110 protein-coding genes, 1 tRNA gene, 1 rRNA gene and 3 pseudogenes are annotated in these 111102 nt (G+C 71.4%); 61 read left to right on the forward strand and 54 right to left on the reverse strand.

The annotated features are described in order from the left end of the window. Positions 1 to 158: 158 nt before the first annotated feature. A 5S ribosomal RNA gene (gene rrf, locus AC07DA_RS00005) occupies positions 159 to 275 on the forward strand. Between the two features lie 48 nt (positions 276 to 323). On the opposite strand, the gene AC07DA_RS00010 is transcribed toward rrf, so the two are convergent. From AC07DA_RS00010 to AC07DA_RS00025, 4 genes are read right to left on the reverse strand one after another with little or no spacing between them, the layout of a single operon-like run. After that, positions 324 to 995, reverse strand: coding sequence for a response regulator (locus AC07DA_RS00010; protein WP_479123039.1), 672 nt, complete (start codon positions 993 to 995; stop codon positions 324 to 326). Beyond that, entirely contained in the window at positions 992 to 2236 is a 1245-nt protein-coding gene (locus AC07DA_RS00015) for a sensor histidine kinase (protein ID WP_479123041.1), read from the reverse strand. The genes AC07DA_RS00010 and AC07DA_RS00015 overlap by 4 nt, the downstream gene beginning before the upstream one ends. A gap of 24 nt (positions 2237 to 2260) precedes the next feature. Further along, the gene (locus AC07DA_RS00020; protein WP_479123043.1) at positions 2261 to 3040 is read right to left on the reverse strand and encodes an ABC-2 transporter permease; all 780 of its coding nucleotides are present in this window, start codon (positions 3038 to 3040) and stop codon (positions 2261 to 2263) included. Further along, entirely contained in the window at positions 3037 to 3957 is a 921-nt protein-coding gene (locus tag AC07DA_RS00025) for an ATP-binding cassette domain-containing protein (protein ID WP_479123045.1), read from the reverse strand. The genes AC07DA_RS00020 and AC07DA_RS00025 overlap by 4 nt, the downstream gene beginning before the upstream one ends. A 93-nt stretch (positions 3958 to 4050) precedes the next feature. Here AC07DA_RS00025 and AC07DA_RS00030 point away from each other — a divergent pair, with 93 nt between their 5' ends. Then, positions 4051 to 4620 carry a GNAT family N-acetyltransferase gene (locus AC07DA_RS00030; protein WP_479123047.1) on the forward strand — a complete coding sequence of 190 codons (570 nt, stop codon included), beginning with the start codon at positions 4051 to 4053 and terminating at the stop codon, positions 4618 to 4620. Here the strand turns inward: AC07DA_RS00030 and AC07DA_RS00035 are convergent. From AC07DA_RS00035 to AC07DA_RS00060, 6 genes are all read right to left on the reverse strand, one after another. After that, complete coding sequence (locus AC07DA_RS00035) at positions 4609 to 6315, reverse strand: type IV secretory system conjugative DNA transfer family protein (RefSeq protein WP_479123049.1); 1707 nt, start codon at positions 6313 to 6315, stop codon at positions 4609 to 4611. The two genes, AC07DA_RS00030 and AC07DA_RS00035, sit on opposite strands and share 12 nt — an antisense overlap. A 17-nt stretch (positions 6316 to 6332) precedes the next feature. Continuing rightward, on the reverse strand, positions 6333 to 7742 hold the full coding sequence (locus AC07DA_RS00040) for an ATP-binding protein (protein WP_479123051.1): 1410 nt from the start codon (positions 7740 to 7742) through the stop codon (positions 6333 to 6335). A 6-nt stretch (positions 7743 to 7748) separates the two neighbouring features. Then, positions 7749 to 9305: an SCO6880 family protein gene (locus AC07DA_RS00045; protein ID WP_479123053.1), complete on the reverse strand. Its 1557-nt coding sequence runs from the start codon at positions 9303 to 9305 to the stop codon at positions 7749 to 7751. Next, positions 9302 to 10636: a hypothetical protein gene (locus AC07DA_RS00050; RefSeq protein ID WP_479123055.1), complete on the reverse strand. Its 1335-nt coding sequence runs from the start codon at positions 10634 to 10636 to the stop codon at positions 9302 to 9304. The genes AC07DA_RS00045 and AC07DA_RS00050 overlap by 4 nt, the downstream gene beginning before the upstream one ends. Continuing rightward, positions 10626 to 11456: a DUF8175 domain-containg protein gene (locus tag AC07DA_RS00055; protein WP_479123057.1), complete on the reverse strand. Its 831-nt coding sequence runs from the start codon at positions 11454 to 11456 to the stop codon at positions 10626 to 10628. Before AC07DA_RS00055 ends, AC07DA_RS00050 begins: the two co-directional genes overlap by 11 nt. A 189-nt stretch (positions 11457 to 11645) precedes the next feature. Beyond that, a complete protein-coding gene (locus tag AC07DA_RS00060; RefSeq protein WP_004000049.1) occupies positions 11646 to 11954 on the reverse strand; it encodes a hypothetical protein in 309 nt (102 codons plus the stop codon). Positions 11955 to 12523: 569 nt separating this feature from the next. Here AC07DA_RS00060 and AC07DA_RS00065 point away from each other — a divergent pair. The 3 genes from AC07DA_RS00065 to AC07DA_RS00075 all read left to right on the forward strand — a co-directional run bounded on the left by AC07DA_RS00065 (position 12524) and on the right by AC07DA_RS00075 (position 15694). After that, on the forward strand, positions 12524 to 13261 hold the full coding sequence (locus AC07DA_RS00065; protein WP_479123059.1) for a trypsin-like serine peptidase: 738 nt from the start codon (positions 12524 to 12526) through the stop codon (positions 13259 to 13261). 484 nt (positions 13262 to 13745) lie between these two features. Next, positions 13746 to 14747: an NlpC/P60 family protein gene (locus tag AC07DA_RS00070; protein ID WP_479123061.1), complete on the forward strand. Its 1002-nt coding sequence runs from the start codon at positions 13746 to 13748 to the stop codon at positions 14745 to 14747. Between the two features lie 245 nt (positions 14748 to 14992). Continuing rightward, a complete protein-coding gene (locus tag AC07DA_RS00075; RefSeq protein ID WP_479123063.1) occupies positions 14993 to 15694 on the forward strand; it encodes a phosphatase PAP2 family protein in 702 nt (233 codons plus the stop codon). A gap of 24 nt (positions 15695 to 15718) precedes the next feature. Here AC07DA_RS00075 and AC07DA_RS00080 read toward each other — a convergent pair whose 3' ends face one another. Next, positions 15719 to 17257, reverse strand: coding sequence for an FAD-binding oxidoreductase (locus AC07DA_RS00080; protein WP_479123065.1), 1539 nt, complete (start codon positions 17255 to 17257; stop codon positions 15719 to 15721). A 375-nt stretch (positions 17258 to 17632) separates the two neighbouring features. Here AC07DA_RS00080 and AC07DA_RS00085 point away from each other — a divergent pair, with 375 nt between their 5' ends. After that, positions 17633 to 18484 carry an SCO4651 family lipoprotein gene (locus tag AC07DA_RS00085; protein ID WP_479123067.1) on the forward strand — a complete coding sequence of 284 codons (852 nt, stop codon included), beginning with the start codon at positions 17633 to 17635 and terminating at the stop codon, positions 18482 to 18484. A 91-nt stretch (positions 18485 to 18575) separates the two neighbouring features. After that, positions 18576 to 18743: a hypothetical protein gene (locus AC07DA_RS00090; RefSeq protein WP_479123885.1), complete on the forward strand. Its 168-nt coding sequence runs from the start codon at positions 18576 to 18578 to the stop codon at positions 18741 to 18743. Positions 18744 to 18755: 12 nt separating this feature from the next. Here AC07DA_RS00090 and AC07DA_RS00095 read toward each other — a convergent pair whose 3' ends face one another. Beyond that, a complete protein-coding gene (locus AC07DA_RS00095) occupies positions 18756 to 19127 on the reverse strand; it encodes a metal-sensitive transcriptional regulator (protein ID WP_479123069.1) in 372 nt (123 codons plus the stop codon). A 204-nt stretch (positions 19128 to 19331) separates the two neighbouring features. Here AC07DA_RS00095 and AC07DA_RS00100 point away from each other — a divergent pair, with 204 nt between their 5' ends. Both AC07DA_RS00100 and AC07DA_RS00105 read left to right on the forward strand, forming a co-directional pair. Further along, positions 19332 to 19952, forward strand: coding sequence for a DUF47 domain-containing protein (locus AC07DA_RS00100; RefSeq protein ID WP_020269925.1), 621 nt, complete (start codon positions 19332 to 19334; stop codon positions 19950 to 19952). A gap of 7 nt (positions 19953 to 19959) precedes the next feature. Beyond that, positions 19960 to 20958, forward strand: a complete 999-nt coding sequence (locus tag AC07DA_RS00105; RefSeq protein ID WP_383335923.1) for an inorganic phosphate transporter — start codon at positions 19960 to 19962, stop codon at positions 20956 to 20958. A gap of 134 nt (positions 20959 to 21092) precedes the next feature. On the opposite strand, the gene pstB is transcribed toward AC07DA_RS00105, so the two are convergent. The 7 genes from pstB to AC07DA_RS00140 form a co-directional block, all read right to left on the reverse strand. Further along, entirely contained in the window at positions 21093 to 21869 is a 777-nt protein-coding gene (pstB, locus tag AC07DA_RS00110) for a phosphate ABC transporter ATP-binding protein PstB (protein ID WP_403586431.1), read from the reverse strand. 40 nt (positions 21870 to 21909) lie between these two features. After that, the gene (pstA, locus tag AC07DA_RS00115) at positions 21910 to 22965 is read right to left on the reverse strand and encodes a phosphate ABC transporter permease PstA (RefSeq protein ID WP_479123072.1); all 1056 of its coding nucleotides are present in this window, start codon (positions 22963 to 22965) and stop codon (positions 21910 to 21912) included. After that, positions 22962 to 23966 carry a phosphate ABC transporter permease subunit PstC gene (gene pstC / locus AC07DA_RS00120; protein WP_479123074.1) on the reverse strand — a complete coding sequence of 335 codons (1005 nt, stop codon included), beginning with the start codon at positions 23964 to 23966 and terminating at the stop codon, positions 22962 to 22964. Before pstC ends, pstA begins: the two co-directional genes overlap by 4 nt. Before the next feature lie 104 nt (positions 23967 to 24070). Then, positions 24071 to 25195 carry a phosphate ABC transporter substrate-binding protein PstS gene (pstS, locus tag AC07DA_RS00125; protein WP_479123076.1) on the reverse strand — a complete coding sequence of 375 codons (1125 nt, stop codon included), beginning with the start codon at positions 25193 to 25195 and terminating at the stop codon, positions 24071 to 24073. Between the two features lie 249 nt (positions 25196 to 25444). Next, complete coding sequence (locus AC07DA_RS00130; protein WP_479123078.1) at positions 25445 to 25888, reverse strand: NUDIX hydrolase; 444 nt, start codon at positions 25886 to 25888, stop codon at positions 25445 to 25447. A gap of 33 nt (positions 25889 to 25921) precedes the next feature. Next, the gene (locus AC07DA_RS00135; RefSeq protein ID WP_479123080.1) at positions 25922 to 27070 is read right to left on the reverse strand and encodes a CHAD domain-containing protein; all 1149 of its coding nucleotides are present in this window, start codon (positions 27068 to 27070) and stop codon (positions 25922 to 25924) included. Then, entirely contained in the window at positions 27051 to 29417 is a 2367-nt protein-coding gene (locus AC07DA_RS00140) for an RNA degradosome polyphosphate kinase (RefSeq protein ID WP_479123082.1), read from the reverse strand. The genes AC07DA_RS00135 and AC07DA_RS00140 overlap by 20 nt, the downstream gene beginning before the upstream one ends. 252 nt (positions 29418 to 29669) lie before the next feature. Between AC07DA_RS00140 and AC07DA_RS00145 the strand changes: the two genes are divergently transcribed. From AC07DA_RS00145 to AC07DA_RS00170, 6 genes are all read left to right on the forward strand, one after another. Then, positions 29670 to 30221, forward strand: a complete 552-nt coding sequence (locus AC07DA_RS00145; RefSeq protein WP_479123084.1) for an RNA polymerase sigma factor — start codon at positions 29670 to 29672, stop codon at positions 30219 to 30221. Further along, positions 30218 to 31054, forward strand: a complete 837-nt coding sequence (locus AC07DA_RS00150; RefSeq protein WP_479123086.1) for a zf-HC2 domain-containing protein — start codon at positions 30218 to 30220, stop codon at positions 31052 to 31054. Before AC07DA_RS00145 ends, AC07DA_RS00150 begins: the two co-directional genes overlap by 4 nt. Then, complete coding sequence (locus AC07DA_RS00155; RefSeq protein ID WP_479123088.1) at positions 31051 to 31911, forward strand: ABC transporter ATP-binding protein; 861 nt, start codon at positions 31051 to 31053, stop codon at positions 31909 to 31911. Before AC07DA_RS00150 ends, AC07DA_RS00155 begins: the two co-directional genes overlap by 4 nt. Then, positions 31908 to 33422 (forward strand): ABC transporter permease, encoded by a 1515-nt coding sequence (locus tag AC07DA_RS00160; protein WP_479123090.1) that lies wholly within the window; start codon positions 31908 to 31910, stop codon positions 33420 to 33422. The genes AC07DA_RS00155 and AC07DA_RS00160 overlap by 4 nt, the downstream gene beginning before the upstream one ends. Further along, positions 33413 to 34051, forward strand: coding sequence for an ABC transporter (locus AC07DA_RS00165; RefSeq protein WP_479123092.1), 639 nt, complete (start codon positions 33413 to 33415; stop codon positions 34049 to 34051). Before AC07DA_RS00160 ends, AC07DA_RS00165 begins: the two co-directional genes overlap by 10 nt. 79 nt (positions 34052 to 34130) lie before the next feature. Further along, a complete protein-coding gene (locus AC07DA_RS00170; RefSeq protein ID WP_479123094.1) occupies positions 34131 to 35081 on the forward strand; it encodes a LysR family transcriptional regulator in 951 nt (316 codons plus the stop codon). Between the two features lie 192 nt (positions 35082 to 35273). Here the strand turns inward: AC07DA_RS00170 and mshD are convergent, their stop codons facing one another. Further along, positions 35274 to 36200, reverse strand: a complete 927-nt coding sequence (gene mshD / locus AC07DA_RS00175; RefSeq protein ID WP_479123096.1) for a mycothiol synthase — start codon at positions 36198 to 36200, stop codon at positions 35274 to 35276. 145 nt (positions 36201 to 36345) lie between these two features. On the opposite strand from mshD, the gene AC07DA_RS00180 reads away from it, so the two are divergent. Beyond that, on the forward strand, positions 36346 to 38163 hold the full coding sequence (locus AC07DA_RS00180; RefSeq protein WP_479123098.1) for a bifunctional metallophosphatase/5'-nucleotidase: 1818 nt from the start codon (positions 36346 to 36348) through the stop codon (positions 38161 to 38163). 125 nt (positions 38164 to 38288) lie between these two features. Here AC07DA_RS00180 and AC07DA_RS00185 read toward each other — a convergent pair whose 3' ends face one another. From AC07DA_RS00185 to AC07DA_RS00195, 3 genes are all read right to left on the reverse strand, one after another. After that, entirely contained in the window at positions 38289 to 40355 is a 2067-nt protein-coding gene (locus AC07DA_RS00185; RefSeq protein WP_479123100.1) for a pectinesterase family protein, read from the reverse strand. Between the two features lie 119 nt (positions 40356 to 40474). Then, entirely contained in the window at positions 40475 to 40735 is a 261-nt protein-coding gene (locus tag AC07DA_RS00190) for a hypothetical protein (protein ID WP_479123102.1), read from the reverse strand. Then, positions 40732 to 40944 carry a hypothetical protein gene (locus AC07DA_RS00195; RefSeq protein WP_479123103.1) on the reverse strand — a complete coding sequence of 71 codons (213 nt, stop codon included), beginning with the start codon at positions 40942 to 40944 and terminating at the stop codon, positions 40732 to 40734. The genes AC07DA_RS00190 and AC07DA_RS00195 overlap by 4 nt, the downstream gene beginning before the upstream one ends. A gap of 142 nt (positions 40945 to 41086) precedes the next feature. On the opposite strand from AC07DA_RS00195, the gene AC07DA_RS00200 reads away from it, so the two are divergent. Genes AC07DA_RS00200 through AC07DA_RS00210 form a run of 3 tightly spaced genes read left to right on the forward strand, consistent with a single transcriptional unit; the run spans position 41087 to position 42306 of the window. Then, positions 41087 to 41896 carry a helix-turn-helix domain-containing protein gene (locus AC07DA_RS00200; protein WP_479123105.1) on the forward strand — a complete coding sequence of 270 codons (810 nt, stop codon included), beginning with the start codon at positions 41087 to 41089 and terminating at the stop codon, positions 41894 to 41896. Further along, positions 41893 to 42099, forward strand: coding sequence for a DUF397 domain-containing protein (locus AC07DA_RS00205; protein WP_479123107.1), 207 nt, complete (start codon positions 41893 to 41895; stop codon positions 42097 to 42099). Before AC07DA_RS00200 ends, AC07DA_RS00205 begins: the two co-directional genes overlap by 4 nt. Positions 42100 to 42117: 18 nt before the next feature. Then, positions 42118 to 42306, forward strand: a complete 189-nt coding sequence (locus AC07DA_RS00210) for a DUF397 domain-containing protein (RefSeq protein WP_479123109.1) — start codon at positions 42118 to 42120, stop codon at positions 42304 to 42306. Here the strand turns inward: AC07DA_RS00210 and AC07DA_RS00215 are convergent. The 6 genes from AC07DA_RS00215 to AC07DA_RS00240 form a co-directional block, all read right to left on the reverse strand. Continuing rightward, positions 42296 to 43765: a sensor histidine kinase gene (locus tag AC07DA_RS00215; RefSeq protein WP_479123111.1), complete on the reverse strand. Its 1470-nt coding sequence runs from the start codon at positions 43763 to 43765 to the stop codon at positions 42296 to 42298. The genes AC07DA_RS00210 and AC07DA_RS00215 overlap by 11 nt on opposite strands. Then, positions 43762 to 44499: a response regulator transcription factor gene (locus AC07DA_RS00220; RefSeq protein WP_479123113.1), complete on the reverse strand. Its 738-nt coding sequence runs from the start codon at positions 44497 to 44499 to the stop codon at positions 43762 to 43764. The genes AC07DA_RS00215 and AC07DA_RS00220 overlap by 4 nt, the downstream gene beginning before the upstream one ends. An 86-nt stretch (positions 44500 to 44585) precedes the next feature. Further along, a complete protein-coding gene (locus tag AC07DA_RS00225) occupies positions 44586 to 44762 on the reverse strand; it encodes a hypothetical protein (protein ID WP_479123115.1) in 177 nt (58 codons plus the stop codon). 32 nt (positions 44763 to 44794) lie between these two features. Continuing rightward, the gene (locus AC07DA_RS00230; RefSeq protein WP_479123117.1) at positions 44795 to 45796 is read right to left on the reverse strand and encodes a S1C family serine protease; all 1002 of its coding nucleotides are present in this window, start codon (positions 45794 to 45796) and stop codon (positions 44795 to 44797) included. Between the two features lie 111 nt (positions 45797 to 45907). Then, positions 45908 to 46930 carry a LacI family DNA-binding transcriptional regulator gene (locus AC07DA_RS00235; protein ID WP_479123119.1) on the reverse strand — a complete coding sequence of 341 codons (1023 nt, stop codon included), beginning with the start codon at positions 46928 to 46930 and terminating at the stop codon, positions 45908 to 45910. A gap of 128 nt (positions 46931 to 47058) precedes the next feature. Beyond that, positions 47059 to 47838 (reverse strand): response regulator transcription factor, encoded by a 780-nt coding sequence (locus tag AC07DA_RS00240; RefSeq protein WP_479123121.1) that lies wholly within the window; start codon positions 47836 to 47838, stop codon positions 47059 to 47061. A gap of 172 nt (positions 47839 to 48010) precedes the next feature. Here AC07DA_RS00240 and AC07DA_RS00245 point away from each other — a divergent pair, with 172 nt between their 5' ends. The 9 genes from AC07DA_RS00245 (at position 48011) to AC07DA_RS00285 (ending at position 53636) form a co-directional block, all read left to right on the forward strand. Next, the gene (locus tag AC07DA_RS00245) at positions 48011 to 48862 is read left to right on the forward strand and encodes an alpha/beta hydrolase (RefSeq protein WP_479123123.1); all 852 of its coding nucleotides are present in this window, start codon (positions 48011 to 48013) and stop codon (positions 48860 to 48862) included. A gap of 55 nt (positions 48863 to 48917) precedes the next feature. Next, positions 48918 to 49172 (forward strand): MoaD/ThiS family protein, encoded by a 255-nt coding sequence (locus tag AC07DA_RS00250; protein ID WP_479123125.1) that lies wholly within the window; start codon positions 48918 to 48920, stop codon positions 49170 to 49172. 3 nt (positions 49173 to 49175) lie between these two features. Beyond that, positions 49176 to 50318 carry a hypothetical protein gene (locus AC07DA_RS00255; RefSeq protein ID WP_479123127.1) on the forward strand — a complete coding sequence of 381 codons (1143 nt, stop codon included), beginning with the start codon at positions 49176 to 49178 and terminating at the stop codon, positions 50316 to 50318. A 206-nt stretch (positions 50319 to 50524) separates the two neighbouring features. Next, positions 50525 to 51265 carry an LmeA family phospholipid-binding protein gene (locus AC07DA_RS00260; RefSeq protein WP_479123129.1) on the forward strand — a complete coding sequence of 247 codons (741 nt, stop codon included), beginning with the start codon at positions 50525 to 50527 and terminating at the stop codon, positions 51263 to 51265. A 200-nt stretch (positions 51266 to 51465) separates the two neighbouring features. Beyond that, positions 51466 to 51546, forward strand: coding sequence for a putative leader peptide (locus AC07DA_RS00265; protein ID WP_350310325.1), 81 nt, complete (start codon positions 51466 to 51468; stop codon positions 51544 to 51546). 137 nt (positions 51547 to 51683) lie between these two features. Next, positions 51684 to 52529, forward strand: coding sequence for a sulfurtransferase (locus tag AC07DA_RS00270; protein ID WP_479123131.1), 846 nt, complete (start codon positions 51684 to 51686; stop codon positions 52527 to 52529). Between the two features lie 42 nt (positions 52530 to 52571). Continuing rightward, on the forward strand, positions 52572 to 52859 hold the full coding sequence (locus AC07DA_RS00275) for a DUF1416 domain-containing protein (protein ID WP_003991226.1): 288 nt from the start codon (positions 52572 to 52574) through the stop codon (positions 52857 to 52859). A gap of 86 nt (positions 52860 to 52945) precedes the next feature. Next, entirely contained in the window at positions 52946 to 53203 is a 258-nt protein-coding gene (locus AC07DA_RS00280) for a DUF3099 domain-containing protein (RefSeq protein ID WP_383344743.1), read from the forward strand. A 37-nt stretch (positions 53204 to 53240) separates the two neighbouring features. Further along, the gene (locus AC07DA_RS00285; protein ID WP_479123133.1) at positions 53241 to 53636 is read left to right on the forward strand and encodes a VOC family protein; all 396 of its coding nucleotides are present in this window, start codon (positions 53241 to 53243) and stop codon (positions 53634 to 53636) included. On the opposite strand, the gene AC07DA_RS00290 is transcribed toward AC07DA_RS00285, so the two are convergent. Further along, positions 53630 to 53992, reverse strand: coding sequence for a DsrE family protein (locus tag AC07DA_RS00290; protein ID WP_479123135.1), 363 nt, complete (start codon positions 53990 to 53992; stop codon positions 53630 to 53632). The genes AC07DA_RS00285 and AC07DA_RS00290 overlap by 7 nt on opposite strands. A 203-nt stretch (positions 53993 to 54195) precedes the next feature. Here AC07DA_RS00290 and AC07DA_RS00295 point away from each other — a divergent pair, with 203 nt between their 5' ends. The 3 genes from AC07DA_RS00295 to ygfZ are packed head-to-tail and all read left to right on the forward strand — an operon-like array spanning position 54196 to position 56201. Beyond that, positions 54196 to 54771: a heme-binding beta-barrel domain-containing protein gene (locus tag AC07DA_RS00295; RefSeq protein WP_479123137.1), complete on the forward strand. Its 576-nt coding sequence runs from the start codon at positions 54196 to 54198 to the stop codon at positions 54769 to 54771. A 16-nt stretch (positions 54772 to 54787) separates the two neighbouring features. Then, positions 54788 to 55225 carry a Fur family transcriptional regulator gene (locus tag AC07DA_RS00300; RefSeq protein WP_479123139.1) on the forward strand — a complete coding sequence of 146 codons (438 nt, stop codon included), beginning with the start codon at positions 54788 to 54790 and terminating at the stop codon, positions 55223 to 55225. A gap of 10 nt (positions 55226 to 55235) precedes the next feature. Next, on the forward strand, positions 55236 to 56201 hold the full coding sequence (ygfZ, locus tag AC07DA_RS00305; protein ID WP_479123140.1) for a CAF17-like 4Fe-4S cluster assembly/insertion protein YgfZ: 966 nt from the start codon (positions 55236 to 55238) through the stop codon (positions 56199 to 56201). Between the two features lie 19 nt (positions 56202 to 56220). On the opposite strand, the gene dtd is transcribed toward ygfZ, so the two are convergent. Continuing rightward, entirely contained in the window at positions 56221 to 56646 is a 426-nt protein-coding gene (gene dtd, locus AC07DA_RS00310) for a D-aminoacyl-tRNA deacylase (RefSeq protein WP_479123142.1), read from the reverse strand. A gap of 212 nt (positions 56647 to 56858) precedes the next feature. Between dtd and AC07DA_RS00315 the strand changes: the two genes are divergently transcribed. From AC07DA_RS00315 to AC07DA_RS00325, 3 genes are all read left to right on the forward strand, one after another. Further along, on the forward strand, positions 56859 to 57491 hold the full coding sequence (locus AC07DA_RS00315; RefSeq protein WP_479123144.1) for an RsiG family protein: 633 nt from the start codon (positions 56859 to 56861) through the stop codon (positions 57489 to 57491). Positions 57492 to 57569: 78 nt separating this feature from the next. Then, positions 57570 to 58832 (forward strand): GNAT family N-acetyltransferase, encoded by a 1263-nt coding sequence (locus AC07DA_RS00320; RefSeq protein WP_479123146.1) that lies wholly within the window; start codon positions 57570 to 57572, stop codon positions 58830 to 58832. Positions 58833 to 59082: 250 nt separating this feature from the next. Continuing rightward, positions 59083 to 59985 carry a FadR/GntR family transcriptional regulator gene (locus tag AC07DA_RS00325; RefSeq protein WP_479123147.1) on the forward strand — a complete coding sequence of 301 codons (903 nt, stop codon included), beginning with the start codon at positions 59083 to 59085 and terminating at the stop codon, positions 59983 to 59985. Between the two features lie 38 nt (positions 59986 to 60023). On the opposite strand, the gene AC07DA_RS00330 is transcribed toward AC07DA_RS00325, so the two are convergent. Beyond that, on the reverse strand, positions 60024 to 60212 hold the full coding sequence (locus AC07DA_RS00330) for a hypothetical protein (protein ID WP_479123148.1): 189 nt from the start codon (positions 60210 to 60212) through the stop codon (positions 60024 to 60026). A gap of 208 nt (positions 60213 to 60420) precedes the next feature. On the opposite strand from AC07DA_RS00330, the gene AC07DA_RS00335 reads away from it, so the two are divergent. From AC07DA_RS00335 to AC07DA_RS00355, 5 genes are all read left to right on the forward strand, one after another. Continuing rightward, the gene (locus tag AC07DA_RS00335; protein WP_479123852.1) at positions 60421 to 61272 is read left to right on the forward strand and encodes a GntR family transcriptional regulator; all 852 of its coding nucleotides are present in this window, start codon (positions 60421 to 60423) and stop codon (positions 61270 to 61272) included. Next, a complete protein-coding gene (locus AC07DA_RS00340) occupies positions 61272 to 62012 on the forward strand; it encodes an HAD family hydrolase (protein ID WP_479123150.1) in 741 nt (246 codons plus the stop codon). The genes AC07DA_RS00335 and AC07DA_RS00340 overlap by 1 nt, the downstream gene beginning before the upstream one ends. A 191-nt stretch (positions 62013 to 62203) precedes the next feature. Continuing rightward, entirely contained in the window at positions 62204 to 64315 is a 2112-nt protein-coding gene (locus AC07DA_RS00345) for a phosphotransferase (protein WP_479123152.1), read from the forward strand. Positions 64316 to 64350: 35 nt separating this feature from the next. Continuing rightward, on the forward strand, positions 64351 to 64977 hold the full coding sequence (locus tag AC07DA_RS00350) for a TetR family transcriptional regulator (protein WP_479123154.1): 627 nt from the start codon (positions 64351 to 64353) through the stop codon (positions 64975 to 64977). Positions 64978 to 65018: 41 nt separating this feature from the next. Further along, on the forward strand, positions 65019 to 67034 hold the full coding sequence (locus AC07DA_RS00355) for a HelD family protein (RefSeq protein ID WP_479123156.1): 2016 nt from the start codon (positions 65019 to 65021) through the stop codon (positions 67032 to 67034). A 67-nt stretch (positions 67035 to 67101) separates the two neighbouring features. Here AC07DA_RS00355 and AC07DA_RS00360 read toward each other — a convergent pair whose 3' ends face one another. Then, positions 67102 to 68031: an NAD(P)-dependent oxidoreductase gene (locus AC07DA_RS00360; protein WP_479123157.1), complete on the reverse strand. Its 930-nt coding sequence runs from the start codon at positions 68029 to 68031 to the stop codon at positions 67102 to 67104. A gap of 49 nt (positions 68032 to 68080) precedes the next feature. Here AC07DA_RS00360 and AC07DA_RS00365 point away from each other — a divergent pair, with 49 nt between their 5' ends. Continuing rightward, positions 68081 to 68431, forward strand: coding sequence for a winged helix-turn-helix transcriptional regulator (locus AC07DA_RS00365; RefSeq protein ID WP_479123158.1), 351 nt, complete (start codon positions 68081 to 68083; stop codon positions 68429 to 68431). Between the two features lie 104 nt (positions 68432 to 68535). Here AC07DA_RS00365 and AC07DA_RS00370 read toward each other — a convergent pair whose 3' ends face one another. From AC07DA_RS00370 to AC07DA_RS00380, 3 genes are all read right to left on the reverse strand, one after another. Then, the gene (locus AC07DA_RS00370) at positions 68536 to 69714 is read right to left on the reverse strand and encodes a GDSL-type esterase/lipase family protein (RefSeq protein ID WP_479123159.1); all 1179 of its coding nucleotides are present in this window, start codon (positions 69712 to 69714) and stop codon (positions 68536 to 68538) included. A 4-nt stretch (positions 69715 to 69718) separates the two neighbouring features. Next, positions 69719 to 70315 (reverse strand): TetR/AcrR family transcriptional regulator, encoded by a 597-nt coding sequence (locus AC07DA_RS00375; RefSeq protein ID WP_479123160.1) that lies wholly within the window; start codon positions 70313 to 70315, stop codon positions 69719 to 69721. Positions 70316 to 70383: 68 nt separating this feature from the next. Then, complete coding sequence (locus AC07DA_RS00380; RefSeq protein ID WP_479123161.1) at positions 70384 to 70923, reverse strand: DUF2269 domain-containing protein; 540 nt, start codon at positions 70921 to 70923, stop codon at positions 70384 to 70386. Positions 70924 to 71035: 112 nt separating this feature from the next. Here AC07DA_RS00380 and AC07DA_RS00385 point away from each other — a divergent pair, with 112 nt between their 5' ends. The 4 genes from AC07DA_RS00385 to AC07DA_RS00400 all read left to right on the forward strand — a co-directional run bounded on the left by AC07DA_RS00385 (position 71036) and on the right by AC07DA_RS00400 (position 73701). Then, positions 71036 to 71773, forward strand: coding sequence for a class I SAM-dependent DNA methyltransferase (locus tag AC07DA_RS00385; protein ID WP_479123163.1), 738 nt, complete (start codon positions 71036 to 71038; stop codon positions 71771 to 71773). Between the two features lie 26 nt (positions 71774 to 71799). Next, entirely contained in the window at positions 71800 to 72492 is a 693-nt protein-coding gene (locus tag AC07DA_RS00390; protein WP_479123165.1) for a helix-turn-helix domain-containing protein, read from the forward strand. A gap of 83 nt (positions 72493 to 72575) precedes the next feature. After that, positions 72576 to 73256, forward strand: coding sequence for a hypothetical protein (locus AC07DA_RS00395; protein ID WP_479123167.1), 681 nt, complete (start codon positions 72576 to 72578; stop codon positions 73254 to 73256). A 112-nt stretch (positions 73257 to 73368) separates the two neighbouring features. Further along, complete coding sequence (locus AC07DA_RS00400; protein ID WP_479123854.1) at positions 73369 to 73701, forward strand: DUF2516 family protein; 333 nt, start codon at positions 73369 to 73371, stop codon at positions 73699 to 73701. Positions 73702 to 73871: 170 nt separating this feature from the next. Here AC07DA_RS00400 and AC07DA_RS00405 read toward each other — a convergent pair whose 3' ends face one another. The 3 genes from AC07DA_RS00405 to AC07DA_RS00415 all read right to left on the reverse strand — a co-directional run bounded on the left by AC07DA_RS00405 (position 73872) and on the right by AC07DA_RS00415 (position 77737). Next, on the reverse strand, positions 73872 to 75221 hold the full coding sequence (locus tag AC07DA_RS00405) for a PP2C family protein-serine/threonine phosphatase (RefSeq protein ID WP_479123168.1): 1350 nt from the start codon (positions 75219 to 75221) through the stop codon (positions 73872 to 73874). Positions 75222 to 75635: 414 nt separating this feature from the next. After that, on the reverse strand, positions 75636 to 76718 hold the full coding sequence (locus AC07DA_RS00410) for a C40 family peptidase (protein WP_479123170.1): 1083 nt from the start codon (positions 76716 to 76718) through the stop codon (positions 75636 to 75638). A 200-nt stretch (positions 76719 to 76918) separates the two neighbouring features. Beyond that, positions 76919 to 77737: a class I SAM-dependent methyltransferase gene (locus AC07DA_RS00415; RefSeq protein ID WP_479123171.1), complete on the reverse strand. Its 819-nt coding sequence runs from the start codon at positions 77735 to 77737 to the stop codon at positions 76919 to 76921. A gap of 196 nt (positions 77738 to 77933) precedes the next feature. Here AC07DA_RS00415 and mshA point away from each other — a divergent pair, with 196 nt between their 5' ends. After that, positions 77934 to 79271: a D-inositol-3-phosphate glycosyltransferase gene (gene mshA, locus AC07DA_RS00420; RefSeq protein ID WP_479123173.1), complete on the forward strand. Its 1338-nt coding sequence runs from the start codon at positions 77934 to 77936 to the stop codon at positions 79269 to 79271. Continuing rightward, entirely contained in the window at positions 79264 to 79773 is a 510-nt protein-coding gene (locus AC07DA_RS00425) for a type III secretion system chaperone family protein (protein WP_479123175.1), read from the forward strand. Before mshA ends, AC07DA_RS00425 begins: the two co-directional genes overlap by 8 nt. Here AC07DA_RS00425 and AC07DA_RS00430 read toward each other — a convergent pair. After that, complete coding sequence (locus tag AC07DA_RS00430; protein ID WP_479123176.1) at positions 79770 to 80642, reverse strand: helix-turn-helix transcriptional regulator; 873 nt, start codon at positions 80640 to 80642, stop codon at positions 79770 to 79772. The genes AC07DA_RS00425 and AC07DA_RS00430 overlap by 4 nt on opposite strands. 49 nt (positions 80643 to 80691) lie before the next feature. Between AC07DA_RS00430 and AC07DA_RS00435 the strand changes: the two genes are divergently transcribed. Then, positions 80692 to 81138, forward strand: a complete 447-nt coding sequence (locus AC07DA_RS00435; protein ID WP_479123178.1) for a DUF2000 family protein — start codon at positions 80692 to 80694, stop codon at positions 81136 to 81138. Positions 81139 to 81207: 69 nt separating this feature from the next. Here AC07DA_RS00435 and AC07DA_RS00440 read toward each other — a convergent pair whose 3' ends face one another. After that, positions 81208 to 81621, reverse strand: a complete 414-nt coding sequence (locus AC07DA_RS00440) for a nuclear transport factor 2 family protein (RefSeq protein WP_479123179.1) — start codon at positions 81619 to 81621, stop codon at positions 81208 to 81210. A gap of 181 nt (positions 81622 to 81802) precedes the next feature. Then, positions 81803 to 83155 carry an MDR family MFS transporter gene (locus AC07DA_RS00445; protein ID WP_479123181.1) on the reverse strand — a complete coding sequence of 451 codons (1353 nt, stop codon included), beginning with the start codon at positions 83153 to 83155 and terminating at the stop codon, positions 81803 to 81805. A 178-nt stretch (positions 83156 to 83333) separates the two neighbouring features. On the opposite strand from AC07DA_RS00445, the gene AC07DA_RS00450 reads away from it, so the two are divergent. Beyond that, on the forward strand, positions 83334 to 84095 hold the full coding sequence (locus AC07DA_RS00450) for a phosphoglyceromutase (protein WP_479123183.1): 762 nt from the start codon (positions 83334 to 83336) through the stop codon (positions 84093 to 84095). 715 nt (positions 84096 to 84810) lie between these two features. Here the strand turns inward: AC07DA_RS00450 and AC07DA_RS00455 are convergent. From AC07DA_RS00455 to AC07DA_RS00465, 3 genes and pseudogenes are all read right to left on the reverse strand, one after another. Continuing rightward, on the reverse strand, positions 84811 to 86037 hold the full coding sequence (locus AC07DA_RS00455) for a tyrosine-type recombinase/integrase (protein ID WP_479123184.1): 1227 nt from the start codon (positions 86035 to 86037) through the stop codon (positions 84811 to 84813). After that, the gene (locus AC07DA_RS00460) at positions 86037 to 86276 is read right to left on the reverse strand and encodes a helix-turn-helix transcriptional regulator (RefSeq protein ID WP_479123186.1); all 240 of its coding nucleotides are present in this window, start codon (positions 86274 to 86276) and stop codon (positions 86037 to 86039) included. Before AC07DA_RS00460 ends, AC07DA_RS00455 begins: the two co-directional genes overlap by 1 nt. After that, positions 86269 to 87210: pseudogene (locus AC07DA_RS00465) on the reverse strand (replication initiator); the annotation flags it as partial. The gene AC07DA_RS00460 and the pseudogene AC07DA_RS00465, both read right to left, overlap by 8 nt. A gap of 3 nt (positions 87211 to 87213) precedes the next feature. On the opposite strand from AC07DA_RS00465, the pseudogene AC07DA_RS00470 reads away from it, so the two are divergent. Both AC07DA_RS00470 and AC07DA_RS00475 read left to right on the forward strand, forming a co-directional pair. Then, a pseudogene (locus AC07DA_RS00470) lies at positions 87214 to 88025 on the forward strand (IS110 family RNA-guided transposase); the annotation flags it as partial. Positions 88026 to 89316: 1291 nt separating this feature from the next. Further along, positions 89317 to 91476, forward strand: coding sequence for a tetratricopeptide repeat protein (locus tag AC07DA_RS00475; RefSeq protein WP_479123187.1), 2160 nt, complete (start codon positions 89317 to 89319; stop codon positions 91474 to 91476). A gap of 345 nt (positions 91477 to 91821) precedes the next feature. Here the strand turns inward: AC07DA_RS00475 and AC07DA_RS00480 are convergent, their stop codons facing one another. Continuing rightward, positions 91822 to 93033 (reverse strand): Shedu anti-phage system protein SduA domain-containing protein, encoded by a 1212-nt coding sequence (locus AC07DA_RS00480; protein WP_479123189.1) that lies wholly within the window; start codon positions 93031 to 93033, stop codon positions 91822 to 91824. Between the two features lie 410 nt (positions 93034 to 93443). On the opposite strand from AC07DA_RS00480, the gene AC07DA_RS00485 reads away from it, so the two are divergent. Together AC07DA_RS00485 and AC07DA_RS00490 are read left to right on the forward strand one after the other, a co-directional pair. Next, positions 93444 to 94187: a hypothetical protein gene (locus AC07DA_RS00485; protein WP_479123190.1), complete on the forward strand. Its 744-nt coding sequence runs from the start codon at positions 93444 to 93446 to the stop codon at positions 94185 to 94187. 480 nt (positions 94188 to 94667) lie between these two features. Next, positions 94668 to 95279, forward strand: coding sequence for a DinB family protein (locus AC07DA_RS00490; RefSeq protein ID WP_479123191.1), 612 nt, complete (start codon positions 94668 to 94670; stop codon positions 95277 to 95279). 174 nt (positions 95280 to 95453) lie between these two features. Here AC07DA_RS00490 and AC07DA_RS00495 read toward each other — a convergent pair whose 3' ends face one another. The 3 genes from AC07DA_RS00495 to phoU form a co-directional block, all read right to left on the reverse strand. Further along, positions 95454 to 95705, reverse strand: coding sequence for an SCO4226 family nickel-binding protein (locus AC07DA_RS00495; protein WP_479123192.1), 252 nt, complete (start codon positions 95703 to 95705; stop codon positions 95454 to 95456). A 152-nt stretch (positions 95706 to 95857) separates the two neighbouring features. Beyond that, the gene (locus tag AC07DA_RS00500) at positions 95858 to 96013 is read right to left on the reverse strand and encodes a hypothetical protein (RefSeq protein ID WP_309097406.1); all 156 of its coding nucleotides are present in this window, start codon (positions 96011 to 96013) and stop codon (positions 95858 to 95860) included. 133 nt (positions 96014 to 96146) lie between these two features. Next, on the reverse strand, positions 96147 to 96848 hold the full coding sequence (gene phoU, locus AC07DA_RS00505) for a phosphate signaling complex protein PhoU (protein WP_479123193.1): 702 nt from the start codon (positions 96846 to 96848) through the stop codon (positions 96147 to 96149). A 245-nt stretch (positions 96849 to 97093) separates the two neighbouring features. Between phoU and phoR the strand changes: the two genes are divergently transcribed. Further along, a complete protein-coding gene (gene phoR, locus AC07DA_RS00510) occupies positions 97094 to 98383 on the forward strand; it encodes a two-component system sensor histidine kinase PhoR (protein ID WP_479123194.1) in 1290 nt (429 codons plus the stop codon). 5 nt (positions 98384 to 98388) lie between these two features. Next, complete coding sequence (gene phoP / locus AC07DA_RS00515; protein WP_020271862.1) at positions 98389 to 99060, forward strand: two-component system response regulator PhoP; 672 nt, start codon at positions 98389 to 98391, stop codon at positions 99058 to 99060. 76 nt (positions 99061 to 99136) lie between these two features. Here the strand turns inward: phoP and AC07DA_RS00520 are convergent, their stop codons facing one another. Next, the gene (locus AC07DA_RS00520) at positions 99137 to 99823 is read right to left on the reverse strand and encodes a copper chaperone PCu(A)C domain-containing protein (protein WP_479123195.1); all 687 of its coding nucleotides are present in this window, start codon (positions 99821 to 99823) and stop codon (positions 99137 to 99139) included. A 602-nt stretch (positions 99824 to 100425) separates the two neighbouring features. On the opposite strand from AC07DA_RS00520, the gene AC07DA_RS00525 reads away from it, so the two are divergent. From AC07DA_RS00525 to AC07DA_RS00550, 6 genes are all read left to right on the forward strand, one after another. Continuing rightward, the gene (locus AC07DA_RS00525; protein WP_003953493.1) at positions 100426 to 100908 is read left to right on the forward strand and encodes a CarD family transcriptional regulator; all 483 of its coding nucleotides are present in this window, start codon (positions 100426 to 100428) and stop codon (positions 100906 to 100908) included. 283 nt (positions 100909 to 101191) lie between these two features. After that, positions 101192 to 101956, forward strand: a complete 765-nt coding sequence (ispD, locus tag AC07DA_RS00530; protein ID WP_479123197.1) for a 2-C-methyl-D-erythritol 4-phosphate cytidylyltransferase — start codon at positions 101192 to 101194, stop codon at positions 101954 to 101956. Beyond that, on the forward strand, positions 101946 to 102446 hold the full coding sequence (ispF, locus tag AC07DA_RS00535; RefSeq protein ID WP_479123199.1) for a 2-C-methyl-D-erythritol 2,4-cyclodiphosphate synthase: 501 nt from the start codon (positions 101946 to 101948) through the stop codon (positions 102444 to 102446). Before ispD ends, ispF begins: the two co-directional genes overlap by 11 nt. A 49-nt stretch (positions 102447 to 102495) precedes the next feature. After that, entirely contained in the window at positions 102496 to 103890 is a 1395-nt protein-coding gene (cysS, locus tag AC07DA_RS00540; protein WP_479123200.1) for a cysteine--tRNA ligase, read from the forward strand. 107 nt (positions 103891 to 103997) lie between these two features. Further along, entirely contained in the window at positions 103998 to 104939 is a 942-nt protein-coding gene (rlmB, locus tag AC07DA_RS00545) for a 23S rRNA (guanosine(2251)-2'-O)-methyltransferase RlmB (protein ID WP_094055622.1), read from the forward strand. A gap of 128 nt (positions 104940 to 105067) precedes the next feature. Further along, entirely contained in the window at positions 105068 to 106762 is a 1695-nt protein-coding gene (locus AC07DA_RS00550) for a DoxX family protein (RefSeq protein WP_479123203.1), read from the forward strand. Positions 106763 to 106870: 108 nt separating this feature from the next. On the opposite strand, the gene AC07DA_RS00555 is transcribed toward AC07DA_RS00550, so the two are convergent. From AC07DA_RS00555 to AC07DA_RS00565, 3 genes are all read right to left on the reverse strand, one after another. Continuing rightward, positions 106871 to 107602, reverse strand: a complete 732-nt coding sequence (locus AC07DA_RS00555) for a nucleotidyltransferase family protein (protein WP_479123204.1) — start codon at positions 107600 to 107602, stop codon at positions 106871 to 106873. A 116-nt stretch (positions 107603 to 107718) separates the two neighbouring features. Further along, positions 107719 to 108174, reverse strand: coding sequence for a hypothetical protein (locus AC07DA_RS00560; RefSeq protein WP_479123205.1), 456 nt, complete (start codon positions 108172 to 108174; stop codon positions 107719 to 107721). A 218-nt stretch (positions 108175 to 108392) separates the two neighbouring features. After that, positions 108393 to 109481 carry an ABC transporter ATP-binding protein gene (locus tag AC07DA_RS00565; protein ID WP_479123206.1) on the reverse strand — a complete coding sequence of 363 codons (1089 nt, stop codon included), beginning with the start codon at positions 109479 to 109481 and terminating at the stop codon, positions 108393 to 108395. 267 nt (positions 109482 to 109748) lie between these two features. On the opposite strand from AC07DA_RS00565, the gene AC07DA_RS00570 reads away from it, so the two are divergent. After that, a tRNA-Thr gene (locus AC07DA_RS00570) sits at positions 109749 to 109822 on the forward strand. Between the two features lie 46 nt (positions 109823 to 109868). Here AC07DA_RS00570 and AC07DA_RS00575 read toward each other — a convergent pair. After that, positions 109869 to 110642 (reverse strand): annotated as a pseudogene (locus AC07DA_RS00575) (tyrosine-type recombinase/integrase); the annotation flags it as partial. Between the last annotated feature and the right edge of the window lie 460 nt (positions 110643 to 111102).

Here is a 111102-nt window from a genome sequence, read left to right on the forward strand (position 1 = left end):
GTTGATAGGCCGGATCTGGAAGCCAGGTAACTGGTGGAGGTGACCGGTACTAATAGGCCGAGGGCTTGTCCTCAGTTGCTCGCGTCCACTGTGTTGGTTCTGAAACCACGAACAGCCCCACGTGCCACACGTGGTGCGGCTGGACAGTTTCATAGTGTTTCGGTGGTTATAGCGTAGGGGAAACGCCCGGTTACATTCCGAACCCGGAAGCTAAGCCTTACAGCGCCGATGGTACTGCAGGGGGGACCCTGTGGGAGAGTAGGACGCCGCCGAACAATTATTCAAAAAGGCCCACACCTTATGGTGTGGGTCTTTTTGTGTTTTCACGACGGCTCCACCAGTTTCGTGTCGTACGCCAGGATGACCGCCTGAATGCGGTCACGGGAGCCGGTCTTCGCGAGGATCCGGCCCACGTGGGTTTTCACCGTGGATTCGGCGAGGTGCAGACGGGCCGCTATCTCGGTGTTCGTCCAGCCCTGGCCGATGACCGTGAGGATCTCCCGTTCCCGGTCCGTGAGGGAGGCCAGGCGGGGGTCCTCCTGGCGGGTCCTCTCCCTGGCCGGGTCCGTCGGCAGGTGGTGCACGTAGGCGTCCAGGAGGCGGCGGGTGAGGCTGGGGGCCACGACCGCGTCGCCCGTGGCGACCGCGCGGATGCCGGCCAGGAGTTCCTCCGGCTGGGCGTCCTTGACGAGGAAGCCGGAGGCGCCGGCGCGGAGACCGGCGTAGGCGTACTCGTCCAGGTCGAACGTCGTGACGATGAGGATGCGGGTGCGGTCGCCGGCCGCCGTGATGCGGCGGGTCGCCTCGATGCCGTCCAGCCCGGGCATGCGGATGTCCATGAGGACGACGTCGGGGTGGAGCTCGGCGGCCAGGCGGACGGCTTCGCTGCCGTTCGTCGCCTCGCCGACGACCGCCAGGTCGTCCTGGCTCTCCAGGAGCATGCGGGAGCCGAAGCGTTGCAGGGGCTGGTCGTCGGCGATGAGGACCGTGGTCACTGCGGGGTTTCCTCCGGGAGGTGTAGGCGGACGCGCCAGCCCCGCTCCGGGTGGGGGCGGGGGCCGGCCTCAAGTGTGCCGCCGTAGAGGGCGGTTCGCTCGCGCATTCCCGGTAGTCCGCGGCCTCCGCCCGGGGCGGCCGCCGGGCCGCCCCGGCCCGTGTCCGTGATGGTGACGGTGACGGCGGCCTTGTCGCCGTAGTCCACGTCTATCTCCGCTGTCGTGCCGGGGCCGGCGTGCTTCAGGGTGTTGGTGAGCGCTTCCTGGACGACGCGGTAGACGGTGAGCTGGCGGCCCGGGGGGAGGGTGGGGGTGCCCCGGGCCGTGGTGCGTACGGGCAGGCCTGCGGAGCGGACGCCGGCGAGGAGGGGGGCCAGGTCCGTGAGACCGGGCTGGGGGGTCAGGTCGGCCCGCTCCTTCTCCTCCTCGCGCAGGACGTCCAGGAGCCGGCGCAGTTCGGTGAGGGCCTGGCGGCTGGTCGTGGCGATGGCGTCGAGGGCCTGCGCGGCGCGTTCGGGGGACTTGCCGGCCGCGTACCGGCCGCCGTCGGCCAGGCCGGTGATGACGGAGAGGTTGTGGCCGATGATGTCGTGCATCTCGCGGGCGATGCGGGCGCGTTCGGCGGCGGTGGCCAGCTGGGCCTGCTGGTCGCGTTCGGTCTCCAGGCGGCGGGCGCGGTCCTCCAGGGCCTCGGTGTAGGTGCGGCGGGTGCGGACCGTGACGCCGATGAGGGCGGCCACCGTGAGGGACATCAGCTGCGAGCCGATCTGCTGGTCCCAGCTGCCTTCGCCGTGCCGGAGCACCGAGACGAGGACCGGTGCCAAAAGCAGGGCGGTGGCCCACCACAGGTGGCGCAGGGGACGGCGCAGGGCCAGGTGGTAGACGAGGACCAGCTGGAGCAGGGAGGCCTGGAGGGCGGCGCCGGTCCAGGCGTTGGCGAGGGCCAGGGGCGTCATGGCGGCCAGGACCGTCCCCGGGTGGCTGCGGCGCCAGAGCAGGGGGAGCGAGAAGCCGAGGCTGAGGGTGAGGAGGAGCCAGCCGGGGACGTCCTGGCGGTGGGCGTTGTGCTGCCAGCCGCCGCCGATGTAGTCGATCAGGGCGGCCGTCATCCAGAAACCGGCGAAGTGCAGGTCCCACAGCAGCGGATGGCGGCGGTCGAAGGCGCGCACCCGGCGGGTGAGGCGGTGGGCGTACTCGGTGAGGGGCTCCGGTGCCCGGTCTTCCGTCGTCACGGGGTCCATGGTGCGGGTTGCCGGGGCCGGGTGTCAGACGTCCCGGCGGCGCAGGACCCACGCGGCCAGGGCCAGGGTCGTCGCCGTCCACAGCAGCATGGCGAGCAGGGCGCCGCCCGGGGAGGCCGTGCCGGGCTGGGGCTGGGCTGTGGTGAGGGCTTCCAGGGCCTTGCCCGGGAAGTAGCGGACGGCGCTGTCGACGGCGTCGTAGGGGAGCATCGCGAGGACCTCCGGGAGGATCATGATCAGGCCGATGTAGGCGCCGATGGCCGTCGGGACCGAGCGCAGGAGGGCGCCGAGGGCGAGGGCGAGGACGGCGAGGAGGGTGAGGCCGGCCGCGTTGCCCGCGAGGGCCCGCAGGACGCCGGGGTCGCCGAGGGAGGCGGACAGGTCGGTGCCGGTGAGGAAGGACTGGGCGAGCGGGAAGGTCAGGAGGTTCGTCGCCAGGGTGAGGGGGAGGGCGACCGCGGTCAGGACGGCGGCCTTGGACCACAGGACGGGCAGGCGGCGCGGGACCGCGGTCAGGGTGGCGCGGATCTGGCCGGTGGAGTACTCGCCCGCTGTGGCCAGGATGCCCAGCACGCCGAGGTTGATCGTGGCGAACTGGGTGCCGAGCAGGGCGAACACGACGGGGTCCATGCCGCCTTCGCCGGAGCCGTCGTAGGCGGCGCCCAGGCCCGCGCCCATCGCGGCGGTCAGCAGGCTCGTGACGGCGAGGTTGATCCAGGTGGAGCGCAGGGTCCGGAGCTTGTGCCACTCGGAGCGCAGGACGCGGGCGGGTGTCACGCGGTAGGGGAGGGTCGCCGTGGTCATGCCGCTGCTCCTTCGAGGGTCGCCGGGTATTCCAGCGCGTCGCGGGTGAGGTCCATGAACGCCTCCTCCAGGGAGGCGGCGTTGGGGGTGAGTCCGTACAGGGGGATGCCGTGGGCGGCTGCCGTGTCGCCGATGTGCCGGGCGTCGGTGCCGCGGACCTGGAGGGTGCCGGGGGTGTCGGTGGTGATGTCGACGCCGGGGGCGGAGAGGAGGCGCGCGAGGGCGGTGGCCTGCGGGGTGACGACCTTGGTGGTGCCGGCGCCGGAGTCGCGGACGAAGTCGGTGACCGTGGTGTCGGCGAGGAGGCGGCCGCGGCCGATGATGACGAGGTGCTCGGCGGTGAGGGCCGTCTCGCTCATCAGGTGCGAGGAGACGAAGACCGTGCGGCCCTCCGCGGCCAGGGACTTGAGCAGGGTGCGGATCCACAGCACGCCCTCCGGGTCGAGGCCGTTGACCGGCTCGTCGAGGAGGAGGACGGCCGGGTCGCCGAGGAGGGCGGCGGCGATGCCCAGGCGCTGTCCCATGCCGAGGGAGAAGCCCTTGACGCGGCGGTGGGCCACGTCGGTCAGGCCGGTGAGGCCCAGCACGTGCTCGACCCGGGAGCCGGGGATGCCGTGGGTGTGGGCCAGGGCGCGCAGGTGGTGGTAGGCGGTGCGGCCGGGGTGGACCGAGCGGGCCTCCAGCAGGGCGCCGACCTCGGTGAGGGGCGCGGGGTGGGCGGCGTAGGAGCGGCCGTTCACGGTGGCGTGGCCGCGGGTGGGGGCGTCCAGGCCCAGGAGCATGCGCATGGTCGTGGACTTGCCTGCGCCGTTGGGGCCGAGGAAGCCGGTGACGGTGCCGGGGCGGACGGTGAAGGACAGGTCCGTGACGACCGTCCGGTCGCCGTAGCGTTTGGTCAGTTCGTGTGCGGTCAGCATGGTTCGATGCTCGTGGGCGCGGGGGCGGCGGGCGTCGGACCGGGGTGGTCATCGGGGTGAGGGCTGTCGTACCCGGGTACTACGGTGGCCCGCATGAGCTATGTGATCCGGTCCGTCCGTGCCGACGAGTGGCCCGCGGCGAGGGAGTTGCGGCTGGCGGCGCTGCGGGATCCGGTGGCGCACCTGGCCTTCCTGGAGACGTACGAGGAGGCCGTGGCCCGGCCGGATGCCTTCTGGCGGGAGCGGACGGCCGGTGCCGCCGAGGGGGCGGACGCGCGGCAGCAGATCATCGCCGAGGCGCCGGACGGGCGGTGGGTGGCGACGGTGACCGTGCTCGTGGAGGAGCCCGGGACGACCGACTGGGCCGGGTTTCCGGTGGAGCGGAAGCAGGGGCATCTGGTCGGCGTGTTCGTGCGGCCCGAGGAGCGCGGGAGCGGGCTGACCGAGGTGCTGTTCGACGCGGCCCTGGAGTGGTCGTGGGGGCGCGGGCTGGAGCGGGTGCGGCTCATCGTGCACGAGGAGAACGGACGCGCGCAGCGGTTCTACCGGCGGGTGGGGTTCGTGCCGAGCGGGGTGACCGTGCCGCTGGGGGACTCCGGGGAGCGGGAGCTGGAGTTCGTGTTGGAGCGGGGCCCGGTGGCGGGGTCGTTCTCAGACCGGTAGTTCGTCGTGCGGCCAGCGGGCGCGGCCCTGCTCGCGGGAGCGGAGCAGGGCCAGGGTCGGCAGGCCCCGCTCGGCTCCGGTGGCCAGCAGCTCCGGGAGCTGGGGCAGCGGGGCCACGGCCGCGACGTCGTCGAGGACGAGGGTCAGTGGTGGGTCGAGGCGACCGGAGGATGACCGTTCGGCCATGCGCCGGCCGCGCTCGACCACGCTGGAGACGAGGGCCGTCAGGAAGGGCATCGCGCCCGGGTTGGTCCTGGGGTCCTCGATGGATTCACCGACCACATAAAGCGTGCCCCCTTCGTGGACGAAGGAATCCAAGGCGAGGGCATCAGTTCGGTTGGGAGTGCAGGCCTCGCGGATGTTGACCGTGGAGAGCGCGGCCAGGGCACGAGTGGTCAGCTGCTGGGCGACGTCCCGCCGTTCCGGGTGGGCGGTGAGGGCGCCTTCGAGTTCGCCCGCCGAGCCGGGGGCGGCCTTGGGGCTGGTGCGCAGGATGCGGACGGCGTCCTGGATCTGGGTGCCCTGGGACCAGCGGTGGACGTGGCGGATGGTGCGGCCGTCGATGGCGGCGGCGTGCAGGTAGCTCCGCAGCAGGGTGGTGGCCGTGTCGGTGACGGCCTGGTCGAGTTTGGCGGTGGGGCGTACGGGGGTGAGCAGGGCGGTGGCTCTCGCCGCCGCGGTCCGTGGGTCCTCGCAGCCGGTGGTGGGGGACCAGTGGAGGCGGGAGGGGGTGTTGCAGAGGTGGGCGGGGTCGTAGAGGTGGGTGGGGCCCAGCTTGGAGCGGGGGTCCTTCGTCTCCTGCCAGAGGGCGGGGTTGGAGGTGACGACCAGGGCGGGGCCCTCCGCGTCGCGTACGGCCTGGGCCGCGGTGGTCTGGCGGGCTTCCCGTGGGGCCACGAGGATTTTCTCCCACCCGCCCCCGCGCCCTTGGCCGAACAGGGAGGCCGGGGTCGCGGGCGTGGCCGCCGGGGTGGGGGCCAGGGGGGCGGTCGGCTCCAGGAGGTGGGTGGGCTCGGGGGCGGCGCGGCGGGGGGTGGGGACGTCGTGCGGGGCCGGGGCGGGGGCGGTGGGCGGCAGCGGTGGGGCGGACCGGGCCGTGGTGGGGACGTCGTGCTGCGCTGCGTCTGGCGCCGGATGCCGGGCTGGGGCGGGGGTGTTGTGCTGAGCTGGGCCCGGGGGCGCTTGCTGGGCCGTGGTGGGGATGTCGTGCTGGGTTGCGGCCGGCGCCGGATGCTGGGCTGGGGCGTCGTGCCGCACCGGGCCGGGCGTCGCCTGCCGGGCCGGTGCCCCGTGCCGGCCCTCCGCCGCCGTCGCCGCCCCCAGGCGGCGCCTCGCCCGGACCGCCCGCCACCTGGCCAGCGTGCCCATCACGAACACCGCCAGGACGACCAGGATCATCAGCTGGCCGATGAACAGGCCCCAGAACAGGCCGTAGCCGGAGAGGTCGCCGGGGGGTGTGCCGGGCCAGGCGCCGGGGATGTCGTGCGGCTGGGCGACGAGGTGGCGCATGGCCAGGGGCGTGCGGACGAAGGTGACGCCGGACGGCCAGGAACCGTGCGCGAACAGGCCGGCCAGGCCCGTGGCCGTCCACGCCAGCAGGGTCATGCCGAGGAGGAACGCGAGTATGCCGACGAGCAGGCCGTCGGGGATGCCTCCCTGGGAGTCCCGCTGGGTGCGGTGGTCGTCCGGTCTCACGCGTGCCTCCCCTGCGCCTACGCCACCGTCGATTCGGAATCGCCGATGTGGTGCTCCACGAAGGCGGCGGCCCGTGCCTCCGCCTCGCGCTCGGCGGCGTGCAGGGCGTCGTCCGCGTGGTCGATGGAGGACTCCGTCATCGCCCGGTCGGTGAAGACCAGCGGGCGTTCGGTCTCCGTGACCAGGTGTTTGACGACCTGGACGTTGCCGTTGACGTCCCAGACGGCGATGCCGGGGGTGAGGGTCGGGATGATCTCGACGGCCCAGCGGGGCAGGCCGAGGACGCGGCCGGTGGCTCTGGCCTCGTCGGCCTTCTGGGCGTAGATCGTCCTGGTCGAGGCCATCTTGAGGATCGCCGCCGCCTCCTTGGCCGCCGCGCCGTCGACGACGTCGGACAGGTGGTGGACGACCGCGACGAAGGACAGGCCCAGGCGGCGGCCGAACTTCAGCAGGCGCTGGAACAGCTGCGCCACGAAGGGGCTGTTGATGATGTGCCAGGCCTCCTCGACCAGGAAGATGCGCTTCTTCCGGTCGGGGCGGATCCAGGTGTGCTCCAGCCACACGCCGACGATCGCCATGAGGATGGGCATGGCGATGGAGTTGCGGTCGATGTGGGAAAGGTCGAAGACGATCAGCGGCGCGTCCAGGTCGATGCCGACCGTGGTGGGGCCGTCGAACATGCCCCGCAGGTCACCGTCGACGAGCCGGTCCAGGACGAGCGCGACGTCCAGGCCCCAGGCGCGGACGTCGTCTATGGCGACGTTCATGGCCTCGGCGGACTTCGGCTCGGGGTGGCGCAGTTGCTCCACGATGTCGGACAGCACGGGCTGGCGGTCGACGATCGTCTCGTTGACGTAGGCGTGCGCGACCTTCAGGGCGAAGCCGGAGCGCTCGTCCAGGCCGTGGCCCATCGCGACCTCGATGATCGTGCGGAGCAGCGCCAGCTGGCCCGTCGTGGTGATCGCGGGGTCGAGCGGGTTGAGGCGGATGCCCATGTCCAGGGCGGCCATGGGGTCCAGGCGGATGGGAGTTATCCCCAGTTCCTGCGCGATGAGGTTCCACTCGCCGACGCCGTCCTCGCCCTGGGCGTCCAGGACGACGACCTGGCGGTCGCGGAAGCGGAGCTGGCGCAGGACGTACGTCTTCTCCAGCGCCGACTTGCCGTTGCCGGACTCCCCGAGGACCAGCCAGTGGGGGGCGGGGAGCTGCTGGCCGTAGAGCTGGAAGGGGTCGTAGATGTAGCCCTTTCCGGAGTACACCTCGCGGCCGATGATGACGCCGGAGTCGCCGAGGCCGGGGGCGGCGGTCGGGAGGTAGACCGCCTGGGCCTGGCCCGTGGACGTGCGCACCGGGAGCCGGGTCGTCTCGACCTTCCCGAAGAGGAAGGACGTGAAGGCCTCGGTGAGGACGGACAGCGGATCCCGCATGAGGTCCTACCTCCGGATGCCGGTGGCGAAGGGAAGGGTGTTGACGAAGGCGCGGTGGTGCTCGCGGTCGCACCATTCCAGCTTGAGGTACGACTTTCCGGCCGAGGCCCTTATCGTGCGCTTGTCGCGGGCGAGGGCGTCGGGGGAGCGGGAGCTGACGGTGATGTAGCCGACGAGGTTGACGCCGGCGGCGCCGCTGGCGAGGTCCTCGCCGCGCTGGTCGAGCCGGGAGTGGGCGGCGACGTCGCGCGGGTCGACCGTGCGGTTCATCTTGGCGGCGCGGGACGCCTCGGCCGCGTCGTTGGTCTTCTCGGTGAGCATGCGCTCGATGGCGACCTCGGTGGGTTCCAGGTCCATGGTGACGGCGACCGTGCGGATGACGTCCGGGGTGTGGACGAGCAGCGGGGCGAGGAAGTTGACGCCGACGGGGGTCATCGGCCACTCCTTCACCCAGGCGGTGGCGTGGCACCAGGGGGCGCGGGTGGAGGACTCGCGGGTCTTGGCCTGGAGGTAGGTGGGCTCCATGGCGTCCAGCTCGGCCGGCCAGGCGTTGCGCTTGGTCATCGCCTGGATGTGGTCGATCGGGTGGTCAGGGTCGTACATGGAGTGGATCAGCGAGGACAGCCGGCTCTGGCCGAGCGGCTGGCGGACGCGGATGTCGGCCTCCTGCAGGCGCGAGCAGATGTCGGTGAGCTCGCGCGCCATGACGACGGCGAGCCCGGCGTCGCGGTCGACCTTGCCGCCGTGCGCGCGGGCGGCCCGGGCCATGGCGTTGGCCTCGGCGGCGAGGTCGCGGGTGTAGTGCATGCAGGCGACGAGGTAGGCGCGGTGCTGCTCGCTGCTGGTCGACACCATGGACTGGAGCTGCTCGTAGGACTCCTGCAGCCACGGCGGGGCCTTGTCGTCGCCGCGGACGGCGACGTCCTTGGCGTGGGCGTCCGGGTCGGCCGGGAGGGTGCGGGCCAGCATCTGCAGGCGGGTGACGAAGCCGTCGCCGTTGGCCACGTGCTTGAGCAGCGTGCCGAAGCGGTCGACCAGGGCCTCCTGGTCCTCGCTGTCGCGCAGGCCGACGCCGGGGCCCTCGATCTCGATGGCGGCGGTGACGGTCTTGCGGTCGGCGTGCAGCAGGACGGCGATCTCGTCGGGCCCGAAGGGGGCGGAGAGCCAGGTGATGCGGCCGATGCCCGGGGGCGGGCCGACCTCGACCTCGCGTCCGTCGAGGCGGGTGCCGGCCTCGACGGCGGTGGAGCGGTAGGCGGCGCCCCGCTTGAGGGTGCGCTTGTAGCTGCGGTTGATCTCGAACCACTTGTAGAACGTGCGGTGCTTGTACGGCACGTAGACCGCGGCCAGCGCCAGCATCGGGAACCCGGCGAGCAGCACGATGCGCAGGGACAGCACCGGGACGAGGAGCCCGCACATCATGCCGAGGAACGCGCCCACGACGATCAGGGCGATCTCGCCGGTCTCGCGGTTGCGGCCGATGATCGCGTTCGGCCGGGCGCGGCCGATCAGATACGTACGGCGGGGCGTGACCGGATGGGACACGTGGGACTCGGTCGTCAACGCCCTTCACCTCCCGAGCGGTTGGTACTGCTGTTGCGGGTGCTGCTGGCGTGGGGAGTGTTGACGGGGCTGCTCGAACGGGGAGCCGGTGCGGCGGAGGGGACAGGTCCGCCGCCGCCGTTCGAGGTGCGCGCGCTGTGCGCGGCGACCCCGCCGGATGCGGGGTTGCTGGGGCGGGGGGCGGACGACTGGCCGCCTCCGCCGTTGTGGTCGGCGCGGGTGCTGTGCGTCTTGATGCCCTGCGCGACCAGGGACGCCGGGGAGCTGATGACGGCCGCGGCCTTGCTCTCGGCGCCCTGCATGATGCGGTTGTTGCGGGAACCGGCGATCTCGTCGCCGAAGCCGGGGACGAAGCGGTAGATCATCGCGCTGGCGAAGATGGCGAGCAGGATGATGGCGAGGCCGGAGACGACGGCGGAGAAGGCGTCGGGGCCGTCGTCGGCGGAGAGCGCGCCGGCGAGGCCGAGCACGATCACGATGACGGGCTTGACGAGGATCACCGCGATCATGATGCCCGCCCAGCGGCGGACGTGGCCCCAGAGGTTCTTGTCGACGAGGCCGGCGTAGACGACGGTGCCGAGGAGGGCGCCGACGTAGAGCAGGGCCGCACGGATGACGAGTTCCAGCCAGAGGACTCCGGCGGCGAGGATGCTGACCAGGGAGACGACGATCAGCATGATCGGGCCGCCGCCGATGTCCTCGCCCTTCTTCAGGGCCTCGGAGAAGGTGCCGAAGAAGGCGTCGGTCTGGTCGCCGGTGGCCTTGGCGAGGACCTCGGTGATGCCGTCGGTGGCGGAGACGACGGTGTAGAGGATCAGGGGCGTGAAGGCGGAGGCGAGGACGGTCAGCCAGAGGAACCCGATGGCCTCGGACAGGGCGGTGGTCAGGGGCACGCCGCGGACGGCCCGCTTGGCGACGGCCAGGAGCCACAGCAGGAGCGTGAGGATCGTCGAGGCGGCGAAGACGACGGCGTACTGCTGGAGGAACCTGGGGTTCGTGAAGTCGACGTTCGCCGTCTCCTTCACGGCGTCGCTGAGCTTGCCGACGGTCCACGCGGCGGCGTCGGCACAGCCCTTGGCGAGGGAGGAGAGGGGGTCGAGGGTGGAGGTGGGGTCGAGGCGATCGGCGCCGCCGCCTCCGCCGCTTCCGGTGTCGCCCTCGCAGATCTCCCTGGCCCTGCCGGAGAGCAGGGAGCAGTTGTCGTTGCTGGGCGAGGGGGAGGGTGTGGGCGTGGGGGCCGCGACCGCCCTGGTGGCGAACAGGACCATGGCCGTGTGTACGGCGGCGAGGGTTGCCACGACCTTCGCTCCGCGGCGCGGGCTACCGGGCATACGTGAACCCTCCGAACTCCTCGACGGCCTTCGAGATGACGTCCGACGGCGACACCTTGTTGTCGCCGTTGACCGGCGCCGGGCCTTCCTTCTGGGAGAAGCTGTCGACCTTCCAGTCGCCGTCGGTCCAGCGCATCTGCAGGGTCATCGTGAACCAGTCGTTGGTGACCGGGTTCTGCGAGCTCACTCCCGTCATCCCGTACACGCCCGTGCACCAGACCTCGACGGTGGCGGTCCCGCCCGAGAAGTCGGTCGTCTTGGTGCCGACCGGCATGGTGCGCGACACGTACGTGCTGCCCTTCGGTGCCTCGCCGTTTTCGTCCAGGCCGACCTTGTCGAGGAACGCCTTGTCGTACACCCGGTCGAGGTCCTTCTCCAGTGCGGCGACCCTGCCGGCGTCGAACACCTGACGGACGATCTCCGGCCGCCTCGCGGGCTTGAGGATGTCGGCCGAGACCAGCACCACCGCGTAGTTCGCCGCCGCGCTCTCCGCCCCCTGCTGGTCATGCGCGAAACCGGAGGGGATGGCGCCCAACTTCGTCCGTACCGGGCGTTCCCCCGTGGGGGCCGTCGGCGCCGTTTCGGGTTTGTCGGCGCTGTCACCCCCGGAGGACGAGTCACCGCCTCCCCGGTTCGCGAAGGCGATCGCCGCGATCAGGAGGACCACCACTCCCACCACCGTGACCAGGCTGCGGGACGAGGAGCGCGGGGAGCGGCGGGGGGCGCCGTAGGGGTCCGTGGCGGGGTCGGGGAGGCGGGTGCGGGTCTGGCCCGTGCCGCCGTAGCCGCCGGAGGTGTCACGCTCGTCACCGAGACTCATGCCGCGTACGCCCCCTCGACGTCGTACGGATACACGTGCTCCTCGTACGACGGTAGCCGTGCTGGTTCCCGCGCGGGCGCGGTGTGGTGACTCGACATCAGGGAAACGCAACCTCAGCCGGTGGGCACGACGGGCGGGTGGGATGGAGGGGGAGCCGGGCGTGTCCGGCCGGGGCGGACGGTGCCCGGCCTACACGGCCATGCCGTACACGATGGTGAACAGCGTGCCGAGGGAGCCGATGATGAAGACTCCCGTGAGGCCCGCGATGATGAGGCCCTTGCCCTGTTCCGCGCTGAAGGTGTCCCGCAGGGCCGTGGCACCGATGCGCTGCTTGGCGGCGCCCCAGATGGCGATGCCGAGGCAGATCAGGATGGCGACCGCCATCACCACCTCGATCATCACCTTGGCCTCGTTGCCCAGGCTGCCGAAGGGGCCCCAGTCCGGAGCGATCCCGCCGATGATGGTGTTGATGTCTCCCTTGTCGGCCGCAAAGAGCATGTAAGTCACCGCCCCTGTTGGGTAGTTCCGCATCCTCTGCGGTCGTGCAGAGGTCAGGCCTCATTCTCGCCGACAATGACGCTGTCGCATGTCGACTTGGCGTCATTGATTGGCGGGTTTCGTACGAATACCTTGCCACCGTTCCGCTCCGGAGCCTAAGGGGAGGCGCCGGACGGTGTACGAAGGATCGTATGGTCACTCTGTGTATCACGGCAGGTCACGCCGGGCAATGAGGCCTGAGCGAAACCTGGAGTGCGGTTCCGTCGTTGTGCCCTCCTGCGACCTTTCTCACCTTCCCGGACGGTTCCTGACGGCTGGTCGGGTGAGTGGTCGCGCCGTTGTTCTCCGGGTGAAGGCTACCCGGCACGGCGAACGGGTCCCCGGGCCCCACAGCCCCGGGCGGCGGATCCGCCGGTGACGGTCCGTCACGGGTGGGGGCGCCGGCCGGTGGGGGCGCCGAGGGGTCGCGGACGGTTCGCCGAGGGTTCGCGGAGGGGAATTCGGCCGGGTGGGTGCCGCGCCGCGTGAGGCACACGTTCCTCTCACCTTCGTCGGCCACCGTGACTGCGATGAAGCGCGTCCTGTCCCTCGCCGTGGTCCTCGCCGCCCTCACCTCCGCCTCCACCGCCGTCGCCGACAACGGGGCCGGGCCCCTCGGGGTGACCGTCACCGCGCGGGCGAGCGCGGGCAGCGCCCGGGTCGGGGTGCTCGTGCCCGCCGGGCGGGCCGGGCGCCTGGCCGGCGGGCACTTCTGCACGGCCTCCGTGGTCGACGCCCCGTACCGGAACCTCGTCGTCACCGCCGCCCACTGCCTCGGCGGGGGCGGGGACCTGGTGTTCGTGCCCGGGTACCGTGACGGGCGTGCGCCCCACGGCGTGTGGCGGGTGCGGCGGCGGTTCCTGCCGCGGGGGTGGGTCGAGGGCCGGCACGAGGACAGCGACGTGGCCTTCGCCGTGGTCGCGCCCAGAGGAAGTGAGGGCGTCGAGGACGCCGTCGGCGGGAACAGGTTCGCCACCGGTACGGCGACGGGCGCCACGGCGGTGACCGTCACCGGGTACCCCGACGCCCGCGAGACGCCCGTCAGCTGCACCAACAGGCCGGTCGCGCACAGCCGGACCCAGCAGCGCCTCGCCTGCCCCGGCTTCAGTGGCGGCACGAGCGGCAGTCCCTGGGTGAACGGGGACGGGCAGGTCGTGGGCGTCCTCGGCGGCCACGACGACGGCGGGATCACCCCGGACGTCTCCTACAGCGTGGTCCTCGGCGCGGAGGCGGCGCGGCTGTACCGGGAAGCGGCGGGTGATCCGTGACGCCGGCCACGACACACTCCGATGCGCCGGTTGCGGTCCCGTGACCCGCCTCGGGCCGACCGCACGCCCGACCCATGCCACCGCGGGCCCGGCTCACGCCACCACCGCGTGCCCACTGTGCCGTCCGTGTGCCCGCTGCACCGGCTGCGTGTCCGCCGTACCGGCCGCGTGTCCGCCGTACCGGCTGCGTGTCCGCTGTGCCGTGGCGTGCTCGTCGTGCCGCATCGTGCTCGCCGAGCCCGTGGCGTGCTCGCCGTGCCCAGGACATGCCCCGCCGAGCCCGTGGCCTGACCGCCGTGCCCAGGACATGCCCCGCCGAGCCCGTGGCCTGACCGCCGTGCCCCTCCCGTGCTCGTCGTGCCGCCCTCCGTTCCCCCGTCCGCCCCGGTCCTCCTCCCGACTCTCCTCCCCGTGATCATTCCGGTGTGCGACCGCCGCCTCTACACTGAGCGACGGACTCCCGGGCGGCGAGGGGCGGTTGACGGTGCGTAAGGCATGGATCGTGGCGAGTGTTGCGATCAGCTCGGCGCTTGCCTTCGTGATGCTGCTCGTCATCGGCGTCTACCTCGTCGCCGGGAACATCGTCAACGGCGTGGGCGGCGGGGCGAAGGCACTGGCCAAGGGCTCGGTGCCCGCGGCGTACGCGTCGCTCGTCGCCAAGTGGGGCAACCTCTGCCCCGCCATCAGCCCGGCCCTGCTCGCCGCCCAGCTGTACCAGGAGAGCGGCTTCAACCCCAGGGCCCAGAGCCACGCCGCCGCGCAGGGCATAGCGCAGTTCATCCCCGGCACCTGGGCCACCCACGGCATCGACGGCGACGGCGACGGCGACCGCGACGTGTGGGACCCGAAGGACGCGATCCCCTCCGCCGCGTCGTACGACTGCGAACTCGCGTCGTACGTGAAGAAGGTGGGCGGGAATCTGACCGAAAACATGCTGGCCGCCTACAACGCCGGGGCCTATGCGGTGATCAAGTACGGGGGCGTGCCGCCGTACAGCGAGACGCAGAACTACGTGAAGCGGATCACGGCCCTCTCCGAGAGCTTCGCGGCGCCCGTCGGCCGGGTCGATCCCTCCCGGCAGGCGGCCGGCGCCATCGAGTACGCGCAGAAGAAGCTCGGCACGCTCTACCTGTGGGGCGGCACCGGCACCCCTGAGCAGGGCGGACGCTTCGACTGCTCCGGACTGACCCAGGCCGCGTACAAGAGCGTGGGCATCACGCTCCCGCGCGTCGCCAACGACCAGTACAACGCGGGGCCGCACCCTTCCCGGGACGAACTGCTGCCGGGAGACCTGGTGTTCTTCTCGGACGACCTCACCAATTCCCGTGCCATCCGGCATGTCGGCATTTATGTCGGAGGCGGGTACATGATCGACGCGCCGCGGACGGGTGCGGTCATCCGGTTCGACCCGATCGACACCCCCGACTACTTCGGGGCGACCAGAGTCACCGAAGATGGCGCGAAAGCGCTCCCCACGACGGTGTGAACCGAGCGTGAACCCACCCCCTGAGCTGCGACGACGTATCTCTCTTCGATAACGTCTGCGTGATCATTCGGTGGAGTGTGGAACGTATCAACGGGGACCATGCGTTCCTGGTGACGTAGCCGAGCGGACGTCAACACGCACGTGTCACGCACGCGTGCAGCGGAAGCGGATCTACAACCACGGGGGTGTCAGGAGCGGCGCACGCACGGGTGCGCCGGAAGAGACGACGAAGGGGCCGCAGCACCATGGCTGGACTCGCCGATTCCGGGTCGAACCCCGACGTCGACCTGCTGTACGACATCAATGGCCTGGCCAAGGACGCGCCGCCCTGGTTCGACCGCGTCATGGAGTACGTGGGCGAGTACGGCCTGCTGCTCGCCGTCGTCCTGCTCGTGGTGTGGTGCTGGTGGTCCGTCCGGCGCCGGGGCGACGAGGACGCGGCCTCCACGGTCGCGGCGCTGATCTGGGCGCCCCTGGCGGCCGGCGTGGCGGTCCTGGTCAACGTGCCGATACGGGGCTTCGTGGAACGCCCCCGGCCGTTCCTCGACCACCAGGGGCTCGAGGTGCTCGTCCAGGGCAAGACCGACTACTCGTTCGTCAGCGACCACGCGACGCTCGTCATGGCGATGGCGGTCGGACTGTTCGTCGCCAACCGGAAGTTCGGCCTGTTCGGCATCGTGCTGGCGCTGTTCGGCGGGTTCATCCGGGTCTACATGGGAGTGCACTACCCGACGGACGTGATCGGCGGGTTCGCGCTCGGCACGGCGGTCGCGCTGCTGCTGTCGCCGCTCGCCATGGCCCTGTTGACGCCGGTGGTGAAGGCGGTGGAGCGGTCGCCCCGGGCGGGGTGGCTGGTGCGGGCCAGAGGGCGGGCGACCGACGGACAGGACGCCGTGATCCCCGAGTCCCGCGCCGAGCGCGCGTCCGAGCGGGACCTCGCCGCGTAGTGCCGGGCCCGGTCCGGCAGCCGGTCAGAGCGCCTGCGGAGAGGTGAAGAAGCGGTCCGGGTCGTACTGCTTCTTCAGCTTCGTCAGGCGCGCCGCCGCGTCGCCGTAGTACGCCTCGCGCCAGTTCGTCAGGGTCGGGTCCGTGTAGTTCTGGTAGGCCGCGCCCGAGGCGTGCGGGCGCATGGCCTGGTGGGCCGAGGCCAGCCAGGCCCGGGCCGCCGTACCGCTCGTGCCGGCGCGCCAGGCGCCGATGTACTGGGCCAGCACGCGCGAGCGGCGGTGCACGAAGGCCGTGGCCGTCGGGGAGACGCGGTTGACCGCTCCGCCGAGGGCGGTGAGCGCGATGCTGCCCGTGCCGCCGCGCACCGAACCGATCTGCGACAGCAGCGTGCGGATGCCGGCCGCGGTGAGGGAGCGGTCGAAGAAGTCCGACGCCGCCGCGTAGGTCTCCCGGCCGAGCGCGCCCTCCGGCGAGCGGCCCGGCGTCGAACCGGGCAGATGGCACTGGGCGTCCGTCGGAAACGAGGAGCAGCCCGCGTACACCTCCATCGACTCCTCGTAGGAGCGGCGCTTGAGGGAGACGCCGCGGGCCGGGGCGCCGACGCGGTCGGCGAGGCGGTCCACGGCGTTCTTCAGCTCGCCGTACGTGCCCAGCGAGAAGGCCGCGACGGAGACGGTCGGGGTGCTGCCGGCGGCGCTCGCCAGGTGCAGGGACGACCAGATCTCGTCGGGCTGGGACGGGCCCCACTCCTGCCAGGCCCGCACCACCGCCGCCGCCTTCGACCAGGGCCAGGACAGGTACGCCGAGACGCCCTGCGGCGCCGGGTGGGTGCGGAAGTGCAGTTCGGTCACCACGCCGAAGTTGCCGTTGCCGGCACCGCGCAGGGCCCAGAAGAGGTCCTCGTTCTCCCGGGCGTCGGCGGTGAGCTGCCTGCCGTCCGCGGTGATCAGGGTGGCCCGGGTGAGGCTGTCGCAGGTCAGCCCGTAGGCGCGGGAGACCACGCCGTGTCCGCCGCCCAGGGTGAGGCCGGAGACGCCGACGGTGGGACAGGAGCCGGCCGGGATCGTGACGCCCTTGGCGGCCAGGGCGCGGTAGACGTCGATGAGTTTGGCGCCGGCGCCGACCACGGCGGTGGTGCCGGAGGCGCGGACCCGGTTGAGCTTCGAGACGTCGATGACCAGGCGGCCGTCGCCGGAGGACCAGCCGGCGTAGGAGTGGCCGCCGTTGCGGATCGCCACGCGCAGGGAGCGGCGGCGGGCGTAGGCGAGGGCCGTGCGGACGTCGTCGGGGTGGGCCACGTAGGCGACGGCGGCCGGCTTCAGGCCGTCGAAGCGGGTGTTGTAGAGCTGCCGCGCGGTCGCCCAGGCGGCGTCGCCGGGGCGGACGAGGGGCCCGTCGAGGTCACGGGCGAGGGCCGGCCAGTCGGCGGCCGCGGCACCGGTCCTGGTGGTGGCCGCCGTGGCGGTGGCGCGGGGGCCCGAGTTCGTGCAGGCGGTGGCGACGGGGGCCGCCGCCGCGGCGATCGCCGCGGCGGCGGCGGTGAGGACTGAGCGCCGTTCCATGGTGCCTCCCGGTGGTTCCGCCCTGGGAGACGGGCGGCTGGTGGGTGCGGGTTCCACGGCGGCGCCGTCAGCCGGCCGCGTGCCGCTGCGCGTCCGTGCGGGCCTGGCTTCTGGCGCGTCTCGCCGGGCCGTGCCAGCCGCAGGTGCACTCGGCCCTGCAGAAGCGGCCTCTCTCCATGGTCGTCGTGCGGTGTTCCGGGAGGTGGGGGGGAAGTTCCAGTCCGTCCTGCTGCGCCACGACGACAACGTTACCCAGCCAGGGTGAAGACTTCGCATGCCGGACGGCGTGGCTCGCGTGACGGGGGCACATACCGGTCGTTAAGCGGAACGACAAGGGGGCCCGTGACGGACGTACCGGCTGGGGGTAGGCAGGCGATGACTGGGCGGCAGCGGGAACGGCGGCGCGGGCGGACGGGTGCGGCGGTCGTCGCGGCCGCGGCCGTGGCCGGAGTGGGGCTGGGCGCGGGAGGGTGCGCGGGCGGGGACGCCGTTGCCGGGGACGCCCGGGGCGGGGACGCCGTGGTACTGCTGCACCGGGCCGCCGACCGGCTGGTGGAGGCGGGGAGTTCCAAGGCCCGTACGTCGATGGAGATGGCGGCCGGGGGCACCCGGGTGACCATCCGGGGCGCCGGGGTCTACGACTACCGCGAGCGGCTGGGGGAGCTGCGGGTGGTGCTGCCCCAGGACCCCGCGGGAGCCGCCGGGCGCCGGACCGTCACGGAACTGCTCGCGCCGGGAGCGCTGTTCATGAAGAACCGGGGCGCCGGTGTGCCCCCGGACAAGTGGGTGCGGGTGGACACCCGGACGCTGTCCGACGGGAACCTGGTCACCGGCGGGGCCACCGACCCGTTCACCGCGGCGGAGGTGCTGCGCGGCACGCGGACGGCGACCTACCTGGGCCGTACCGAGGTCGCGGGCACCGGTGTGCGGCACTACCGGGGCATCGCGGACCTCGGGGACGCCGCGAGGCGGGCGTCCGAGGGCAACCGGGGGTCCCTGCGGGCGGCGGCGAAAGGGTTCGCCACGGCCGAAGTGCCGTTCGACGCCTACCTCGACGACCAGGGGCGCGTCCGCAAGGTCCGCCACCGCTTCAGCTTCGTGAACGGGCAGCGCAAGAGCCCCGTCGCGGTCGCCTCGACGACCCTGCTCTACGATTTCGGGGCCTCGGTGCGGGTGCGGCTGCCGGACGACGACGACATCTACGCGGGCAAGATCGCCGAGGAGTGACCGGCGTGAACTAGCCCGTCCGTGCCATGCGCGGTGTGTAGGCCGCTCCCTACTCTAGGAAGCCGGTGACGGCAGAGACGAGGTGATGCGCGTGGCTCCGGTCGGCGGTACGGCAGTTCAGGACCACGTGGCCCTCGCCGAGATCGAGCTGTGCGGAGAGCTCATCATCGCGGCCTCGGCCGCCAGGGAGCGGCTCAGCCTGGAGAGCATCGACGAGGTGCTGCGTGTGGCCGAGGAGCGGGACGGCCCGGGGAGCTGAACCCCGGCCGGATCACGTCCGCAGCATGCGGGCGATCGCCTGGGTTGCCTCCTTGACCTTCGCCTCGACCTCGTCGCCGCCCTTGACGGCCGCGTCGGCGACGCAGTGGCGCAGGTGCTCCTCCAGCAGCTGCAGGGCGAAGGACTGCAGGGCCTTCGTGGAGGCGGAGACCTGCGTGAGTATGTCGATGCAGTAGACGTCCTCGTCGACCATGCGCTGCAGGCCGCGGATCTGGCCCTCGATCCGGCGCAGGCGTTTGAGGTGCTCGTCCTTCTGCTTGTGGTACCCGTGCACGCCGCGGTCGTGGTCCGTGACGGCCGCACCGGTGTCCGCGGTGCCGGGGGTGACATGTGCGACATCTGTGGTGTCGGTCACGTCCGTCATCGCGTCCTCCTGGTGGGCAGTGGGCCGACATATACCCCTACTGGGTATATGGTACCGAACTTCGCTGGGTATACGGCCCCTCGGACCGCCCCCGTACTCATCACTGTGCCTGATGGGCGACACTGGTGGGCGGCCCGATAGCCGTGGCCGGATGATGCGCCTAGCATCAGCCTGACCGAAACCGAAGCAAGCCGAGGACCCCACGTGCGCTTTCGTCTGACCCCCAGGGAGACGAGCTTCTACGACATGTTCGCCGCCTCCGCGGACAACATCGTCACGGGCTCCAAGCTCCTGATGGAACTGCTCGGGGCGGACGCCTCCGCCCGGGCCGAGATCGCAGAGCGTATGCGGGCAGCGGAACACGCGGGTGACGACGCCACGCACGCGATCTTCCACCAGCTGAACTCCTCGTTCATCACGCCGTTCGACCGCGAGGACATCTACTCCCTCGCCTCGTCCCTCGACGACATCATGGACTTCATGGAGGAGGCCGTCGACCTGGTCGTCCTCTACAACGTCGAGGAACTGCCCAAGGGCGTCGAGCAGCAGATCGAGGTCCTGGCCCGCGCCGCCGAACTGACGGCCGAGGCCATGCCGCACCTGCGCACCATGGAGAACCTGACCGAGTACTGGATCGAGGTCAACCGGCTGGAGAACCAGGCCGACCAGATCCACCGCAAGCTGCTGGCGCACCTCTTCAACGGCAAGTACGACGCCATCGAGGTCCTGAAGCTCAAGCAGATCGTGGACGTGCTGGAGGAAGCGGCGGACGCGTTCGAGCACGTGGCGAACACGGTGGAGACCATCGCCGTCAAGGAGTCCTGAGCCCTTCATGGACACCTTCGCTCTGGTCGTGACCATCGGGGTCGCGCTCTTCTTCACGTACACCAACGGCTTCCACGACTCGGCGAACGCGATCGCCACGTCCGTGTCGACCCGGGCGCTCACGCCGCGGGCCGCGCTGGCGATGGCCGCGGTGATGAACCTGCTCGGCGCCTTCATGGGCTCCGGGGTCGCCAAGACGGTCAGTGAGGGCCTGATCCAGACACCCGAGGGGTCGAAGGGGATGGGGATCCTCTTCGCCGCGCTGGTCGGCGCGATCGTCTGGAACCTCATCACCTGGTACTTCGGGCTGCCCTCGTCCTCCTCGCACGCGCTGTTCGGCGGCATGGTCGGGGCGGCGCTGGCCGGTGGCACGACCGTCTACTGGCACGGGGTGCTGGAGAAGGTCGTCATCCCCATGTTCATCTCCCCGGTGGTCGGCCTGCTGGCCGGCTACCTGGTGATGACCGCGATCATGTGGATGTTCCGCAAGGCCAACCCGCACAAGGCCAAGCGCGGTTTCCGCATAGCCCAGACCGTCTCGGCGGCCGGCATGGCGCTGGGACACGGGCTGCAGGACGCGCAGAAGACCATGGGCATCGTGGTGATGGCGCTCGTCATCGCCGACGTCGAGGACTACGGCGACCCGATCCCGGTCTGGGTGAAGATCGCCTGCGCGGTGATGCTGTCGCTGGGCACGTACGCCGGTGGCTGGCGGATCATGCGGACGCTGGGGCGGAAGATCATCGAGCTGGACCCGCCGCAGGGCTTCGCCGCGGAGACCACGGGCGCGTCGATCATGTTCGCCACGGCGTTCCTGTTCAAGGCGCCGATCTCGACGACCCACGTGATCACCTCGGCGATCATGGGTGTGGGCGCCACCAAGCGCGTGAACGCCGTGCGGTGGGGCGTCGCAAAGAACATCATCCTGGGGTGGTTCATCACCATGCCGGCGGCGGCGACGGTGGCCGCGGCCTCCTTCGGGCTGGTGCACCTGGCGTTCCTGTAGCCGGGACGCCGCCCGGCCGCGAACGGCCGGCACGCACACGAACGGGCCCGCCCCCGGGAGCCAGGGGCGGGCCCTTTTCGGCCTCGCGGTGGCACCGCCATGCAGCACCGCGAGGAGTCTGTGCGCAGGGCGGCTCAGCCGAAGCGGCCGGAGATGTAGTCCTCCGTGGCCTGGACCGACGGGTTGGAGAAGATCCGCTCCGTGTCGTCGATCTCGATGAGCTTGCCGGGCTGGCCGACCGCCGCGAGGTTGAAGAACGCCGTGCGGTCGGAGACCCGCGCCGCCTGCTGCATGTTGTGCGTCACGATGACGATCGTGAAGCGCTCCTTCAGCTCCCCGATCAGGTCCTCGATCGCCAGGGTCGAGATCGGGTCCAGCGCCGAGCAGGGCTCGTCCATGAGCAGGACGTTCGGCTCCACCGCGATCGCCCGCGCGATGCACAGGCGCTGCTGCTGGCCGCCGGACAGGCCCGAGCCGGGCTTGTTCAGGCGGTCCTTGACCTCGTTCCAGAGGTTCGCGCCCTTGAGCGACCGCTCGACGATGTCCGCCAGCTCGCTCTTCTTGTAGTTGCCGTTCAGACGCAGGCCCGCCGCCACGTTGTCGAAGATCGACATCGTCGGGAACGGGTTCGGCCGCTGGAACACCATGCCGACCTCGCGGCGGACCGACACCGGGTCGATGCCCGCGCCGTAGAGGTCCTCGTCGTCCAGCAGCACCTTGCCCTCGACCCGGCCGCCGGACGTGACCTCGTGCATGCGGTTCAGGGTGCGCAGGAACGTCGACTTGCCGCAGCCGGACGGGCCGATGAACGCCGTCACCGAGCGCGGCTCGACGGTCATCGAGATGTCCTCGATCGCCTTGTGGGAGCCGTAGTAGGCGGTCAGTCCGCTTACGTCGATTCGCTTGGCCATGACTACTTCACTTCCAGACTTCAGTCGCTGTATGGCCGCGTCAGCGACCGGTCTTGGGGGCCTTCCAGCGGGCGATGCCGCGGGCCACCAGGTTGAGGATCATCACGAAGGCGATCAGCGTGAGCGACGCCGCCCAGGCGCGGTCGTACGCCGTGACCTCGCCGGAGCCGTACTGCTGGTAGATGTACAGCGGCAGCGACGCCTGCGCGCCCTCGAAGGGGTTGGCGTTGATGAACTTGCTGCCGAACACCAGCAGCAGCACGGGCGCGGTCTCACCGGCGATACGGGCGATGGCCAGCATGATGCCGGTGGTGATGCCGCCGACCGAGGTCGGCAGGACCACCTTGAGGATGGTGCGCCACTTCGGCACGCCGAGCGCCAGGGAGGCCTCGCGCAGCTCGTTCGGGACGAGCTTGAGCATCTCCTCCGTGGAGCGGACGACGACCGGCATCATCAGGATCGCGAGGGCGAGCGAGCCGGCGAAGCCGAAGGGCTGCATGTCGAACATCAGCATGAGGCTGAGGATGAACAGGCCGGCGACGATCGACGGGATGCCGGTCATGACGTCGACGAAGAAGGTGACGGCCCGGGCGAGGTTGCCGCGCCCGTACTCGACCAGGTAGATCGCGGTGAGCACGCCGACCGGCGCGGCGATCAGGGTGGCGAGGCCGACCTGCTGCAGCGTGCCGAGGATGGCGTGGTAGATGCCGCCGCCCGCCTCGGAGTCGGCGACCACGCCCATCGAGTGGGTCAGGAAGTAGACGTCGAGGACCTTCGTGCCGCGCTGCACGGTCGACCACACCAGCGACGCCAGCGGCACCACGGCCAGCAGGAACGCGACCCACACCAGGGAGGTGACCACGCGGTCCTTGGCCTGGCGGCGGTTCTCCACCTTGGCCGCGATGACGTACGTGCCGAGGATGTGCAGGAGCGCGGCGATCAGCGCCCACTGGATGTCGCTGTGCAGTCCGGCGGCGGCGCTGATGCCGAGGCCGGCGGCGACGGACCCGGCGGCGATGGCCCACGGGGCCCACTTGGGCAGCCGGGCGCCGCGCAGGGTGCTGGGGCGCTTCGGGGCGATGGTTGCGGTGCTCATGCGTTGGCCCCCGAGTACTCCTTGCGGCGGGCGATGATCGCGCGGGCCGCGCCGTTGACCAGCAGGGTGATGACGAACAGGACCAGACCCGAGGCGATCAGCGCGTCACGGCCGAACTCGGTCGCCTCGCTGAACTTGCTGGCGATGTTCTGGGCGAAGGTGCCGCCGCCCGGGTCGAGCAGGCTGGTGTGGATCAGGAAGTCCGGGGAGAGCACGGTGGCGACGGCCATCGTCTCGCCGAGGGCGCGGCCGAGGCCGAGCATCGAGGCGGAGATCACGCCGGAGCGGCCGAAGGGGAGGACCGACATGCGGATCACCTCCCAGCGGGTGGCGCCGAGCGCCAGGGCCGCCTCCTCGTGCATCTGCGGGACCTGGCGGAAGACCTCGCGGCTCACGTTGGTGATGATCGGCAGGATCATGATCGCGAGCAGGATGCCCACGGTGAGCATGGAGCGCGGGGCGCCGTTCTGCCAGGAGAAGATGCCGGTCCAGCCGAGGTAGTCGTTCAGCCAGCCGAAGAGGCCGTTCATGTACGGCACGAGCACGAGGGCGCCCCACAGGCCGTACACGATGGACGGCACGGCGGCGAGCAGGTCGATCACGTAGGCGATCGGGCCGCTCAGCCGGCGGGGGGCGTAGTGCGTGAGGAACAGCGCGATGGCGACGGCGATCGGGACCGCGATGATCATCGCGATGATCGAGGAGACGATCGTGCCGTAGGCCAGGACGGCGATGCCGAAGACCGGCGGGTTGACACCGGTGTTCCACTCGAAGGTGGTCAGGAAGTTGCCCTCGTCCTTGCTGATGGCGAGGGAGGCGCGGTAGGTGAGGAAGCCCGCGATGGCGGCCATGATGACCAGCAGCAGGATGCCCGAGCCGCGCGAGAGGCCGAGGAAGATCCGGTCCCCGGGCCGGGTGGCCCCACGGGCGGCGCGCTTCTGCTCGACCGTGGGCGTCGGGGGAGTGGGGGGAGGTGCGTCAGCTATCTGTGTGGTGTCCATCGGGTTCTCCGGTCTGCGGAACCGCAACTGCTGTGCGGCTCTTGGCGGCGGTGCACCGGACGGTGCGGCCCGGTCCCACCGGGGGACCGGACCGCACGCTCAGGTCAGCTCAGGCTCTCGACGGTGGTCCGAACCTTGGCGATGATGTCCTCGGGCATGGGCGCGTAGTCGTTCTCGGCGAGGATCTTCTGGCCCTCCTCCGAGGCCGCGTAGCGCAGGAACGCCTTGACGGCGGGCAGCGTCTCGGCCTTGTTGCCCTTGTCGCAGACGATCTCGTAGGTCACCAGGACCATCGGGTAGGCGCCTTCGGCCTTGGTCGCGTAGTTCAGCTCCAGCGCGAGGTCCTTGCCGGTGCCGACGACCTTGGCGTCCGCGATGGCCTTGGTGGCGTTCTCGACGTTCGCCTCGACCGGCTCGCCCGCGCCGGTGTCGATGGCGACGGTCTTGATGCCGTCCTTGGCGTACGACAGCTCGAAGTAGCCGATCGCGCCCGCGGTCTGCTTGACCTGCGCGGCCACGCCGGAGGACTGCGGAGCGGACTGGCCGCCCTTGGCCTGCCAGGCCTTGCCGCCCTCGTAGGGGAAGTCCTTCTTGGCGGTGGCGATCAGGTACTTGGTGAAGTTGTCCGTGGTGCCGGACTCGTCCGAGCGGTGGAACGCCTGGATCTTGAGGTTGGGCAGCTTCGCGTCGGGGTTCAGCTTCGCGATGGCCGGGTCGTTCCAGTTGGTGATCTTGCTGTCGAAGATCTTGGCGATCGTCGAGGCGTCCAGGACGAGCTTGTCGACGCCCGGGACGTTGTAACCGACGGCGATCGGACCGCCGACCATCGGCAGGTCGATGCCCTGGCCGCCGGAGCAGACCTTCTTGGAGGCCTCGACCTCGTCGGGCTTCAGGGCGGAGTCCGAACCGGCCCACGGGACCTGGCCCTGGGTGAAGGCGGTGACACCCGCGCCGGAACCGCCGGCCTTGTAGTTGATCTCGACCTTGCAGGCCGCCGAGAACTGCTTGACCCACGCGTCGACGGCGTTCTTCTGCGCGGAGGAGCCGTCGGCGAGCACCTGGCCCGAGGCGTCGTCGCACTTGATGTTGCTGGGCGCGGCGGCGTTCGACGAGGAGCCGTCGCTGCCACCTCCGGTCTCGTCGGAGCCGCACGCCGTGAGGGCCAGGGCGCCGGAGACGGCGAGAGCACCGAGAGCGAGGGCCCGCCGGTTCATGCGCTGAAGCTTCACTTGAGTTCCTTCCAGGAGCCGCCGTCCTGATCGGCGGCGTGCGAAGACTGTCCGACGCGGACGCGCGGCAGGCGCGTCTCGCATCTGGTACGGCCGAAATTAGGCAGATCAGGTGAAGCCGCCGATGGCCACACATGAACGACGGGTGAACCCCTGCCGACGGTGTGGTTAGGTCACGGAATGCTCACGGGGAGAGCACGTGAGGATTCCGCTTTTCGCGCGGGTCCCGCTGGACAACCGCGGACGGTCTCAGTCCGCTCCGCCGCCGGAGCGGGCCCGGTGCAGCGCGGCGAGCAGCGCGTCGACCAGGGGGCGGTCGTGGGGCTGGGTGAGGCGGGCGCGGGCCTCCTCCGGCGCCAGCCACAGGACGCGATCGACCTCGTCGTTCGGGGTGAACGCGCAGGTCACGGCCTTGGCGGCCCAGTAGCGCACCTGCTTGGGGCGGCCGTTGGCCAGGTAGCGCAGGGTGGCCAGCTCGGCACCCGGCTCGGCCCGGCAGCCCGTCTCCTCGGCCACCTCGCGCAGGGCGCCGGCGAGGGGATCCTCGGCGCGCTTCAGTTTGCCCTTCGGCCACGACCAGTCGTCGTATTTCGGCCGGTGCACGAGACAGAGCTCCAGCTCGCCGGAGCCGGGCGAGCGGCGCCACAGCACGCAGCCCGCGGCCTGCACGGTGGATTCCTCGGGTGAGCTCACCGGGTGTTCACCGCCTTCCGGGTGCCGTGCCGGTCATGACGCGCCGACCGTCTCCTTCTGCCAGGCCTGCTGGAAGGCGAAACGCGCCGCCTCCACCTCGTGCCGCTGGTCGGCGTGGAGCACGCCGAGGGCGTAGGCCGTGGCCGGGGCGATCCGGGGCGTGCGGGCCGCCTGGGCGGCGGCCGCCGCCGCCTCCGAGGCGTCGCGGTGCCGGTTCAGGGCCCGGCCGGCGTCGAGCAGGCGCAGGTCGACGACGGCGTTGCCCCGGGGGCCGCTGAGGGCCTCACGGGCGTAGCGGTGCAGGCGCAGCAGCAGACGGACCTGGTGCCACGGGGCGTCCTGCGGGTGCGCGACCGTGTCCGGGGACAGGCCGTGGACGAGGGCCGCGGCGTTGTACGGGTGGCCCGCGGTGACGAGGGGCAGGGCGGCCACGGCGTCGGTGAGGCGCTCCTCCGCCGCCGCGGCGTGCGGACGCAGGTCGGTGGCGGCGGCCGTGGCGAGGAGGGGGACCTCGCTGGCCAGGACCGCGACCTTGTCGGCGACGGCGTGGAAGCGGCTGCTGCCCAGGGCCTGCAGGGCGGTGGAGTGCGCCCGGGTGCGGGCGAGGGTGAGCTGGCGGTCCAGGAGGGCGCCCGCCTTGGCCGCTCCGACGGTCAGGTTGCCGCGCTCCGCCGCGGGCGCCGCGGGGGAGCGCGGCCCGGCGTCGCGGGACGCCGCCCTCGCCGGGGCGGTGCCCGCCCCGGCGGCACGGCCGCCCGCACCCGCGTCGGCGCGCGGGCCCGCCGCCCCGTCCGGGGCCGTCGCCTGGGCCGGGAAGGCCGTCGACCCGGACAGCCGGTGCAGGGCCGCCAGCAGGCGTTCCAGGCGGGCCGCGCAGGCGTGTTCCATCGCCAGCGTGCCGGAGACCCAGGCCAGCTCCGGGCGCATGGTCTCGCACCAGTCGGAGTCCAGCAGCGGCTGGAACGTGTGCAGGCTGGCGCTGATGCGGCGGGCCGAGCGGCGCAGGGCGCGGGCCGCCTCGGCGGACCCCTCCGAGCCGTTCGCCCCCGCCCCGGTCTCCCGGTGCAGGCGCAGCGCTCGCAGGAACTCCGTGGCCTGGTCCCGCAGGTAGCCCGCGAGGGCGTCTCCGGTGGGGGCGGCCCCGGCCAGGGAGGTCGTCGGGTCAAGGTGTCGCTGTGCCACGCCGGCGCCTCCGGGCGTCTATGAGCATCTCCTGGACGTTGCGCAGGGGCTGGCCGTCCGCGTCGGTCGCGTGCCGGGTCCAGTCGCCGTCCGGGCCGAGGTGCCAGGAGGCGGTGGAGTCCGACATGCCGGTCTCCAGCAGCCGGTTCAGGGCCGCCCGGTGCGCCGGGTCGGTGACCCTGACCAGGGCCTCTATCCGGCGGTCGAGGTTGCGGTGCATCATGTCGGCGCTGCCGATCCACACCTCGGGCTCGCCGCCGTTGCCGAAGGCGAAGACCCGGGAGTGCTCCAGGAAGCGGCCGAGGATCGAGCGGACCCGGATGTTCTCCGACAGGCCGGCCACGCCCGGGCGCACGGCGCAGATGCCGCGCACCCAGATGTCCACCGGCACACCGGCCTGGGCGGCCCGGTAGCAGGCGTCGATGACGGCCTCGTCGACCATCGAGTTGACCTTGATGCGGACGTACGCGGGACGCCCCGCGCGGTGGTGCTGTATCTCCTTGGTGATCCGCGAGACCAGCCCGTCGCGCAGCGACTTCGGGGCGACCAGCAGGCGGCGGTAGGTCTCGCGGCGCGAGTAGCCGGAGAGGCGGTTGAACAGGTCCGACAGGTCCGCGCCGACCTGCGGGTCGGCCGTGAGCAGGCCGAGGTCCTCGTAGAGGCGGGCCGTCTTCGGGTGGTAGTTGCCGGTGCCGACGTGGCTGTAGCGGCGCAGCGTCTCGCCCTCCTGGCGGACCACCAGCGACAGCTTGCAGTGGGTCTTCAGCCCGACCAGGCCGTAGACCACGTGACAGCCGGCCTCCTCCAGCTTGCGGGCCCACTTGATGTTGGCGTGCTCGTCGAAGCGGGCCTTGATCTCGACCAGGACCAGGACCTGCTTGCCGGACTCGGCGGCCTCGATGAGCGCGTCGACTATCGGGGAGTCGCCGGAGGTGCGGTACAGGGTCTGCTTGATGGCGAGGACGTCCGGGTCGCCGGCCGCCTGCTCCAGGAAGGCCTGCACGGACGTGGAGAACGAGTCGTAGGGGTGGTGCAGCAGCACGTCCCGCTCGCGCAGCGCGGCGAAGATGTCCGGCGCGGACGCCGACTCGACCTCGGCGAGGTCGCGGTGGGTGCCGGCGACGAACTTGCGGTACTTCAGCTCCGGCCGGTCCAGGGAGGCGATGCGGAACAGGCCCGTGAGGTCCAGCGGGCCCGGCAGCGGGTAGACCTCGGCCTCGCTGATCTTCAGCTCGCGCACCAGCAGGTCCAGCACCTCGCGGTCGATGGACTCCTCGACCTCCAGGCGCACCGGCGGGCCGAAGCGGCGCCGCATGAGCTCCTTCTCCAGGGCCTGGAGCAGGTTCTCCGCGTCGTCCTCCTCGACCTCCAGGTCCTCGTTGCGGGTGAGGCGGAAGGCGTGGTGCTCCAGGACCTCCATGCCCGGGAACAGCTCCTCCAGGTGGGCGGCGATGACGTCCTCGACGGGGACGTAGCGGCCCGGGGAGCTCTCCAGGAAGCGGGACAGCAGCGGCGGCACCTTGACCCGGGCGAAGTGCTTGTGGCCGGTGACCGGGTTGCGCACCACGACGGCCAGGTTCAGCGACAGGCCGGAGATGTACGGGAAGGGGTGCGCCGGGTCGACCGCCAGCGGGGTCAGCACGGGGAAGATCTGGTGCCGGAACAGGGTGAACAGGCGGGCCTGCTCCTTCTCCTGCAGCTCGCTCCAGCGGACCAGGTGGATGCCCTCCTCCGCGAGTGCGGGGGCGACGTCCTCGTGGTAGCAGGCGGCGTGCCGGGCCATCAGCTCGCGGGAGCGGGCCCAGATCATCTCCAGCACCTCGCGGGGCTGCAGGCCGGAGGCGGAGCGGGTGGCCACGCCGGTGGCGATGCGGCGCTTCAGGCCGGCGACCCGGACCATGAAGAACTCGTCCAGGTTGCTGGCGAAGATCGCCAGGAAGTTGGCCCGCTCCAGCAGCGGCGTGTTCGGGTCCTCGGCGAGTTCGAGCACGCGTTCGTTGAACGCGAGCCAGCTGCGTTCCCGGTCCAGGAAGCGGCCCTGCGGCAGCTCGGGCCCGTCGTACGGCGACTCCTCGTAGCCGTCGAGGTCGGCGTCGATGTCGGGTTCCAGATCGGAGACCACCGCCGCCACCGTGTGCGGGCGGTGGGCTGCTATGGAGCCCACGGAGGGCTGCGCGTGCTGGACCTGTGCCTGGGTGTTCGGCTGGCTCATGGACCCATTCTTCCGCGCCGCGAGCATCACGGGCGCGTCGGACAGCGCGGGCAGGAGCGGGGGTGTCACATGAGTGCTCCCGTTTCCCTCGGGACCCTCGCGGGGCGGGGAAGGCTCTGGCGCGGCGGGATTCATTGGCCGAGCGTCGCAAGCCCGTCTGAATCAATGGTTACGGAGACATGACGTGCGGGATAGCGGGCGGCGGCCCGCGGGCGTCCACGGGCCCGGGCCGGCGGCCGGGACGGCTCGTCCACAGCCTGTGGGCGGCGCCGCCGGGCACGGCGTGCCGAGTGTCCCCGAGGACCTGGCCAAACGTCCGTCCCGCCCGGGCGGAAAGCCGGGCGTGCTTTCGTGAACCGTTCGGCCCGGGCGGTCCGATGAGGAGACGTGAGCGAGACGAGAAGCGACGGGGAGCTGCTGCGGGCCGTCGCGGCGGACGCCGACCGGCGCGCCTTCGAGGAGCTGTACCGGCGTTACGCGCCGTGGCTCCGGGCCCGGCTGCGCGGGCGGTGCGCCGATGCGAACGTCGTCGACGACGTCGTGCAGGAGACCTTCCTCGCGGTGTGGCGGGGCAAGGCCCGCTACCGGGAGGACGGTCCCTCAGCGGACGTCGCCGGGTGGCTGTGGCGCATCGGGTCGCGGCGGCTGGTGGACGCCCTGCGGGGCGACGGGGCGCGGGGCCGGCTGCGGCAGGCCCTGGCGCGGCTGCGGCACCGGGACGAGGAGTCGGCGGAGGAACGCGTGCTCGCGGGGGTGGAGCACGGGGACCTCGCCGGGGCCCTGGTCCGGCTGTCGCCGGAGCTGCGGGCGGTGCTGCAGGCGACCGTCATCGACGGGCTGACCACCCGCGAGGCCGCCGTCCTGCTGGGGATCCCTCCGGGGACGGTCAAGACGCGGGCGATGCGGGCCCGCAAGCAGTTGCGGGAGGCACTGGCATGACCTGGCACGTACCCGAGGACGACCTGCGCGCCTACGCGCACGGCGGGCTGGCGCCGCCCGCGCTCTGGTCCGCCGACGCGCACCTGGCCTCCTGCGCCCGCTGCCGGGGGGCGCTGGCCGACGTCAGCGACCCGGTCGCGCTCGACGCGGGGTGGGAGCGGCTCGACGCCGAGCTGGACGTGCCGCGCCCGGGGCTGCTGGAGGGGCTGCTGGTGCGGCTCGGGGTCGCCGGGCACACCGCCCGGCTGCTCGCGGCCGCCCCGGCGCTGCGGCGGTCCTGGCTGGGGGCGGTCGTCGCCGTGCTGCTGATCGGCGTGGCCGCCGGGCACGCCGTGCGCGGCGGGGAGTACCCCACGCTGTTCCTCGCCCTCGCGCCGCTGCTGCCGCTGGCCGGGGTGGCCCTGTCGTACGGGCCCGCGCTGGATCCGACGTACGAGATGGCCGTCGTCGCGCCGATGCACGGGTTCCGGCTGCTGATGCTGCGGACCGTGGCCGTGCTGGCCGTCGTGCTCGCGCTGAACGGGCTGGCGACCCTCGCCCTGCCCGCGTACGGGCTGCACGCGCTGGCCTGGCTGCTGCCCGCGCTGGCCCTGACGGCGACCGGGCTCGCGCTCACGCCCCGGCTCGGTCCGGTGCTCGCGCCGTCGCTGGTCGGCGGCGCCTGGGCGGGCCTGCTGGCGCTGGCCCACGCGGCGCGGGCCGGGGGCGACGTGCCGCTCGCGCCGTTCACCGCCGCCGGGCAGGGCGTGGCGGCGGTGGTCGCCGCGCTCGCCGCCGGGCTGCTCTACCTCCTCCGTGACCGCTTCGACCTCTTCCAGGGACGTGCCGTATGACTCCGACCGTGTCCGCCTCCGGGATCGGCCTCCGCTACGGCGGCACCCGCGCCCTCGACGACGTGTCGCTGCGTCTGACCGGCGGTGTCACCGGGCTGCTCGGGCCCAACGGTGCCGGGAAGACCACCCTGCTGCGGGTGCTCGCCACCGCCCTGCCCGCCGGCCAGGGGGCCTTCACCGTGCTCGGCCACGACCCGGCCACCGCCCGGGGACGGCAGGAGGTGCGGCGCCGGCTGGGGTACCTGCCGCAGACGCCCGGGTTCCACCCGGACTTCACGGCCTTCGAGTTCGTCGACTACGTGGCGATCCTCAAGGAGATGACCGACCGGCGCGTCCGGCACCGGGAGGTGCGGCGGGTGCTCGACGAGGTGGGCCTGGCGGACGTGCGCGGCAAGCGCATGCGGAAGCTGTCCGGCGGGATGCGGCAGCGGGTCGCCCTCGCGGCGGCCCTCGTCGGGGACCCCGGCTTCCTGGTGCTGGACGAGCCGACCGTCGGGCTCGACCCCGAACAGCGCATGCGCTTCAGGGAGTTGATCGCCGGGGCCGGGGAGGGGCGCACGGTGCTGCTGTCCACCCACCAGACGGAGGACGTGGCGATGCTCTGCCACCGGGTGCTGGTCATGGCCGGCGGCCGGATCCGCTTCGACGGCACCCCGGCCGAGCTGACCGCGCGGGCCGCCGGGCGGGTGTGGAGCAGCACCGAACGCGCCCCGGGGGCGCGGGCCGGCTGGCGCACCGGCAGCGGATCCTTCCGCAACGTCGGCGACCCACCGGACGGGGCCGAGCTCCTCGAACCCACCCTGGAGGACGGCTACCTGCTCACGCTCGACGGTGCCGGAGCGGAGGTGGCGGCATGACCGCGGTGCTGGACAAGCCGGTCGCGGCCGGGGCGCGGACCGGGCCGGGCGGCTCCTGGGCCGCCGTGTGGGCGCTGGCCCTGTTCGAGTCGCGCCGCCTGCTGACCCGGGTGCCGGTGCTCCTCGCCCTCGCCGTCCACCTCGGCTGGGTCGTGTGGCGCGACGGGAAGGCCTGGGGCGACTTCCCGGCCCTCCAGGACGCCGACCGCGCCACCCAGAGCGCCCCGCTGCTCGTCGGCCTCGCGGTCCTGCTGTGCGTGAACCACGCCGCGCTGCGCTCGCACCGGCACGGCACCGAGGCGCACCTCGCGGTCCTGGTCCTGCCCCCGTGGCTCCGCACGGCCGCGCACGCCCTGTCGGCCCTGGCCGCCGCGCTGGTCACCGCCGTGTGCGTGGCCGCGCAGTTCGCCAGGGAGGCGCTCAGGCCCGGCGCGATCGGGCACGGGTCGGTGGCCGAACTCCTCGTCGGGCCCCTGACGGTGCTGCTGTTCGGTCTGCTCGGGCTGCTGGTGGCGACCCTGGTGCGGTCGGCGTTCGTCGCACCGCTCGCCATCGTGTTCTGCCTGTTCCTGTTCCTCCTCAGCACCGGGACGGGCGACGGCGGGGCCCAGTGGCTCCTGCCCGTCGTCGGCGAGGCGAGCAGCAACACCCTGCCCTCGGACCTGATCGGCCGGCCCGCCGCCTGGCACGCCGCGTACCTGACCGGGCTGGGGCTGAGCCTCGGACTGCTCGCGCTCCTCGTCGCCGGGGGCCGCAGGCCGGCCCTCCTCGCCGGACTCGCCGGGGCGCTCGCCCTGACGGTCGTCGGCGCGGACGCCCAGTCGGGGGGCGGTACACCGGAGTTGGCGAAGGCGCGGGAACGGGCCTCGGCGCACCCGGAGCAGCTGCACACCTGCGTCCGGCGCGACGGGTCCACGTACTGCGCCTTCCCCGAGTGGGGGCCGCGGGTCGGGGAGTGGGCCCGGGTCGTGGAGCGGGTGCGGTCCCTGGCCGGGGGCGCGGCGCACGAGCGGGACGTCGTCGTGCGGCAGCGGGTCGAGGCCCGTTACGGCCTCGACGGTGACGCCACGCTGGTGTCCCTGACGCGTCCGTACGAGGTGACGGTCGGCACGCAGTGGGGCGGGAACCGGGTCCCCGAGTTCTCGGCCGCCGTGGCCGGGGTGCTCATCGCGGGCGACGAGGAGGCGGCGACGTCGATCTGCGACGGCCGCATGGTCCCCCTGATGTGGCTGGCCGTGGGCTGGGAGTCCGACCCGCTCGACGCCCTGCGCAGGGTCCGCCTCAACGACACGATCACCGGCTCGGACTCCGTGCTCCAGCCCACGAACGGCCTCTACATGACCGAGGCCCAGACCCAGGTGCTGCGCGCGCTGCTCGACCTGCCCCGCGCCGAGGCCACGGCCCGTGTCAAGGAGCACTGGGCCGGTCTGACGAAGCCGGAGGTGACGGCGGCCGGCGCCGCGAAGCTGCTCGGCCTGCCCGCGCCGGACGGGGAGGACAAGTGCCTGTGACCCGGCAGCTGCTGCTCCCCGTCCACCGGACCCTGCCGTGGGGAGCGGTCGGCGCGGCCGGTGCGGCCGGACTGCTGCTCGCCGCGCTGACCCGGACGGGGGAGACGGCGGAACGTCTCTCGTTGCCCCTGCTGCGGGCCGCGGTCCTGGCCTTCGCGCTGGGCCTGGTGTTCCTCCTGGACGACCCGGCCCGGCACACCACGGCCACGGTGCCGACCCCGCGCCCGGTCCGCTTCGCCCTGCGGGCGGCCCTCGTCGTCCCGGCGGCGGCGGCCTGGTGGACGGTGGCGCTGCTGCTCGTGCCGCCGGACGTGCGGCCCCCGGTCGGCGACCTCACGCTGGAGGCCGGAGCGGCCTTCACCCTGGCGGTGACCGGCGCGGCGGCCGCGGTCCGCTTCACCGAGGCGACCCGGCCCGGGCTGCCGGTCTCGGCCGTGCTGCTGACCACGGCGGTGCTGGCGGTGCTGCTCTGGCCGGAGCGCTGGGCGCTGTTCGTGCCGGTGGAGGACGAGCGGTGGGCGGCGGCGCACGACCGGTGGGCCGTGCTGCTGGTGGCGGCGGCACTCGCGGGCGTGCTCTGCGCGCGGGAGCCGCTGCGGCGGATCCCCTTCAGGCGGCCCGGCGCGTAGACCCGGCGGCCGCCCGGACGGGCCCCGGGCGGCGCACGCCCGGGGCCCGTCCGCCGCGGCGGAGAAATAGGCTGCCGCCGTGGACCTCAACGCCGTACGGGCCTTCGTCGCGGTCGCCGACGCCGGGCAGTTCCAGAAGGCCGCTGTGGATCTGGCCCTGACCCAGCAGGCCGTGTCCAAGCGGATCGCCGCGCTGGAGCGGGACCTGGGGGTGCGGCTGTTCGTCCGGACGCCGCGCGGCGCGGAGCCGACCATCGACGGGCAGGCGCTGCTGCCGCACGCCCGGGTGCTGCTGAGCGCGGCGGAGCGGGCGGTGGCCGCCGTGCGTCCCGGGGACCGGGCGCTGCGGGTCGACGTCGTGGGGCGCCGGGCCGCCACCGGGGGACTGGTGCAGGACTTCCACCGGGCCCGTCCGCGGATCGCGCTGGACGTCGTCACGCTGTTCGATGTGGACACGGCCGTGGCCGCCGTGCGCGACGGGGCCGTCGACGCCACCTTCCGGGCCGTCACCATGCCCGGGCACCGGCTGCCCGACGGCATCGAGGCCCTGCCCGTCCTCGACGAGCCGCTCAGCCTGTGCGTCGGCCCCGGCCACGCCTTCGCCCGGGCCGCCTCGGTGACGCCCGCGCAGCTCGCCGGGCACCGGATCTGGATGCCGGGCAACGTGCCGGGCACCGAGTGGCACGCCTACTACGAGGCCCTGGCGGCCGCGTTCGGTCCGGCCATCGACACCATCGGGCCCAATTTCGGCCTGGAGGCGCTGCTCGACACGATCGCCGGCTCCCCGACGGTGGCGACGATCCTCAGCGAACGGACCCCGCACGTCTGGCCCGTCGGCCACGATCTGCGGCTCGTCCCGCTCACCGACCCGACCCCGGTCTACCCGCACTTCCTGCTCTGGCGCGCGGACAACCCGCACCCCGGCCTGACGGCCCTGCGCGACTACCTGACGGCGACCCGGCCGCGACCGCCCGAGGGCGAGCTGTGGCGCCCGTCGTGGGCGGAGCCCCCGGCCGCCCGGGCCGCTTGATCCAGCAGGCGGGCGTTGAGCCGCGCGGTGCCCGCCGGACCGTCCGGACGCACCCGGCCGCGCCCCGCCCCGCGCCTCCCCCGGCCGCCACCGCCCGGTGGCACCGCCGCGGTACGGAGACGGGGCCGGGCACGTGCGGCCCGGGGTGGGCGGTAACCCGCGGCGTACGGTCGCCGGGCGCCCGCGGCGGGCTCAGGTCTCCGTCCGGTACATCAGGTCCACCTCGTGCGTCGTGAACCCCAGCCGCTCGTACACCGACACCGCCGCCTTGTTGTCGGCGTCGACGTACAGCATCGCGGTCGGCAGCCCCCGCGCCGCCAGGTGCCGCAGCCCGATCGTGGTGAGGGACGTGCCGAGACCGCCGCCCTGCGCGCCGGGGGCGACCCCGACGACGTACACCTCGCCCAGTCCCTCCTCGGCGTGCACCTTCGTCCAGTGGAAGCCGACGAGTTCCTCGCCGCGGAAGGCGAGGAAGAAGCCCGCCGGGTCGAACCACGGCTCGGCCTTGCGGTCGTCGAGGTCGCGCTGGGTCAGGGAGCCCTGCTCGGGGTGGTGGGCGAAGGCGGCGGCGTTGACGGCGAGCCAGGCCGCGTCGTCGCGGCCGGGTTCGAAGGTGCGGACGGTGACGCCCTCCGGCAGCACCGGCTCGGGCGCGTCGAAGCCGGTCAACGGGCGGCGCATCTGGCGCAGTTCCCGGAACAGCGTCAGGCCCAGGACCTGGGCGAGGTGCCGGGCCGCGGAGTGCCCGCCGTGCGCCCACACCCGCAGCCGCTTGCCGGAGGCCGCGAGCAGTGCCGCGCCGAGCGCCCGCCCGTGCCCGTGCCCGCGGTGCGCGGGGTGCACGACCAGCTCGGCGGCCGGCGGCTCCACCTCGTCCGTGTCCTCCAGCTGGGCATAACCGACGAGTTCCCCGCCGGCGGTGAGCAGCAGATGGGACACGCCCGCCCGCTCGCCGCCGCGCAACTGCAACCGGCCCTGTTCGGACACCGCCTGCTGCCCGTCGGTCCGGGCGGCCTCGGCGAGCAGTCCGAGCACGGCCTCGGTCTGCTCCGCGGAGAGCGCGGCAAGGGTCTCGATCGAGCGGGGGCGGCCGGGCCGTACGGTGTCGTCGCTGGTCATGCGTACGAGGGTACGGGGCGCCACCGGCAAATCGGTGGCAAAGAAGCAACCAGGTCGTAACCCGGAAAGGCCTGTCGCGCTACGCGCGTTGACTCTAGGCTGCGCCGGACGACGTCACTGTCCCAGCAGACCCACAGGGGGGCGTATGCCAGCCACTACACCGGCGCATCCGGAGCGCCGGAGACGCCGTACGAACCGTTTCCTCGCTCTCGTCGCCGGAGTCGTCACCGTCGGCGCGCTGGCCGCCGCGGCGCTGCCCGGGGCGGCGACCGCGGACGAGGACCGGCGCACGGGCGGGCACTGGCCCGGCCGTTACCAGGACGTGCAGCTGCTGTCCTTCAACGACCTGCACGGCAACCTGGAACCGCCGGCGGGTTCCTCCGGCCGTGTCACCGAGCACCAGCACGACGGCACGACGAAGACCATCGACGCGGGCGGCGTCGAGTACCTCGCCACGCACCTGCGCCAGGCCCGCAAGGGCGAGAAGTACTCCATCACCGCGGCCGGCGGCGACATGGTCGGCGCCTCCCCGCTGCTCTCCGGGCTCTTCCACGACGAGCCCACCATCGAGGCGCTGAACAAGCTCGACCTCGACGTCACCTCCGTCGGCAACCACGAGTTCGACGAGGGCGCCAAGGAGCTGGCCCGGCTGCAGAACGGCGGCTGCCACCCGAAGGACGGCTGCTACACGGACGAGGAGTTCGAGGGCGCCGACTTCCCCTACCTGGCCGCCAACGTCCTCGACGAGAAGACGAAGAAGCCGATCCTCAAGCCCTACTGGGTGTGGAAGAAGAACGGCGTCAAGGTCGGCTTCATCGGCGTGACCCTGGAGGGCACCCCGGACATCGTCTCCGCCGAGGGCGTCAAGGGCCTGTCCTTCAAGGACGAGGTCGAGACCATCGACAAGTACGCCAGGGAGCTGGAGCGCAAGGGCGTGAAGTCGATCGTCGCGCTCGTCCACGAGGGCGGCTTCCCGGCGTCGGCGTCGTACAACTACGACTGCGACTCCCCGGGCGCGGGCGACGGCATATCCGGCCCGATCGTCGACATCGCCAAGAACGTCACGCCGCAGGTGGACGCGCTGGTCACCGGCCACACGCACAGCGCCTACGTGTGCAGCATCGCCGACCCGTCGGGCAAGCCCCGCATGGTCACCTCGGCCGCGTCCTTCGGTCGCCTCTACACCGACACCACGCTGACCTACGACCGCAGGACCGGCGACATCGCCCGTACGGCGGTGAAGTCCGCCAACCGCGTGGTCACCCGGGACGTCCCCAAGGCGCCCGACATGACCGAGCTGATCAGCAAGTGGAACGCGCTGGCCGCGCCCATCGGCAACCGGCCCATCGGCTACATCTCCGGCGACATCGGCAACACCGGCACCGAGTCCCCGCTCGGCGACCTCATCGCCGACGCGCAGCTCGCGCACGGCAGGCAGCTCGACCCGGAGACGGACCTGGCGCTGATGAACCCGGGCGGCATCCGCGCCCCGCTGACCTACGCGGCCAAGGCCGGTGAGGGCGACGGCGTCGTCACCTACGCCGAGGGCTTCACGGTCCAGCCGTTCGCCAACACCGTGAACCTCCAGGACTTCACGGGCGCGCAGCTGATCCAGGCGCTCAAGGAGCAGGTGTCCGGCGCCAACGCGGCGGCCCCGAAGATCCTCCAGGTCTCCTCCGGTCTGACGTACACGCTGGATCTCACCAAGTCCGGTGCGGACCGGGTGGTCACCGACAGCATCAGGCTGAACGGCGCGGCCATCGACCCGGCGGCCACCTACCGCGTCGCGACGAACAGCTTCCTCGCGGGCGGCGGCGACGGCTTCCCCACGCTCGGCCAGGGCACGAACGACGTCGTCGGCGCCGACGACCTGACCGCGCTGGAGCAGTACCTGACGGCCAACTCCTCGGCGTCGCACCCAATCGCGCCGCCGAAGGCGGACCGGATCACCGTGGTGAAGTAGGTCGCATACCCGGGGTCGGGGCTGCGGGCAGGGGCGGGACGCGTGGTAGAGAGCCCGCGACGGGAGCCTGATGGTGGCCCTTCCGGGTTCGGCGGCGATGGTCAGCCGAACCCGGAAGGGAGTCGTCAGGACGCCGAGGGCGTCCACCCCGCGAGCCAGTCCCCGACCTCCTGGTCGGCGGCCTGCGCGTCGCTCAGGTGAGGTCGGTCGGTGCTCGCCGGGCCCGCGCCGGGGCCGTGGTTGCCGTACTCGGCGAACCGGTCGTCCTTCCAGGAGAAGCCGCTCATGTCGGTCCAGGGCGCGGACTTGACCGCGGCGCTGAGGTTGGTGTTGCGGACGGTGGTCTGCGGGTCGAGCGAGGCGTCCCCGCCCGCGTGCCAGGGCCGGCCGAGGTGGAAGCTGCCGGCCGAGACGTCCCCGTTCACCGTGGAGTTGGCGATCAGGATGCCCCTGCGGTTCGCGGCGGTGCTCGGCGCGGTCACGTACCCGGCGGAGGTGCCGTCCCAGCGCTTCTTCAGCGTGATGACGGACTTGTCGACGACGGCCGTGGCCCGGCCGAAGATGAAGTCGACGTTCCCGATGACGTAGCTGTTGCTCATGTAGACCCGGCCCAGCCGGTCCTTGGCGGCGGTGTCGAGCAGCAGCGTGTCCTGATCGCCGCTGACGATGATCCCGTCCAGGAACACCTTGTCCGCCGCCGTCCGCAGTGCCACGGCCTGGTGCCCGTTCAGGCCCTGGTTGGCCTTCTCGTCGAAGTCGTTGGAGATGGTCAGGTTCCGCGCCTGGAAGTCGTCGGCCTCGACGGCGACGGTGGCGCTGCCGCCGGTGCCGTACGTACCGCCGCCGGGCTTGGGCGAGCCGGAGGCGTTGCCGTAGACGATCGTCGTGTCCTTGCGGCTGCCGCCCGTGCCCTGGATGGTGACGTGCGGCTTGCCGGCCGGCACCTTCACCGGCTCCCGGTACGTGCCCGGCTTCACGGCGATGACGACACGGGAGGGGTTGTTGGCGGGCACGGCGTTCACGGCGGCCTGGACGGACGTGTACTGGCCACTGCCGTCCTTGGCGACGGTGAGGGTCGTCGCGGCGGCGGCCTTGGTGGAGGCGGCGGCGGTCGTGCCGATCGTGGCGCGGGGCCCGGCGCCTGCCTTGAGGACCGACGGCAGGTCGGCGGCCTGGTCGAGGGTGTACGGGTAGAAGGCCTTCGGATCGAAGGCGGTCCCGCCGCTCTCGTTGCGCCCGCTGGTCCCGGAGAAGACACTGCCGCGCTGCACGACGGCGGCGCCGCCGTCCTTGATGACGGGATTCCGTACGCCCTGGAAGTAGGAGTTCTCCAGCACCATCTTCGTCGCGCCGCGCGCGTAGTTCCCGTACGACGAGCTGATGCTCGTGCCCGGCGCGTCCTCCAGCCAGTTGTTGTAGAGGTGTGCGTGGGCGGCGTTGTCGGCCGACGGGTTGCGCTGCTCGGTCTCGCGGATCCAGTTGTGGTGGACCGTGATGTCGGTCCTGACGTTCTCGGTCCAGCCGATGCCGAAGGTCTTGTTGTTGTCGCTCAGCCTGTTCCAGGACACGGTGACGTTCGTGCTGTCCTTGCGGACGTCGATGAGCCCGTCGGCCATGTGCCGCAGGTCGTTGTGGTCGATCCAGACGTGGTGGGCGCCGTCCATCTGGATCGCGTCGAAGTCGTGGTCCTTGTCGTTCCAGACGCCCTGGTACGCGTCCCGGATGGTCAGGTTCCGGATGATCACGTTGTGCACGCCCTGGCCGAGGAAGAACCCGCCGCCGACGATGTGCCCGGAGGCCCCCTGCCCCACGATGGTCTTGTCGGACCGGACCTTGATCTCCTTGCCGACGGGACTCATGGTGATGGTCCCGGCGACGACGATCACGTACGGCTCGGTGGCGGTGGCGTACTTCTCCAGCTCGGCCTGCGTCTTCACCGTGACGGTCTGGCCGTCCCGGCCGCCGTAGGTCCCGTTCTGCCCGAGGGAGTTGACGGAGGCGAACCCGTCTGCGGTGTCCGAGGCCCAGGAGGGGGCGGCGGCGGAAGCGCGCGCCTGGGTGCCCGGGGCGACCCCGTAGGCGAGGGCACCGGCGGCGGTGAGCGCCAGGGGTATCCCGGCGGCGAGGGCGGTACGGCGCCTGCGGTGACGTGCTCCGCGGGGCTGCGGTGGCCGAGGGGACAGCTCACTCATGCGGCGATCCGTTCTGCTGGTGGGGGGACGGGGCGCGGTGCGGGTGGTTCGGTGGGGAGTCGCCGCGGTCGGGGCGAAGGTTGCCGCGTTCGCCACGCTCCCGGCATGCTCGGCTTGCCCTAGACGCGCTCGCCCCGGCTCACCGCGACGCGGAGTGTGTCACCCAGCGACTCCACGGCCCTGGCCAGCGCGAAACGGACGGCGTGCTCGCCGGCCCCGGGGTCGTCGAGCACGGCCCGTGCGCCGTGCAGCACCGACTCGGCGTCGGCCAGCTGCCCGGCCTCGATGTCGTCGGCGAGCCGGGACAGCGGGCTGTGCGGATCGTCGGTGCTGAGGTAACACGGCTTGCCGTCGGCACCGGTCCAGGGGAGCAGCCTCATGCGGAGACCTCCAGGGCGGAGAGGTAGGGGCGTACGAGGCGGGTGTCCATGACGAGGGGCTCTTCGACGAGGTGACGTCGCCCGGGCGGCGGGGGATGAGCGACGGCCAGGACCGGCCCGGCGGCCCGGTGCCGCCCCCGGGCGGGGAGCAGGAGCCGTACGAGGGCGAGCAGCAGGGACTCGCAGAGTTCGGCGATACGCAGGCGCACGGGGGCGTCCCTTCTCAGGGCAGGGGCAAAGGGGGTCTGACGAGCGGAGATCACCGTTCGTGCCCTCATGGTCACCGAATGCCCTTACGCTGCGGAAGGGGCCAGGTGTTGCCTGGCCGCTCAGGCAACGGGGAGGGGTGACGTGGAGCGGGTTGTTGACTCGGGGCGGACTGTTCTCGGGAGCGCCCTCCGGGTTCTCCGTGAGAAGGCGGGCAAGTCCTTGGGCCAGCTGGCCGACGAGACTGGCTACGACAAGAGCTATCTGAGTCGCCTGGAGACCGGCGAACGGCTGTCCAAGGCAGCGGTCATGGAGGATCTCGACAGCTACTACGGGTCCGGTGACCTGCTGGTCAGCCTCTGGCGGATCGCGAGGTACGACGCCTTCAAGGACAAGTACAAGGAGTTCATGCGGCTCGAGGCGACAGCGCGGATCATGCACAAGTACGCGCCGGGCGTCCCAGGACTGCTGCAGACCGAGGACTTCGCCCGTGAGGTGTTGTCTGACGCCGAGACAACGGATGCCGAAGCGATCGAGGAACAGGTGGCCGCCCGCCTGGGAAGGCAGTTGCTGTTGAGCAGGGGCCCGCTTCCGAGTGTCCGTTTCATCATCGACGAGTTGGCCTTTCGGCGGCCCTCGGCCGGTGCGGAGACCTGGGTGTGTCAGGTGCAGCATCTCGAGACCGTGGCTCAGTGGACCAACGTCGTCGTGCAAGTGCTGCCGTTCTCCGTGGGCGTCCACGAGCTCATGGGAAGGGGCTCGTTGACCCTGTTGTGGCAGCGGGACGGAAGCGCCGTCGCCTATACCGAGGGCGACAGCGGCGGCCTGTTGATGGGCGATCCAGAGGACGTCATGCGACACATCTTGTCCTACGATCGGCTGCGAGACCTGGCACTCTCACCGCCGGACTCGCTGACGTTCATCAGGGACGTACTGGAGGAGCTCAGATCGTGAAGCAGACCTCTGACTTCGGCACTGCCGTCTGGCGCAAGTCCACCTACAGCGACGGCGGAGACAACAACTGCCTCGAAATCGCCGACCACTACCCGGACACGGTCCCGGTCCGTGACAGCAAGGTCCCTCACGGTCCGATACTCGTGTTCGGCGCCAGCCCTTGGGCGTCGTTCCTTGAGGGCGTCAAGGCCCTGCGGGCCTGAAAGGAGCCTGTGACCGCGGTGGGAGATCTCAGCGACGCGAAGTGGCGCAAGTCCTCCTACAGCGACGGCGGCGCCAGCAACTGCCTCGAAGTCGCCGACCACTACCCGGACACGGTCCCGGTCCGTGACAGCAAGGTCCCTCACGGTCCGATACTCGTGTTCGGCACGAGCCCCTGGGCGGCGTTCCTCGCGTTCGTCAGGGAGTAGGTGCCGGGGTCTCCGGGGGAGGGACCGACGCCCCCGGTAGCCGGATCGTCGCCACCGTGCCGCCGTCCTCCGCGGGGGAGAGGGACACCTCCCCGCCTGCCTGCTGGACCGTGCGGGCCACGATCGACAGGCCCAGGCCCGAGCCCGGCAGGGCACGCGCGCTCGGGGAGCGCCAGAAGCGGTCGAAGACGTGGGGGAGTTCGTCGGCGGGGATGCCGGGGCCGTGGTCGCGGACCGTGAGCGTGCCGTCGGCCAGGCACACCTCGATCGTGCCGCCCTCCGGGCTGAACTTCACCGCGTTGTCCAGGATGTTCACCACCGCCCGTTCCAGCGCGGACGGCTCCGCGCGGACGAACCAGGGCTCCACGTCCGCCGTGATCGTCAGTTCCGGGCCGCGCAGCCGGGCCCGCCGCAGCGCCGCGTTCACGGTGTCGTGCCAGGCGACGATCTGGGTCCGGCCGGAGTGCTGGCCCGTGTCCGGGCGGGACAGTTCCTGCAAGTCCCCGATGAGCGCGGCCAGTTCCGTCATCTGGGCCTTCACCGAGGCCAGGAGCGCCTTGCGGTCCGCCTCCGGGATGGGACGGCCCGTCTCCTCGCTGCGGGTGAGGAGCTCGATGTTGGTGCGCAGGGAGGTGAGCGGCGTACGGAGCTCGTGGCCGGCGTCCGCGATGAGCTGCTGCTGGAGCTCCCGGGAGCTGGCCAGGGCTGACGTCATGGAGTTGAAGGAGCGGGACAGGCGGGCCACCTCGTCGTCGCTGTCCTCGTCCAGTGGGATGCGGACGTCCAGGTCCTCCGTGCGGGCCACGTGCTCGACCGCTTCCGTCAGCCGGTCGACCGGCCGCAGCCCCGCCCTGGCCACCGTCAGGCCGGCCGCCCCGGCGCCCACCACCCCGATGCCCGACACCAGCAGCAGTATCAGCGCCAGTTCGTTGAGCGTGGACTCCGTGCTCTTGAGGGGGACCGCGATGACCAGCGCGTAGTCGACGGCCACTCCCTTGTCGTAGGGGCCGTCCTTGACGATGACCGCCGTGGTCAGCACCCGCACCGAGTTGCCGTCGCTGTCCCTGCCGTTGCGCAGCCGGGCCGTCCTGGGGTCGGGGTCGCGCGCCACGGCCTTGTCGGCGTCCGTGACCTTCACCTGCGGCATCAGGTTGCTGAACAGGCAGACCCTGCCGTCGACCCGCACCAGCTGCGCGTACGTCTGCGGGCGGGGAGCACCGCCGAGCGTGCTGGACGGCGTCTGGGGGCACGCCTTGACCAGCGCCTCGAAGTCGTCCTGCTGGATGGTCCGGTAGGACGATTTCAGGTCCCCGTCCACCTGGTCGTAGAGCTTCCCCTGCACGATGAACCAGCACGTCACCGACACCGCCGCCACCGCGAACGCCACCGCCGCCGCCACCAGCAGCGCCAGGCGCGAGCGGATCGGCAGCGAACGGAGGCGGCGGACGAGCCTGTTCACTCGGCGCCGCCCTGCCGCAGCACGTAGCCGACCCCGCGCACCGTGTGGACCAGGCGCGGCTCGCCGCCCGCCTCGGTCTTGCGGCGCAGGTACATGACGTAGACGTCCAGGGAGTTGGAGCTCGGCTCGAAGTCGAAGCCCCATACCGCCTTGAGGATCTGCTCCCGCGTGAGCACCTGGCGCGGGTGCGCCATGAACATCTCCAGGAGCGTGAACTCCGTGCGCGTCAGCTCCACCGGGCGGCCGCCCCGCGTGACCTCCCGGGTGGACAGGTCCATGCGCAGGTCGGCGAAGGTGAGCACGTCCTCGTCGGCCCCGTCGCCCGCGCCCACGGCCGCCGCGTAGGAGCTGCGGCGCAGCAGGGCGCGGATGCGGGCGAAGAGTTCGTCGAGTTCGAAGGGCTTGACCAGGTAGTCGTCGGCGCCCGCGTCGAGGCCGGTGACCCGGTCGCCGACCGTGTCGCGGGCGGTGAGCATGAGGATCGGTGTGGTGTCGCCGCCGGCCCGGATGCGGCGCGCCGCCGTCAGGCCGTCCATGCGCGGCATCTGGATGTCGAGGACGACCAGGTCGGGGCGGTAGGCCGCCGTCTTCTCCAGGGCGTCCGCGCCGTCGACCGCGACCTCCGTGCCGTACCCCTCGAAGGCGAGGCTGCGCTGGAGTGCTTCGCGTACCGCCGGCTCGTCGTCGACGATGAGGATGCGCTGGGGGTCACGGTCGCCGTCTGCGGGGCTCATGGGTCCGGGGTCCTCGGGTGTGATGGGGACGGGGGTGCTCTGACGCTCTCAGCGTCGCACGCCGCGGGGGAGTGCCGGCAGGAGCGTCAGCCCCGTACCGCGCGGCGCCGGGCCGGTGCCGGCCCGCCCGTGCGCCGGGCCGCCCCGGCCGGCAGCTCCGGTGCCCGGCCGGTGGGGACGTGCAGGGCGTACGCCACCGCCAGTGCCAGTCCGGTCTCCGCCGGGTCCCCGCCCGGCTCCGTGTGGGTCACCTGCTGGATCATCGCCGCGCTCCTCGGACGCTCGCCGCCCGTACTCAGTCGGTCGCCCCGGCCCGCAGCTTCGCGAGGTCGGCCTTGACGGTGTTGATCGGGATGGCGAAGCCCAGGCCCACGCTGCCCGCCGCGGAGGACGAGGAGGCGCTGCCCGCCGGCGAGTACATCGCGGAGTTGATGCCGATGACGTTGCCGTTCATGTCGATGAGCGCGCCGCCGGAGTTGCCGGGGTTGAGGGACGCGTCGGTCTGCAGCGCCTTGTACGTGGTGGTGTCGTCGCCGGTGTCGCCGTTGAACTGCCGCCCGCCGAACTCGAACGGCCACCCGTCCTCCGGCTGCCCCTGCTGCTGCCCCTGGTCCGCCTCGGTCGGGACCGTCACGTCACGGTCGAGCGCCGAGATGATGCCGCTGGTGACCGTGCCGGACAGGCCCTCGGGCGAGCCGATCGCGACGACCTGGTCGCCGACCCGGAGGCCGGAGGAGTCGCCGAGCGTGGCGGCCTTCAGGCCGGAGGCGTTCTCCAGCTTGATCAGCGCGAGGTCCTTCCTGCTGTCGGTGCCGACGACCTTCGCGGTGTAGGACCTGCCGTCGCTGGTCGTGACCTTGATCTGTGAGGCACCGGAGATCACGTGGTTGTTGGTGACGATCTCGCCGTCGCCGGTGATGATCACGCCGGAGCCGGTGGAGGACCCGGCGTTGGACTGGGCGCTGATCTCGACGATGCTGGGACTGACCGCCTTCGCGACCCCGGCGACCGTGCCCTTCTGGCCGGCGGGCACCACGGTGGTGCTGGTGGAGCTGGAGGCGACCGTGTCGTTGCCGGTCAGTTCCTGGATGCCGTAGGCGGTGCCGCCGCCTATCGCCGCCGCGACGATCGCCACGGCGGCGATCAGGGCCACGGGGCCGCGGCCGCGCTTCTTCTGGTGCGGAGCGTGCGCCGGGGTGTACGCCGGCGGGGGCGGCCACTCGGGGTTCACCGGGGCCTGCTGCTGACCCTCGTGCGGGTGCTCGTACTCGCCACTGCGGTGGAAGCTCTCGGTCATGGCAACGAGCTTGTCGCCCGACCATGAGAGCTTCCTGAGTGCTCGCTGAGAAGCCCGACAGAACCTCGTATGCCCGATATGAAGACGCCCCGGCGGGGGAGGCCCGGCCGGCTACGGGCAGCCGCAGGACTGGCGTACCACCAGCCGGGACGGGAACACCTTCAGCCGCTCGCGCCTGGCCCCCGCGACCCGCAGCCCGTCGTCCAGGACGAGGTCCACCGCGGCCCGGGCCATCGCCGAGCGGTCGGAGGCGATGGTCGTCAGGGGCGGGTCGGCGAGCGCCGCCTCCTTGATGTCGTCGAAGCCGGCCACCGCCAGCTCGCCGGGCACGTCGATGCGCAGCTCGCGCGCCGCCCGGAGCAGGCCGATCGCCTGGTCGTCGGTGGAGCAGAAGATCGCCGGCGGCCGCTCGGGTCCCGAGAGGATCTTCAGGGCGGCCTGGTAGGCGTCGTAGCGGTTGTAGAGGGCCTCGAAGAGGCGGCCCTCCGTGGAGATGCCGGCCTCGTCCATCGCGCGGCGCCAGCCCTCGACGTGGTCGGAGACCGGGTCGCCGACCGCGGGCGTCTCGGCTATGCCGCCCATACAGGCGACGTACTCGTAGCCGTGCTCCAGCAGGTGCCGGACGGCCAGCTCGGCACCGCCCAGGTCGTCCGTGGTGACGGCGACGTCGTCGATGGCCTCGGGGCGCTCGTGCAGCAGCACCACCCGGGCGTCCCAGGCCTCGATCTCGGCGGCGGCCAGGTCGTTGAGCGCGTGGCTGACCAGGATCAGCCCGGAGACCCGCATGCCGAGGAACGCCCGCAGGTAGTGGACCTCGCGCTCGCCCACGTAGTCCGTGTTGCCGACGAGGACCATCTTCCCGCGCTCGGAGGCGGCCTGCTCGACCGCGTGCGCCATCTCCCCGAAGAAGGGCTGGCGGGCGTCGGGGATGATCAGGCCTATGAGGTCCGTGCGCCGGGAGGCCATCGCCTGGGCGACCCGGTCCGGCCGGTACCCCAGTTCCTTGATCGCGGCGAGGACACGCTCGCGCGTGGCCGGGGCGACCGGCCGGGGTCCGTTGTTGATGACATAGCTGACCACGGCAGTGGAGGTCCCTGCCAGCCGCGCCACATCATCCCGAGTCACCTTGGCCACGCGCGGAGTCTACGCGGATATACCCGGTCCGGGCAGGGCGTAAAGGAGGTTCCGTACGATATCCCGACTGCCGTCCGGGGCGCCCCGGTGCGAAGAGGGATGCCCAGGTCGGCGACGGGATACGCCTCCTACGCCTGGGCGCGCACCTCGGCGGCGTCCAGGGCGGCCGGCTCGTCCGTCTTGCCCGGCTTTGCCGTGGCCGCCTTGGCCTTCGCCTCCTCGGCGGCGCGCTCCACCTTCTCCGGCGTAACGAATCGATAACCCACGTTCCGGACGGTGCCGATCAGCGACTCGTGCTCGGGGCCGAGCTTGGCGCGCAGCCGCCGTACGTGCACGTCGACCGTGCGCGTACCGCCGAAGTAGTCGTAGCCCCACACCTCCTGCAGCAGCTGGGCGCGCGTGAAGACGCGGCCGGGGTGCTGCGCGAGGTACTTCAGCAGCTCGAACTCCTTGAAGGTCAGGTCCAGGACCCGGCCCTTGAGCTTGGCGGAGTAGGTCGCCTCGTCGACCGACAGGTCGCCGTTGCGGATCTCCATCGGGGAGTCGTCGCCGCCGATCTGCTGCCGTCCCATGGCCAGCCGCAGGCGCGCCTCGACCTCCGCGGGCCCGGCGGTGTCGAGCAGGACGTCGTCGATGCCCCAGTCCGCGGTGACGGCCGCGAGGCCGCCCTCGGTGACGACGAGGATCAGCGGGCAGCCCGGCCCGGTGGAGCGCAGCAGCTGGCACAGGCTGCGCACCTGCGGGAGGTCGCGCCGGCCGTCGACCAGGATCACGTCGGCACCGGGGGTGTCGACCAGGGCGGGGCCCTCGGCGGGGGCCACGCGCACGTTGTGCAGGAGCAGTCCGAGGGCGGGGAGCACCTCCGTCGACGGCTGGAGGGCGTTGGTCAGGAGCAGCAGAGAACTCATACGTCTGGTTCCTCCTCGGTCCCTGCGAGGACGTTTGTTGGCACAGCACTGCTCTGCGATCCCGAAGGCCCCGTACACCTGCGGTTTCCCGCTTCGTATACAACGCTTCCGAAAGCACAAAAGGACCCGGGGGCTTCGCTGCCCGAGTCCTCTGCCCAGCAGAATAGCCCACATGAGCTCTGGTCCGGCAGGTCATGTGGCACGTTCCACCGATCGTCCGCACTCCGAGACGGCCGGCGGGACGGCCGCTCGGGTGCCGGTGAGGACGTTCCTGCGCACGTCCGACGGCGTGCCGATCGACGCCGTATACGAACCGGGCACGGCCGCGCGCGACGCCGTGGGGACACCCGGCGCTCACCCGGTGTTCGTCGTCGCCCACGGCTTCACCGGAGCCGTGGACCGCCCGCACGTGCGGCGCATCGCCCGGGCGTTCGCCCGGCACGGCGCGGTGGTCACCTTCTCGTTCCGCGGGCACGGGATGTCCGGCGGGCGCTCCACGGTCGGTGACCGGGAGGTGCTCGACCTGGCGGCGGCGGTGGAGTGGGCCCGGGAGCGCGGGCACGCGCGCGTGGTGACGGTCGGCTTCTCCATGGGCGGCTCGGTGGTGCTGCGGCACGCGGCACTGCACCCGGGGCGTACGGACGCGGTCGTCTCGGTGAGCGCGCCGGCCCGCTGGTACTACCGGGGGACCGCGCCGATGCGGCGGCTGCACTGGCTGGTGACGCGGCCCGAGGGGCGGGTGCTGGGCCGGTACGGCTTCCGCACCCGCATCCACCACCGCGACTGGGACCCGGTCCCGCTCTCCCCGGTGGAGGCGGTGCCGCGGATCGCCCCCACCCCGCTGCTCATCGTGCACGGCGACGCCGACGGCTACTTTCCCGTCGACCATCCCCGGATGCTGGCCGCCGCCGCCGGTGACCAGGGCGAACTGTGGCTGGAGCCGGGCATGGGGCACGCCGAGCACGCGGCGGGCGACGGGCTGCTGGCCCGGATCGGGGAGTGGGGCGCCGGCCGGGCGGGCTAGCCTGACGGGGTTCACCGTCGGGTGAGCCCGTTGTGAGTCCCGAGTGAGGAAGCAGATGCCAGAGGTCACGGTCCGCTACTGGGCCGCCGCCAAGGCCGCGGCCGGGGTGGCCGAGGAGGCGTACGAGGCGGCCACGCTCGCCGAGGCGCTCGCCGGGGTGCGCGAGCGGCATCCCGGCGAACTGGAGCGCGTGCTGCGGCGGTGCTCGTTCCTCGTGGACGGTGATCCCGTGGGCACCCGCGCCCATGAGACGGTACGGCTGGCCGACGGCGGCACGGTCGAGGTACTCCCGCCGTTCGCAGGAGGGTGAGCGATGACCAACCAGCCGTATGACGGTTACCAGGGCGGTTACGACGGCCGCGGCGGTTACGACGGCCAGGGCGTCTACGACGGCCGCGGCCATGACGCCCCGTACGGGCAGCAGCAGCCGCAGGCACCGCAGCAGCCGCAGGGGTGGCCCGGGCAGGGGCAGGGGCAGTACGGGTACGAGGACCCGTACGCCGCGCAGCAGTACACCCAGCAGTGGCAGGGGCAGACCTGGGAGACGCAGACGCAGCAGCCGGTCTCCGCGCCGGCCGCCGCGGAGACGGCGTACCTGCCGCCGGTGGGACACGCGCCCGCGGCACCGGCCCCCGCGCCGGATCCCGCCGAGGCGACCGGCCCCGCTCCCGGGTACGGTCCCGCCACCGTCGGCGGGAACAAGCGGATGACCGACGCCCAGCGGGCCCGGGCGGAGGGGCGGTCGCCGATCATCGAGCCCGGGATGCAGCCGGCCGCGCTGACCGCGCTGCTCGGGCTGCTGCTGGCCGGTGCGGCGGCGGCCGGGACGTACGCGCTGCTCGTGCCGCTGGTCGCGCTCCAGGCCGTCACGGCGGCGGGATGGTTCCGGCTGAACGGCATGTGGCCCGCGCGGCAGGGCATCGCGCTGGGGTTCGCCGGGGCGCTGGCCGCGGACGCGGCGCTGCTGGCGTCGGGGCGGTCGCCGTCGGCGATCCTCGGGACGCTGGGCGTGTGGGTGCTGCTCGCGCTGGTCCTGCAACTGCGGTCGCACGCGGACCCGGACGAGCGGATGTACGGCCTGATGGCGACGGTCGCGGCGTCGGCGCTGGCGATCGTGGCGGGCGGGTACCTCGCGGCGGAGGCCGACGCGGTGACGGTGGGCGCGGTGGCCGTGGCGTTCGCGGTCCTGGCGCGTGCGCTGCCGATGCCGACGGCGGCGTCGGTCGTGGTGGCGCTCCTCGCGGGTGCGGGCGGTGGCGTGGCGGCCGGATGGCTGACGGGACTGGGCACGTCGGGCGCCCTGCTGGGCGTGGGCGCGGCGGGGTGCGCCCTGATCGGGCACCGGGTCGCCAGCTACGACTACCCGTCGCGCTTCGTGCACTTCACGGCGGGCGTGGCCCTGCCGCTGGCCGCCGCGGCGCCGGTCGTCTACGTGCTGGGGCGCGCCCTGGGCTAGGGCCTGTCAGACAGGCCTTAGCGCGTCGTCGCCCGCAGCACGCGCCCCGGGTCCCCGCACGGCGGCCCCGGGCCGGGCCTGTCACAGATGATCGACAAACCCCGGGCCCGCGGCCCGCGCGGAGTTACCCTCACCCCATCAGGGACGGCCACACCCGGTCGTCGGGGACCGCTGTCGCACAACGACTGGGTGAGGGACGACACCGCATGCGAGCACTGCGAATACTGCTGATCTTCGTCGTCGTACTGGGCGGGCTCTTCGTCATCGCCGACCGGCTCGCCGTGAACTTCGCCGAGGGCGAGGTCGCCGACCGCCTGCGGACCACCGAGAACCTCGCCACCACGCCCGACGTGTCCATCAAGGGCTTCCCGTTCCTGACCCAGGTCGCCGGCGGTTCCCTGGACGACGTCGAGGTCGGCATCGAGAACTACGAGGCCGCCGCGGGCGACGGCGGCCGGAAGATCCGCATCGACGACCTCCGGGCCGACATGAGGGGCGTCGAGTTCTCCGGCGACTACAGCTCCGCCACCGCCACGTCGGCCACCGGCACCGCGACCATCGCCTACGACGAGCTGCTGAAGACGGCGAAGTCGGAGCCCACCCAGGTCGCCCCGGGCGTCACGGCCAACGTCGTCGGCCTCTCCGACGGCGGCAACGGCAAGATCAAGGTCACCGTCGAGGCCACCGTCCTCGGCACCAAGCTGCCCGAGCCCGTCTCCGTGCTCAGCACCGTGACCGTGGTCGACGGCGACACCGTGCGGGTGAAGGCCGACGGGCTGCCCAGGTTCGCCGGGGTCGACCTCGCCGAGAACCGGGTCCGCACCATCACCGACTTCCAGCAGCGGATCGACGGCCTGCCCGGCGGCATCAAGCTGGACAGGGTGCGGGCCGCCCCCGACGGCGTCGAGATCACGGTGAAGGGTTCCGACGTCCGGCTGGCCGGGTAGGACGGACACGGGCCGGGACCAGGTCTGTCCGGTGGGCGAGACGGCGGAGTCCGCAGCGTAGATGTGACGGCGGTCGCAGCGGGGCGGAGGGCCTGCGGGACGGGGGCCGAAGGGTTTCCCATCCCGGTATACGGACCATCGTGTCTCAATATGCGACACACCGGTGACACGCCCGCCCGACCGTCCCTACGATCGACGGCATGAAGCGACAGGCGGACCTCACGAAGCGGCGGGCAGTAGACCTGTGCCGCGTCGCCGCCATGCTCTGTCGCACCTTCTGAGCGACCGCGCCGGCCCGTGTCCCGGCGCGCGCATCCCCGCCGCCCTGCACGCCAGGGCACCCGTGTGCCGCCCTCGTCATGGGCGCGCCTCGCAGAACCCGCACGCCCCGCCGCAACTGCCCCGGAGGAGAAAGAGCATGAGCCGCAGCGACGTCCTGGTCGACGCCGACTGGCTCCAGGAGCACCTGGACGACCCGACCATCGCCATCGTCGAGGTGGACGAGGACACGTCCGCCTACGAGAAGAACCACATCCGGAACGCGATCCGCATCGACTGGACCAAGGACCTCCAGGACCCGGTCCGCCGCGACTTCGTCGACCAGGAGGGCTTCGAGAAGCTCCTGTCGGAGAAGGGCATCGCCAACGACCACACCGTGGTCCTCTACGGCGGCAACAACAACTGGTTCGCCTCGTACGCGTACTGGTACTTCAAGCTCTACGGCCACGAGAACGTCAAGCTCCTCGACGGCGGCCGCAAGAAGTGGGAGCTCGACGCCCGCGAGCTGGTCCCCGGCGACGAGGTGCCGGAGCGTCCGAAGACGGACTACAAGGCCAAGGCCCAGGACACGTCCATCCGCGCCTTCCGCGACGACGTCGTCGCCGCCATCGGTTCGCAGAACCTGGTCGACGTGCGCTCGCCCGACGAGTTCTCCGGCAAGCTCCTCGCCCCGGCCCACCTGCCGCAGGAGCAGTCGCAGCGCCCGGGCCACGTGCCCAGCGCCCGCAACATCCCGTGGTCCAAGAACGCCAACGACGACGGCACCTTCAAGTCGGACGAGGAGCTCAAGGCCCTCTACGCGGAGGAGAACGTCGACCTGGCGAAGGACACCATCGCCTACTGCCGCATCGGTGAGCGCTCCGCGCTGACCTGGTTCGTCCTGCACGAGCTGCTCGGCGTCCAGAACGTCAAGAACTACGACGGCTCCTGGACCGAGTACGGCTCCCTCGTGGGCGTGCCGATCGAGCTCGGCGCCGGCAAGTAAGCGACCCCGACCGACCTCTCCCGACCCCTTCAGGAGTACGACATGTGTGGTGCGAAGGCCGGCGGCCCCGACGCCTCGACGATCAAGCCCGGTGAGACCACCATCCAGGGCCAGGTGACCAAGGACGGCGAGCCCGTGGTGGGCTACGTCCGCCTGCTGGACTCGACCGGCGAGTTCACGGCCGAGGTGCCGACCTCGGCGACCGGACAGTTCCGCTTCTACGCGGCCGAGGGCACCTGGACCGTCCGTGCCCTCGTGCCCGGCGCCACCGCCGACCGCACGGTCGTCGCCCAGCAGGGCGGACTGGCGGAGGTCGCGATCGCCGTCTGACGGCGACCGGTTCTCGAAGGGCCGCACCCACCGGGTTGGACGCCTGGGGTGCGGCCCTCCGGCCTGCCCGGACCTACGCTGGAGGTATGTACGCGCGGCGACGGCACCGGTACTTCGCCCTGATGGGCCTGTGCGTCGGCCTGTTCGTCCTGGCCTGGTCCGTGGTGCGGCTGTGGTCGGTCCCCGTGGCCGTCGGGATGTGCGTGGTCGCCATGGTCATCCCGCCCGTGGCGGCCATGGTCGCCAACCGGCGGGGCCCGGACGACCGCTGGTGGGACGACCCCTCCGGAGACCCTCAGTCCGACGAGTGGTGGGACGAGCTGGACGGCAGGAAGCGCCCGTGAGGGGAGTCCCGCCGGACGCCCGGGGTATCCCGCCTGCATGAGGCTGACGGAGACGGTGCTGGACGCACCCGACGCACGGGAACTCGCGGACTTCTACTTACGGCTGCTGCCCGGCTGGGGCGTGTGGCGCGACGACGGCGACCCCGACTGGGTGCGCATCCGGCCGCCCGGCGGCGGCGCGGGCCTGGCCTTCCAGACCGAGACCGCCTACGTGCCGCCCGTCTGGCCGGGCCGCCCGGACCGGCAGCGGATGATGGTCCACCTGGACATCGAGGTCGACGACCTGGAGCGGGAGACCGCGCGGGCCCTGGCCGTGGGGGCACGGATCCCCGGCTTCCAGCCGCAGGAGAACGTCCGGGTGCTGCTGGACCCGGCGGGCCACCCCTTCTGCCTCTACACCGAGCCGACCCCGCCGTCCGCGGAGTCTCAGTAGACGAGGGCCTGCGTCCCGTCGGCCAGCGCCTCCTGCACGAAGACCTGGGCGCCCGCGATGCGCACGCCCTCAATGACGTCCTTCTCCGTGATCTCGCGCCGGGCCGCGCACTGCGTGCACAGGGTGACGCGGCCGGCCGCGAGGATCGAGTCCAGCAGGTCGGGCAGGGGCGCCGCGTGCGGCAGCTCGAACTCGGCGGCGCGGCCGGGCAGCGCGAACCAGGCGGACTCGCCGGTCAGCCACAGGGAGACCTCGACGCCGCTCGCCACGGCCACCGCCGCGACCGTGAACGCCTGGGAACACCGCTCGGGGGCGTCCGCCCCGGCCGTCACCTTGATCACCAGCTTCTTCGCCATAGCCGGAATCGTAGTGCGCAGGGGGCCCGCGTAAGCTGGGGCCGGCCCTGTGCTTACATCCGCACCCCGCTCAAGGAGCACCCCGTGGAGCTTTTCTTCGAAATCCTGTTGGTCCTGGTCGCCGTCGGCGTCCTCGCGTTCGCCGGACTGACCGTGAAGAAGCTGTACCAGGGCCAGCGCTGACCCACGTCTAGGAAGTTCTGATGATCGAGATCCCGTCCGACCTCCACAAGGACCTCGTCCCGCTCGCCTTCCTGCTCGGGAACTGGGCGGGCGCCGGTGTGCACGACTTCCCCGGCTCGGAGAAGTGCAACTTCGGGCAGGAGGTCGCCTTCACCCACGACGGCCGGGACTTCCTGGAGTACCGGTCCCACACGTGGGTGCTGGACAACGACGGCAACAAGGTCCGCCCGCTGGAGTCCGAGCACGGCTACTGGCGGATCGACGCCGAGCGCAAGGTCGAGGTCACGATGACCCGCGACGACGGCGTCATCGAGATCTGGTACGGCGAGCTGGCGGACAAGAAGCCGCAGATCGACCTCGTGACGGACGCGGTCGCCCGCACGGCCGCCTCGCAGCCCTACACCGGCGGCAAGCGGCTGTACGGCTACGTCAAGAGCGACCTGATGTGGGTCGGCGAGAAGCAGACCCCCGACGTCGAGCTGCGCCCCTACATGTCGGCCCACCTGAAGAAGGTCGTCACGCCGGAGGAGGTCGAGCGCTGGGCCAAGGCCCTGCCCGACGACATGCCGGACGACGGCATCGCCTTCTTCAAGTAGTCCTAGACTCGTCCGTGTGGTGAGCACCGACTGGAAGAGCGATCTGCGGCAGCGCGGCTACCGGCTGACCCCGCAGCGGCAACTCGTGCTCGAAGCCGTGGACACCCTGGAACACGCGACCCCCGACGACATCCTCGTGGAAGTGAGGAAGACGGCGTCGGGGGTCAACATTTCCACGGTGTACCGGACGCTGGAGCTCCTGGAGGAGCTCGGCCTGGTCAGCCACGCGCACCTGGGGCACGGGGCGCCGACGTACCACCTCGCGGACCGGCACCACCACATCCACCTGGTGTGCCGGGACTGCCAGAGCGTGATCGAGGCGGACGTCTCCGTGGCCGCCGAGTTCACGGCCAAGCTGCGCGAGACCTTCGGGTTCGACACGGACATGAAGCACTTCGCGATCTTCGGCCGGTGCCGCGACTGCACGCTCAAGGCTTCAACTACCGAGTCGTAGGCTTGGGGATATGAAGAGCCCTCTGCTGACCCTGCCCGGTGCCGTCCCCGCCGAGGGCGTGGACGAAGGCGTCGCCGCCCACTACGGCGATCTGTTCCGTGAACAGCGCGCCCTCGCCGACGGTGCCGGCTTCGTGGACCTCTCCCACCGCGGGGTCGTCACCGTCACCGGCGAGGACCGGCTGGCCTGGCTGCACCTGCTGCTCACCCAGCACGTCAGCGAGCTCCCGCCGGGCCGGGCCACCGAGGCGCTGATCCTCTCCGCGAACGGCCACATCGAGCACGCCCTGTACCTCGTCGACGACGGGGAGACGGTCTGGGCCCACGTCGAGCCGGGCACCCAGGAGGCGCTGATCGCCTACCTGGAGTCGATGAAGTTCTTCTACCGGGTCGAGGTCGCCGACCGGACCGCGGACATCGCGGTCGTCCACCTCCCGGCCGGTTCCATCGCCGAGGTCCCCGAGTCCGCCGTCGTCCGGCAGACCCCGCACGGCCGGGACCTGTTCCTGCCGCGCGCCGACCTGGAGGCGTACGCCGCGCAGGCCGGGCCGCCCGCCGGGATCCTCGCCTACGAGGCGCTGCGCGTGGAGCAGCACCGGCCCCGGCTCGGCTTCGAGACCGACCACCGCACCATCCCGCACGAGCTGGGCTGGATCGCCTCGGCGGTGCACCTGCAGAAGGGCTGCTACCGCGGCCAGGAGACGGTCGCCCGGGTGCAGAACCTGGGCAAGCCGCCGCGCCGCCTGGTCTTCCTGCACCTGGACGGCAGTGAGGTCCACCTGCCGGTGGCCGGGACCGAGCTGCGGCTCGCGCAGGACGGCCCGGACGGACGGAAGATCGGCTTCATCACGACCTCCGCACGCCACCACGAGCTGGGCCCGGTCGCCCTCGCCCTGGTGAAGCGGAACGTGGCCGTGGACGCTCCGCTGGTCGCCGGTGACACGGCCGCGGCCCAGGAAGTCGTCGTCGAGCCGTAGGACTTGTAGACCTTTCGGGTCAGATTTCGATCAGCACGGTGAACGGGCCGTCGTTCGTCAGTGATACACGCATCGCCGCTCCGAAACGGCCCGTGGCCACCGTCGCGCCGAGCGAGCGCAGCTGGGCGACCACCTCGTCCACCAGCGGCTCGGCGACGTCGCCCGGGGCGGCCGCGTTCCAGGTGGGGCGGCGGCCCTTGCGGGCGTCTCCGTAGAGGGTGAACTGGCTGATCACCAGCAGCGGGGCGTCGGCATCACTGCAGGACTTCTCCCCGTGGAGCATGCGGATCGACCAGAGTTTGCGGGCCAGCTGGGCCGCCTTCTCCTTGGTGTCCTCGTGGGTCACGCCGACGAGCACGCACAGCCCCTCGCCCTCGATCGACCCCACCGTCTCGCCGTCCACGACGACGCTCGCGCCGTCCACCCTCTGCACCACAGCTCGCATGTGTCCATCATGCCGGGAGGTGACGTCAGTGCCGTGACCGGTGCGCGCATGGCCCGAAAGGGTGGTTTGCGCCGGGCGCCAACTGCCAGCGCTGGACCGTATTTTGCTGCTTAACCGCCCATCTGGGGTCTATCGGGGGCACTCGTTCCCATAGCGGCCACTTGGGGTGGCACGATGCATTCACACACCGGTCGAGGGGACGGTTGAGGCACATGAGCACATCGAGCACCGGGCAGCACCCGGGGGGTGTCCGGTCGGCATACACGGGGATCGGGACGTCGGAGTACCACCGGCCGCCCACCCAGCGCACGGACAGCCCGCGGCTGCCCTCGGACCCTCCCGGGCCGGGTCTGGCCGCGCTGAGCCTGCCCGAACTGCGCGCGCTGCGCCGTGCGGCCCAGCGTGACGAGGCCGACCTCAGCTACCTGCGGCGGCTGCTGCAGGGGCGCATCGACATCCTGCGCGCCGAGCTGGCGCGGCGTTCCCCCGCGGAGGCGTCCGCCGCCGCGGTCCCCGGGGAGGTGTCCGTCGTGGAGCGGCTGGCGGAGATCCTGCGCGACGCCCCGGCCCGGCACCGCTCCTCCGCCCGGCACGTGACCCTGGGCACGCCGCAGGGCGAGGAGTTCCGGCGGCTGGCCGCCGAGATGCTCGCCGAGGTCGAGCTGTCCGACCTGGACGCGCGCACGGACCTGGAGCTGCAGACGGGGATCGGGCGGCTGGTGCGCCACGAGCAGCAGGTCTCCCGGCGCCGGCAGCGGCTGCAGCGCACGGCCGACGAGTGCAGCGCGGAGATCGCGCGCCGCTACCGCGAGGGTGAGGCGCAGGTCGACGACCTGCTGGTCTGAGCCGCCCCGAGGGGCCCGGGGAGAGGCCGGTCGGATATTGCCGCGACACCCGGCCGGCCCTCCTCCTAGCGTGAGCCCATGACCTCTGCCACACGTGCCGACGGCATCGACGTACGCCCCGTCGACGAAGCCGGGTTCGCCGACTGGCTGCGCGCCGTGAACACCGGCTTCCTGCGGGTGCCCGCCCTGTCCGAGGAGGAGATCGAGGGCCGCCGTGAGCGCTTCGTCCCGGGCCGCTACCTCGGAGCCTTCGACGGCGGCCGGTGCGTGGCGACCTTCCGCTCCTTCGACCAGGAACTCACGGCGGTGGGCGGGGCGCGGGTCGCGGCCGACGCCGTCTCGGGCGTCACCGTCCACGCCACCCACCGCCGCCGGGGGCTGCTCAGCCGGATGATGGCGCGGGACCTGGCCGCCGCGAAGGACCGGGGGGACGTCGTCGCGACGCTGGTCGCCGCCGAGTACCCGATCTACGGCCGCTACGGCTTCGGCCCGGCGACGTGGACGGCCGAGTGGACGGTCGACGTGCCGCGCGCCGGTCTCGACGCCCGCTGGGCCGGCCCTCCGGACGGCGGGCGGATCGACCTGGTGGACGGCGAGGAGGTCCGCAAGCTCGGCCCCGACCTGCACGAGCGGCTGTGCCGGGGCATGCCCGGCGCCATCGACCGCGACACGCTGTGGTGGAAGTGGAACACCGGCGCCGTACGGGTCGACCCGTCCTGGAAGGACCCCTTCCACGCCGTGTACCGGTCGGCGTCCGGCGAGGTCGAGGGCATGGCCGCCTACGACGTGGACGACAACTGGGGCGACGCCAAGCAGCCGTTGAACACGGCCACGGTGCGCTGGCTGACCGGTGTCACGCCGGCCGCGGAGCGCGCCCTGTGGCAGTACCTGTGCTCGATCGACTGGGTGGTGCGGGTCAAGAGCGGCTGGCGGGCCCCCGACGACCTGCTTCCCCACCTCCTGCCCGATCCGCGGGCGGCCGCGATCACGTCCCTGGCGGACTGGCTGTGGGTGCGGATCCTGGACGTCGTACGGGCGCTGGAGGCGCGGACGTACGAGGGGGAGGGGACGCTGGTGCTGGAGGTGGCCGGCGTGGACGGGCTGACCGGCGGGCGCTACCGGCTGGAGGCCTCGCCCGGCGGGGCCTCGTGCGCGCCGACCACCGAGAGCGCGGACCTGGCGCTCGGACTGGGGGGTCTGGGGGCGCTGTGGCTCGGGGACGAGTCGGCGGTGCGGCTCGCGGCGCTCGGGCGGGTGCGGGAAGAACGAGCGGGCGCCGCCCGGAAGGCCGACGCCCTGCTGCGCACGCCCAGGCGGCCGTGGTGCCCGGACCTGTTCTGAGCCGCTCCCTTCTGCCGGTGGACAGGGACCCGCATCCGTAGCGAGCTGTTCGGTTGTGGTGGTCGTGCGACGGGGCTCCCGGCTCCCCTCCGGAAGGGAGCCCCCGACCGGACTGGCCAACCCCCTGAAGGTCGGACCATGTCGGGCAAGTTGGTGACCAACTTCTCTGTACTTATCTCCGCTTGGAAGCGTCTCATAACCACCCTCCGCTGAACTGCCCCAAGATGGCGGGAAGTTGTAGCGTTGACGTGTGGACCCCGAACACGCCTCCGCCGGAGGACGCAAGCGGTCACAGCGGCCACGGAGAACACATCACGAGGTGGCCGACGAGCTGCGCGCCCGGATCAGGTCAGGGACGCTGCGGCCGGGGCAACGCATGCCCACCCAGGCCCAGCTGGCCCACGAGTTCGGTGTCGAGCGCGGTGCCGTGCGCCAGGCGCTGCGCATCCTGCAGGCCGAGCGGCTGCTGACCGACGTCTCCAAGGGCAGCCCGGCGACCGTCGCCGCCGACCCGGCCGGGGCGCTGACCGGCCCGGAAGCACCACCGCTGCCGACGACGGTGGCGCTCGCGCCCCGGATCGCGGCGGCGTTCGCGGCGGAACACGTGGAGATCGACGCGGTGTGCCTGACGTCCGTCTCCCTCACGCTCGCCATCGGTGAGCCGCTGCGCCAGATCCACGCCGGGCGGCTCGAACCGGCCAAGGTCGACGTCCGGGTGCTGCTGCCGAGCCGGGACATCGACCTGGCCTTCCCGGTGCCGGTCGAAGGGCGCGGCGAGGACCGGGTGCACGAGCGGTGGCTGGCGATGCGCAACGCCCAGGGGCAGGTGCTCCAGCACAACCTGCTGACCCTGCGCGCCACCCACGGCATCGACGTGCGCGTCAAGTTCCGGGCGCTGCCCTTCACCCCGCCGGTGAAGCTGTACCTGCTCAACGGCGCGGAGGCGCTGTTCGCGTACTACACGCTGGCGCGCCGGGAGGCCGAGTTCGACCACGAGCCCCTGCCGATGTACGACGCGCAGGGCACCCGGTCGATGCTGTTCTCCTTCCGGCAGGGCCCCGGCCAGCGTGACACGACGTTCGTGGAGCAGTCGCACCTGTGGTTCAACGCACTGTGGGAGACGATCAGTTCGGAGCTCGTGCTCACGAACTGAGGCCTCCCGCGGTGGTTGGTCGGGGCCGCCGGGGTCACTCAGAGGGCGGGGCCCGTCATCAGCAGCGCCAGGACGACGGCTCCCGCGGAGCTGACGGCCGGGCTCTTGGCCTTGATGCCCACGGTGAGAAGGAGCAGGCCGACGAGGCCGGCCGGGCCGTACTTCCACTGCACGAGCTGCTCGAAGGCGACGACGAAGGCGGCGGAGAGGAGAGCGAGGGCGGGCATCGGATTCCCCCTTCGGGAGCCGGAAGACCGGAAGTCCGGGACTTCGGAAGCAAAACTTCCGCCAACTCCGAGAAGTTGGCAACCAACTCTGATTAAGTTGTCCCCACTTGGTCGTTGGTCATAAACAACTTCCAGGCAACTCCCGCTAGGTGGATCAGAGTTGTAGCGTTCGGTCGTGGCCCAGGAGAACGTGGCGGAGAACGTGGCAGTGAACGGCAGCAGAAGGCTCTCGCCCCAGGAGATCGCCGACGACCTGCGGGAACGTATCCGCGCCGGCGAGCTCAGGCCGGGGGAGCGCCTGCCCACCCAGGCCGAACTCGCGGGTGAGTTCGGTGTGGAGCGCGGCACCGTGCGCCAGGCTTTGCGCGTGCTCCAGCAGGACGGCCTCCTCAGCAACGTCTCCAAGGGCAGCCCCCCGCGCGTCGCCGCGCCCGCCACGAGCCGGGACGAGCCCCAGCCGACGATGGTGGGCCTGGCGCCCCGCCTGACGGAGGCGTTCTCGGCGACGGCCGTCCAGGTGGACGTCGTCTGCCACACGTCGGAGACGCTGATGCTGGCGCTCGGCGAGCCGCTGCGGCGCATCCACGAGGGCCGCACCCGGCCCGCCTCGATCGACCTGCGCGTCCTGCTGCCGTCCCGGGACATCAACCTCGCCTTCCCGCGCCTGGTCGAGGAGCGGGAGGCGGACGACGCGGTGCACCAGCGCTGGCTGGAGATGCGCAACGCCCAGCTGCGGGTCCTGGAGCACAATCTGCTGACCCTGCGCGCCACGCACGGCATGGACGTACGGGTCCGGTTCCGGGCGCTGCCGTTCACGCCGCCCGTGAAGCTCTATCTCCTCAACGGGCAGGAGGCGCTGATCGGCTACTACATGCTGACCCGGCGCGAGGAGGAGTGGGAAGGGCGGGCCCTCGACATGTACGACGTCCTCGGCTCCCGGTCCCTGCTGTTCTCCTTCCTCAAGCGGGCGGGGCGGCGGGACGCGGCGTTCGTGGAGGAATCCCAGAAGTGGTTCGACGCCCTCTGGGAAACCATCACGACGGACCTGACACTCTCCTAGTGACCTCTGATACGAAGCAGACTGGTGCGGTGACGCCCTCGGCCGAAGAACTGCGGAAGCTGCTCGCTCCGGTCCGTCACGTCCTGTGGGACCTGGACGGGCCGATCTGCCGGCTGTTCGCGGGCCATCCGGCGAACGGGGTGGCACGGGAGCTCGTGAAGGAGCTCGAACGGCTCGGGCTGGACGGGCTCCTCAGCGAGGAGGAACGTTTCGACCCCGACCCCCAGGCGGTGCTGCTGCTGATCGACCAGCGGTATCCCGACAGCGCTCCCATCGCCCGGCTGGAGCAGTGGCTCACCGCGCAGGAGCTCACCGCCGTCCCCCGCGCACTGCCCACGCCGTACGCCGACCCGCTCATCCGGACGTGGTCGGCGCTGGGCGCGCGCTTCGCCATCACCACGAACAACTCCGCCCGCGCCGCGGCCGCCTACATCGAGAGCCGGCGGCTCACGGGCTGCTTCCCCCACATCCACGGCCGCACCGGGAACCTCGCCCGGATGAAACCCGACCCGTACTGCCTGTCCCGGGCCCTGGAGTCCCTGGCCGCGCACCCGTCCCGGGCGCTGATGCTGGGCGACGCCGGGACGGACTACCAGGCGGCGCGGGAACTGGGCGTCCCGTTCCTCGGCTACGCCCGCAACCAGCGGAAGCGGGACCTGCTGGTGGCAGCGGGAGTCGATCCGGCGCACATCGTCGGTTCCCTGGAGGAAGTGCTGGTCGCCCTGCGGGGCACCCGCTGACCGCGCGTGACGGTTACCTCATTGAGATCACGGATCACCTGGCGCGAGTCGTCCGGGCACCGGGGCGGCGCTAGGCTCTGCACCACGTTCCAGAGCTTCGCACAGTGATCCAGGAGCAGCCGGTGCCCCCGCTGGCGGTTTCCCCCTCCCCCTCGCGGAGGTTCCCCGCGCACGATCCTTACGGGGAGTTCGTGCGGCGGGCGCAGACGGACGGCGTGGTGCACGACGGCCATCACAACCGCAACTTCGTCCTGCCCCTGACCGAGCCCATGGCGCGGTACGTGCGGCGCGCGGCCGGCACCCCGGCCATAGTGCGGGTCCGGGCCCGCAACGCGCTGCCGGTGGTGATCCGCACCTGGAAGGAGCACGACGTGCTCCGCGCCATCGGCGGGGTGCTGCCCCGGGCCCCCGAATGCCTCGCCAGGCGGAACGGTTCGGCGGTCCACAGCTACGTGGAGGGCGTTCCGCTCTCCAGCCTCCACCGCGACGGTGCCCCGGTCGACCGCCGGCTGGTCACCTCGCTGATGGAGACGGTCGCCCGCATGGCGCAGGTCCGCAGGGAGGCCCTCCCGCCCCTGCCGGACGCGCGGCCCGGCGGCGACACGGGCAGCCGCGGGTTCCTGCGCGGCCTGGCCCAGCTGGCCGACCGGCAGATCCGCCGGCCCAACTGGCCGGAGTTCGGCGGGCTGTTCGAGGCGCTCGGGGTCCCCGCCGACGCGCTGACGCGACTGGCCGAGCGGCTTCCCGCCATGGCCCGCCGGCCGTACACCCTGCTCCACACCGACCTGCACCGCGGCAACCTCATCGTCGCCGCGGACGGCCGGTCCGTCGCCGCCGTGGACTGGGAGCTCGCCACCTACGGCGACCCGCTGCACGAACTGGCCACGCACCTGGTGCGGATGCGCTACCCCGCCGCGCAGTGGGACGAGGTGCGCGACGCCTGGGCCGCGGCCATGGCGGAGGTGCGGCCCTCGGCGGTCAACGGCCTGGCCAGGGACCTGCGCCACTACGTCGCCTTCGAGCGGGCCCAGTCGCTGTACGCGGACGTGATGCGGGCCGCCCGGTCGCTGGACGACCGGCTCGACGAGCGGAGCCTGACCCGGGCCACGGCCGCCGTCCGCCGCGCGCTGGAGACCGCCGCCGAGCCGCTCGGTCTCGCCCGGGTGCCGTGCGGGACCCAGATCGAGCGGGTGCTGCTGCGCCGGCGGGACTCCCGGCACCGCCGGCCCACCGGTTTCCGCCCCGTCCCGCCGCTGACCTGGACCCCCGACAAGCGGATCCCGGAACAGCCGGACTTCCCGCACCCGGCCGTACGCGACGCCCTGGTCGCGGAGGGCGCGGCCCCGGCCGGCCGGGTCTTCAAGGGCACCGCCCACCTCAACTCCGTGGTCCGCGTGCCGCACCTCGACGTCCCCGTGGTGGTGCGGCGCAGGATCGCCTCGTTCTGCCGCCGGGAGCCGAGCCACCTCAGCGAGCACGCGGTGCTGGGCGCCATCGCCCGTTCCGAGGTGGACGTGACGGCGCCCCGGGTACTGGCGCTGGGCCGCAGTCACGGCGGCGACGCCTTCGCCGTCCACACCTACGCCGGACCGCTGCACGACGACCGCCCCCCGAGCCACCCGGTGCACGGCCTGCTGCCGCACGAGGCCGACGGGCTCGTCTACCAGCTCGGGCAGCTGACCCGGGTCGACCACGCCGGGCTCGACCCGCTCACCGGGCCGTGGGACTTCTACACCTGGCTCAGCGGGCAACTGGTCGCCCTGGTGCGGGGGCTGCCGAAGGAGTCGCAGCGGGCCGCGAAGGCGCTGGGGCTGCCGGACGCCGACCGGCTCGGCGAGATCCTCGCCCGGCACCGCGTCACCCCGCGCAGGCACGCCCTGCTGCACGGCGACCTCAACCCCTGGAACCTCGTCCGCCGCTCCGGGCGCGACCACCTGGCCCTCACCATCATCGACTGGGAGATGGCGATGGTCGGCGATCCGCTCTACGACCTGGTCCGGCACCTCCACCTCACCCCGACCAGGCCGGAGATCAGGGAGCGCATGCTGCGGCAGTGGGAGAACACCCTGCCCGCCGAGTACACCAGGGACTGGCGCGAGGACTGGCGGGTCTACCGCCGGGTCGAGATCGTCCGCTCCGCCTACGTCGACCTCGACCGGCTGGTCACCGGCTCCGGCCTGGACGCGCCCAACGTCCGCCGGGCCGTCGACTCGTACCCCATGACCCTCGCCGCCGCCACCGCCTCCCTCGGCCTCCCGGCCCGCGCCACGGCGAACCCCTACCTCGCCCGCGCCCTCGCCTAGGGCCTGTCCGCCGGAGCACTGCGTAGGCTCCCCCCATGACCCGGCCCGGCCTGCGTGAGCGCAAGAAGCAGCGGATGTACGAGACCGTGTCGGACATCGCCGTCCGGCTCTTCCTGGAGAAGGGCTTCGACGCGGTGTCCGTCGCGGAGGTGGCGGCGGCCGCCGAGATCTCCAAGCCGACGCTGTTCCGGTACTTCCCGGCCAAGGAGGATCTGGTGCTGTACCGGATCGCCGACCACGAGGGGGAGGCCGCGCGCGTGGTGGCGGAGTCCGGGGAGCCGCCCGTGGAGGCGCTGCGGCGGCACTTCCTGGCCGGGCTGCGGCGGTGCGACCCGGTGACCGGGCTCAACGACCACCCCGAGGTGCTGGCCTTCCACGAGCTGCTCTACGGCACGCCCTCCCTGGTGGCCCGGGCGCACACGCACCAGGAGCGGTCCGAGGCCGCGCTCGCCGGGGTGCTCGGGGGCGACCTGGACGCGCGGCTCGCGGCGGGGCAGATCATGGCCGTGCTGCGCGTGCTGGCGCTGGAGAACTGGCGGCGGATCGCGGCCGGGGAGCGGGTGGCGGACGTGCGGCCCGACGCGGTGGCGGCGGCGGAGCGGGCCTTCGGCCGGCTGGCGGCCGCGCTGGCGCCGGGCTCCGCGCCGAATGAAACCGAGTAATAGATTTAACTCGGTAATGTTTTTGCCGTACGCTCGGTGGAATGACGTCGACCGAGCCCGCCCTTCCGTCTGTCCTCGACCGGGAACGCGCCCATCACGACCGGTGCCGGGACGCCCTCGCCGCGATGGTCGAGGGCGCCGGTGAACAGGTCGTCACCGGCGAGGACGTCTCCGCGTCCGGTGCCGACGCCGAGGTCCTCGGGTACCGGCTGAGGAGCCGGGCCGAGGCGCTGCGCGAGCTGCCCGAGGGGCCCCTGTTCTTCGGGGCCCTCCAGGGGGAGCAGGGCGAGCTGCACATCGGGCGGCTGCGGATCTGCGAGCACCCGGCCGAACCGCCCCTCGTCGTCGACTGGCGCGCACCCGTCTCGCGCGCCTTCTACCAGGCCTCCGCCCGGGACCCGCAGGGCGTCGCCGTACGCCGCCGGTTCGGGTGGGCGCCCGGCAGCCGGGGCGACTCCGCCGACCTCACGGGCCTGGAGGACGAGCACCTGGGGCAGGGCGAGAGCCGGGCCGGTGAGATCGTCGCCCGGGAGATCGAGCGGCCCCGGGTCGGACCCATGCGGGACATCGCCGCCACGATCCAGCCCGAGCAGGACGACCTCGTACGCGGGGACCTGGCGCTGTCGGTGTGCGTGCAGGGCGCGCCCGGCACCGGCAAGACCGCCGTCGGCCTGCACCGGGCCGCCTACCTGCTCTACACCCACCCGCAGCGCATCCGCCGCGGTGGTCTGCTGATCCTCGGGCCCAACCGCACCTTCCTGTCGTACATCGCGGAGGTCCTGCCGGCCCTCGGCGAGACGGGTGTGCGCCAGTCGACGCTCGCCGAGGAGATCGCCCACTGGCCGGTCCGCGCCGTCGACGACGACCGCGCCGCCGTCGTCAAGCACGACGCCCGGATGGCCCGGGTGCTGCGGCGGGCGCTGTACGCGCGCGTGCGCACCGAGGGGGCCGGATCGCTCACCGTGCCCGACGGGTCGTACCGGTGGCGGGTGCCGGTGGCGGAACTCGCGGCGATCGTGGCGAGTGTGCGCGAGGAGGAACCGCCGTACGCGGTCGGCCGGGAACGGGTGCGGGCGCGGATCGTGCGGAGCCTGCGCGAGCAGGCCGAGCGGCGGGCCGGACCGCCCCCGAACGCCTGGGTGCGCCGCGTCGAGCGGGCGCGGCCGGTGTCCGCCTGCCTCGACGCCCTCTGGCCCCGGGTGCGGCCCGAGGAGGTCGTCGCCCACCTGCTCGGTGACGCCGCGGCGCTGGCGGCGGCCGCCGACGGGCTGCTCGACGCCGGGGAGCAGCGGGCACTGCTGTGGGCGAAGCCGCCCCGGTCGTGGAGGTCGGCCCGCTGGTCGGCCGCCGACCTGGTGCTGCTCGACGAGGTGGCCGGGCTGATCGAGCACCCGCGGGGGTACGGGCACGTCGTCGTGGACGAGGCGCAGGACCTGTCGCCCATGGAGTGCCGCGCCATCGCCCGCCGGTCGTCGTTCGGCTCGCTGACCGTGCTGGGCGACCTGGCACAGGGGACGACCCCGTGGGCGGCGCGCTCGTGGCCCGGGGTCCTCGCCCACCTGGGCAAGCCGGACGCGGCCGTGGTGGCCCTCACCACGGGGTTCCGGGTGCCGCGGGCCGTGCTCCAGCTCGCCAACCGGCTGCTGGAGCGGCTGGACGTGGACGTGCCCGAGGCCCGTTCGCTGCGCGGGGACGGGGAGGTGCGCCTGCGGGAGACGGCCCCCGGCGCCGTGCCCGCGGCGGTCGCGGACGCCGTCCGGGAGGCGCTGGGGCGGGAGGGCTCGGTCGGGGTCGTCGCCGCCGACGCGGACGTGCCCCGGGTGCGCGCGGCCCTGGACGCGGCCGGCATCGCGGCGGCGGGCCCGGAGGAACTCGGCGCGCGGGTCTCGCTGGTGCCGGCGAGCGTGGTCAAGGGCCTGGAGTACGACCACGTCGTGGCCGTCGAGCCGGCGGCCGTCGCCGAGGCCGAGGAGCGGGGGCCGCACCGGCTGTACGTGGTGCTGACGCGGGCGGTGACCCGGCTGGACGTGGTGCACGCGAGGCCCCTGCCCTTCTGAGCGCCGAGCGGCCCTCCTCCCGGGCGCGGGGCCCCGGCGGCGCGTCGCCGCGCCCGCGACGCGCGACTCAGCGCCGCCCGATGACCTCCGCGATCCGGAGGAAGCCGTCCTGGCCGTGCCCGAGTCCGATGGCGCGGCGGGCCATGCCCTCGGCGGCGCGCATCACCCCGGCGTCGATGCCGTGCTCCTCCGAGACGTGGACGATGTGCGCCATGGACGACACCGCCGAGGTGAGCGGATTGTCCTCGCCGGAGTACGTGCCGGCGTCGGCGTCCGCCGCGGTCCCGGCGAACAGCGGTGGCAGGATCGCGCCGATGCCCTGCGCGAAGGGCGCGAGCTGCGTCGCGGTGACGCCCTCGGCCCGGGCCACCGCCAGGGCGTGGGCGTAGCCCGCCATCGCCGTCCAGAAGATGTCGAGCAGCGCGATGTCGTAGGCCGCGGCCCGGCCCACGTCCTCGCCGAGGTGCGTGTGGGTGCCGCCCAGCGCCCGCCGCACCGGGTCCAGTCGCTCGTAGAGCTCGGCGGGCCCGCTGTGCAGGAACACGGCGTCGGGCGTGCCGATGGTGGTGGTCGGGGTCATGATGGCGCCGTCGAGGTAGCGGATGCCGTGCGCGGCGGCCCAGTCGGCGGTGGCGCGGGCCCGGGCGGGGGTGTCCGCGGTCAGGTTCACCACCGTGCGGCCCTTCAGGGCGGTCGTGACGTCGTCCGCGCGCAGGACGGCGTCGACGGCGTCGTAGTTCACCACGCAGACGACGACCACCTCACTGGCGGCGACCGCCTCGGCCGCCGACGCCGCACCCTGCGCGCCGCGCGTGAGGAGCCCGCCGTCCCGGCCCGGCGTGCGGTTCCACACCGTGGTGCGCAGTCCGGCGTCCAGGAACGCCCCGGCCAGGGCCCGGCCCATCGGGCCGAGCCCGAGGACGGTGACCGTCGCGGTGTCACCCGCGGCCGGCGGGGCGGAATGCGCGGGGCGGGCGGGCGTGCTGTGGGTGGACACGAGGGAACTCCTTGCTGGCAGTGGACGAACAATGACAAAAGGGGTGGACATGGCGCGCCGACGCCAGGACCTGAACGTCTGTGGAGTGACCGCCGCGATCGCCGTGATCGACGGCAAGTGGAAGACGAGCCTGCTCTGGCTGCTGGAGTCGGGGCCGCACCGCCCGGCGGAACTGCGCCGGCGGCTGCCGGGCCTCACCGAGAAGGTGCTGACCGAGGCGCTGCGGGAGATGCAGGCCGACGGTCTGGTGCACCGGGAGGTCCACGACGTGCTCCCGCCGAAGACGGTCTACTCCTTGACCGCGTTCGGCCGTGAACTCGCCGGAGCGCTGGCCCCGTTGTCCGACTGGGGACACCGGCGCCTGGAGAAGCTGGCCGAGACCGCCCGGCCGGCCTCCTGACGCTCACCTCCCCTCCGTCCGCCGTGCGCCCGGGGCCTCACCCGCCGCCACCAGGTTCCCCCGGTGGCCGCGCACTGCCAAGTACCCACAAAAAAGTGGGTGTTCTACGGCCGGGAGAAGGGGCCTGCCTGGGCGAACGCGCGCTCCGCGAAGCGTTCGCCGATGCGCCGGTGGGTGGCGGCGTCGGGGTGGACGCGGTCGGGCAGGGGGAGCTCGGCCGCGTCGGTCTCGCCGTACAGGTCGAGCCCGTCGAGGTAGTGCAGGTGCGGGTCCTCGGCGGACCGCTGCCGCGCGATGCGGGACATCTCCTCGCGGACGACGCCGAGCGTGAGCTTGCCGGCGGGGACCTCCGCCGGGTCCCCCATGGCGGCGAACAGCAGCCGGCCCTCGCCGACCGCGCTCAGGTCCGGGGCGGTGGGCCCGGGCGTGGCCTCGTGGATGGCGCAGTGGATGGGGGAGACGAGCAGCAGCGGGGTGTCGGGGTGACCGTCGCGGATCGTGTCGAGGAAGCCGTGCAGGGCCGGTCCGAAGGCACGCCGCCGCATCGCGTCCTGGTTGACGAGGTTGATGCCCATCTTGACGCTGATCAGGTCGGCCGGGCTGTCGCGGATCGCCCGCGCGGTGAACGGGTCGAGCATGGCGCTGCCGCCCAGCCCCAGGTTGATCAGCTCCACCCCGCCGAGCAGTGCGGCGACCGCGGGCCACACGCCCGTCGGGCTCGCGGCGTCGGTGCCGTGGCTGATCGAGCTGCCGTGGTGCAGCCACACCCTGCGGCCCCGGTCCGGCGCGGGCGCGACGGGCGCGTCCGTGCGCAGGGCGACGAGCTCGGTCGTCTCGTTGTGCGGGAGCCAGATCTCGACGTCCTTCTCGCGCGCGGGCAGGCCGGTGAAGCGGACGGTGCCGACCGGGCCCTCCTGCACCGTGCCGCTCCACGTGTCCAGGTCGATCGTGAGGACGTTGCCGCCGTTGGCCGGGGCCTGGCCGGCCGGGCGGCCGTCGACGCGCAGGTCGTACAGGCCGTCCGGGCGGGGCGGGAAGCCGCTGTAGTCGCGCTTGGTGCGCAGGATGTCCAGCTCGACGGCGGTCGCGGCGCTGCGGAAGGCCAGCCGTACGCCGGACGGCTGGGCCTCGGCCATGGCCAGTTGCGCGTCGGTGTTCTGGGCGCGGGCCCGGGCCGGCAGCCGGTGCGGGAGCAGCCCGTGCTCGGTGCGCTCCACGTCGAGGGCACCGCGCAGCAGAGCCGCGGTGAGGGGCGTGGTGATCCAGTCGGGCTCGGTGTGCATGGTGTCAGCCTCGGGGGTCCGTAGGGGGCTCGCCGGGTGCGGGCCAGTTGCGCAGCAGCGCGTCGAGGGCGTCGAGGATCCGTGCCCAGGTGACGTCGGTGTCGGGGGCGCTGTGGCTGAACCCGCCGCCCAGTTCCAGGCTGACGTAACCGTGGAAGACGCTGCCCAGCAGCCGGACGGCGTGGGTCTGGTCGGGTTCCGCCAGGTCGTAGCCGCGCAGCAGGGCCCGGGTCATCCGGGCGTGCCGGACCCCGTCGCTCGCGGCGGCCGTCTCGGGGTCCAGCCGCAGCTGGGCGGCGGCGTAGCGGCCGGGGTGCTCCCGGGCGTAGTCGCGGTAGACGTTCGCGAGGGCGGCCAGCGCGTCCTTGCCGGACCGTCCGGCCAGGGCCTCGGCGGCGCGGTCGGCCAGTTCGGTGAGCGCGAGCAGGGCGATGCGGGTCTTCAGGTCCTGGGAGCTGCGCACGTGCGAGTACAGGCTCGCGACCTTGACGTCGAACCGCCGGGCCAGCGCCGAGACGGTGACGTGGTCGAACCCCACCTCGTCGGCGAGTTCCGCACCGGCCCGGGCCAGTCGCTCCGGGGTCAGTCCCGCGCGTGCCATGCGCTGCTCCCTTCCACCTGAAGGGATTGTGCACCTGCCTAACACCTTTAGGCAAACTTTCGGCCCTCTTAGGCGCCCTGTCGGGTCCCGCGCGTGAGCGCTCGCAGCCTCTTTCCCCGCCGGGTCGGTCCCCATGGCTTCAGGACCGAGACCGCGGTCATGAAGACGTAGGCGGACAGCGAGACGACCGGTCCGAACAGCACGTCCCCGGCATCGGGCAGCGGCCCGCCCGCGGCGACGGCGGAGACGGCCGCGGACACGCCGGGACGCAGGGTGGACGCCGTGGCGGCGGTCGTGGCGAGGGTCAGCCAGAACTTGGTGACGACCCACCGGTGCCGTGCCAGCCCCCACGGTGTGCCCAATGCCAGTACCAGGCCGCTGAGCAGGGTCAGGAACGCGACGGGCAGCAGCAGCCAGTCGGCGAACAGCCGCATGGCCCGCACCGAGGCCTCCACGCTCACGGCGGAACCGGAGGTGGCGGCGGTGGTGCCGAGCGCGAGCAGCCCGAGCGTGAGCCCGAGCCAGCCCGCGGAGGCGGTGACGTGCACGACGAGCACGGCCCGCCGCGCGGACCGGCCGAGTTTCGGTTTCGAGGTGGTGGTGTTCACCCGGACCACGCTGCCGGGCGGCGGCGCCGCAGACGTCTCACCGCGGGAGTAACCCGGCGTACTGACGTGGGCGTACGGCCGGGGTGTCAGCGGCGGCGGCTAGCGTCGCGCTGTGACTGAGCCCTCGTACCTCACCGCGATCCGCGAGTCCTACGACACCGTCGCCGCCGAGTACGCGCGCCGCGTCCCCGAACCGGCCCGGCTGGACCCGGTGTCCCGTGCGATGCTGGCCGGCTTCGCCGAACTCGTACGCCCCCTGGGCCCGGTCGCCGACCTGGGCTGCGGCCCGGGAAAGGTGACGGCCCACCTGGCCGCCCTCGGGGTGCGGGCGTTCGGCGTCGACCTCTCGCCGAGGATGGCCCAACTGGCCCGCGCGGCCCACCCGGAACTCCCCTTCGCCACCGGCTCGATGACGGCCCTGGGCATCGGCAGCGGCCGGCTCGGCGGCATCCTCGCGTACTACTCCACCCACCACACCCCGCCCCGGTACCTGCCCACCGTCTTCGCCGAGTTCCACCGCACCCTCGCACCCGGCGGCCTGCTGATGCTCGCGGGCCACGTGGGCGACGGCGAGCACCTGAGCCCGACCCGGGCCTACGGCGACCACCCGGTGTCCTGCGAGTCCCACCTGCTCCCGCCGGACCGCATCGCCGGACTGCTGGAGGAGGCCGGGCTGGTGGTCACGACACGCATGGTGCGCGAACCGGAGGGCGGCTCGAAGAGGCGCTCGGCCACGCTCCTGGCGCACAGGCCCGGGACTCAGGTGTCCGCCGCTCGCCCTGGCGGCGTTCGCCGGGAAGGAGCCGGAAGCGTGGTGTGGCGCACTTTTGCAAGCGGGTGCTTGCAATAGTTAGCGAGGTGCTGCACTGTGGAGTCATGGCATCGCTCAACGTCGGCAATCTCGGTGACTACCTGCGCGAGCAGCGGCGCAACGCGCAGCTGTCGCTGCGGCAGCTCGCCGACGCCGCCGGCGTGTCCAATCCGTACCTCAGCCAGATCGAGCGCGGGCTGCGCAAGCCGAGCGCGGAGGTGCTGCAGCAGGTCGCCAAGGCCCTGCGGATCTCCGCCGAGACGCTGTACGTCCGCGCCGGGATCCTCGACGCCGAGCGGGACCGGGACGAGGTGGAGACCCGGGCGGTCATCCTCGCCGATCCCGCGCTGAACGAGCGGCAGAAGCAGGTGCTGCTGCAGATCTACGAGTCGTTCCGCAAGGAGAACGGGTTCGGCAGCGGCGACGGCGTGCCGGCCGCGGACGGCACGGTGGACGGCGAGGTGGACGGCACGGTGGCCGTCGACGGGGACGCGCCCGGCGCCGGACCCGGGATACGCCGGCCCCGCACGGCCGACGGCGACCGTTCCGCGGAGCTCCCCGCCGCCGGCGAAGACGACGGCGAGGTGGACGGCGGGGCGTCCGCCACCGGCCGCCGCGCCGGTGCCGACGGCGGCGGTCCGGCCCCCGCGGTGTCCGCCCGCCGCACCCGCAAGACCGACGGCGGTACGCCCGCCGCCCGCCGCACCCGCGAGGGCACCGGCGGAAGCGACACCGATCCACGGCGGACGGCCGGCTGAGCCGGACCAGGGCACCGGCCGCCGCCACGGATCACAAAAACCCTCAGCCGAACCCTCAGACAGAATCCGGGAGGACCATCACCATGGCCATCACCGACGACCTGCGCAAGACCTTCAGCGACCCGACCCCGCTCTACTTCGCGGCGGGCACCGCCGACCTCGCCCTTCAGCAGGCCAAGAAGGTGCCGGCCCTGGTGGAGCAGCTGCGCTCCGAGGCGCCGGCCCGGTTCGACGCCGTGCGCAACACCGACACCAAGGCCGTGCAGGAGAAGGCCTCCGCCCGGGCCAAGGAGGCCTCAGCCCGCGTCAAGGAGACGCAGGAGACCCTGCAGAACAAGGTCACGGAGTTCCTCGGCTCCTTCGACGTGAAGAAGATCGGCAGCACGATCGACGCGGACCTGAAGAAGTTCGGCGAGAGCGCCCAGGACTTCGCGCTGCGCGGCGTCGGCGTGGCCGCCGAGTACGCCGTCAAGGCCCGGGAGACCTACGAGAAGGTCGCCGAGCACGGCCAGCAGGCCGTCCGCACCTGGCGCGGCGAGGCCGCCGACGGCATCGAGGACGTCGCCGAGAGCGTCGAGGAGCTGGCGATCGCGGTCGAGCCGAAGCCCGAGCCGGTCGAGGTCAAGGAGGAGCCGGCGAAGCCCGCTCAGGTCATCGCCTCCGAGGCCAAGGCCGCCGCGGCGGCGAAGAAGGCGCCCGCCGCCAAGAAGGCCCCGGCGCGCAAGACCACCACCGCCAAGAAGCCGACGCCCCCGGCGAAGTAACCGTCAGGGAGGCACCGACGGCGGGCCGGGCACCCCGGGGGTGCCCGGCCCGTTGTACGGGTACGGTGACCGCAGTAGGGACGAGCCGAGTCGGGTGGTGGACGTTGTGCTGATGCAGGGCTTCGCAGGGTTTATGTGGCTGCTGAGCATGGCTCTGATCGTTTTCAGCGGCTTCGCTTTGCTGGACGCCGCCGTGCGCCGCGAGGACGCCTACCGCGCGGCCGACAAGAAGACCAAGCCGTTCTGGCTGATCATCCTCGGGATCGCCTTCGTGGTGAACCTGCTCTTCCCGATCCTGTCGTTCCTGCCGATCATCGGTCTCATCGCGACGATCGTGTACATGGTCGACGTCCGGCCGGCGATCCGGGCGCTCCCGGGCGGGGGCCGCAGCAGCCGCGGCTCCAGCAGCGACGGCCCGTACGGCCCCTGGAACGGCGGCCGGTAGAACTCCCCGGCCGTCCGCCGGGTCTCGCCGTCTTCGGCTGTCCGCCGGGCCGCCGGGTCTCGCCGTCTTCGGCTGTCCGCCGGGCCGCCCGGTCTCGCCGTCCTCGGCCGTCCGCCGGGCCGCCCGGCCCCGCCGTCCGCCGGACCCGCCCTCCGGTGGCCGCGGACCGGCTACGGCACCCGGTCCAGCAGCAGTACCGCCACGTCGTCCGTCAGCTCGCCGCCGTTGAGGTCGCGGACCTCGTTCACCGCCGCGCGCAGCAGCTGCTCACCGCGCAGTCCCTCGGCGAACTGGCGGCGGACCATCTCGGTCATGCCCTCCTGCCCGAGCCGCTCCCGGCCCTCGCCGACGCGGCCCTCGATCAGGCCGTCGGTGTAGAGCATCAGGCTCCACTCGGCGCCCAGCTCCACCTGCATCCGCGGCCAGCGGGCCCCCGGCAGCAGCCCGAGGGCCGGACCGTTGTTGTCGTACGGCAGCAGCCGGGCCGGCCGGCCGGGGCCGGCCAGCAGCGGGGAGGGGTGGCCCGCCAGGCACAGACCGGCGCGGCGGCCGTCCGGCGCGATGTCCACCGTGCACAGGGTCGCGAAGATCTCGTCGTCGGACCGCTCGTGCTCCAGCACCTGCTGGAGCGTGCCCAGCAGCTGGTCGCCGCACAGGCCCGCCAGCGTCAGCGCGCGCCACGCGATCCGCAGCTCCACGCCGAGGGCGGCCTCGTCCGGGCCGTGGCCGCAGACGTCACCGATCATGGCGTGCACCGTGCCGTCCGGCGTGCGCACGACGTCGTAGAAGTCACCGCCGAGCAGGGCGCGCGAGCGGCCCGGGCGGTAGCGCGCGGCGAAGCGCAGCGAGGAGCCCTCCAGCAGGGGGGTCGGCAGCAGGCCGCGCTCCAGGCGGCGGTTCTCCTGCGCGCGCAGTCTGCCCTCGGCGAGCCGGCGCTCGGCCGACTCGGAGCGCTTGCGCTCCACCGCGTAGCGGATCGCGCGGCTCAGCAGCCGGCCGTCCAGCTCGTCGCGGAAGAGGTAGTCCTGGGCGCCCACGCGCACCGCCTCCGCGCCGCGCTCGGCGTCGCCCGACGCGGTCAGCGCCAGGACGGCGTGCCGGGGCGCGAGTTCCAGCACGTGCTTGAGCACGGCGAGTTCGTCGTCGGAGTCGCTGCGGCCCGGCGCGGGCAGCGCGAGGTCCAGCAGGATGCAGTGGACGTCGTCGGTCAGCAGCCGCTCGGCCTCCGTGAGGTTGCGGGCCGTGCGGACGCGGATCGGCTTGCCGGCCTGGTCGAGCATGTCCGGCACGATCGGCGAACCCGCCGGGTCGTCCTCGATCAGCAGCAGCGTCAGGTTGGTGTGGGCGGTGTGGTGCTCCACCTTGTCCGTGGTGTTTCCGGCGGTGTCCGGGGTGCGCGGGGTCTGTGCCGAGGCGTCCGTCACGGAGTCCTCGGCGGAGCCGCCGCACGCGGACGCGGCCTGCGCCTGACCACTCTCCACGGCCGGGATGGCTCTCTGCCGCGGTATGGGTACGGGCATTGTCGTGGGTTCCTTCCCTCCCCCCGAGGGCATGGCGGGGGCGAGGGACCTCGACCCACCGACCGGGACCATAGCGGGTGACGGCGCCGCAGTGGAATGGTGTGAGCCACGCCGCTGTGCCATCGGCCAGTGTCATATGCCGCGATATGCCCCGCAGTTGGACAGGTGCGGGATGCTGCGGGGATGACGAACGTCACGCCGGCGCGGTGTTCGTACGGGGGTCCGGCGTGGGGTCGGTCACGTGGTCGGGGTCACCGCCGGTGCCCGCTGTCCGGTATCCGGTGCACGGCCGGCCGTTCGGCCGGTGCCCCGCGGGGCCTTCGGCCGGTGGCCGGTGTGACTGGTGCGGTGCCGGTGCGACGGGTGTGGTGCCGGTGTGACAGGGGCGATAGCCGGTGTGACGGCGTGGTGCCTTCAGCCGGCGTCCGGCCGGACCACCCCGAGGATCGGCATGGATCCCGCTCCGGCGACGGTGATCGTCCGGCCGGGTCGCGGGGCGTGCACCATCGCCCCGTCGCCGATGTACATGGCGACATGGCTGGCGTCGTCGAAGTAGATGATCAGGTCGCCGGGCCGCATGTCCCGGACGTCGATGTGCCGCAGCCGCTTCCACTGCTCCTGCGAGGTGCGCGGGATGCCCCGCCCGGCGGAGATCCAGGCCTGTGAGGTCAGGCCCGAGCAGTCGTAGCTCTCCGGGCCCTCGGCGCCCCACTGGTACGGCTTGCCGATCTGGGCCGTGGCGTACTGGACGGCCTTCCTGCCCTGCTCGGAGGCCTTGCCGTCGATCTCGGCGAGGATGCCCGAGTCCAGCCAGGCGCTCTGCGCCCGGTCCGCGGCCTGCTTCTCCAGCTCGGCGAGGCGCTCCTGCTCCTCCTCGCGCAGCTCGGACTCCAGCTTCTCGGCCTGCGCGATCTGCTTCTCGATCTTCTTCTGCGCGGCGGCCTTGGCCTTGCGGCCCGCCTCCAGCTTCTTCCACTGCGCGGAGGCGTCCTTGGCGTACTGCTCCAGGTCCTCCTGGGCGCGCGTCAGTTCACCGATCAGGCCCTTGGCCGCGTGGTGGCCCTGGCGGACGCGGCCGGTGCCGTCGAGGAACTCCTGCGGGTCGTCGCTGAGCATCAGGCGGGCCTCGGGCGGGAGTCCGCCGCCGCGGTACTGGGCGGCGGCCGCGGCGCCCGCGCGCTTCTTGAGCCGCTCCAGCCGCTCCTTGCCCTTGACGATCTTCTTGGCCAGCTTGACGATCTCGGCGGACTGCTTGTCGGCCTTCTCCTCGGCCGCGTTGTACTCGTCGGTGGCGCGGGCGGCCGCGCGGTAGAGCCGGTCGAGCTTCTCGCGCACAACTTCGAGGTCCCTGCCGGGCGTGGGCGCCGGGCTCGCGGTGGGCCTGGGCTCGGGGTCGGGGCGGGGTCCGGCGAACGCCGTGCCCGGTGCCGCCAGCACCGTGACCGCGCAGACCACGGCCACGGCCGTCGCGATCAGGCCACGCTTGCCCGTACCCATACGTCGTCCCCCAACTGATTAACCATCAGTAACATGCGGCTCGCCTGGGGATGCTGCCATGCCGGCGGGCAAAACGACAGGGGTAGTACTTCCCGCCACTCCCGCACCGGTATTCCCCCGCCCGGCGATCTCCCCCCGTGTGTGACGTACGACTCACGGGGATCGTTCCACGGCGTTCGGGCCGCCCTGCCCGGGCACTCTCACCCGCGCGGCGCCAACGCCCCCCAGCGCACCGTCACTTCGCCCTGGCGCCACCGTGCCGGCCCGTCCACGACCGGCCAGTCGCGCGTCAGGTCGCGCACCGCGCCGATCCAGCGCTGGCGGGCGCCGTAGGAGGCGTAGGGCGCGGCGGCGGCCCAGGCGCGGTCGAAGTCGCGCAGGAAGGCGTGCACGGGCTCGCCCGGGACGTTGCGGTGGATGAGCGCCTTGGGCAGGCGTTCCGCCAGGTCGGAGGGGCGTCCCAGGGAGCCGAGCCGGGTCGCGAAGGTGACCGTGCGGGGCCCCTCCGGGCCGAGCGCGACCCACACGTGCCGGCGTCCGATCTCGTCGCAGGTCCCCTCGACCAGCAGCCCGCCGCGCGAGCCGGTCCTGGCGTCGGCCGGGGCGAGCCGCCCGCACAGCCGCTCCCACACGGCGGCGACCTCGTGCTCCTCGTACTGCCGCAGCACGTTCGCCGCGCGGACCAGCAGCGGCCGCTGCGGGATCGGGATCTCGAAGCCGCCGTGCCGGAAGGCCAGCCCCGCCCGCTCGTAGGGGAGTGCCGCAGCGACCCGCGCCGGCTCGATCTCGATGCCCACCACACGCGCGCGCGGCGCCGCCGTGCGCAGCCGCTGCAGCAGCTCGACGGCCGTCCACGGGGCGGCGCCGTACCCGAGGTCCACCGCCACCGGGTCGGCGGCGCGGCGCAGCTCGGCGCCGTGCGTGGCCGCGATCCAGCGGTCCATGCGGCGCAGCCGGTTGGGGTTGGTCGTCCCGCGCGTCACCGTCCCCAGGGGGCGGGTGGCGGCGCGGGAGGTCATGTCTACGAGGGTATGCGGCGCCCTGGGGGCGGGCGGACACGGGCCTGCCCGGCCGTCGAACGGTTGAGCGACGAGCGGTAATGATTCGGTAAAACTCCCGAACCGGGAAATGGAGCGCCTTCCTCCGGTGTTGGACCACGTCGGAGGGCACCGTGCGCCCTGCGAGAGGCATGCCCGGAGCGAGGAGGAACGCCACGTGAGCCAGTACATCGGCAGGCTCGGGCGGCGCTCGGCGTCCTCGCCCGCGCGCCTGCGGCTGCACCGCAGGCCCCGCCGTGTCGCCATGCTCTCCGTGCACACCTCCCCGCTCCACCAGCCGGGCACCGGCGACGCCGGCGGCATGAACGTCTACATCGTGGAGCTCGCCCAGCGCCTCGCCGCGATCAACATCGAGGTGGAGATCTTCACGCGGGCCACGGCCGCCGCCCTGCCGCCCATCGTCGAACTGGCCCCCGGCGTCCTCGTCCGGCACGTCGACGCCGGCCCCTACGAGGGCCTCAACAAGGAGGACCTCCCCGCCCAGCTGTGCGCCTTCACGCACGGTGTGATGCAGGCCTGGGCCGGCCACCGCCCCGGCCACTACGACCTGGTCCACTCCCACTACTGGCTCTCCGGCCACGTCGGCTGGCTCGCCGCCCAGCGCTGGGGCGTCCCGCTGGTGCACGCCATGCACACCATGGCCAAGGTCAAGAACGCCAACCTCGCCGACGGCGACACCCCGGAGCCCGCCGCCCGCGTCATCGGCGAGACCCAGATCGTCGACGCCGCCGACCGGCTCATCGCCAACACCACCGAAGAGGCCGACGAACTCGTCCGGCACTACGCGGCCGACCCCGGCAAGGTCGCCGTGGTCCACCCCGGCGTGAACCTGCGCCGCTTCTCGCCCGCCGACGGCCGCGCCGCCGCCCGGGCCCGCCTGGGCCTGCCCCAGGACGCCCTCATCCCGCTCTTCGCGGGCCGCATCCAGCCCCTGAAGGCCCCCGACGTGCTGCTGCGGGCCGTGGCCGTCCTCCTCGACGAGCGCCCCGAGCTGCGCTCGCGCATCCTCGTGCCCGTCGTCGGCGGCCCCAGCGGCAGCGGCCTCGCCAAGCCCGAGGGCCTGCAGAAGCTCGCCGCGCGCCTCGGCATCGCGGACGTCGTACGGTTCCGCCCCCCGGTCGGCCAGGAGCAGCTCGCGGACTGGTTCCGTGCCGCCTCCGTACTGGTCATGCCCTCCTACAGCGAGTCCTTCGGCCTGGTCGCCATAGAGGCCCAGGCGGCCGGCACCCCCGTGCTCGCGGCGGCGGTCGGCGGTCTGCCGGTGGCCGTGCGCGACGGCCACACCGGCTTCCTCGTACGCGGCCACGACCCGGCCGACTACGCGCGCGTGCTGGGCGCCTTCGCCGACGACCCGCACCTCGCGCCCCGGCTCGGCGACCAGGCCGCCCGGCACGCCCAGTCCTTCGGCTGGGACACCGCGGCAGCCGCCACCGCGGACGTCTACACGGCCGCGCTGCAGGCACACCGCCGTCGCGTACGCTCGCTGCATGGGTGAAACCGATCTCGAACAGCGCGCCGCACAGGTCGTCGAGGGAGTGCTGAAGGACGCCGGCCTGGAGTGGGAGAGTCCCCGGCCCGGCACGTACGTCGCGCAACTGCCCGGCACCCGCAAGCTGAAGACGACGGTCTCGCTGATCGTCGGCCGCCACTCCCTGTCGCTGAACGCCTTCGTCATCCGCCACCCCGACGAGAACGAGCAGGGCTTCCACCGCTGGCTCCTGGAGCGCAACCTCAAGCTCTACGGCGTGAGTTACGCCGTCGACCAGCACGGCGACGTCTACGTCACCGGCCGCCTGTCCCTGCCCGCCGTCACCGCCGACGAGATCGACCGCCTGCTCGGCCAGGTCCTGGAGGCCTCCGACGGCAGCTTCAACACCCTCCTGGAACTGGGCTTCGCCTCGGCGATCCGCAAGGAGTACGAGTGGCGGGTGTCCCGGGGCGAGTCGACCCGCAACCTCGACGCCTTCGCCCACCTGACCCAGCGCCCGGAGCGCTAGAGGGCCGCCCGGTACCTCCCCGGCGGGACACCCACCAGCTTCCTGAAGTGCCGGGTGAGGTGGGACTGGTCGTAGAAGCCGGTCGCCACCGCGACCTCGCCCGGTGACCGCCCCTCCAGCAGCAGCCGGCGCGCGCGTCCCACGCGCAGGGACGTCAGGTACTGGTGCGGGGCGATGCCGTAGGCGGTGCCGAAGGCCCGGACGAGATGGGCGGGGTGGGCTCCCAGGAGCCCGGCGGCCTCCCGCAGCCCGACGCCCTCGACGACCCGCTCGTCCAGCAGCTCGCGCAGCCGGCGGGCGAGGGCGGGATCGGCCGGGCGGGGTCTGCCGTCCCCGCCCCGCAGATGGTCGCGCAGCCGCTCCCCGAGGAACGTCAGCCTGCTCTCGGCCTCCAGTTCCTCACCGGGCCGGGCCAGCGCGCCGTGCACCTGTCCGACGCGCCGCCGCAGCAGCGGATCGCGCAGGTCGGGCCGGTCGACGGCGGCCCCGATGAGCTCCTCGCCCAGGTACGTCCCGTCGAGGTACAGCACCCGCTTGCGGAAACCCTCCGCGGTGACGGGCGAGCCGTTGTGCGGCACGTGCGGCGGCAGCAGGGACACGGTGTCGTGCGGGGTGCCGTGCTCGTGCCGGTCGAGGTCGTACCGCACGGCGCCGGTGTCGACGATCAGCAGCGTCCAGGCCTCGTGGACGTGCATCGGATAGGCGTACTCGGTGAACCGGGCGTGGAAGACCTCGACGACACCCGGGACGGCCGGCCGCCAGGCGGAGACGGTCCGCTGCCGGTCCGGGGCCGTGTGCTGGTCCGGGGCCGCGCGCCGGTCCGGGGCCACGCGCCGGTCCGGGGCCACGGGGGCGGGCTGTGAGGCCATGCAAAGAACGTACAAGACCCGGCCCGCGGCCGCCGGGCACGCTCGGACCATGAACACGATCACCGGACACCCCGGGCCGGAGCCCGTCCGCTTCGACACGAAGATCGCCGTCCTGCTGCGCGCCGACCTGGAGCCCTGGCAGCGCCTCAACGTCACGTCGTTCCTGGTCAGCGGCCTGGGAACGCAGATTCCCGAGGTGATCGGCGAACCGTACGAGGACGCGGACGGCGTGCCCTACCTGCCGATGTTCCGCCAGCCCGTCCTGGTCTTCGAGGCCACGAAGGAAACCCTCACCACGGCCCACACCCGCGCCCTGTCCCGCTCCCTGCCCCGCTCGGTCTTCACGTCCGACCTCTTCGCGACGGGCAACGACCGCGACAACCGGGCGGCCGTACGCGCGGTGCCCACGGCCGAACTGGACCTGGTGGGGCTCGCCGTGTACGGCCCGAGGAACGCGGTGGACAAGGTGGTGAAGGGAGCGCGTATGCATCCGTGAGCGCTGGTGCGGTGGCGGTGGCACCGTGCGCAGGGGGAGCGGCGGCTGACGGCCGGGGTGGGGGGCGCGTCACGGAGTACAGGCCGCCGCGATGGACACGCTGTTCTCGTAGAGGTGGTGCCGGGTGATCCGGCCGTCCTCCACGGTGAGCCGCAGGGCGAAGGGCCCGGAGAAGGACTTCCCGGTCGCCCGCACGGTCCCGGCGAGATGCCCCATCAGCACGGCGTCGGCCCCGTCGACGAGGACGGTGTCGACGGACGCGCGGGCGTCCTCGGGGACGGTGTACCGCGCCAGCTCCTCTCCCTGGGCGGCACATTCGGCGGCCGTCGACCGGGGCCGGATCCAGGGCACGACGGGGTTCTCGGCGAGCATCCAGTCGACTTCGTCGGCGAACAGCGCGGTGAGCCCTTCGGTGTCCCCGGTCAGCCGGAGTTCGAGGAACTTCTGCACGGTGGAGCGGGTGACTTCTGCGGTGGTCGTCATGGGTTCAGCTTGGCGGGGCGGACGGCGGGGCGTCGATTACGTGGGAGGTAAGGCGGCCGGATAAGGCCGCGCTCCCGCCCCGGATCCCCGCCACCGCCGCGAGCCCGGGTGCTCCCGCGGACGATGCGCGGGCCACCGCCGCGAGCCCGGGTGCTCCCGCCGACGGTGCGCGGGCCACCGCTCATCCCGCCCCCACCCCCGGCTGCGGCCGCACCGTGTCCTTCGCCCCCTTCGCGCCCTTCGCCTCCTTCGCGCCCTTCGGGCCCTTCACGGGCTCGGCCGGCTCGGCCGGCTCGGCCCCCGCCGTCACGTCGGCAAGCGCCTCGTCCTCGGGCAGCCGCCGCATGAGCACGCCGTACCCCACCCCGGCGACCGTCCCCACCACCGCGCAGAACCCCCACAGCCACTCCGCCCCGAACCGGTCGATCACGAACCCGGAGAGCAGCGGGGCGACGAGGGCCGCCACCGACCAGGACATCGTGTACATGCCCTGGTAGCGCCCGCGTCCGTGCGTCGGGGACAGCCGTACGACGAGACCGGTCTGCGTCGGCGCGTTCACGATCTCGGCCAGCGTCCACACGCACACCGTCAGGGCGATGAGCCCCACCGACCCCGCGAAGGCGGTCAGCGCGAATCCGTACCCGGCGAGGACGGAGGAGACGACGAGCAGCCGGCGCGGGTCGCGGTGTTCGATGAAACGGGTCACCGGGATCTGCAGGACGACGATCAGCACACCGTTGACGGCGATCGCCATGCCGTACTCGGCCGGGGTGAAGCCCGCCGCGCCCATCGCCACCGGCAGCCCCACCGACCCCTGCTGGAAGATCAGCGCGACGAGGAAGGACAGCCCGACGACGCTCATGAAGCGCCCGTCGCGCAGTACGGTCCCGAGGCCGACCGAGCTGTCGGCGTCGGCAGCTGACCTCTCCGGCTCGGCAGGCCTGGACTCCGGCAGCCGCAGGAAGACGAGGATCGCGCAGACCATCGTCAACGCCGCCTCGATGAGGAAACCGGCGAGGTAACTGACCTCGGCGATGAAGCCGGCGGCCATGGAGGAGACGGCGAAACCGAGGTTGATGGCCCAGTAGTTGAGGGAGAAGGCGCGGATGCGGTCCTCGGGCCGGACGATGTCGGCCATCATCGCCTGCACGGCCGGGCGCGACGCGTTGCTCGCCATGCCGACGAGGAAGGCGACGCCGGCGATCGCGACCGGATCGCGCACGAAGCCGAGCAGCGCGACGGAGACGGCGGTGGAGGCCTGCGCGATCAGCAGGGTCGGCCGCCGGCCCAGCCGGTCGGCCAGCACACCGCCGCCCAGCGAGGAGATCACCCCGCCCAGCCCGTGCAGGGCGGCGACCAGACCGGCGTACGTCGCGGAGTAACCGCGGTCGAGGGTCAGGTACAGCGCCATGAAGGTCGCGACGAACGCGCCGAGCCGGTTGACGAGCGTGCTGGTCCACAGCCACCAGAACTCCCGGGGGAGACCGGAGACCGTCTCCCGGACGGCGCGTCGGGCACGCAGGGCGTACGGCATGGTCTCCCCCGGAGGCGACAGGATGTGGGCGGCGGCACCGAGATGTAAGCGGCGCTGGCAGTAGGCGCAAGTTACAATCGCGCGCTTGACGGGGGCCACTCAATTAACAGATCCCGTCAAACGTCCGCCTGCCGGGCAGCCACGCGAACGGGCGAAAGCGTGGATTACGCTCTGGGGCATGGCCGACGCACCGTACAAGCTGATCCTCCTCCGCCACGGCGAGAGCGAGTGGAACGCGAAGAACCTGTTCACCGGCTGGGTGGACGTCAACCTCACCGCGAAGGGCGAGAAGGAGGCGACCCGCGGCGGCGAGCTGCTCAAGGACGCCGGCCTGCTCCCCGACGTGGTCCACACGTCCCTCCAGAAGCGCGCCATCCGCACCGCGCAGCTCGCCCTGGAGTCCGCCGACCGCCTCTGGATCCCGGTCCGCCGCTCGTGGCGCCTGAACGAGCGCCACTACGGCGCCCTGCAGGGCAAGGACAAGGCGCAGACGCTCGCCGAGTTCGGCGAGGAGCAGTTCATGCTGTGGCGCCGCTCCTACGACACCCCGCCGCCGCCGCTGGACATCGACGCCGAGTACTCCCAGTTCTCCGACCCGCGCTACGCGACCCTCCCGCCGGAGCTGCGCCCGCGCACGGAGTGCCTGAAGGACGTCGTCGTCCGCATGCTCCCGTACTGGTTCGACGCGATCGTCCCCGACCTGCTGACCGGCCGCACGGTCCTGATCGCGGCCCACGGCAACAGCCTGCGCGCCCTGGTCAAGCACCTGGACGGCATCTCGGACACGGACATCGCGGGCCTGAACATCCCCACGGGCATCCCGCTCTCCTACGAACTGGACGCCGAGTTCAAGCCCCTCAACCCGGGCGGCACGTACCTGGACCCCGAAGCGGCCAAGGCAGCGATCGAGGCGGTCAAGAACCAGGGCAAGAAGAAGTAACTCGAAGCCATCAAGCCCTCTACCTGCGACTTTTCCGCGAGTAGGGGGCTTGTTGCTGCACTGGGGCCGTCGCTGGGCCGTGAAAGGGATCTGGGGCCGCTGTCAAGCCCTCTGTCGTCCCTCGGTGAATAACAACATGGCCGGTATGCTGGTCGCGCCTCACCTGATCCTTCCCTGAACTCCGCCCACCGGCGCGTGAGTTCCTAGGCACCGGTCCGACAAGCGGGCCGGTTGAAGGAGGAAGTGAGGCAGTAGAGGTGAGCCTTGAGAAGGACGAGCCTTGTAGGTGGACCAGCGCCGAGAGGTGGCAGGTCTGGCTTACGGGAGCAGGCCTACTGGTGGCCATCGCTACCGGCGTGATGCAGTTCGCTCGATGAGCGAGTCACGCGCGAGGTCGGTCGCGACCGGGAGCAGCTGTATATGCAGCGAGCCCGGTCTTCTGCTGAGCGACCGGGCTCGTTGACTGCATGAGGGCCTGGATCTGGTTGCAGCCGGATCCAGGTCCTCGGTCGTTCTAGAGTCTCCTAGAACTTCCGTGAACCATCTAGAGCCAACTAGATGGCTCTAGAGCTTGGACTTCAATCTCTCACGCGTGAGATCTCAAATCAACTTTGTGAGCTTGTCCGCCAACTCTGATCTGTGCGTCTTCAGCAAGCTTCTTCACTCACTGCTCATGCGGCTAGCGGAGTACCGATCTCTGATTACAGCGTTCATCTCAGCGATGCTCGAAGACCGAAGCCACAGCCTTGCGGGTCCGTTCCTGGCTGGACGGCATCAGGTGCGCGTACACGCGGAGCGTCAGGCCCGGGTCCGAGTGGCCGAGGTACTCGGCGAGGGCCTTGATGTTCTCGCCAGCGTCCAGGAGCACTGAGGCGTAGAAGTGCCGGAGGGCGTGCATGCCGTTCTCGCGGGACTCCGCGTAGGACTCGCCTGGCTTCCGCTCAGGGATCACTCCGGCCGAGGCCAGCGCCCGCTTCCACACTTCCTCGTTGAGGGACGTCCGCCAGACATGACCGCCACGCGGGCCGGTGAAGATCAGCCGCTCGGTCACCGGAGGCCCGTCCGCCACCTTCCACGGCAAGGTGATCTCCACCGGCGGGAACCGCTTCATGTGGTCACGGAGGGCATCAGCGACCGGACCGGGCAGCGGCACGTCCCGCAGCTTGCCACCCTTGGGCGGGGCGAACACAGGCTTGCTGCGGCTCAGCTTGAGCTGCTGGACCACGTGGAGCGTGCCCGCCGCGAAGTCGACCGCGTCGACGGCGATCCCAAGGATCTCCCCCTGGCGGAGACCGCAGCCGCCGCCCAGGTCGACCATGGCTTGGTAGCGCTCGGGCATGGCGGCCCGGACGGCGAAGACCCGCTCGGGCGTCCAGGGCACGACGCGCTTGTTGTCGACGGTCGGCGGCCGGACCGACCGGGCAGCACACGGGTTCCGGGGAAGGTGGCCGTCGTCCACCGCCGCACTGAGCGCCGCGCGCACGTTGGAGTAGATCGTCCGGGCGTACGACCCGCGGACGCCGTTCTCCTGTAACTGCCGCACCCAGTCCCGGAGGTGCGCCGGCTGGAAGGAGCCGAGCGGGCGCGAGCCGAGGTAGGGGAAGGCGTGCAGCCGTAGTTGCGACTCCATCGAGGCCTGGGTGTTCGGGTCGGCCCCCTGCGTGGCAACCCAGCGCTCGGCGTATTGCTGGAAGGTGATTCGGGCGGCGCGCGGGTCGATGTACTGCCCGCGCGCCATGTCCGCCTCGATGTGCGCCAGCCACTGATCAGCGAGCCGCTTCTGACGGTCGGGGAAGCTCTTGGCCTTCTCCGTGCCGTCCGGGCCGACGTAGCGAGCGCGGTAGCGGAGACCGGACCCGTAGCGCTCGGTCTTGACCTTGCGCGCCTTCCCGTCCGGGCCGGTCTCAGTCTTGTACCAGCGATCCTGGACGTGCCCGGCCATCAGGCGGCAGCCCCTTCCCGCAGGGACTCGACCCAAGCTTGGACGTCCGCAGGGTCGTAGCGCAGGTGCCGGCCGACACGGAAGCCGCGGGGACCGGTGCGCTTGCGGCGCCACTGGTAGACCGTCTCAACGCTGGGCAGGTCGAACATCGCCACCAGGTCGTCAGGAGTCAGGTACCGCGACGGCAGACCACGCGGCCCGGAAGCTGCTTCCGCGACAGCGAGGCGACGGCTACACATGGGTGGGCTCTCCTTCCGTTCCGGGAGCGGGTTCGAGGGTTTCTGCGAGCCAGGCTTCGGCGTCGGTGAGGCCGGTCCCGGCGTAGACCCAGTGCGCGAGGACGAGGGTCGTTTCCAGGCCGATCCCGTCCGCTGCCAGGGCCTGTGCGCGGCGCCATTCGGCGCGGGCGTCGCGGAGGGCGCCGAGGGTGGTGGAGTAGCGGCGGGACTTGGTGGAGAAGTGGCCGCGGAAGCCGAGCATGTGGGCCCAGGCGCGCAGGCGGAGGTGTTCGAGGTCTTTGCGTGCGCCGAGGGTCCAGGCGGTGCGGATGAGGCAGCGGGCGTGGTCGCTGATGTCGAGCTGGGCGAGTTCGGCGAGGAACCTCAGCGGCCGGTCGAGGGCTCCCGTGGCGGTCTCGGCTCCTTTGGTGGCGTACTTGGCGATGTACGCGGCGACGGCCAGCTCGGTCAGCTCCTGGCCGCCGTCGAAGTCGGCCGAGCGGATGGTGCGCACGTCGATCTGACGGCCGAAGGAGAAGGCGTGGGCCCGTCCGTCGAGGACCGGGCCGTCAACGCGAACGGCGGCAGCGGCCGACCGAACGGCATCGGTCAGCAGCTCGGCGGTGGCCCAGGCAGGTGGCGGGGTGTCGCCGCCCTCGGGGCCGTCGATGCGGATGACGGCGTGGAAGTGGACGGCTCCGCGCTTCTGGTACTCGGCGACCTTGGCGAAGGACACCCGGGCGTGCTCGCGGAAGGCCCGCTGAGTCAGTCCGGCACGCTTGGCGACCTCCCGGCGCAGGTAGGTCGAGAAGCGCCGCCACAGCGGACCGGCATGCGCGTTCCAGAGCACGGCCGCTTCGTAGTCGTAGGTGTCCGGGTCGAGGGCGGCGCCGAGTGCGGAGTCGTCCTGGTCGTGGAGCGTGCCGCAGCGGCAGCGGCGGACCGAACCTGCCGGGCGGCACAGCTGGCCGCCGACCTCGCGCTCCTGACCGCTCACCGCACCGACCTGGTCACCGACCAGTGCGAACGGTCAACCGGCTCCGCGACGTGCTCACCGGCATGTTCCCCGTCCTGGAGCGAGCCTTCGACTACTCGGCCCGCAAGGGCGCACTGGTGCTGCTGACCGGCTACCAGACCCCGGCCGCCCTGCGCCGGCGCGGCCTGGCCCGCCTGACCTCCTGGCTGGCCAATCGAGGGGTTCGCGACGCGGACAGCGTGGCCGCCACGGCCGTGGAAGCCGCCCAGGCCCAGCAGACCGCCCTGCCCGGCGAAGACGCCGCCGCACAGATCGTCGCCGACCTGGCCACGCAGATCCTGGCCCTGGACGACCGACTCAAGCGCCTCGACCGGCAGATCCGCGACGCCTTCCGCACCCACCCACAGGCCGAGATCATCGAGTCCCTGCCCGGCATGGGCCCCATCCTCGGAGCCGAGTTCATCGTCGCCGCGGGCGACATCACCGCCTACACCGACGCCGGCCACCTCGCCTCAGCCGCCGGACTGGTCCCCGTCCCACGCGACTCCGGCCGCCGCACCGGCAACCTGCACCGCCCCAAGCGATACAGCCGCCGCCTGCGCAGAGTCTTCTACCTCTCCGCGCAGACCAGCATCATCCGCGACGGCCCCAACCGGGACTACTACCTCAAGAAACGCGGCGAGGGCTGCAAACACGTCCAAGCCGTCATCGCCCTCGCACGACGCTGCACCAGTGTGTTGTGGGCCCTCCTGCGCGACGACCGGGCCTTCAGCCCCACACCGCCCATCGCGTAGACGGCCTGAGCAAGGCCACAGAGCCGGCAGCGTGGCTGAGGCCGGTGGGGCTGCAGCGAGACACACGCGCACCTGATCGGTCGGCGTGCCCGCCGTCGTGGCTGGCTTTCGTCGGCTGAGGCACAGACGATCTCCGGGACGAGGTGCCGTCCTCACGGGTGGAGGGCGACCGCAGCCTTGACTCGGTCATTGAAACTCCAGCCCAAAGCCGCTCCGCCGACCTAGGCGATCTTCCGGACCGAGCAAGGTCGAGCTAGCATCGTCCTCCATGGAGAACCGGGGCAACGCGAACCGCCAATCGGACACACCGGCGGTCCTTAGAAGAATCCCCAAGGACCGAAAGAACACCGCCCGCGAAACACGTGCCCGGTTCGAGTATCAAGACGAATGCATCGCTCTATTTGTGCTGGATCACATCTCAGGGGATTTAGAGGGGGTGCTCATTGAGCACTCGACTGATGTCATCGTTCTCCCCATCTCCGGAATGCCTGAACTTGTCTCCATCAAACACCGAGAGGCAAATCGATCAGGAGACGCATCCTGGAGCTGGTCGGCGCTAAGGAAAGACAACGTTCTCAAAGATCTGTACGACGCCTGGTGCGCATCCGGACGGTCCTGCACCGTCGCATTCTGGAGTAATAACGGGTTCTCCGGAACCGCCCATGAAATTTGGCGTGTCTGCACAGGGAAGATTGCTCCAACCACAACTCTGATTGCGAAGTTGTCGAGCGTAATCGGGGCAAGCGCATCAGAGAGTCAGATTTTCCTTCGCCACCTGCACCTGCCAGAATTGCCACTCCCTCGCCGTAATGAAATCAGCGATGTCGGGATCCGAAGGATGGCAAAGTATCTGGAATCGAAAGGTCGTAGCGCCCGGTTTGCCGAGTATAGCTACACGGCTCTGATTCGAGCAATAGGCGCGGCAGGCACGCAACTACCGGAGTCCAGAAGTGGTATAGCGAAACCCTTGAGTGCGACAATTCGAGACGACCTGAAAAGTCGCCCTACGATAGAGGGCTACCTGTCTGCGAGCGCACTCCGGAATATCATCCTTTTCGAAGCCGACAGACAAGCAGCGTCAGGACTTAATCGAACCCCAAGCCGATCTTTCCGTGAGGATTCTCTATTCACCGGCAGGTCTCGCGAACTGGCTCGCATTCGCGAGCTCTTGCGTCCTGGTGAAGCTGATGCAGTTGCCCCTGTCGTGATCCACGGATTAGCGGGAATTGGAAAAACTTCGCTCGCATCACAATTTGCAGCCTGTGAGCAAGAAACTTTACGTCCGATTTTTGTGGATGGCAGCAACAAGGCTGGCCTACTCGAATCTCTTGCTGTGGTGTCTGGGGTGCCCACGAGCGTCCCCATGAGCGGAGAATTCGGAATATCAAAGACCGAAATACCGCCGATCATCGAGTCCTCGGCGACACTTCTAATAATCGACGGGGTGACAGACGCAGCAATCATTCGTGGCATAATACCGAGAGAATCGCTCACTCGGATCATAATCACAAGCACCGCCCCCTATATCGACGAGGGATTCCAATACGTCGCGCTAGAAGCCTGGACGCAAGAAGAGTCGAAATCCTTCGTCGCAAAAGCTCTACCTATGAACCTCGCGGATAGTATTGACGAACTTATAGACTATCTTGCCGGCCATCCTCTGGCTCTCAATCAAGCAGTTAATTACTGCAATAGTTCGCATATTTCACTCAGCGAATACATTTCCCGGTTGAGGTCCCAATCACTAGAATTGCTCAGTCGGGGTGAGGTGAGCAAGCATCCGATCAGTGTAGCCAAATCAATCCTCCTCGCCCTGGATGCGGTTGAGGCTACAGACCGGCACGCAGGGAGCCTGATTCGCATCCTTTCCTTCGTCGGCGCCGAACCAATCCCTGTATCACTCTTCACTGAGGAACCCATGCGCCCATGGGTGACAAACGGACGCGAAAAATTACGCCTCAAAAAGTTCCCATGGCAAAAGGGCAAGCTCCCCAAGTGGGGCGGATGCGCGGATGACGAGACCGGCTGGAATTCAAGGATTGCCCTTTGGGGTGATTTGCAGCGTGACGAATCGGTAACCGCACTGTGCAACTATGGCCTAGGACGGGTAGATGGTGGACATCTAGTGGTTCACCCTCTAGTGCAGCTCATCGTGAGGGAGGCGACAAAGGACAAGGTTCCCTGGATCGAGTCGGCAATCGGCCTGCTTGCCGCCATGATGCCTATGGAACACCATAACGCCGAAGTCGTTCCGATGTATCGGTATACGGGCCACGTTAGGTCTGCCGTCCGATACGCATTGGCGGAGAATCTGACTGGCCCGGCTGTAGTTTTTTCGGCAGTCTCTGTTTGTGATGAGCTACTCAACCTCGGAGATGTAGAAGGAGCAGTAACCCTCGCCACCGAAATCCGCGAAGTCTGTAAAAAGCTTATCCCTCTTGGATTCGTCACCCCTCCTGCCTTCTTCAAGATATCTCAGACTCTCGCAAATGCACTCGCGTATAAGGGTGCCCGAGAAGAAGCTCTGAACGTGGCAATGGAAAATATCTCCATCGTCCTGCATCACTATCCAGATGATCTCACGTCCAAGATGCGTGCGTATGCGGACCTTGGGCGAGTAGCCTGTCGGCTGCATGATGCCAGCCTTGCAGAGATGGCACTCAATCGACTCCCCGATCCAACTTCAGAGGACCCACAGACTGCAGAGGTCCAAACATGGACCCGGCTAATGACGGCTCACATCAAATTCCGAATCCTCCTCCTCCTAAACAAGGAAGAGGAGGCTTCTCAGATCAACCTCTGGTCCCTCGAAAAGATCTCTGAATGGGGCATCAGTGGAGACCCTAATTCGATCTCTGCCGCCATCTACGGTGACGCTGCTGCCCTTGCACTCCATCGCAATGATGCACCGGACCGAATTCTCCATCAGAAGGCGGTGGTAGAGCAACTGGCAAACAGCCTAAGCCACAGTGTTATCTACGCGGAAAACGTCCTCGAACTAGCTGACGCTTACCTGGATGAAGGGAACGTCCCGGAGGCGATTCCTCTGCTAGAAGAAGCGGAACTGTTTCTGAGCACGATACCTGAGGGCAGCAACCTCCTGAAATCGAAGTACCTCTCATGCCGCGGGAGAATGCGTCTTCTCTCGTGCCAGCCAGGCGATAATGGCCTCTACCAGGCAAGACAGGACATGGTCCATGCTCTTGAGTTAATGGAGGGTATGCCTAATGCTGCTCCGTTACCTGCAACTCTCTTGCACCTGGCTCGCACCTATTCCCTGATGGGGGATGAGAAGCAAGCTCTTGAAATTGCGAACAGGGCCCTTCAGCTAGACCTCGAAAGATACGGCCCCGATCATAGCGAAACCCGCATTGATAAACAGGTAATCTCCATCATTCCCTATGAAGCCATGGTAGCGCGGAGATTTATGCGCATGAACCGGAAAGCTTAGCTACCCTTTCGCGAATATTCCGCTCTGAACAGTAATTCGCACAAGCTAGTCGGATTGGCTATGAGGCATGTTCCGACCTGGCCGACGCCCGCTATACAGTCGGCGAGACCGGAGGGAGCCCGTGCCGGATTGTGCGGAGAGCCACGGGCAACACCGGGGAACCCAGCAACAGCCCTCACCATTGGTCGCCGCCTCTGCCCAAGGTCAGCCCGTCAGTGACCCTCGGATCACCTGAGCTTCCCAAGGTGATGGGGTATGCGAGAACGGCTCAACGCCAACCGGCGGTAAAATAGTTGCCCGCTTCGAGCATCCGTCCCCGTGCCTGGGCGCCACACCGATTGACGGCTACCCCAACGGCACAGACCCCAACGAGCGCTCGGCATTGTCAATCAGTTCCTTATAGGTGAGCACCTCTACTCGGTTGACGTGAGTGTTGAGGGTGCGAAGCGCCTCGTTGATCGATTGCTCCGGTACCGACGGTTGGACTGACGGGTGTCCGATCAGCACCACTGCGCTCGCTCGGCGGGTTTCTACGCCCAGCTCCTTGCGGATCCGGTGGCGGTTCTCGTCCAGGTTCACCAGGTAGTTCACAGCTTGACCGACTGCATTATGCACCTCGGCGGTAGGCACCCATGACCCTCGGTACTTCTTCACCAGATTGCCGGCGAGGCTTGCGGCACGCTTCAGCTCAACCACATGGAGTGCACCGTCACCGCGGATGAGAGGTATGTCGACCTCGTCACCCGGCACCAGTCTGCGGTGGGCGGCCTCTCCCACGAACCGCCCTCCGAAGATCCAGTGCTGCCCCTCCAGAGCGCGTTGCAGTTCGAGTTCCGAAGCAGTGGGGTCCTCGACCACCTTGCGCAAGGCCGCCAGGCCGGTCGACCGCCGATGCAACTCAGCCGCCCTGAGAAGCATCTGCCCTTCCGTATCAGCCGCAAGTAGGCCTATGGCGTCCGGTGAGCTGACGATTCGGTGGGCGACTTCGGCCGCATCCTCAACGTCCACACGTTCTTGGAGAACGCGCTCCAGCCACACGGCTCTCTCCGCCCGCCCACGAAGAAGGCGGTAACGCCCAGGTCGGTCCTCCGGTGCATCGAGGAACCGCGCGTCCTCGCTGAGTGTGCCGAAGTATGCGATCAGGTCGTCCACACTCGCCTCGGGGTGCTCGTCCTTGTACTCACGGCCAGCCTCAGCGATGTACCTGTAATTGATCGAGAGGATGTTCCCGACGTGCTTCCGTAGCCTCTCGCTGCGCACACCGTCCTGAAAGAGGCGGTAACGCTCATCGAAATCAGGCTGCAGGATCCGCCCTTCGGCATAATCCAGCGAGTCCTGCACGAGTCGTACGACTGGCCATTCACCGGCATCCGCCGCCCGTTGGCGAGCCGTTTCCAGGAGTTGGATGAGTACCTGCCCGCCTCTGCGATGGCCCCCTTTCCCACTCCTCATGTGTTTGAGAGCAGCGGCGAGGGCGGCCTTCACCTCCGGATGACCTGCTTCCTCAAGGACCTTCTCCACCTGAAGTTCCAACGAAAAGTCTGACCTGACACTCATACGGTGATTGTGGTTGAAGGGTCTGACAGTGGGTGCTCGTGACCTCGTCCGGCTTCGAGACGCCATGTGAAGTCGATGGGGCGAAGGGACCACGCCGTGCCTGCGAGCCATGGTCGAAGCAGACGCTAGGCCGCACCACAAGCGCACCAGATCGAGCGGGGAGCAGCGGGGAACTACGGTGAAAGCAGCCGAGCGCGACGCGACTCCATCCCAACCATTCGTGCAGGTCAGCGCCAAAACCAGCCGCAAATGATCGCAGCTTCCCAAGGTGATGTCTCTAGCATGGCGCGACAGCCACCCTCACCGGTTCCGACGTTTTGCCCTGGCGGACAGGCTCTGGCACCACTATGCGTCTCGTGCAACTAGAACAAGCTGTAGCGGCAACGAGCGCCCTAACCACCCTCATCACCGTGCCGGTCACACTGCTCGCTGCCCACTGGAACAGACGCAGCGCGGACAGGGCCGCTGATGCCACGATGGTGGCAGGCATTGATCAATCTCAGGCCGCAGTGGCGGCTGCCCAACTCCAGGAACGCGCCGTACGCGAGCAGTCGCTAGAGAGTGCACGTCGCTCGGCTTATGCCGGGTTTCTGAGCGCAGTAGACCTTTTCGTTCGGATCGTCACCGAGCTACCGGATATTCCTCGCGCTTCCCGGCGGGAGCTGCTCGATCAGAAGGCGACCGCAGTGGTGCAGGCACGGGCTGGAGTTGCACTTCTGGGGCCTGCGCCAGTCCTCGGGCAGGCGGAGAAGGTGGCCAAGCAGTGCGCCCAGTTAGAAAAGTTGGCACTCCGCAGAGCTGTGCTGAGATCGGCGATCAGTGCTCTGGAGAGCGCTTGGTGCCCTCGTAACGCCGAGTGGTGTCAGGACCCACACCACAACTCAGCGCACGTGGCCTGGGAACTCTTATGTGAGTGGGGGCGTCTGGAGGATGAGGAGCGGTGGGAGAAGCTCGACCTCTTGGAGTTCACCTTGCAGGAGAGTCAAGCTTTGGATGCGGAGCAGGTCAAGCACGTACTTGAAGTGGCCAACAATGTTGCGTCCTGGGACGAGATGATCGGTGGCTTCGTGCGAGACCCACTACTGGAGCGTTTTCAGGCAGTTCGCGATGAATTCGCCGACATCGCGTACGGCTCCCTCGGCCTTGTGGCATAGATGCACAACCGATTCCTGCACGACGTGGCGCTTTACGCGGCCTGAGCACTCTATGGCTGAACACTAGGCACGAGTCTGGGCCGTCTCTGGGCCGTCCGAGGCCGCTCGACAGTGGCCAATGACGACCAACGACGACCACCAGGTGCACGTTCCCACCGCCCCGACCAGCTAAAACCCAGCTCCCCAAGATCCCCGGCAACACCCAGGGCAAGAAGAAGTAAGCCGTACTGATCAAGCCCCCTGCCTGCGGGTTGCCCGCTGGTAGGGGGTTTTTCGGAACTTACGGGACGTCAGTGTTGGTCGTTTCCGGCTCAGGTCACGGACCGCGGGCTCGGTTCCAGCGGCTGGCAGGGGCTGACCCTGCTGTACCGCGACCGGCCCGAAACGGGCAAGTGAGCCGGTGTCGGCTGCCGGCCGGTGCCGGAGCGGCTCACGGCAATTCGGTGGCGGAACGCTTCGCCGGCCGTCCACCATGCCCCCATGGTTGCGGACGAGCACGCCAGGGGCAGCGGCACGACCCGGTGGACCCAGTCGACCGTCTACCCCGACATGTGGGTCGACCCCGACGACGACCCTCGTGAGACCGACGCCGAGCCCGTCGGTGAACACGCACTCCTGCTCGACTACCTGCGTACCTACCGCCTCACCCTGGAGATGAAGTGCGCGGGCCTGGACGCGGAGCAGATGGCCCGGCGGTCCGTTCCGCCGTCCACGATGTCCCTGCTGGGGCTGGTGCGGCACCTGACCGAGGAGGAACGGCACTTCCGCCGCGTCATGGCCGGCGAGGACGCGCCGAAGCTGTACCGCACCGACGAGGACCGCGACGGCGACTTCAACGGCGCGCTGCCCGATCAGGCGGTCGTGGACGAGGCCTGGCACCGGTGGCGGACGGAGACGGAGCGCACCGACCGCTACCTGGCCGGCGTCACCGACCTCACCACCACCAACGCCGGTCACTCCGACCTCGGCCCCGAGCCCGGCGGCCGGCTCCAGCTGCGCGACGTCCTGCTGGCGCAGATCGCCGAGTACGCGCGCCACTGCGGCCACGCCGACCTCCTGCGCGAGCGGATCGACGGCCGGGTCGGGCAGTAGGGGGGCGGGCCGCCGCTGCACTGTAAGGAAGCCCAGACCCCGCCCAGCCCAGACCCCGCCCAGCCCAGACCCCGCCCAGCGCAGACACCACCGAGCCCAGACCCCGCCCCGGCCGGCCCCCTCCCAGCTCGGCCCCCTCCCAGCTCGGCCCCCGCCCCGCCCGGGACACACCCCTCAAGACACCGTCAGCGGCACCGGATGGATCTCGTCCGCCTTGTGCCCCGCCCGCTCGTGCACCCGCTGGACCGCTTCCGCCGAGGGTGCCTCCGAGAGGCAGTAGACGAGGCCGGACTCCGGGTCCGCCCAGGCCTGCTCGAAGGTGACCTGTTCCTCGTCCTGGATGGCGAGGTCCGCGTCATGGGCCTCGCGCAGCTGCTCCTCCGTGATGCCCTTCATGCTGTGGTGGACGTCCATGAACTTGGCCATGGCCCTGCCTCCTTGCCGTACGACGCGCCTGGCGCCACTGCGCCCCCGCACTTCCCATGCTCCGCCCGCACGGTCCCGCGGGCGACCCCAGCGCCGCGGGGCCCCGGCGCACCGCCGGGGCCCCGCTGGTCGTACGAGTCGACGTGCCGGCGTCAGCCGCACTGGCAGGGGCTGCCCGACTGGCACCCGCAGCCGCAGCCGGAGCCGCAGCCGCACGCGGCGATCAGGGGCAGGTTCCTGAGCTCGGCGGGCTGCTCGGTCTCGCGCTGCTGCGTGGGGTCGGGCGCGGTGCTGGGGGATTCGGCCATGGGTCCCTCCTCGAGGCTGGTGCCTGTGCCCATTGGACGCCCGGTCCGCTGGGCGCATCAACGGCGCACGGAGGCGCCCACGCGCCCTGGCCGAACCCCACCCGGCCGTTTCACGCCCTGGCGGGGCTGGGGGTCAGGCCCCCTCCGCCCCCGGGACCGCCTGGATCTCGGGCTGCACGTCCTGCTGGAGCTCGTCCGCGTGCTCGCCCGTCACCAGGTACACCACCCGCTTGGCGACCGACACCGCGTGGTCGGCGAACCGCTCGTAGTAGCGGCCCAGCAGCGTGACGTCCACGGCGGTCTCGATGCCGTGCTTCCACCGGTCGTCCATCAGGTGCTGGAAGAGCGTGCGGTGCAGCAGGTCCATCGCGTCGTCGTCCTGCTCCAGCTGCAGCGCCAGGTCGACGTCCTTGGTGATGATCACCTCGGCGGCCTTCGCCATCAGCCGCTGCGCGAGCTGGCCCATCTCCAGGATCGTGGCGTGCAGGTCGCTCGGGACCGCCCGGTCCGGGTAGCGCAGGCGCGCGAGCTTCGCCACGTGCTGGGCGAGGTCGCCGGAGCGCTCCAGGTCGGCCGACATGCGCAGCGACGTCACGACGATGCGCAGGTCCGTCGCCACCGGCTGCTGCCGTGCCAGCAGGGCTATCGCCCGGGCCTCCAGCTCGTGCTGGAGCTCGTCGACCTTCTGGTCGGCCTCGATCACGTTCTCGGCCAGCTTCAGGTCGGAGTCGAGCATGGCGGTCGTGGCGCGCCCGATCGCCGACCCGACCAGCCGGGCCATCTCCACCAGACCGTCGCCGATCGAGTCCAGTTCCTCGTGGTACGCGTCCCGCATCAGGGTTCCCTCTCGTGCGTTCAGGTCGGGGGTTCAAGGGCCGGGCCCCCACCGACAACCGGCGGTACGACCGTCTTATTACCAACGGTCCGCACCCCACGCTCCCACGTTCCGGCCCGCACGCGTCCGTTTCCGGCATCCCAAATGAACCGGTACTGGCTCCAAGGTGAACTCTGGGCGACGAGTGTTCGAGCTCGCAGCCCGACGGCTGTGGAGCGCGCCCGACCCATGCCTAACCTGGGTGCATGGACGTGAACGCGGCGGTCGCCGCAGTGGCAGCGATCGCCGGGGTGCTCACCGGCGTCATCGCCATGCTGGCGTTCCGCTGGAGTGAGCGCGAGCAGAAGCGCCCGACCCGCAGCTCCCTGCACACGGACGCGGTGCTCCCGCCGGGCGTGGACACCGTCCTGTCGGTGCTCAGGTCCTCCGCCGTGGTCCTCGACGAGGCGGACGGCGTGGTCAAGGCCAGCTCGGCGGCGTACGCCCTCGGCCTGGTCCGCGGCGGCAAGCTCGCCGTCGAGCCGATGCTGCAGATGGCCCGGGACACCCGGCGCGACGGTGAGATACGCCAGGTGGAGCTGGACCTGCCCCGGCGCGGCACCGGACGCGGAGAGGCCCTGGCCGTCTCCGCGCGGGTCGCGCCGCTGGGCTCGCGGCTGGTGCTGCTGCTCGTGGAGGACCTGACCGAGGCCCGGCGCATCGAGGCGGTCCGGCGCGACTTCGTCGCCAACGTGAGCCACGAGCTGAAGACACCCGTCGGCGCGCTCTCGCTGCTCTCCGAGGCCGTCATGGACGCCTCCGACGACCCCGAGGCCGTGCAGCGGTTCGCCGGGCGCATGCAGATCGAGGCGACCCGGCTGACCAACCTGGTGCAGGAACTCATCGACCTGTCGCGGGTGCAGAACGACGACCCGCTGGAGGACGCCGAGCCGGTCCGGGTCGACGAGCTCGTCGCCGAGGCCATCGACCGCTGCCGGCACCAGGCCGGCACCAAGCAGATCACCATGGCCGCGGGCGGCACCGCCGACCTGCACGTGTGGGGAAACCGCGGTCAGCTCGCCGCCGCCCTCGGCAACCTCGTCGAGAACGCGGTCAACTACTCGCCCGCCCGCACCCGCGTCGGCATAGCGGCCCGCAGGGTGAACGCGGCCGGCGGGGAACACATCGAGATCGCCGTGACCGACCAGGGCATCGGCATCTCGGACAAGGACAAGGAGCGCATCTTCGAGCGCTTCTACCGCGTCGACCCGGCCCGCTCCCGTGCCACGGGTGGTACGGGTCTCGGCCTGGCGATCGTGAAGCACGTGGCCGCCTCGCACGGCGGGGAGGTCACCGTGTGGAGCGCCGAAGGCCAGGGCTCCACCTTCACCCTGCGGCTGCCGGAGGCCGCCGCGGCCCGCGACCGCGCCCATCAGCAGCCCGCCCGAGAACGCGCAGGAGGCGCTGGCCTCGACGAGGAGGCCGGGCGGTCCACCCCCACATCCCCCGATTCCACCGCGTACGAAACGCTTCCCGCCCCGGAGGTCCTTCCGTGACCCGTGTGCTCGTCGTCGAGGACGAGGAGTCCTTCTCCGACGCCCTGTCGTACATGCTCCGCAAGGAGGGCTTCGAGGTCGCCGTCGCGACCACCGGGCCCGACGGACTCGACGAGTTCGAGCGCAACGGCGCCGACCTCGTCCTGCTCGACCTGATGCTGCCCGGCCTGCCGGGCACCGAGGTCTGCCGCCAGCTGCGCGGCCGCTCCAACGTCCCCGTCATCATGGTGACCGCCAAGGACAGCGAGATCGACAAGGTCGTCGGGCTGGAGATAGGAGCCGACGACTACGTCACCAAGCCGTTCTCCTCGCGCGAGCTGGTCGCCCGTATCCGGGCCGTGCTGCGCCGCCGGGGCGAGCCGGAGGAGGTCACCCCGGCCGCGCTGGAGGCCGGTCCGGTCCGCATGGACGTCGACCGGCACGTGGTCACCGTCGGCGGCACCAAGATCGACCTGCCGCTGAAGGAGTTCGACCTGCTGGAGATGCTGCTGCGCAACGCCGGCCGTGTGCTGACGCGCATGCAGCTCATCGACCGGGTGTGGGGCGCCGACTACGTCGGTGACACCAAGACCCTCGACGTCCACGTCAAGCGCCTGCGCGCCAAGATCGAGCCGGACCCGGGCGCCCCGCGCTACCTGGTGACGGTCCGCGGCCTGGGCTACAAGTTCGAGCCGTAGGCCGGCGCGGAGCGCGGCGAAGGGCGGGACCTCTCCCGGAGAGGTCCCGCCCTTCGCGGTGTCGGTGCTCCGGGCCTCAGTGCCCGGCGCCGGCCGTCGCGCTCGCGGAGGCGGCGTCGGTCGGCGTGGCCGGCGACTCCTCGCCGCCCGGCGTCTCGCCCGCGGCGGGGCTCTCGCTGCCGGCCGGCGAACCCGAGGGGCTGCCCGACGGCGAGCCGGACGGGGACGCCGAGGCGCCCGGCGCGGCCGGGACCTCGGTCGGGCCCCACTCCTTGAAGTAGTGCTCGGCCGGGACGACGAACGCGCGCAGGCTCACGTCACCGGTCTTGCTGAAGGTGAAGGTGACCTTCTGGGCGTTGCCGTCCCGCACGGCCTCGCGGCTGCTCGGCAGCATCGCCGTGGCGTTGTCCTTGCCGCCCAGGATCAGCGAGCCGCCGGCCGGGATGGTGAGACTGCCGCCCTTGGCCGGCTTGAGCTCGGCGGTCTTGCCGGTGCCGGGCAGGGTGATGGACTCCAGCGTCTGGTCGGTGCGGCCCTCGTTGAAGAAGGTGGCGGCGATCGCGGCCGGGCCGGTCGACTCGAGGTCGGGCTGCGTGATCACGATCGCGTTCTGGATCTTGATGTCCCCGACGCTCGTGGCCGCGTTGTCCGGCTTGATCTCCAGCGTCTGGGCGTTGTGGCCGGCTCCGCACGCGGCGAGCGAGGCGACCGAGAACGCGATGGCGGCAGCGGCGAGGACGCCGCGTCGAAGGCTGCTGCTCACGGCGGCGGCAACTCCTTGACTCGAACGGAGCGGCCGATAAAGCCGCCCTAAGTGTCTGTCAGCGGGCTTTAGGTTACCGAGCCGTTCCGCCACGGCCGCATCCGACCCCCCGGCACCTCTCAGCCCACCTGCGTCTCCGCGGGCACACGTGTCACCGATGACTCGTGCGTCACATTGCCCGGGCGCGCGTCCGGCATTCGCATAAGGGCCCCGGGCGGCAGCGGCAAAACCTCCGTGAAGGAATGCGCGCACCACCAGGAAAATCGATCACCCGCGGCTCCTCCCGAGGTCGCGTGATCAATTCCGGATTCGACCGGAAGCGGGCTCGGGCCGCCGAACGGAGTAGCGGAAGTCGATCACATGGAACCGGACATTTCGGGATGTTCGGGCACTCGGAGGGGGCTCCGGATGCGTGTACCGTACGCGTTTCGCTCGGCCCGGAGAGCCGCTCCCACCTGCGAATACCTTCTTCCACTCCCTGTCCGAAGCACGTTCCTGTCGGAGTTGTCAAGCCCCGAGATATGCCCTGACCTGCGAAAACGCCATTCAGAAGACGCCGTATCCGTGTTACCCTGGATAGCCACGGAAGGGGTACCTGTCACATGACGTTCAAGGTTGGCGACACCGTGGTCTATCCCCATCACGGGGCCGCGCTGATCGAGGCCATCGAAACTCGCCAGATCAAAGGCGTGGACAAGACCTACTTGGTGCTGAAGGTCGCCCAGGGCGACCTGACGGTACGTGTGCCAGCGGACAATGCGGAGTTCGTCGGCGTGCGTGATGTGGTCGGTCAGGACGGGCTGGACCGGGTCTTCGAGGTGCTGCGCGCGCCGTACGCCGAGGAGCCCACGAACTGGTCCCGTCGTTACAAGGCAAACCTGGAGAAGCTCGCCTCCGGCGATGTCATCAAGGTCGCGGAAGTCGTGCGTGACCTGTGGCGTCGTGAGCGCGAGCGCGGACTCTCCGCCGGTGAGAAGCGCATGCTCGCCAAGGCCCGCCAGATTCTGGTGAGCGAGCTGGCGCTCGCGGAGAACACCAACGAGGACAAGGCCGAGGCTCTGCTCGACGAGGTTCTCGCCTCCTGATGAGGTGAGTCGCTCAGCACGCTGCTGATCAACTCCGCACATCGAAATGCCGCGGTGCCCGATGACGACTTCCCCGTCGCCGGGCGCTGCGGCATGTTCGTACTCCCAAGCCGATGCGCTGTCCCCCCGGGATGTGTTATCACTCACGCCCCGGTGTTCGGCGTGCCGGGCCCGGGCAGCCGGCTCGGCCAGCGTCACGGAAGGGTCCGGTCGAGCGCGTCGCGCCCGGCACTCCTCCAGGCCATACCCACGCCGTGCCAGCACACAAACCTGACAGGAACCGATGTCTGACGATTCGCGTCCCTCGCCGCCCGCCGCCTCCGCGACGGCCCGTACGGCGGTCGTGATCCCGGCCGCCGGCCGGGGGGTACGGCTCGGCCCGGGCGCCCCCAAGGCGCTCCGCGCGCTGGGCGGCACCCCCATGCTCATCCACGCCGTCCGCGCGATGGCCGCCTCCCGCGCCGTCTCCCTGGTCGTGGTCGTGGCCCCGCCCGACGGCGCCGCCGAGGTCAAGTCGCTGCTCGACGCGCACGCGCTGCCCGAGCGGACCGACTTCCTCGTCGTCCCCGGCGGGCAGAGCCGACAGGAGTCCGTGAAGCTGGGCCTGGACGCGCTGCCGCCGGGCCACGACATCGTGCTGGTGCACGACGCGGCCCGCCCGCTGGTCCCGGTCGACACGGTCGACGCCGTGATCGAGGCCGTACGCGACGGCGCCCCGGCCGTGGTCCCGGCGCTGCCGCTGGCCGACACGGTCAAGCAGGTCGAACCCGCGCGGGAGCCCGGCGAGCCGGAGCCGGTCGTCGCCACGCCGGAGCGCGCGCGGCTGCGGGCGGTGCAGACGCCGCAGGGCTTCGACCGGGCCACGCTGGTGCGGGCGCACGAGACGGTCACCGGGGACGTCACCGACGACGCCGGCATGGTCGAGCAGCTGGGCCTCACGGTCGTGGCCGTCCCCGGACACGAGGAGGCCTTCAAGGTCACCCGCCCCCTCGACCTGGTCCTCGCCGAGGCGGTCCTGGCCCGCAGGAGGCTCAACGATGGCTTCTGACGCCTTCCCGCTGCCCCAGGTCGGCATCGGCACCGACATCCACGCCTTCGAGGAGGGCCGCGACCTGTGGTGCGCCGGCCTGAAGTGGGAGGGCGAGGGCCCGGGCCTGGCGGGTCACTCCGACGCGGACGTCGTCGCCCACGCCGCGTGCAACGCGCTCTTCTCCGCCGCGGGCCTCGGCGACCTCGGGCAGCACTTCGGCACGGGCCGCCCCGAGTGGTCGGGCGCGTCCGGGGTCACGCTCCTCACCGAGGCGGCCCGGATCGTGCGCGAGGCGGGCTTCCGCATCGGCAACATCGCCGTCCAGGTGGTGGGCCCCCGGCCGAAGATCGGAAAGCGCCGGGACGAGGCGCAGAAGCTCCTGTCGGAGGCTGCCGGAGCCCCGGTGTCGGTGTCGGGGGCGACCACGGACGGCCTGGGCTTCCCGGGCCGCGAGGAGGGCCTGATGGCGGTGGCGACGGCCCTGGTGGTGCGCGCGGACCACGCCTGACGGGCCGGCCGGGGCCGCGCACTCCCCCCGGCCCACTACCCTAGGAACCGTGACCATTCGCCTGTACGACACCAGCGCCCGGCAGATCCGTGACTTCACCCCGCTCAAGCCGGGTTGTGTCTCGATCTACCTGTGTGGCGCCACCGTGCAGGCGGCCCCGCACATCGGGCACATCCGCTCCGGCCTGAACTTCGACATCATGCGCCGCTGGTTCGAGTACCGCGGCTACGACGTCACGTTCGTGCGGAACGTCACGGACATCGACGACAAGATCATCGCCAAGTCGGCCGACCAGAACCGCCCCTGGTGGGCCATCGGCTACGAGAACGAGCGGGCGTTCAACGACGGCTACCGCGCCCTCGGCTGCCTGCCCCCGACCTACGAGCCGCGCGCCACCGGCCACATCACCGAGATGGTCGAGATGATGCGCGGCCTCATCGAGCGCGGGCACGCCTACGTCGCCGACGGCAGCGTCTACTTCGACGTGCGCTCCTTCCCCGAGTACCTGGCGCTGTCCAACCAGGACATCGACGACCTGCGCCAGCCCGACGAGGGCGTCTCGGGCAAGCGCGACCCGCGCGACTTCGCCATGTGGAAGGCGGCCAAGCCGGGCGAGCCCGACTGGGAGACGCCCTGGGGCCGCGGCCGTCCCGGCTGGCACCTGGAGTGCTCGGCGATGGCCCACAAGTACCTGGGCTCCGCCTTCGACATCCACGGCGGCGGCCTCGACCTGGTCTTCCCGCACCACGAGAACGAGATCGCGCAGGCCAAGGCCTACGGCGACGACTTCGCCCAGTTCTGGGTGCACAACGCCTGGGTCACCATGAGCGGCGAGAAGATGTCGAAGTCGCTCGGCAACTCGGTCCTGGTCAGCGAGATGGTCAAGCGCTGGCGGCCCATCGTGCTGCGCTACTACCTCGGCACCCCGCACTACCGCTCGATGATCGAGTACAGCGAGGAGGCCCTGCGCGAGGCCGAGTCGGCGTTCGCGCGGATCGAGGGCTTCGTGCAGCGCGTGGTGGAGAAGGCCGGCGCCGTCGAGCCGGCGCGCGAGGTGCCGCTCGCCTTCGCCGAGGCCATGGACGACGACCTGGGCGTGCCGCAGGCCCTGGCCGTGGTGCACACCACGGTCCGGCAGGGCAACAGCGCGCTCGCCGCCGACGACAAGGAAGCCGCGGTGGCCCGGCTCGCCGAGGTCCGCGCGATGCTCGGCGTCCTCGGCCTCGACCCGCTGGACGCCCAGTGGGCCGGGGAGGGCGACCGCGGCGAGGACCTGCACGGCGTGGTGGACACGCTGGTGCGCATGGTCCTCGACCAGCGCGAGGCGGCCCGGGCCCGCAAGGACTGGCCGACCGCGGACGCCATCCGCGACCAGCTGGGCCAGTCCGGCCTGGTCATCGAGGACAGCCCGCAGGGCCCGCGCTGGAGCCTCGGCCCGCGCTAGCCCGGCCGCGGCCGGAAGATCGATTGTGCCGTCCGGGACTCCGGGCGGCACACTTCATAGACGTACGCAGTTCACCGCCTCACGGCGACAGCAGAGACAGGTAGGTCATGGCAGCCAACAACCGCCGCATGTCCGGCAAGAAGGGCGCGCAGGTCGGCAGTGGCGGCCAGCGGCGCAAGGGCCTGGAGGGCAAGGGCCCCACCCCGCCCGCCGAGATGCGCAAGGGACACAAGAAGAACCGGCTGGCGAACGCCAAGGCGCGCCAGACCTCGCGCCGCCCCGCGGCCCGCGGCCGCGGCGGCAAGTCGGCCTCCGAGCTGGTCGTCGGCCGCAACCCCGTCTACGAGGCCCTGCGCGAGGGCGTGCCCGCCTCGACGCTGTACGTGCAGCAGTTCATCGACAACGACGAGCGCGTGCGCGAGGCCCTGCAACTGGCCGCCGAGCGCGGCGGGATCAACCTCATGGAGGCCCCCCGCCCCGAGCTCGACCGGATGACGAACGGCCTCAACCACCAGGGCCTGGTACTCCAGGTCCCGCCGTACGAGTACGCGCACCCCGAGGACCTGCTCGACGCGGCCGCCGACGAGGGCGCCGACCCGCTGATCGTCGCGCTGGACGGCGTCACCGACCCGCGCAACCTGGGCGCGGTCGTGCGGTCCGTCTCCGCGTTCGGCGGGCACGGCGTCGTCGTACCCGAGCGGCGCGCCGCCGGGATGACGGCCGGTGCCTGGAAGACGTCCGCCGGTACGGCCGCCCGCACGCCCGTGGCCCGCGCCACCAACCTGACGCGCGCGCTGGAGGCGTACAAGAAGGCCGGTGTCGTGGTCGTCGGTCTCGCCGCCGACGGGGACGTCGAACTGACCGAGCTGGAGGCCCTGGAGGGCCCGGTCGCGATCGTCGTCGGCAGCGAGGGCAAGGGGTTGTCCCGGCTGGTCGGGGAGACCTGCGACTTCCGGGTGCGGATCCCGATGCCGGGCGGCGCCGAGTCGCTCAACGCCGGTGTGGCCGCGGGCATCGTGCTCTACGAGGCGGCCCGCCGACGCGCCTGAACAGGTGTGCGGCGGTTCACCTGTGCGGGGTGATTCCGGGGTCAGCCGGGCGACGAGGACAAGCTTGACGGGGTCCGGACAGATAGGGCGGGTCAAAGCAGTGTCCTAACCCGACGTCACTCGGTTAGATGAGTGTGGACACCAGAACACCCCGCACACCCACGGGGGACCGCTCGTCGGGACTCGACGACGCTCCCGCGCTGAGCATGGTGAAGGTGCCGAGCGACCCGGCGCAGGTCATCGTCAACCACGCGAGTTTCCGCGTGCAGTTGGGCGGATCGACGCGTCGCGTCCAGTCCCCCCGGGTCGCACGGCATCTGAACGCCACCGAGGACACCGCCCGCATCCCCGTCGCCACCGCCGGGAGCGCGGCGGACGGGGCCACCGCCCGGCGCCGGCCGGTCGTCTGGAGCGGCAGATCCGCGCCCGACGACACCGGCGCCCACCGGCTCCTGCAGGCCGTGCGGCACGAGAGCGTCCGGCACGCCGAGGAGCCCCCCGCCGACACGGGAGCCACCCAGGTCATCTCCCGCGTGGACGCCGGCCACGACGGCGCGGGCTACGCCACCGGATACGAGGCCGGCGGCTACGAGGACGAGCTCGTCCAGACCGTCGAGAGCCCCGTCGTCGGCCCCCAGCGCTCCCACGACCCCGCCGACGGCACCCGGCTGCTGCCCCCCATGCGCACGGTCGGCAGCGCCTACGACGAACCCGCCTACACCGACGGTGAGTTCGACGACCTCCCCGCCGAGGAGGACCCGGGCGAGCGGCGCCCCAGGCGCCACGGCGACGACCCGGCGCGGCACGCCTACTACCCGGGCCGCCGCATGAACCTCGGCGTCGTCCTGCTCCCGCTGCGCGTCTTCCTCGGCTTCATCTCCATCTACGCCGGCATGGGCAAGCTGTGCGACCCCCTCTACTTCGACGGCGGCGAGCGCGGCTCCATGGTGAAGTGGCTGAACACCCTGCACCCCTGGGAGGTCGCCGAGCCGCTGCGCCAGTTCGCCCTCGCTCACCCGGTGGGATCCGGCCTGGTCATCGCCTTCGCGCAGGTCATCGTCGGCGTCCTGACGGTCCTGGGCTGCTGGCAGCGCGTCGCCGCCGCCTTCGGCGCCCTGCTCTCCGCCGCCCTGCTGGTCACCGTCAGCTGGAAGAGCGTCCCGGCCTACGAGACGCCCGACATCATCTACCTCGCCGCCTGGTCCCCGCTGATCATCGCCGGTGCCCCCGTCTACTCCGTCGACGGACGCCTGGCCGGCAGCGCCTGGCGGCGCCTCGGTCCGCGCGCCGACATCTGGGACCTGCGCCGCTACGTGCTGCGCCGGGGAGCCTTGGTCACCGCCGTCACCGTCGGCCTCACCCTGCTCGTCGGCTCGCTGCTCGGCGGCGCCGTCCGTGACGCCGACCGGGTCGTCGTCCCGGGCCCCGGGGAGGCCCCCCGCAACGAGCTGCCCGGCTCCCCGCTCCCGGGCGAGCCCGGCAAGCGGAAGGAGAAGCGGACCCCGCCGGCCTCCTCCTCCTCGCCCACGCAGGGCGCGACGGCCGGCTCGGCCAGCCCCAGCGCGGGCACCACGACCCGGCCGGACGCCACCCGCGACACCGGCACGGTCACCGGCGGCTCCCCGAGCCAGACGCAGGGCACCGGGGGCCAGGCCCCGCCCCAGCAGTCCTCCCCGGTCGACCAGGCCCCGGCCACGACCTCCGGCCCGACGTCCGGCGGCAGCGCCACGGGCGGTTCGGGCTCGGCCGACGGCGGTGGCACGGGCGACGACGGCTCGTCGTCCACGGGCCGCCCGGGTCTGGTGGGCGGTCTGCTGGGCTAGCCGTCCCGCGCACGCGAGAAGGGCCCCGCACCACGAGGTGCGGGGCCCTTCCCGATGCCCGGGGGGGACTCGGGGGCGGCGGAGTCCCGGAGCTCTCGGCCGGGGCCCTCAGCGGCCCAGCGCCGCCAGCTCCTTGGCCGCCTCCGTCAGGTCCTTCGCCGTGTCGATGGCCCGCCAGTACGACCCCTGGGGAATCGTGAACCCGGCCAGGCGCCGCTCACGGGCCAGGTGCGGGAACGTCGTCCGCTCGTGGTCCCCGCGCTGCGGAAGCAGCCCCGCGAACGCGGGGGAGAAGACGTAGACACCCGCGTTGATCTCGAACGTCGAGGGCGGGGCCTCGATGAAGTCGGTGATGTGACCAAAGCCGTCGGTCTTCACCGCGCCCCACGGCAGCCGCGGGCGCGCGAGGGCCACCGTCGCGACCGCGTCGCGCTCGGCGTGGAAGTCCGCCATGTCCCGCAGCGAGAACCGCGTCCAGATGTCCCCGTTGGTGGCGTACCAGGGCCGGTCGGGGTGGGGGAGACGCGCCGCGGCGTACTTGAGGCCGCCGCCGCGGCCGAGGGGCTCGGGCTCGACGACGGTGGTGACGGACAGGGGCAGCTCGGCCGTCTCCAGCCACTTCTGGAGCACGTCGGCGAGGTGGCCGCAGGAGACGACGACGTCCGTCACGCCCTCCTCGGCGAGCCAGGACAGCTGATGGCCGATGATCGGAGTCCCCGTCCCGGGGATCTCGACCATCGGCTTGGGCCGGTCGTCGGTGTACGGACGCAGCCGGGAGCCCTGGCCGCCGGCCAGAACGACGGCTTGAACGGGGCGGGACGCGGCGTTCGGATCGCTCATGAGACCGAACTGTACGTGGCGTCCCGCCCGGGACGGCGGGGGGGAAGGAGGTCCCGCGCCGGCCGCTGCCGGCCTTCCGATCCGGTCACCCGGCGTCCGGCGCCGGGGCGGCGCGCTCAGCTGTGTGCCGCGGCGACACCTGTGGCGAAGGCCGTGTCGCAGACCGGGCGGGCATAGGACTGGGCGCGGGTCGGGCCGTAGACCCGGACGGCCGCCTCGCCGAGGGCGCGGGCGATGGACTTGCAGTGCTTCGCCAGCGACGGGCGGCCGTTGACGGCCTGCTGGAGGTGGGTGAGGGCGACGCCCGGGTTCTCCTCCTGCAGCTCGGTCAGCAGTCTGTCGCGCAGGACGTCCTGGGGGGCGCGCTTGGCGGCGCGGGAGGCCCCGGCGGACGTGGCGGTGTCCGCTGCGGTGAGCACCGGGTCGGTGGAGTGGCCCGACCAGTTGACTCGGGTGACCGCGAGGGTCCCGGAGAGCACCAGGACGACGGGCAGGACGAATGCGAGGGTGCGGCCGATCCGGCGGGCGGGGCCCCGGCCGCGTCGCGTCTGTGGGTTGTTGGAGTGCTTCACGCGTGTGAGGGTAGCGCCCCGTAGTGGTTTGTAGACATTTAGTCACCGGTTCGGGGGATGAGAGAGTGCCCCTTTCTGGGTAGAGGGTTGACGCACAACGCTCGAAACGTCCGGTCTGCCGGGGTATTTGTCGACAACGTCAAAGGCCCCGCGGCAGTTCGCGGGGCCCTTGACGTCAATCCGGATGATTCACCCGGGGTCGTGCGTGCGCCGGTTGATCAGTCGGACAGGCGCTCGCCGCTGGACGTGGAGAACACGTGGGTCTCACCGGAGCGCGGGACGACGCGCAGCTGGCTGCCCTTCTCCGGGACGTCGCGGCCGTTGACGCGGACGACGAGGTCCTTGGCGCCGTCGCCGAGCTTGGCGGTGCCGTAGACGTAGGCGTCGGCGCCGAGCTCCTCGACGACGTTGACGGTGACCGCGAGGCCCTGGTCGGACTCGGGGCCGGCCACGTCGAAGTGCTCGGGGCGGACGCCGACCGTCACGGTCTTGTCGCTGGTGGCGGCGAGCGCGTCACGCTGCACCGGCACGACCGAGTTGCCGAACTTCACGCCGCCGTCGGTGACCGGCACCTCGACCAGGTTCATGGCCGGGGAGCCGATGAAGCCGGCCACGAAGAGGTTGGCGGGCTTGTCGTACATGTTGCGCGGGGTGTCGATCTGCTGGAGCAGGCCGTCCTTGAGGACCGCCACGCGGTCGCCCATCGTCATGGCCTCGACCTGGTCATGGGTGACGTAGACGGTGGTGATGCCGAGGCGGCGCTGGAGGGACGCGATCTGCGTACGCGTCGACACGCGGAGCTTGGCGTCCAGGTTGGACAGCGGCTCGTCCATGAGGAACACCTGCGGCTCGCGCACGATGGCGCGGCCCATGGCGACACGCTGGCGCTGACCGCCGGAGAGGGCCTTCGGCTTGCGGTCCAGGTACTCGGTGAGGTCGAGGATCTTCGCGGCCTCCTCGACCTTCTGCCGGATCTCCGCCTTGTTGACGCCGGCGATCTTGAGCGCGAAGCCCATGTTGTCGGCGACGGTCATGTGCGGGTACAGCGCGTAGTTCTGGAACACCATGGCGATGTCCCGGTCCTTCGGCGGCAGGTGCGTGACGTCGCGGTCGCCGATGCGGATGGCGCCGGCGTTGACGTCCTCGAGCCCCGCGAGCATGCGGAGCGAGGTGGACTTGCCGCAACCGGACGGGCCGACGAGGACGAGGAACTCGCCGTCCTCGATGTCGATCTCCAGCGCGTCGACGGCGGGCTTGGTGGAACCCGGGTAGATCCGGGTCGCCTTGTCGAACTGCACAGTGGCCATGGTGAGTGAACCCCTTCTACCGGCAGGAACGTGCCGGACGATCCGAGTAGGAAGGCGGTGCCACGACGGTGTTCCGTTGTGGTGCAGCCCACGTGGGTGAGCTGGCTCAGGACGGTACCCGGCGTTCACACGTCTGTCAGTAGTTCCGGGCATGTGAACTTCGCGGAAACTTTCGATCCGCCCCGGCCCGGCCACCAACTCCGTGGCTCCGGGTAACGGCCTCTGTGTACAGTGGTGCCGCCTCGCGCGCGACGCCACAGCGCGCACGCCTCCTTAGCTCAGCTGGCCAGAGCAACGCACTTGTAATGCGTAGGTCGTCGGTTCGAATCCGACAGGGGGCTCTGCTGGAACCCCAGGTCAGATGTGCTCTGACCTGGGGTTTTGTTGTCAGCGGATCCGGCGGCGGCGTCGTGCGCGGGCCGCGCGGGTGTCGGCGGTCTCAGTTCTGGTCTCAGTGGGGCCCGGATTCGGGGCCGACTGAGGCGCTGGCGACGGTACGAAGAACTCGCCCATCCGCCGCATGGCGTCCTTCGAGAGGTGCGACCGGCCCTTGACGTATCGCCGGGTCTGGCTGATCCGGGTGTGCCGCAGGATCTCCATGATCGTGGGCATGTCGACGCCCAGCTCGTTCAGGATCGTGCCGGCGGTGTGGCGGCTCCCGTCGTACAGGCGGCGGTCGTCGATTCCGGCCTCCTTGAGCAGCTCCTTGAACTCCTCGTAGTCGGCACGCGGGTCCAGCGGCCGGCCGTCCGGCCTCGCGAACACGACGTCGTGCTCATGCCACAGCTCCCCGGCGGCTTGCCGTGCCGCTTCCTGCTGAGCCTTGTGGTCCTGCAGGAAGGAAATGAAGACGGGCGGGATCGGCACGGCGTTCCGGCTCTTCTTGGTCTTGGGCCGGGTGAAGGTGAGTCCGCCCCCTTTCCGCTGCGGGCAGGTGCTCGCGTGCTTGGTGCACGTCTTGGTGCACGGCTTCGGGCAGCCGCGCTTGTAGCTCTTGTGCGCGGTGCAGTCCGGCGGGCACGGCTCGAAGCGGTGCAGGCGTCCCCCACAGGCGTGCGGGTCGTCGCAGCCGTGCCGCCACGTGAGCCGCTGCAACTGCCACTCGGGGCGGAACAACTCCGCCTCCAGGTCGACGTATGTCCAGCGCAGCCCGAGCGGCTCGGACCAAGGAGGGTGGTCTGACGCCGATGTGCTACGAAGAACCGAGCGATACGCCGCTGGGATGATGTGAGGCGAGGGTCATCGATGTATGCACCGAGCCAGGCTGCAACGGAGCCTTCCGGCCCGGCGGGGGTGTTGCCCTGGCTCTTCGCCGTATCTTCCAGGGAAGTTCATGGGGGCTGGACTGCTGCGATACTCAATCACCCTCTCTGCTCGCCCGGTGTCAGTCTTGAATGTTGCACCCTCGGCGACCTCTGCGGAGGGGCGAGGACCCGTCCGCCATGCGTCTGCCAGGTCCCCGGCGCTCGGGGATGAGCTGATCCGGCTCCCGCTGCCTGGACGGTGGTGCGGGTTCGACTCAGGGCGGCGTGGGCCGCTGAGGCTGTGGATCAACCGCTTCGCCAACCTCAAGTTTCCCTCAGTAGATCTACTTTCTACGGACTGTCACAGCTGTCACGCT

The sequence above is a fragment of the Streptomyces sp. NPDC044921 genome, from assembly GCF_056432865.1.

Coding starts and splice junctions, on each gene's coding strand:
- AC07DA_RS00015 (WP_479123041.1), bottom strand. CDS start 2,236: ATGGACCCCGTGACGACGGAAGACCGGGCACCGGAGCCCCTCACCGAG.
- AC07DA_RS00020 (WP_479123043.1), bottom strand. CDS start 3,040: ATGACCACGGCGACCCTCCCCTACCGCGTGACACCCGCCCGCGTCCTG.
- AC07DA_RS00025 (WP_479123045.1), bottom strand. CDS start 3,957: ATGCTGACCGCACACGAACTGACCAAACGCTACGGCGACCGGACGGTC.
- AC07DA_RS00030 (WP_479123047.1), top strand. CDS start 4,051: ATGAGCTATGTGATCCGGTCCGTCCGTGCCGACGAGTGGCCCGCGGCG.
- AC07DA_RS00040 (WP_479123051.1), bottom strand. CDS start 7,742: ATGCGGGATCCGCTGTCCGTCCTCACCGAGGCCTTCACGTCCTTCCTC.
- AC07DA_RS00050 (WP_479123055.1), bottom strand. CDS start 10,636: ATGCCCGGTAGCCCGCGCCGCGGAGCGAAGGTCGTGGCAACCCTCGCC.
- AC07DA_RS00055 (WP_479123057.1), bottom strand. CDS start 11,456: ATGAGTCTCGGTGACGAGCGTGACACCTCCGGCGGCTACGGCGGCACG.
- AC07DA_RS00060 (WP_004000049.1), bottom strand. CDS start 11,954: ATGCTCTTTGCGGCCGACAAGGGAGACATCAACACCATCATCGGCGGG.
- AC07DA_RS00065 (WP_479123059.1), top strand. CDS start 12,524: ATGAAGCGCGTCCTGTCCCTCGCCGTGGTCCTCGCCGCCCTCACCTCC.
- AC07DA_RS00075 (WP_479123063.1), top strand. CDS start 14,993: ATGGCTGGACTCGCCGATTCCGGGTCGAACCCCGACGTCGACCTGCTG.
- AC07DA_RS00080 (WP_479123065.1), bottom strand. CDS start 17,257: ATGGAACGGCGCTCAGTCCTCACCGCCGCCGCCGCGGCGATCGCCGCG.
- AC07DA_RS00085 (WP_479123067.1), top strand. CDS start 17,633: ATGACTGGGCGGCAGCGGGAACGGCGGCGCGGGCGGACGGGTGCGGCG.
- AC07DA_RS00095 (WP_479123069.1), bottom strand. CDS start 19,127: ATGACGGACGTGACCGACACCACAGATGTCGCACATGTCACCCCCGGC.
- AC07DA_RS00105 (WP_383335923.1), top strand. CDS start 19,960: ATGGACACCTTCGCTCTGGTCGTGACCATCGGGGTCGCGCTCTTCTTC.
- pstB (WP_403586431.1), bottom strand. CDS start 21,869: ATGGCCAAGCGAATCGACGTAAGCGGACTGACCGCCTACTACGGCTCC.
- pstA (WP_479123072.1), bottom strand. CDS start 22,965: ATGAGCACCGCAACCATCGCCCCGAAGCGCCCCAGCACCCTGCGCGGC.
- pstC (WP_479123074.1), bottom strand. CDS start 23,966: ATGGACACCACACAGATAGCTGACGCACCTCCCCCCACTCCCCCGACG.
- AC07DA_RS00140 (WP_479123082.1), bottom strand. CDS start 29,417: ATGAATCCCGCCGCGCCAGAGCCTTCCCCGCCCCGCGAGGGTCCCGAG.
- AC07DA_RS00150 (WP_479123086.1), top strand. CDS start 30,218: ATGACCTGGCACGTACCCGAGGACGACCTGCGCGCCTACGCGCACGGC.
- AC07DA_RS00155 (WP_479123088.1), top strand. CDS start 31,051: ATGACTCCGACCGTGTCCGCCTCCGGGATCGGCCTCCGCTACGGCGGC.
- AC07DA_RS00160 (WP_479123090.1), top strand. CDS start 31,908: ATGACCGCGGTGCTGGACAAGCCGGTCGCGGCCGGGGCGCGGACCGGG.
- mshD (WP_479123096.1), bottom strand. CDS start 36,200: ATGACCAGCGACGACACCGTACGGCCCGGCCGCCCCCGCTCGATCGAG.
- AC07DA_RS00180 (WP_479123098.1), top strand. CDS start 36,346: ATGCCAGCCACTACACCGGCGCATCCGGAGCGCCGGAGACGCCGTACG.
- AC07DA_RS00185 (WP_479123100.1), bottom strand. CDS start 40,355: ATGAGTGAGCTGTCCCCTCGGCCACCGCAGCCCCGCGGAGCACGTCAC.
- AC07DA_RS00190 (WP_479123102.1), bottom strand. CDS start 40,735: ATGAGGCTGCTCCCCTGGACCGGTGCCGACGGCAAGCCGTGTTACCTC.
- AC07DA_RS00220 (WP_479123113.1), bottom strand. CDS start 44,499: ATGAGCCCCGCAGACGGCGACCGTGACCCCCAGCGCATCCTCATCGTC.
- AC07DA_RS00225 (WP_479123115.1), bottom strand. CDS start 44,762: ATGATCCAGCAGGTGACCCACACGGAGCCGGGCGGGGACCCGGCGGAG.
- AC07DA_RS00230 (WP_479123117.1), bottom strand. CDS start 45,796: ATGACCGAGAGCTTCCACCGCAGTGGCGAGTACGAGCACCCGCACGAG.
- AC07DA_RS00240 (WP_479123121.1), bottom strand. CDS start 47,838: ATGAGTTCTCTGCTGCTCCTGACCAACGCCCTCCAGCCGTCGACGGAG.
- AC07DA_RS00245 (WP_479123123.1), top strand. CDS start 48,011: ATGAGCTCTGGTCCGGCAGGTCATGTGGCACGTTCCACCGATCGTCCG.
- AC07DA_RS00250 (WP_479123125.1), top strand. CDS start 48,918: ATGCCAGAGGTCACGGTCCGCTACTGGGCCGCCGCCAAGGCCGCGGCC.
- AC07DA_RS00255 (WP_479123127.1), top strand. CDS start 49,176: ATGACCAACCAGCCGTATGACGGTTACCAGGGCGGTTACGACGGCCGC.
- AC07DA_RS00260 (WP_479123129.1), top strand. CDS start 50,525: ATGCGAGCACTGCGAATACTGCTGATCTTCGTCGTCGTACTGGGCGGG.
- AC07DA_RS00265 (WP_350310325.1), top strand. CDS start 51,466: ATGAAGCGACAGGCGGACCTCACGAAGCGGCGGGCAGTAGACCTGTGC.
- AC07DA_RS00270 (WP_479123131.1), top strand. CDS start 51,684: ATGAGCCGCAGCGACGTCCTGGTCGACGCCGACTGGCTCCAGGAGCAC.
- AC07DA_RS00275 (WP_003991226.1), top strand. CDS start 52,572: ATGTGTGGTGCGAAGGCCGGCGGCCCCGACGCCTCGACGATCAAGCCC.
- AC07DA_RS00280 (WP_383344743.1), top strand. CDS start 52,946: ATGTACGCGCGGCGACGGCACCGGTACTTCGCCCTGATGGGCCTGTGC.
- AC07DA_RS00285 (WP_479123133.1), top strand. CDS start 53,241: ATGAGGCTGACGGAGACGGTGCTGGACGCACCCGACGCACGGGAACTC.
- AC07DA_RS00290 (WP_479123135.1), bottom strand. CDS start 53,992: ATGGCGAAGAAGCTGGTGATCAAGGTGACGGCCGGGGCGGACGCCCCC.
- AC07DA_RS00295 (WP_479123137.1), top strand. CDS start 54,196: ATGATCGAGATCCCGTCCGACCTCCACAAGGACCTCGTCCCGCTCGCC.
- ygfZ (WP_479123140.1), top strand. CDS start 55,236: ATGAAGAGCCCTCTGCTGACCCTGCCCGGTGCCGTCCCCGCCGAGGGC.
- dtd (WP_479123142.1), bottom strand. CDS start 56,646: ATGCGAGCTGTGGTGCAGAGGGTGGACGGCGCGAGCGTCGTCGTGGAC.
- AC07DA_RS00315 (WP_479123144.1), top strand. CDS start 56,859: ATGAGCACATCGAGCACCGGGCAGCACCCGGGGGGTGTCCGGTCGGCA.
- AC07DA_RS00320 (WP_479123146.1), top strand. CDS start 57,570: ATGACCTCTGCCACACGTGCCGACGGCATCGACGTACGCCCCGTCGAC.
- AC07DA_RS00330 (WP_479123148.1), bottom strand. CDS start 60,212: ATGCCCGCCCTCGCTCTCCTCTCCGCCGCCTTCGTCGTCGCCTTCGAG.
- AC07DA_RS00350 (WP_479123154.1), top strand. CDS start 64,351: ATGACCCGGCCCGGCCTGCGTGAGCGCAAGAAGCAGCGGATGTACGAG.
- AC07DA_RS00355 (WP_479123156.1), top strand. CDS start 65,019: ATGACGTCGACCGAGCCCGCCCTTCCGTCTGTCCTCGACCGGGAACGC.
- AC07DA_RS00365 (WP_479123158.1), top strand. CDS start 68,081: ATGGCGCGCCGACGCCAGGACCTGAACGTCTGTGGAGTGACCGCCGCG.
- AC07DA_RS00370 (WP_479123159.1), bottom strand. CDS start 69,714: ATGCACACCGAGCCCGACTGGATCACCACGCCCCTCACCGCGGCTCTG.
- AC07DA_RS00375 (WP_479123160.1), bottom strand. CDS start 70,315: ATGGCACGCGCGGGACTGACCCCGGAGCGACTGGCCCGGGCCGGTGCG.
- AC07DA_RS00390 (WP_479123165.1), top strand. CDS start 71,800: ATGGCATCGCTCAACGTCGGCAATCTCGGTGACTACCTGCGCGAGCAG.
- AC07DA_RS00395 (WP_479123167.1), top strand. CDS start 72,576: ATGGCCATCACCGACGACCTGCGCAAGACCTTCAGCGACCCGACCCCG.
- AC07DA_RS00400 (WP_479123854.1), top strand. CDS start 73,369: ATGCAGGGCTTCGCAGGGTTTATGTGGCTGCTGAGCATGGCTCTGATC.
- AC07DA_RS00405 (WP_479123168.1), bottom strand. CDS start 75,221: ATGCCCGTACCCATACCGCGGCAGAGAGCCATCCCGGCCGTGGAGAGT.
- AC07DA_RS00410 (WP_479123170.1), bottom strand. CDS start 76,718: ATGGGTACGGGCAAGCGTGGCCTGATCGCGACGGCCGTGGCCGTGGTC.
- AC07DA_RS00415 (WP_479123171.1), bottom strand. CDS start 77,737: ATGACCTCCCGCGCCGCCACCCGCCCCCTGGGGACGGTGACGCGCGGG.
- AC07DA_RS00425 (WP_479123175.1), top strand. CDS start 79,264: ATGGGTGAAACCGATCTCGAACAGCGCGCCGCACAGGTCGTCGAGGGA.
- AC07DA_RS00430 (WP_479123176.1), bottom strand. CDS start 80,642: ATGGCCTCACAGCCCGCCCCCGTGGCCCCGGACCGGCGCGTGGCCCCG.
- AC07DA_RS00435 (WP_479123178.1), top strand. CDS start 80,692: ATGAACACGATCACCGGACACCCCGGGCCGGAGCCCGTCCGCTTCGAC.
- AC07DA_RS00440 (WP_479123179.1), bottom strand. CDS start 81,621: ATGACGACCACCGCAGAAGTCACCCGCTCCACCGTGCAGAAGTTCCTC.
- AC07DA_RS00445 (WP_479123181.1), bottom strand. CDS start 83,155: ATGCCGTACGCCCTGCGTGCCCGACGCGCCGTCCGGGAGACGGTCTCC.
- AC07DA_RS00450 (WP_479123183.1), top strand. CDS start 83,334: ATGGCCGACGCACCGTACAAGCTGATCCTCCTCCGCCACGGCGAGAGC.
- AC07DA_RS00455 (WP_479123184.1), bottom strand. CDS start 86,037: ATGGCCGGGCACGTCCAGGATCGCTGGTACAAGACTGAGACCGGCCCG.
- AC07DA_RS00460 (WP_479123186.1), bottom strand. CDS start 86,276: ATGTGTAGCCGTCGCCTCGCTGTCGCGGAAGCAGCTTCCGGGCCGCGT.
- AC07DA_RS00480 (WP_479123189.1), bottom strand. CDS start 93,033: ATGAGTGTCAGGTCAGACTTTTCGTTGGAACTTCAGGTGGAGAAGGTC.
- AC07DA_RS00490 (WP_479123191.1), top strand. CDS start 94,668: ATGGTTGCGGACGAGCACGCCAGGGGCAGCGGCACGACCCGGTGGACC.
- AC07DA_RS00495 (WP_479123192.1), bottom strand. CDS start 95,705: ATGGCCAAGTTCATGGACGTCCACCACAGCATGAAGGGCATCACGGAG.
- AC07DA_RS00500 (WP_309097406.1), bottom strand. CDS start 96,013: ATGGCCGAATCCCCCAGCACCGCGCCCGACCCCACGCAGCAGCGCGAG.
- phoU (WP_479123193.1), bottom strand. CDS start 96,848: ATGCGGGACGCGTACCACGAGGAACTGGACTCGATCGGCGACGGTCTG.
- phoR (WP_479123194.1), top strand. CDS start 97,094: ATGGACGTGAACGCGGCGGTCGCCGCAGTGGCAGCGATCGCCGGGGTG.
- AC07DA_RS00525 (WP_003953493.1), top strand. CDS start 100,426: ATGACGTTCAAGGTTGGCGACACCGTGGTCTATCCCCATCACGGGGCC.
- ispD (WP_479123197.1), top strand. CDS start 101,192: ATGTCTGACGATTCGCGTCCCTCGCCGCCCGCCGCCTCCGCGACGGCC.
- ispF (WP_479123199.1), top strand. CDS start 101,946: ATGGCTTCTGACGCCTTCCCGCTGCCCCAGGTCGGCATCGGCACCGAC.
- rlmB (WP_094055622.1), top strand. CDS start 103,998: ATGGCAGCCAACAACCGCCGCATGTCCGGCAAGAAGGGCGCGCAGGTC.
- AC07DA_RS00550 (WP_479123203.1), top strand. CDS start 105,068: ATGAGTGTGGACACCAGAACACCCCGCACACCCACGGGGGACCGCTCG.
- AC07DA_RS00555 (WP_479123204.1), bottom strand. CDS start 107,602: ATGAGCGATCCGAACGCCGCGTCCCGCCCCGTTCAAGCCGTCGTTCTG.
- AC07DA_RS00565 (WP_479123206.1), bottom strand. CDS start 109,481: ATGGCCACTGTGCAGTTCGACAAGGCGACCCGGATCTACCCGGGTTCC.